This is a genomic window from Cryobacterium sp. Hz7 (assembly GCF_004402815.1).
In the GTDB taxonomy this organism is placed as follows: domain Bacteria; phylum Actinomycetota; class Actinomycetes; order Actinomycetales; family Microbacteriaceae; genus Cryobacterium; species Cryobacterium sandaracinum.
Genome location: NZ_SOFB01000013.1, coordinates 1 through 101385, shown reverse-complemented (window position 1 = coordinate 101385; position 101385 = coordinate 1). Strand labels below are relative to the sequence as shown.

The 101385-nt window shown below is 67.9% G+C and carries 92 protein-coding genes and 3 tRNA genes; 58 read left to right on the top strand and 37 right to left on the bottom strand.

The window, feature by feature from the left end:
• Together E3N86_RS17155 and E3N86_RS03255 are read left to right on the top strand one after the other, a co-directional pair.
• Window positions 1-205: hypothetical protein (locus E3N86_RS17155; protein WP_206751004.1), on the top strand; the 205-nt coding region annotated here is incomplete at its 5' end.
• A gap of 122 nt (window positions 206-327) precedes the next feature.
• A complete protein-coding gene (locus E3N86_RS03255; RefSeq protein ID WP_134511320.1) occupies window positions 328-3444 on the top strand; it encodes an FtsK/SpoIIIE domain-containing protein in 3117 nt (1038 codons plus the stop codon).
• A 104-nt stretch (window positions 3445-3548) separates the two neighbouring features.
• Here E3N86_RS03255 and ald read toward each other — a convergent pair whose 3' ends face one another.
• Complete coding sequence (ald, locus tag E3N86_RS03250) at window positions 3549-4664, bottom strand: alanine dehydrogenase (RefSeq protein WP_104100281.1); 1116 nt, start codon at window positions 4662-4664, stop codon at window positions 3549-3551.
• A gap of 345 nt (window positions 4665-5009) precedes the next feature.
• Here ald and E3N86_RS03245 point away from each other — a divergent pair, with 345 nt between their 5' ends.
• The 4 genes from E3N86_RS03245 to E3N86_RS03230 are packed head-to-tail and all read left to right on the top strand — an operon-like array spanning window position 5010 to window position 9142.
• Window positions 5010-6221 (top strand): spermidine/putrescine ABC transporter substrate-binding protein, encoded by a 1212-nt coding sequence (locus E3N86_RS03245; protein ID WP_104100280.1) that lies wholly within the window; start codon window positions 5010-5012, stop codon window positions 6219-6221.
• A gap of 2 nt (window positions 6222-6223) precedes the next feature.
• Window positions 6224-7423 carry an ABC transporter ATP-binding protein gene (locus tag E3N86_RS03240; protein WP_134511319.1) on the top strand — a complete coding sequence of 400 codons (1200 nt, stop codon included), beginning with the start codon at window positions 6224-6226 and terminating at the stop codon, window positions 7421-7423.
• Window position 7424: 1 nt separating this feature from the next.
• The gene (locus E3N86_RS03235; protein ID WP_104100278.1) at window positions 7425-8339 is read left to right on the top strand and encodes an ABC transporter permease; all 915 of its coding nucleotides are present in this window, start codon (window positions 7425-7427) and stop codon (window positions 8337-8339) included.
• On the top strand, window positions 8336-9142 hold the full coding sequence (locus E3N86_RS03230) for an ABC transporter permease (protein ID WP_174842991.1): 807 nt from the start codon (window positions 8336-8338) through the stop codon (window positions 9140-9142). The genes E3N86_RS03235 and E3N86_RS03230 overlap by 4 nt, the downstream gene beginning before the upstream one ends.
• A 15-nt stretch (window positions 9143-9157) precedes the next feature.
• On the opposite strand, the gene E3N86_RS03225 is transcribed toward E3N86_RS03230, so the two are convergent.
• Both E3N86_RS03225 and gabT read right to left on the bottom strand, forming a co-directional pair.
• Window positions 9158-10180 carry an asparaginase gene (locus E3N86_RS03225; RefSeq protein ID WP_233191307.1) on the bottom strand — a complete coding sequence of 341 codons (1023 nt, stop codon included), beginning with the start codon at window positions 10178-10180 and terminating at the stop codon, window positions 9158-9160.
• Window positions 10181-10196: 16 nt separating this feature from the next.
• The gene (gene gabT / locus E3N86_RS03220) at window positions 10197-11579 is read right to left on the bottom strand and encodes a 4-aminobutyrate--2-oxoglutarate transaminase (RefSeq protein WP_104100276.1); all 1383 of its coding nucleotides are present in this window, start codon (window positions 11577-11579) and stop codon (window positions 10197-10199) included.
• A gap of 136 nt (window positions 11580-11715) precedes the next feature.
• On the opposite strand from gabT, the gene E3N86_RS03215 reads away from it, so the two are divergent.
• The gene (locus tag E3N86_RS03215; RefSeq protein ID WP_104100294.1) at window positions 11716-12201 is read left to right on the top strand and encodes an OsmC family protein; all 486 of its coding nucleotides are present in this window, start codon (window positions 11716-11718) and stop codon (window positions 12199-12201) included.
• Window positions 12202-12312: 111 nt separating this feature from the next.
• Here E3N86_RS03215 and E3N86_RS03210 read toward each other — a convergent pair whose 3' ends face one another.
• Both E3N86_RS03210 and E3N86_RS03205 read right to left on the bottom strand, forming a co-directional pair.
• The gene (locus tag E3N86_RS03210) at window positions 12313-13650 is read right to left on the bottom strand and encodes an aminotransferase class III-fold pyridoxal phosphate-dependent enzyme (protein ID WP_134511318.1); all 1338 of its coding nucleotides are present in this window, start codon (window positions 13648-13650) and stop codon (window positions 12313-12315) included.
• 76 nt (window positions 13651-13726) lie between these two features.
• Window positions 13727-14521, bottom strand: a complete 795-nt coding sequence (locus E3N86_RS03205) for a 1-acyl-sn-glycerol-3-phosphate acyltransferase (protein ID WP_134511317.1) — start codon at window positions 14519-14521, stop codon at window positions 13727-13729.
• Window positions 14522-14586: 65 nt separating this feature from the next.
• Between E3N86_RS03205 and dxr the strand changes: the two genes are divergently transcribed.
• Window positions 14587-15669: a 1-deoxy-D-xylulose-5-phosphate reductoisomerase gene (gene dxr, locus E3N86_RS03200; RefSeq protein WP_134511316.1), complete on the top strand. Its 1083-nt coding sequence runs from the start codon at window positions 14587-14589 to the stop codon at window positions 15667-15669.
• Between the two features lie 18 nt (window positions 15670-15687).
• Here the strand turns inward: dxr and E3N86_RS03195 are convergent, their stop codons facing one another.
• Genes E3N86_RS03195 through E3N86_RS03185 form a run of 3 tightly spaced genes read right to left on the bottom strand, consistent with a single transcriptional unit; the run spans window position 15688 to window position 18372 of the window.
• A complete protein-coding gene (locus E3N86_RS03195; protein ID WP_104100272.1) occupies window positions 15688-16617 on the bottom strand; it encodes a hypothetical protein in 930 nt (309 codons plus the stop codon).
• A 25-nt stretch (window positions 16618-16642) separates the two neighbouring features.
• The gene (locus E3N86_RS03190) at window positions 16643-17074 is read right to left on the bottom strand and encodes a hypothetical protein (protein ID WP_104100271.1); all 432 of its coding nucleotides are present in this window, start codon (window positions 17072-17074) and stop codon (window positions 16643-16645) included.
• The gene (locus E3N86_RS03185) at window positions 17071-18372 is read right to left on the bottom strand and encodes a serine/threonine-protein kinase (RefSeq protein WP_255453034.1); all 1302 of its coding nucleotides are present in this window, start codon (window positions 18370-18372) and stop codon (window positions 17071-17073) included. The genes E3N86_RS03190 and E3N86_RS03185 overlap by 4 nt, the downstream gene beginning before the upstream one ends.
• Before the next feature lie 153 nt (window positions 18373-18525).
• Here E3N86_RS03185 and E3N86_RS03180 point away from each other — a divergent pair, with 153 nt between their 5' ends.
• On the top strand, window positions 18526-19905 hold the full coding sequence (locus E3N86_RS03180) for an RIP metalloprotease (RefSeq protein ID WP_166784821.1): 1380 nt from the start codon (window positions 18526-18528) through the stop codon (window positions 19903-19905).
• Between the two features lie 149 nt (window positions 19906-20054).
• Here the strand turns inward: E3N86_RS03180 and E3N86_RS03175 are convergent, their stop codons facing one another.
• Complete coding sequence (locus E3N86_RS03175) at window positions 20055-21254, bottom strand: acetyl-CoA C-acetyltransferase (protein ID WP_104100269.1); 1200 nt, start codon at window positions 21252-21254, stop codon at window positions 20055-20057.
• Between the two features lie 141 nt (window positions 21255-21395).
• Between E3N86_RS03175 and ispG the strand changes: the two genes are divergently transcribed.
• Together ispG and E3N86_RS03165 are read left to right on the top strand one after the other, a co-directional pair.
• Window positions 21396-22556 (top strand): flavodoxin-dependent (E)-4-hydroxy-3-methylbut-2-enyl-diphosphate synthase, encoded by a 1161-nt coding sequence (gene ispG / locus E3N86_RS03170; RefSeq protein WP_174720143.1) that lies wholly within the window; start codon window positions 21396-21398, stop codon window positions 22554-22556.
• A gap of 647 nt (window positions 22557-23203) precedes the next feature.
• On the top strand, window positions 23204-24955 hold the full coding sequence (locus tag E3N86_RS03165) for a proline--tRNA ligase (protein ID WP_134511323.1): 1752 nt from the start codon (window positions 23204-23206) through the stop codon (window positions 24953-24955).
• Between the two features lie 21 nt (window positions 24956-24976).
• On the opposite strand, the gene E3N86_RS03160 is transcribed toward E3N86_RS03165, so the two are convergent.
• Complete coding sequence (locus tag E3N86_RS03160; protein WP_134343307.1) at window positions 24977-25798, bottom strand: DUF1206 domain-containing protein; 822 nt, start codon at window positions 25796-25798, stop codon at window positions 24977-24979.
• Between the two features lie 155 nt (window positions 25799-25953).
• Here E3N86_RS03160 and nusA point away from each other — a divergent pair, with 155 nt between their 5' ends.
• From nusA to rbfA, 4 genes are all read left to right on the top strand, one after another.
• Window positions 25954-26967 carry a transcription termination factor NusA gene (gene nusA / locus E3N86_RS03155; protein WP_104100266.1) on the top strand — a complete coding sequence of 338 codons (1014 nt, stop codon included), beginning with the start codon at window positions 25954-25956 and terminating at the stop codon, window positions 26965-26967.
• Between the two features lie 8 nt (window positions 26968-26975).
• Window positions 26976-27233: a YlxR family protein gene (locus E3N86_RS03150; protein WP_134511314.1), complete on the top strand. Its 258-nt coding sequence runs from the start codon at window positions 26976-26978 to the stop codon at window positions 27231-27233.
• A 76-nt stretch (window positions 27234-27309) separates the two neighbouring features.
• The gene (infB, locus tag E3N86_RS03145) at window positions 27310-30168 is read left to right on the top strand and encodes a translation initiation factor IF-2 (RefSeq protein WP_134511313.1); all 2859 of its coding nucleotides are present in this window, start codon (window positions 27310-27312) and stop codon (window positions 30166-30168) included.
• A 98-nt stretch (window positions 30169-30266) separates the two neighbouring features.
• Entirely contained in the window at window positions 30267-30809 is a 543-nt protein-coding gene (gene rbfA, locus E3N86_RS03140; protein ID WP_104100263.1) for a 30S ribosome-binding factor RbfA, read from the top strand.
• 101 nt (window positions 30810-30910) lie between these two features.
• On the opposite strand, the gene E3N86_RS03135 is transcribed toward rbfA, so the two are convergent.
• Window positions 30911-31765, bottom strand: a complete 855-nt coding sequence (locus E3N86_RS03135; RefSeq protein ID WP_166784823.1) for an A/G-specific adenine glycosylase — start codon at window positions 31763-31765, stop codon at window positions 30911-30913.
• A gap of 79 nt (window positions 31766-31844) precedes the next feature.
• On the opposite strand from E3N86_RS03135, the gene E3N86_RS03130 reads away from it, so the two are divergent.
• Window positions 31845-32501, top strand: coding sequence for a hypothetical protein (locus E3N86_RS03130; protein WP_134343301.1), 657 nt, complete (start codon window positions 31845-31847; stop codon window positions 32499-32501).
• Between the two features lie 29 nt (window positions 32502-32530).
• Here E3N86_RS03130 and E3N86_RS03125 read toward each other — a convergent pair whose 3' ends face one another.
• Window positions 32531-33535: a ketopantoate reductase family protein gene (locus tag E3N86_RS03125; RefSeq protein WP_134371791.1), complete on the bottom strand. Its 1005-nt coding sequence runs from the start codon at window positions 33533-33535 to the stop codon at window positions 32531-32533.
• Window positions 33536-33664: 129 nt separating this feature from the next.
• Here E3N86_RS03125 and truB point away from each other — a divergent pair, with 129 nt between their 5' ends.
• The 4 genes from truB to E3N86_RS03105 all read left to right on the top strand — a co-directional run bounded on the left by truB (window position 33665) and on the right by E3N86_RS03105 (window position 36444).
• Complete coding sequence (gene truB / locus E3N86_RS03120) at window positions 33665-34642, top strand: tRNA pseudouridine(55) synthase TruB (RefSeq protein WP_134511322.1); 978 nt, start codon at window positions 33665-33667, stop codon at window positions 34640-34642.
• Entirely contained in the window at window positions 34639-35007 is a 369-nt protein-coding gene (locus E3N86_RS03115) for a hypothetical protein (RefSeq protein WP_104100259.1), read from the top strand. Before truB ends, E3N86_RS03115 begins: the two co-directional genes overlap by 4 nt.
• 67 nt (window positions 35008-35074) lie before the next feature.
• Window positions 35075-35518, top strand: coding sequence for a hypothetical protein (locus E3N86_RS03110; protein ID WP_104100258.1), 444 nt, complete (start codon window positions 35075-35077; stop codon window positions 35516-35518).
• On the top strand, window positions 35515-36444 hold the full coding sequence (locus tag E3N86_RS03105) for a bifunctional riboflavin kinase/FAD synthetase (protein WP_104100257.1): 930 nt from the start codon (window positions 35515-35517) through the stop codon (window positions 36442-36444). Before E3N86_RS03110 ends, E3N86_RS03105 begins: the two co-directional genes overlap by 4 nt.
• 417 nt (window positions 36445-36861) lie before the next feature.
• Here the strand turns inward: E3N86_RS03105 and E3N86_RS03100 are convergent, their stop codons facing one another.
• Window positions 36862-37794 (bottom strand): ROK family protein, encoded by a 933-nt coding sequence (locus E3N86_RS03100; RefSeq protein WP_104100255.1) that lies wholly within the window; start codon window positions 37792-37794, stop codon window positions 36862-36864.
• A gap of 126 nt (window positions 37795-37920) precedes the next feature.
• On the opposite strand from E3N86_RS03100, the gene E3N86_RS03095 reads away from it, so the two are divergent.
• From E3N86_RS03095 to E3N86_RS03080, 4 genes are read left to right on the top strand one after another with little or no spacing between them, the layout of a single operon-like run.
• Window positions 37921-38871, top strand: coding sequence for a sugar-binding transcriptional regulator (locus tag E3N86_RS03095; protein ID WP_104100254.1), 951 nt, complete (start codon window positions 37921-37923; stop codon window positions 38869-38871).
• Between the two features lie 26 nt (window positions 38872-38897).
• Window positions 38898-39917 (top strand): deoxyribose-phosphate aldolase, encoded by a 1020-nt coding sequence (gene deoC / locus E3N86_RS03090; protein ID WP_134511312.1) that lies wholly within the window; start codon window positions 38898-38900, stop codon window positions 39915-39917.
• A 52-nt stretch (window positions 39918-39969) separates the two neighbouring features.
• Window positions 39970-41520, top strand: a complete 1551-nt coding sequence (locus E3N86_RS03085; protein ID WP_104100252.1) for an aldehyde dehydrogenase family protein — start codon at window positions 39970-39972, stop codon at window positions 41518-41520.
• Complete coding sequence (locus E3N86_RS03080; protein WP_134511311.1) at window positions 41517-42380, top strand: aldehyde dehydrogenase family protein; 864 nt, start codon at window positions 41517-41519, stop codon at window positions 42378-42380. Before E3N86_RS03085 ends, E3N86_RS03080 begins: the two co-directional genes overlap by 4 nt.
• Window positions 42381-42491: 111 nt before the next feature.
• On the opposite strand, the gene E3N86_RS03075 is transcribed toward E3N86_RS03080, so the two are convergent.
• Window positions 42492-43856, bottom strand: coding sequence for a zinc-dependent metalloprotease (locus E3N86_RS03075; RefSeq protein WP_369827945.1), 1365 nt, complete (start codon window positions 43854-43856; stop codon window positions 42492-42494).
• Between the two features lie 130 nt (window positions 43857-43986).
• Here E3N86_RS03075 and E3N86_RS03070 point away from each other — a divergent pair, with 130 nt between their 5' ends.
• From E3N86_RS03070 to E3N86_RS03060, 3 genes are all read left to right on the top strand, one after another.
• The gene (locus tag E3N86_RS03070; protein ID WP_134371779.1) at window positions 43987-45090 is read left to right on the top strand and encodes a PDZ domain-containing protein; all 1104 of its coding nucleotides are present in this window, start codon (window positions 43987-43989) and stop codon (window positions 45088-45090) included.
• A gap of 95 nt (window positions 45091-45185) precedes the next feature.
• On the top strand, window positions 45186-48101 hold the full coding sequence (locus E3N86_RS03065) for a UPF0182 family protein (protein WP_174842989.1): 2916 nt from the start codon (window positions 45186-45188) through the stop codon (window positions 48099-48101).
• A 165-nt stretch (window positions 48102-48266) separates the two neighbouring features.
• Window positions 48267-48343, top strand: a tRNA-Met gene (locus E3N86_RS03060).
• Window positions 48344-48524: 181 nt separating this feature from the next.
• On the opposite strand, the gene E3N86_RS03055 is transcribed toward E3N86_RS03060, so the two are convergent.
• Window positions 48525-50264: a galactose oxidase-like domain-containing protein gene (locus E3N86_RS03055; RefSeq protein ID WP_166784990.1), complete on the bottom strand. Its 1740-nt coding sequence runs from the start codon at window positions 50262-50264 to the stop codon at window positions 48525-48527.
• A gap of 74 nt (window positions 50265-50338) precedes the next feature.
• Entirely contained in the window at window positions 50339-50734 is a 396-nt protein-coding gene (locus E3N86_RS16690) for a discoidin domain-containing protein (protein WP_166784989.1), read from the bottom strand.
• Between the two features lie 407 nt (window positions 50735-51141).
• On the opposite strand from E3N86_RS16690, the gene E3N86_RS03045 reads away from it, so the two are divergent.
• The 4 genes from E3N86_RS03045 to E3N86_RS03030 all read left to right on the top strand — a co-directional run bounded on the left by E3N86_RS03045 (window position 51142) and on the right by E3N86_RS03030 (window position 54224).
• Window positions 51142-51218: transfer RNA gene (locus E3N86_RS03045), tRNA-Met, on the top strand.
• Window positions 51219-51433: 215 nt separating this feature from the next.
• A complete protein-coding gene (locus E3N86_RS03040) occupies window positions 51434-52396 on the top strand; it encodes a sugar ABC transporter substrate-binding protein (protein ID WP_134511308.1) in 963 nt (320 codons plus the stop codon).
• Entirely contained in the window at window positions 52393-53433 is a 1041-nt protein-coding gene (locus E3N86_RS17045) for an ABC transporter permease (protein ID WP_134371771.1), read from the top strand. The genes E3N86_RS03040 and E3N86_RS17045 overlap by 4 nt, the downstream gene beginning before the upstream one ends.
• Window positions 53430-54224, top strand: a complete 795-nt coding sequence (locus E3N86_RS03030; protein WP_104100244.1) for an ATP-binding cassette domain-containing protein — start codon at window positions 53430-53432, stop codon at window positions 54222-54224. Before E3N86_RS17045 ends, E3N86_RS03030 begins: the two co-directional genes overlap by 4 nt.
• 228 nt (window positions 54225-54452) lie before the next feature.
• Here the strand turns inward: E3N86_RS03030 and E3N86_RS03025 are convergent, their stop codons facing one another.
• On the bottom strand, window positions 54453-54719 hold the full coding sequence (locus E3N86_RS03025) for a hypothetical protein (RefSeq protein ID WP_134511307.1): 267 nt from the start codon (window positions 54717-54719) through the stop codon (window positions 54453-54455).
• A 339-nt stretch (window positions 54720-55058) separates the two neighbouring features.
• On the opposite strand from E3N86_RS03025, the gene E3N86_RS03015 reads away from it, so the two are divergent.
• Both E3N86_RS03015 and E3N86_RS03010 read left to right on the top strand, forming a co-directional pair.
• Entirely contained in the window at window positions 55059-55355 is a 297-nt protein-coding gene (locus tag E3N86_RS03015; protein WP_370295299.1) for an HNH endonuclease signature motif containing protein, read from the top strand.
• Between the two features lie 118 nt (window positions 55356-55473).
• A complete protein-coding gene (locus E3N86_RS03010) occupies window positions 55474-56205 on the top strand; it encodes a maleylpyruvate isomerase family mycothiol-dependent enzyme (RefSeq protein WP_134511305.1) in 732 nt (243 codons plus the stop codon).
• A 105-nt stretch (window positions 56206-56310) separates the two neighbouring features.
• On the opposite strand, the gene adhE is transcribed toward E3N86_RS03010, so the two are convergent.
• The 8 genes from adhE to E3N86_RS02970 all read right to left on the bottom strand — a co-directional run bounded on the left by adhE (window position 56311) and on the right by E3N86_RS02970 (window position 67467).
• On the bottom strand, window positions 56311-59034 hold the full coding sequence (gene adhE / locus E3N86_RS03005) for a bifunctional acetaldehyde-CoA/alcohol dehydrogenase (protein ID WP_134371761.1): 2724 nt from the start codon (window positions 59032-59034) through the stop codon (window positions 56311-56313).
• A 264-nt stretch (window positions 59035-59298) separates the two neighbouring features.
• Complete coding sequence (locus tag E3N86_RS03000) at window positions 59299-60444, bottom strand: cysteine desulfurase family protein (RefSeq protein WP_134511304.1); 1146 nt, start codon at window positions 60442-60444, stop codon at window positions 59299-59301.
• An 11-nt stretch (window positions 60445-60455) separates the two neighbouring features.
• Window positions 60456-61316: a carboxylating nicotinate-nucleotide diphosphorylase gene (nadC, locus tag E3N86_RS02995; protein ID WP_134511303.1), complete on the bottom strand. Its 861-nt coding sequence runs from the start codon at window positions 61314-61316 to the stop codon at window positions 60456-60458.
• The gene (gene nadB / locus E3N86_RS02990) at window positions 61310-62968 is read right to left on the bottom strand and encodes an L-aspartate oxidase (RefSeq protein ID WP_134511302.1); all 1659 of its coding nucleotides are present in this window, start codon (window positions 62966-62968) and stop codon (window positions 61310-61312) included. The genes nadC and nadB overlap by 7 nt, the downstream gene beginning before the upstream one ends.
• Before the next feature lie 2 nt (window positions 62969-62970).
• Complete coding sequence (gene nadA, locus E3N86_RS02985; RefSeq protein ID WP_134342944.1) at window positions 62971-64281, bottom strand: quinolinate synthase NadA; 1311 nt, start codon at window positions 64279-64281, stop codon at window positions 62971-62973.
• Window positions 64282-64363: 82 nt separating this feature from the next.
• Window positions 64364-65074: an NUDIX domain-containing protein gene (locus tag E3N86_RS02980; protein WP_134342945.1), complete on the bottom strand. Its 711-nt coding sequence runs from the start codon at window positions 65072-65074 to the stop codon at window positions 64364-64366.
• A 97-nt stretch (window positions 65075-65171) separates the two neighbouring features.
• A complete protein-coding gene (locus E3N86_RS02975) occupies window positions 65172-65927 on the bottom strand; it encodes a polyprenol monophosphomannose synthase (protein ID WP_134511301.1) in 756 nt (251 codons plus the stop codon).
• 4 nt (window positions 65928-65931) lie between these two features.
• On the bottom strand, window positions 65932-67467 hold the full coding sequence (locus E3N86_RS02970; RefSeq protein WP_134511300.1) for a glycosyltransferase family 39 protein: 1536 nt from the start codon (window positions 67465-67467) through the stop codon (window positions 65932-65934).
• Between the two features lie 111 nt (window positions 67468-67578).
• Here E3N86_RS02970 and E3N86_RS02965 point away from each other — a divergent pair, with 111 nt between their 5' ends.
• Window positions 67579-68454 (top strand): carbon-nitrogen hydrolase family protein, encoded by an 876-nt coding sequence (locus E3N86_RS02965; RefSeq protein ID WP_134511299.1) that lies wholly within the window; start codon window positions 67579-67581, stop codon window positions 68452-68454.
• A 13-nt stretch (window positions 68455-68467) separates the two neighbouring features.
• Here the strand turns inward: E3N86_RS02965 and E3N86_RS02960 are convergent, their stop codons facing one another.
• Window positions 68468-68872, bottom strand: a complete 405-nt coding sequence (locus E3N86_RS02960) for an ATP-dependent DNA ligase (RefSeq protein ID WP_233191304.1) — start codon at window positions 68870-68872, stop codon at window positions 68468-68470.
• Window positions 68873-69019: 147 nt separating this feature from the next.
• The gene (locus E3N86_RS02955; RefSeq protein WP_158250232.1) at window positions 69020-70051 is read right to left on the bottom strand and encodes an alpha/beta fold hydrolase; all 1032 of its coding nucleotides are present in this window, start codon (window positions 70049-70051) and stop codon (window positions 69020-69022) included.
• Window positions 70052-70214: 163 nt separating this feature from the next.
• On the opposite strand from E3N86_RS02955, the gene E3N86_RS02950 reads away from it, so the two are divergent.
• Window positions 70215-71288 carry an alkene reductase gene (locus E3N86_RS02950; protein WP_134511298.1) on the top strand — a complete coding sequence of 358 codons (1074 nt, stop codon included), beginning with the start codon at window positions 70215-70217 and terminating at the stop codon, window positions 71286-71288.
• 40 nt (window positions 71289-71328) lie between these two features.
• On the opposite strand, the gene E3N86_RS02945 is transcribed toward E3N86_RS02950, so the two are convergent.
• Window positions 71329-72528, bottom strand: coding sequence for an aminotransferase class I/II-fold pyridoxal phosphate-dependent enzyme (locus E3N86_RS02945; protein WP_134511297.1), 1200 nt, complete (start codon window positions 72526-72528; stop codon window positions 71329-71331).
• Window positions 72529-72606: 78 nt separating this feature from the next.
• On the opposite strand from E3N86_RS02945, the gene E3N86_RS02940 reads away from it, so the two are divergent.
• The 7 genes from E3N86_RS02940 to E3N86_RS02910 all read left to right on the top strand — a co-directional run bounded on the left by E3N86_RS02940 (window position 72607) and on the right by E3N86_RS02910 (window position 80005).
• Window positions 72607-73188, top strand: coding sequence for a hypothetical protein (locus E3N86_RS02940; protein ID WP_134511296.1), 582 nt, complete (start codon window positions 72607-72609; stop codon window positions 73186-73188).
• 146 nt (window positions 73189-73334) lie between these two features.
• Window positions 73335-74039: a hypothetical protein gene (locus tag E3N86_RS02935; protein ID WP_134511295.1), complete on the top strand. Its 705-nt coding sequence runs from the start codon at window positions 73335-73337 to the stop codon at window positions 74037-74039.
• 119 nt (window positions 74040-74158) lie between these two features.
• Entirely contained in the window at window positions 74159-75739 is a 1581-nt protein-coding gene (locus tag E3N86_RS02930) for a S1C family serine protease (protein WP_134511294.1), read from the top strand.
• Between the two features lie 134 nt (window positions 75740-75873).
• Complete coding sequence (locus tag E3N86_RS02925; RefSeq protein WP_241985924.1) at window positions 75874-76935, top strand: glycosyltransferase family 2 protein; 1062 nt, start codon at window positions 75874-75876, stop codon at window positions 76933-76935.
• Entirely contained in the window at window positions 76932-77744 is an 813-nt protein-coding gene (locus tag E3N86_RS02920) for a CDP-alcohol phosphatidyltransferase family protein (protein WP_134511293.1), read from the top strand. The genes E3N86_RS02925 and E3N86_RS02920 overlap by 4 nt, the downstream gene beginning before the upstream one ends.
• Window positions 77731-78630, top strand: a complete 900-nt coding sequence (locus E3N86_RS02915; protein WP_104100224.1) for a glycosyltransferase family 2 protein — start codon at window positions 77731-77733, stop codon at window positions 78628-78630. Before E3N86_RS02920 ends, E3N86_RS02915 begins: the two co-directional genes overlap by 14 nt.
• A gap of 73 nt (window positions 78631-78703) precedes the next feature.
• Window positions 78704-80005, top strand: coding sequence for a hypothetical protein (locus tag E3N86_RS02910; RefSeq protein WP_104100223.1), 1302 nt, complete (start codon window positions 78704-78706; stop codon window positions 80003-80005).
• Here E3N86_RS02910 and E3N86_RS02905 read toward each other — a convergent pair.
• Window positions 80002-80889 (bottom strand): hypothetical protein, encoded by an 888-nt coding sequence (locus E3N86_RS02905; RefSeq protein ID WP_241985923.1) that lies wholly within the window; start codon window positions 80887-80889, stop codon window positions 80002-80004. The two genes, E3N86_RS02910 and E3N86_RS02905, sit on opposite strands and share 4 nt — an antisense overlap.
• Window positions 80890-80979: 90 nt before the next feature.
• On the opposite strand from E3N86_RS02905, the gene E3N86_RS02900 reads away from it, so the two are divergent.
• Window positions 80980-81273, top strand: coding sequence for a helix-turn-helix domain-containing protein (locus tag E3N86_RS02900; protein ID WP_104100222.1), 294 nt, complete (start codon window positions 80980-80982; stop codon window positions 81271-81273).
• Here the strand turns inward: E3N86_RS02900 and E3N86_RS02895 are convergent.
• The 3 genes from E3N86_RS02895 to E3N86_RS02885 are packed head-to-tail and all read right to left on the bottom strand — an operon-like array spanning window position 81270 to window position 83555.
• Window positions 81270-82016: an ABC transporter ATP-binding protein gene (locus tag E3N86_RS02895; RefSeq protein WP_104100221.1), complete on the bottom strand. Its 747-nt coding sequence runs from the start codon at window positions 82014-82016 to the stop codon at window positions 81270-81272. The two genes, E3N86_RS02900 and E3N86_RS02895, sit on opposite strands and share 4 nt — an antisense overlap.
• Window positions 82016-82816: an ABC transporter permease gene (locus E3N86_RS02890; RefSeq protein WP_233191298.1), complete on the bottom strand. Its 801-nt coding sequence runs from the start codon at window positions 82814-82816 to the stop codon at window positions 82016-82018. Before E3N86_RS02890 ends, E3N86_RS02895 begins: the two co-directional genes overlap by 1 nt.
• A 46-nt stretch (window positions 82817-82862) precedes the next feature.
• Window positions 82863-83555 carry an NTP transferase domain-containing protein gene (locus E3N86_RS02885; RefSeq protein WP_134342956.1) on the bottom strand — a complete coding sequence of 231 codons (693 nt, stop codon included), beginning with the start codon at window positions 83553-83555 and terminating at the stop codon, window positions 82863-82865.
• Window positions 83556-84359: 804 nt separating this feature from the next.
• Here E3N86_RS02885 and E3N86_RS02880 point away from each other — a divergent pair.
• The 3 genes from E3N86_RS02880 to E3N86_RS02870 all read left to right on the top strand — a co-directional run bounded on the left by E3N86_RS02880 (window position 84360) and on the right by E3N86_RS02870 (window position 87559).
• Window positions 84360-85541 (top strand): ABC transporter ATP-binding protein, encoded by a 1182-nt coding sequence (locus tag E3N86_RS02880; protein WP_370295292.1) that lies wholly within the window; start codon window positions 84360-84362, stop codon window positions 85539-85541.
• Complete coding sequence (locus E3N86_RS02875; RefSeq protein ID WP_241980521.1) at window positions 85517-87091, top strand: PAM68 family protein; 1575 nt, start codon at window positions 85517-85519, stop codon at window positions 87089-87091. The genes E3N86_RS02880 and E3N86_RS02875 overlap by 25 nt, the downstream gene beginning before the upstream one ends.
• Before the next feature lie 177 nt (window positions 87092-87268).
• A complete protein-coding gene (locus E3N86_RS02870; RefSeq protein WP_104100218.1) occupies window positions 87269-87559 on the top strand; it encodes a DUF3039 domain-containing protein in 291 nt (96 codons plus the stop codon).
• A gap of 15 nt (window positions 87560-87574) precedes the next feature.
• Here E3N86_RS02870 and E3N86_RS02865 read toward each other — a convergent pair whose 3' ends face one another.
• Both E3N86_RS02865 and E3N86_RS02860 read right to left on the bottom strand, forming a co-directional pair.
• Complete coding sequence (locus E3N86_RS02865; protein ID WP_104100217.1) at window positions 87575-88897, bottom strand: nicotinate phosphoribosyltransferase; 1323 nt, start codon at window positions 88895-88897, stop codon at window positions 87575-87577.
• A 52-nt stretch (window positions 88898-88949) separates the two neighbouring features.
• Window positions 88950-90182 carry a beta-ketoacyl synthase gene (locus tag E3N86_RS02860; RefSeq protein ID WP_198411977.1) on the bottom strand — a complete coding sequence of 411 codons (1233 nt, stop codon included), beginning with the start codon at window positions 90180-90182 and terminating at the stop codon, window positions 88950-88952.
• A gap of 243 nt (window positions 90183-90425) precedes the next feature.
• Between E3N86_RS02860 and murI the strand changes: the two genes are divergently transcribed.
• The 4 genes from murI (at window position 90426) to E3N86_RS02840 (ending at window position 93619) form a co-directional block, all read left to right on the top strand.
• Window positions 90426-91289 carry a glutamate racemase gene (gene murI, locus E3N86_RS02855; RefSeq protein ID WP_104100215.1) on the top strand — a complete coding sequence of 288 codons (864 nt, stop codon included), beginning with the start codon at window positions 90426-90428 and terminating at the stop codon, window positions 91287-91289.
• Window positions 91286-92020 carry a ribonuclease PH gene (rph, locus tag E3N86_RS02850; protein WP_104171581.1) on the top strand — a complete coding sequence of 245 codons (735 nt, stop codon included), beginning with the start codon at window positions 91286-91288 and terminating at the stop codon, window positions 92018-92020. The genes murI and rph overlap by 4 nt, the downstream gene beginning before the upstream one ends.
• Before the next feature lie 4 nt (window positions 92021-92024).
• Window positions 92025-92615: an RdgB/HAM1 family non-canonical purine NTP pyrophosphatase gene (rdgB, locus tag E3N86_RS02845; protein WP_104100213.1), complete on the top strand. Its 591-nt coding sequence runs from the start codon at window positions 92025-92027 to the stop codon at window positions 92613-92615.
• Window positions 92616-92707: 92 nt separating this feature from the next.
• The gene (locus E3N86_RS02840) at window positions 92708-93619 is read left to right on the top strand and encodes a cation diffusion facilitator family transporter (protein ID WP_134371735.1); all 912 of its coding nucleotides are present in this window, start codon (window positions 92708-92710) and stop codon (window positions 93617-93619) included.
• Window positions 93620-93701: 82 nt separating this feature from the next.
• Here E3N86_RS02840 and E3N86_RS02835 read toward each other — a convergent pair whose 3' ends face one another.
• The 3 genes from E3N86_RS02835 to E3N86_RS02825 form a co-directional block, all read right to left on the bottom strand.
• On the bottom strand, window positions 93702-94466 hold the full coding sequence (locus tag E3N86_RS02835; protein WP_370295290.1) for a DedA family protein: 765 nt from the start codon (window positions 94464-94466) through the stop codon (window positions 93702-93704).
• Window positions 94467-94575: 109 nt separating this feature from the next.
• Entirely contained in the window at window positions 94576-95259 is a 684-nt protein-coding gene (locus tag E3N86_RS02830) for a DedA family protein (protein WP_134371733.1), read from the bottom strand.
• A gap of 1 nt (window position 95260) precedes the next feature.
• Window positions 95261-95342 (bottom strand) — tRNA-Leu (locus E3N86_RS02825).
• 186 nt (window positions 95343-95528) lie between these two features.
• On the opposite strand from E3N86_RS02825, the gene E3N86_RS02820 reads away from it, so the two are divergent.
• The 8 genes from E3N86_RS02820 to E3N86_RS02785 all read left to right on the top strand — a co-directional run bounded on the left by E3N86_RS02820 (window position 95529) and on the right by E3N86_RS02785 (window position 101156).
• Entirely contained in the window at window positions 95529-96761 is a 1233-nt protein-coding gene (locus tag E3N86_RS02820; protein ID WP_134511292.1) for a CpaF family protein, read from the top strand.
• Window positions 96758-97615, top strand: a complete 858-nt coding sequence (locus E3N86_RS02815; protein WP_134511291.1) for a type II secretion system F family protein — start codon at window positions 96758-96760, stop codon at window positions 97613-97615. Before E3N86_RS02820 ends, E3N86_RS02815 begins: the two co-directional genes overlap by 4 nt.
• Window positions 97612-98550 (top strand): type II secretion system F family protein, encoded by a 939-nt coding sequence (locus E3N86_RS02810; protein ID WP_134511290.1) that lies wholly within the window; start codon window positions 97612-97614, stop codon window positions 98548-98550. The genes E3N86_RS02815 and E3N86_RS02810 overlap by 4 nt, the downstream gene beginning before the upstream one ends.
• Window positions 98551-98618: 68 nt before the next feature.
• Window positions 98619-98807: a hypothetical protein gene (locus tag E3N86_RS02805; RefSeq protein ID WP_134511289.1), complete on the top strand. Its 189-nt coding sequence runs from the start codon at window positions 98619-98621 to the stop codon at window positions 98805-98807.
• 6 nt (window positions 98808-98813) lie between these two features.
• Complete coding sequence (locus E3N86_RS02800; protein ID WP_233191293.1) at window positions 98814-99224, top strand: TadE family protein; 411 nt, start codon at window positions 98814-98816, stop codon at window positions 99222-99224.
• A 25-nt stretch (window positions 99225-99249) separates the two neighbouring features.
• Window positions 99250-99693 carry a hypothetical protein gene (locus tag E3N86_RS02795; RefSeq protein WP_104171587.1) on the top strand — a complete coding sequence of 148 codons (444 nt, stop codon included), beginning with the start codon at window positions 99250-99252 and terminating at the stop codon, window positions 99691-99693.
• Window positions 99690-100229 (top strand): pilus assembly protein TadG-related protein, encoded by a 540-nt coding sequence (locus tag E3N86_RS02790; RefSeq protein ID WP_104171588.1) that lies wholly within the window; start codon window positions 99690-99692, stop codon window positions 100227-100229. The genes E3N86_RS02795 and E3N86_RS02790 overlap by 4 nt, the downstream gene beginning before the upstream one ends.
• A 42-nt stretch (window positions 100230-100271) precedes the next feature.
• The gene (locus E3N86_RS02785) at window positions 100272-101156 is read left to right on the top strand and encodes a DMT family transporter (protein WP_104193868.1); all 885 of its coding nucleotides are present in this window, start codon (window positions 100272-100274) and stop codon (window positions 101154-101156) included.
• Window positions 101157-101385: the final 229 nt, after the last annotated feature.

Here is a 101385-nt window from a genome sequence, read left to right as displayed (position 1 = left end):
CTGCCGCCGCCGAGCCGACGCCGAGCCGCGCCGCTGCCGCCGCCGAGCCGCCGCCGAGCCCACGCCGAGCCGACGCCGAGCCGCCGCCGATGCGGACGCGATCGACCCGAACGAATTCGACGGAGATTTTGCCCAAAACAGCCCGGAATACTTTGCAAAAGCAGTTTTAAACGAGATTCTCCGTCGAATTCGTTCGACGCTGTGAGCGATGCAACCGATCGATCCGGACTCACTCAGCCGGCCCCTCCCCAACCCGGCCGGCCGTCATCCCGGGACGGATGCCGGCGCCCGCGGTGGCGCCTGCCTCCGGAGTGATGGACTGATGCGGTGATCCGAGCCGATGTCCCGCTGACCCTCCCCACCCGCCCGGCCGACCTGCCGCCGCCTGGCTTCCCACTCATCGCGAGCGTGGCGCCGCTGGCCGCGGCCGGGGCGATCTGGCTGATCACGGGCTCAGCCTTCGTGCTGATCTTCGCGGTGCTCGGCCCGGTCATCGCCGTGGCCGGCATGCTCGACGCGCGGCGCACGGGCCGCCGTACCCGGCGTACCAACGCCCTCGACCAGGGGCAGGCACTGGCGACACTGCGGGCCGAGGTGGCCCTGCGCCATGAGGAGCTGCTTCGCGCGCACTGGCGGCGCACGCCCTCGGCCAACAGCATCGTCGCCGCCCCGCACGCGGCCATCCGTTGGACCGGTTCGGGAGCAGACGTGAGCCTGGGCTCCGGTGCGGTGCCCAGCGGGCTACGCCTCGACGGTGGCGCCGCTCCCGACGAGCATCGCGACGTGCGCGACTGGGCGGCCACGCTCACCGAGGCACCGATCGACGCCGATGCCGGCGGTGGTATCGGCATCGTCGGACCGCTGTCGCTCGGGCAGGCGCTGGCCCGCGGGCTGCTGGTGCAGCTGGCCTGCTCCCTGGCTCCAGACCAGGTCGGACTCACCGTGCCTGATCGCGGTTGGGAATGGGCGGTCGCCCTCCCGCACGACACCGGGCAGTCCTGCGCCCGCCGCCTCGTGATCTGCCAGGCGCCGTCGGGCGGGGCACCCAAGTCGGGCGGGGCACCCCTGGGCGGGGCACCCCTGGGCGGGGCACCCCTGGGCGGGGCACCCAAGTCGGGCGGGGCACCCCTGGGCGGGGCACCCCTGGGCGGGGCACCCCTGGGCGGGGCACCCAAAGGGTCGGGGTTGGTCGTCGCCCTGGCCGGCACTCTTGCCGAATTGCCGTGGGGCTGCGACACCATCGTGCGGGTGCAGGGTCCCGGCCGGGCTGAGGTGCTGCGCTCCAGCGTGCACGCCTGGGGGAGTGGCTTCCGGCCCGAGCTGATTACCGTCGAACAGGCGATCGTGGTCGCCCGCGTGCTAAGCGCCCGGGCCTCGGCGGCTGGATTGGTCCAGAATGCGCGGCGAGTCCCCGCATCCGTTGCCCTTGGTGAGCTCTCTGGCTTCCAGCCCGGGTATCGGGCACCGCATGGGCAGCCCCAATCGCCGAACCTCCGTTGCGTCATCGGGGTGGGAGAAGCGGGGGAGGTGTCGCTCGACCTGGTCGGGGCAGGGCCGCACGCGGTCGTCGGCGGCACGACCGGCAGCGGCAAAAGCGAACTGCTGGTGACCTGGGTGGCGGCGATGGCGGCGGCGGCCGGCCCCGACGAGGTGACGTTCCTCCTGGTCGATTTCAAGGGTGGGGCCGCGTTCGCCCCGCTCTGCGCCCTTCCCCACTGCGTGGGTTTGATCACCGACCTGGACGTGCACCAGGCCGCCCGGGCGCTGGCCAGCCTGGCCGCCGAGCTGCGGTATCGCGAACGCGTACTCGGGCGTGCCGGCGCGCGTGACATCGTGGACCTGCGGAGGCAGGATGCCGGCGGGGCGCTTCCGCGGCTCGTGATCGTGGTCGACGAATTCGCGACCATGCTCACCGCATTCCCCGACCTGCACGCTCTGTTCGTCGACATAGCCGCGCGGGGCCGGTCGCTGGGCGTGCACCTGATCCTCTGCACCCAGCGGCCCACCGGTGTGGTGCGTGACGCCCTGCTCGCCAACTGCACGCTGCGGGTGTCGCTGCGGGTGAACAACCGCGCCGACAGCGTGGCGGTGCTGGGCACGGATGCGGCCGCGGCCCTCGGCGCGGACCAAGCCGGCCGCTGCCTGATCGCCGCGGACTCCTCGGGGCCCGTGCTCTGCCAGGTGGCGACGACCTCGCCGCGCGAGATCCGCTCCCTCGCAGTCGCGGATGCCGATGCGCCGAACCCTCGGCGCCCCTGGCTCGACCTGCTGCCTCAGACGGTAAGCCGCGAGGACCTCCTCGCCCTCGTCGCGGGCGGAACGGCGGCCGACGAGAGTGCGTTCGGCGGCGCCGCGGTGGCGGCCGGGCACGACCGTGCCGTTCCCGACGCTCGTGCCGCGCCCGGCGGTCTGCTGGGCTTGCTCGACGAGCCGGAACTGCAGCGCTACCGGGTGGCCCGCTACGAGCCGATCGCCGAGGGCAGCCTGCTCGTGATCGGCGGTCCCCGCTCGGGCAAGTCAACTGCGCTTGCGTCGGTCGCGGCGGGGTTCGCGCCCGTTGGAGATGCCGTGCTGCTCGGAGCGGACGTCGAGGCGGTGTGGGACTGCCTCGTCAAGGCGCGCCAATGCCTCGACGCCGGCGGGAGTCCGGCTGCCAGGCTGCTGCTTCTCGACGACTTCGATAGCGTGCATGCCCGCTGGGACCAGGAGCACCGTCCGGCGGCCCTCGAACTGCTCGCCGGGCTGCTCCGCGACGGCGCGGAGGGCGGCCTGCGGATCGTCATCGCCGCGCAAAGGCTCACCGGATCGCTGCAGTCCCTGCCTTCCCTGTGCCAGAGACGGCTGGTGCTGCGCCTGCCCGATGTCGCCGAGCACGTCGCGGCCGGAGGAGTGGCTGCCCTGTTCGACGACCGCCTTCCGCCCGGCGGCGGGAGCTGGCAGGACCATCGCATCCAGCTCCTCGCGCCGGAGCAGAGCAATGCAATCCCGGATGTCGCGGCGCAGCGGGACATCGAGCCACGCACGGATGCCGCCGCGCTCCTGGGGCGGCCCGGGCAGACCCTTCTCGTCGTGTCGGACTCGCCGTCCCGCTCGGCCGCAGTGCTGGGAACGGTCCCCGGCGCGCGGGTCGTCGACCTCGCGGCGGTGTCCCACGGCGAGCTGGCGGAGGCCGCGCAGGCAGGCGCGTCGCTCCGGCTGAGCGAGTCACAATCAGGCACCGCCTTCGTCGGAGACGTGGACGCGTGGCAGGCGCAGTGGTCCCTGCTGGGTGCCCTGCGCCCGCACGCGGACCTGGTCTTCGACGGCTGCAGCCTGGCCGACTACCGGGCCATCAGCCGACGCCGGGACCTGCCTCCGCCGTTGGCACCCAACCGAGGTCGGGTGTGGGTACTGCGCTCGGACGGCGCCGTGCACCGGGCCACGCTGCGGGCCCAGGTCGTGTAGCCGCCGGCCGCGAAGTCCCGGAGCACAGTCCCGGAGCACAGTCCCGCAGCACAGTCCCGCAGCACAGTTCAGCGGTGCCGGCCCCGCCGCCGTCCCGCCGTGGATCAGGCCAGCGCGTCCACCAGACCGCGGAGCGGCAGCGAGTGCGCACTCGCGACCGGGCCGCTGGTGATGAGGCCGCCGACCGTGGACAGGCCGAAAGCGAGCGCGGCATCCGTTCGGAGCGCGTCCTTCCAGCCTCGGTTCGCGATCAGCCGAACATAGGGAAGCGTGGCGTTGGTGAGCGCATAGGTGGACGTGCTCGGCACGGCCCCGGGCATGTTCGCCACGCAGTAGAACAGGGACTGATGCACAGTGAACGTCGGATCGGCGTGCGTCGTCGGGTGGGAATCGGCGAAGCAGCCGCCCTGATCCACAGCGATGTCCACGAGCACGCTGCCCGGCTTCATCCGGGACACGAGCTCGTTGCTGACCAGCTTGGGGGCCCTGGCCCCGGGGATCAGGACCGATCCGATCACCAGGTCGGACAACACCAGCGCCCGGTCGATCTCGTAGCTGTTCGAGGCGATGGTCTGCACCCGCCCGTAGTACAGCGCGTCGATTTCGCGCAGGCGGAACAGGTTGGTGTCGAGCACGGTCACCTGGGCGCCGAGCCCGAGGGCGACCTGCATGGCTGCCGTGCCGGCCACACCGCCGCCGAGCACAGTGACCCGAGCCGGATGCGTTCCGGGCACCCCGGGCACGAGCAGGCCCGGTCCGCCGTTGGGCTTGAGCATCGCGTTGGCGCCGACGATGGGTGCCAGGCGGCCCGCAACCTCGCTCATCGGCGCGAGCAGCGGCAGCGCCCGCGTCGGCAGCTGCACGGTCTCGTAGGCGATCGAGGTGACACCGCCCTCCAGCAGCGCACGGGTCAGGGCTGGTTCCGCGGCCAGGTGCAGGTAGGTGAACAGCAGCAGATCGGGGCGAAAATAACCGTACTCGCTCGCCACGGGCTCCTTTACCTTGAGCAGCAGGTCGGCGGCGGCCCAGGTTGACGCGGCATCCGGCATGATCGTCGCGCCCGCCGCCGCATAGCTCTCGTCGCTGAGCCCGGAGCCGAGCCCGGCCCCCGTTTCGATCAACACCTCGTGCCCGTGCGCCACGAGGTCGTGTACGCCGGCCGGGGTGATCGCCACCCGGAACTCGTTGTTCTTGATTTCTGCCGGAACTGCGACCTTCATGGCGCTCCCTTGTCTAACGAATTCGACGGAGATTTTGATTCAAAAACCGTTTTTGGGGCCAAAAACGGCCTTTATGGTGAAAATCTCCGTCAAATTGGTTCAAACCCTCAGCGGTGGACCTCCGGGCGGTGGACCACTCTGGCCTGAGCGAAATCCTACCGCCGCCGAACAGCTCATTTCGATTGAGAGTGTCGCCATAGAGTGCTGATTTCGTGCGTGATCTGACCAGAAATTAACGATTCGGTCACTCTTGGGTGCACAGGGGGCGCTCCTGTGCAAGTATCTAGCAACTCGCAATGAAAGCTGTGAGAGCTCATCCGCTGAGAAGTGCAAGGAGACCCGACCATGAAGCCCAGGCCGTTGCCCGCAGATCCCATGATCGCTCAGCTGGTCCGTCAGGCCCGGGCGACCACGATGGGGCGCCGCGCTCTGCTCGCCGGAGCCGGTGGCGGGGCCGCAGCCCTGGCGCTCGCCGCATGCTCGACCGGAGGGGCCACGAAGCCCACCGCCGCCCCCGACGAGTCCGACAGCAGCAAGCTCGTGCGCTGGGACAACTGGGCGCTCTACATCGACGTCGATGACGCCGGTGACTACCCCACACTGGATGCGTTCACGACCGAAACCGGCATCAAGGTCGAGTACACCGAGGCCGTCGACGACAACAACACCTACTACGGTAAGGTCAAGGACCAGCTCGCCCTCGGCCAGGACATCGGCGCCGACACCGTCTGCCTGACCGACTGGATGGTCGGCCGTTGGATCCGGTTCGGCTACACCCAGGAACTCGACCAGGCCAACATCCCCAACTTGAAAAACCTGCTCCCGTCCCTGAAAGACGTGGGCTTCGACCCCGGCCGCAAGATGAGCGTGCCGTGGCAGGGCGGGTTCGCCGGCATCTGCTGGAACAAGGAGAAACTTCCGAACGGCATCGCCTCGGTCGAGGACCTGTGGAGCTCCGACCTCAAGGGCCGGGTCGGCGTTCTGTCCGAGATGCGCGACACCATGGGACTGATCATGCTCGACATGGGTGTCGACATCGCGGGCGACTGGGGCGACGACGAGTTCTTCGCCGCCATCGACGTGCTGGAGAAACAGGTCGGCGACGGCCAGGTTCGCAACATCAAGGGCAATGCGTACAAGGAAGACCTCATCAACGAGGACACCCTCGCCGCCATCGTCTGGTCCGGCGACATCGTGCAGCTCAACGCCGAGAACGGGGACAAATGGGAGTTTGTGGTCCCCGACAAGGGCGGCACCCTCTGGAACGACAACTTTCTGGTGCCGATCGGCTCCACGCACAAGAAGAATGTCGAGAAACTCATCGACTACTACTACGACCCGGCCGTCGCCGCCGAGGTCGCCGCCTACGTGAACTACATCACCCCCGTCGCCGGCGCCAAGGAAGCCGCGATGGCGATCGACCCCGAGCTCGCGAACAACCAGCTGATCTTCCCGGACGACACGACCCTGGCCAAGGCTCGCGTCTTCCGCACCCTGACCGGCGCGGAGGAGCAAAAGTACGATGCCGCCTTCCAGGGCATCCTGCTGGGCTCGTAGGGATGGCCAACGGAGAATTCGCCAGCGCGGGGGCCGACCTGGAGCTGGTGGGTATCCAGAAGAGGTTCCCGGGCTTCACCGCTATCGAACATCTCGACCTGAAGATCCCCGCGGGGTCGTTCTTCGCGCTGCTCGGCCCGTCCGGCTGCGGCAAGACCACGACCCTGCGCTTGGTGGCCGGCCTCGAGGAACCGACGGCCGGGCGCATCCTGATCGGGGGCACGGATGTGACGAACCAGAAATCCTTCCAGCGTCCGGTCAACACGGTGTTCCAGAGTTATGCCCTCTTCCCGCACATGACAGTGTTGGAGAACGTCGCCTTCGGGCTGCGCCGCCGGCGGATGGACGACCCGGTCGCCAAGGCTCACGAGGCGCTCCGCCTGGTGGAACTGGACCACCTCGCCGCCCGCCGCCCGCAACAGCTCTCCGGCGGACAGCAGCAGCGCGTGGCCCTCGCCCGCGCGATCGTCAACCGGCCGGCCCTGTTGCTGCTCGACGAGCCCCTCGGCGCGCTCGACCTGAAGCTGCGGCGCCAGATGCAGCTCGAGCTCAAGACCATCCAAGAGGAGGTCGGCCTCACGTTTCTGCACGTCACCCACGACCAGGAGGAGGCCATGACCATGGCCGATACCGTCGCGGTCATGAACAAGGGCCGGATCGAGCAGATGGGCGCCCCCGAGGAACTCTACGAGCTGCCGCGCACGGCGTTCGTCGCTAACTTCCTCGGCCAGTCGAACCTGTTCACCGGCCCCGTGGTCGGTAGCACGAGCGAGGCCATCTTCGTGGCCGTGGCCGGCCAGAAAATCGTGGTTCCGGCGGCGCGCGCGCACCGGCACACCGGCGAGGTCACGATCGGCGTCCGCCCGGAGAAGCTGACCCTGCACGTGACCGAGCCCGTCGCCGACGTCGCCCGCAACCTGATGGGTCCCGGCCGGGTGATCGACGTCTCGTTCAGCGGGGTCAGCACCCAGTACCTGGTCGAGGTCGTCGGCGTCGGCACCCTCATCGTCTTCGCGCAGAACATGGCGTTCGGCCCCGTCGCCCATGAGGGGTCCGAGGTCTGGCTGGACTGGAACATCGAACACGGCTTCGGGCTCGAGGACGACGCCTCGGCGGAGCCCCGTTTCGAGGCGGACGACAGCACCCGGAGCATCGCGACCCAGAAACGCTCCTCCCTGCTCACGGAGCTTGAGGGAGCCTAGGGTGGCGTTCGCGGCATTCTCCACCAGCACCACCGCGCCCGAACCGGCGCCGCGCCGGAAGAGCCCGATCGCGCTGCTCCTGCTGTTGCCGGGCATCCTCTACCTGGTGCTGTTCTTTCTGGCCCCCCTCGTCTCGCTGCTGCTGACGTCGTTCCAGGCCCCCTCGGAATTCGGCGACGTCGGCCAGTACTCCTACGCCTTCCGCTGGGAGAACTACGTCGACGTGATCACGGCCTACTGGCCGCACATCATGCGCTCCTTCGGCTACGCGCTGATCGCCACGCTGCTCGCCCTGGTGTTCAGCTACCCGCTGGCGTACTTCATCGGCGTGAAGGCGCGGCCCTGGCCGTTGCTGCAGAGCCTCATGCTGGTGCTGGTGATCGCCCCGTTCTTCATCAGCTTCCTGCTGCGCACCCTGGCCTGGAAGCAGCTCCTGTCCGACGAGTCGTTCGTGATCACCTCGCTCAAGGCTCTGTCGTTGCTGGCACCGGATGCCCATTTCACGGGCACTGCTTTCGCCGTCATCTTCGGGCTCACCTACAACTTCATCCCGTTCATGACCCTGCCGCTCTACACGACGCTCGAACGGCTCGACCTGCGCTACCTCGAGGCCGGCAGCGACCTCTACGCGCATCCGTTCGACGTGTTCCGCAAGATCACGATCCCGCTGTCGATGCCCGGCATCGTGGCCGGAACCCTGCTGACCTTCATCCCGGCGGCCGGCGACTACATCAACGCGAGCCGGGACTTCCTCGGCGGACCGGACACCCAGATGATCGGTAACGTGATCGAGGCCAACTTCCTGGTGCTGCAGAATTATCCGGCGGCGGCCGCGCTGTCGATCATCCTGATGTCGGTGATCCTGGTGATCGTGAGCGTCTACGTCAAACGGTCGGGCACGGAGGAGCTGCTGTGAAAATCTCCCTGGGCAAGTGGTTGCTGCCGCTCTACACGGTGCTGGCGCTGATCTTCCTGATGGTGCCGATCGTCTACACGTTCGTGTTCTCGTTCAACGACTCGCTCAAGTCCAACATCACCTGGCGCGGGTTCACCTTCGACAAGTGGCTGAACGTGTGCCAAGTGCAGAACGGCGCCGTCTGCGAGGCGTTCGGCAACAGCATCCTGATCGGCGTGGTGGCCACGGTGGCCGCGACCACGCTCGGCACCATGATCGCGATCGCCCTCGTGCGGTACCGGTTCCGGTTCCGGTCGCAGACGAGCCTGCTCCTGTTCCTGCCGATGGCCACGCCGGAAGTCGTGCTCGGCGCCGGCCTGGCCGCGCAGTTCTTGTCGCTCGGCGTTCCGAAGGACATGTCTACGATCATTCTGGCTCACACTATGTTCTGCATCAGCTTCGTGGTGGTGACGGTCAAGGCGCGTGTCGCGAGCCTCGACCACGCGCTCGAGGAGGCCGGCCGAGACCTCTACGGCTCGGCAACCCAGGTGTTCGCGCGGATCACCTTTCCGCTCCTGCTGCCCGGCATCCTGGCGGCCGCGCTGCTCTCCTTCGCGCTGAGCTTCGATGACTTCATCATCACCAACTTCAACTCCGGCGCCGTCACCACGTTCCCCAAGTACATCTACGTGTCCGCAGCCCGGGGGATCCCGGCCGAGGCGAACGTGATCGCGTCGGCGGTGTTCATTTTCGCCCTGGTGATCGTGATCACCGCCCAGGTATCCCGGGCGGCCAAGGAGAAGCGGCTGGCAAAACTGGGCTGACTCCCGGCCCGCGCCCTACACGTAGCTGGCGCGGATCTCCCCGACCGGGAGCCCACCGCCCAGCACCATCAGGTGCAGCTCGGGCAGAATGGCCTCGACGTCGCTGTGTGCGATCGCACCGGAGTCCGCAAGCAGACGCAGGGCCACGATGGTGGTTGCCCGGAGGCTGCCGTCGAGAATCTTGAGGGCGACCGTCGTGCCGTTGGCGGCGGAGGCGACGCAGATGCCCTCCGCGCCGGTCTTCACGAACAGTCCGAGGCGGTCGATCACGACCGTGTCGGGCATGCCGGGTCCGGCGATGACCCAGCCGTTCTGCCGTATTGCCTCGCCGAGGAAGCCGGCCTCGCGGTAGATCGCGAACGGCGAGTTTGACTTGGACGTGGCGATGCGGGCGATGCCGCGTGCCAAAGCGGTGAGGGACAGCGCGTGAACCGGCGCGCCACATCCGTCGATGCCCGACGCCGACGGCCGCTCGCCGGTGAAGCGCTCCACCACGTCGAGAATGCGCTTCTGCAACGGATGCGCCGGCTCCAAGTATCCAGACAGCGCCCAGCCGTTCTGCTGGCAGGCCACGAGCATCGCGGCGTGCTTGCCCGAGCAGTTCATGTAGATCGGGGCCTTGGCGGCCCCCAGTCGCACCAGGGCGTCGCGGGTGGGGGAGTCGTCCGGCCAGGCCGCCGGGCAGGCGAGTGCCGTCTCGGGGATGCCGGCGCGGGCGAGGAGCCCGCGCACAAGGTCGGCGTGGCGCTGCGTTCCGGTGTGGCTGGCGGTCGCGATGGCGGCGTCTTCCCCGCGCAGGGTGACCCCGCTGGCCATCACGGCGATGGCCTGGAAGGGCTTCATCGACGACCGCGGGAAGATCGGGGTGGTCACATCGCCGAGGGCGCGTAGGACCGCGCCCTCGCTGGTGAGCACGACCGCGCTGCCGGCATGCCTCGATTCGATGAAGCCGCTGCGCTCGACCACGGCCAGTTCGACCGCATCGGGGACGAAGAACGTCTGCCCGGCGTGGATTGGCACCTCGAATGTCGTCGTCACGGTGTGTGCTTCGCGCCTAAAGCGCGGCGATGGCGTCGTCGATGACCGAGAGGGCATCGTTCAGGAGGGCATCACTCACGGCCAGGCTCGGGAGGAAGCGCAGCACGTTGCCGTAGGTTCCGGCGGTGAGCAGCAACACGCCGTGCTGGGCGGCGTAGGCGGCGATGGAGGACACTGCGGCGGCGTTCGGCGCCTTCTCCGTGTCACCGGTGCCCGGCTGCACGAGTTCGATGGCGATCATAGCGCCGCGACCGCGGATCTCGCCGATGATGTCGTACTTCTCCTTGAGAGAACCGAGGCCGGCGCGCAGGGTGTTCTCGATACGCACACCCTCGGCGAGCAGATCGCCTCGCTCAATCGACTCGAAGACCGCTATGGCCGCTGCGCAGGAGACCGGGTTACCGCCGAAGGTTCCGCCGAGGCCGCCGGGCTGCGAGGAATCCATGATCTCGGCGCGGCCGGTGACGGCGGCCAGCGGCATGCCGCCGGCGATGCCCTTGGCGGTGAGCACGAGGTCGGGGGTCCAGCCGAAGTGCTCGCTGGCGTAGTACTTGCCGGTGCGGGCCATGCCGCTCTGGATCTCGTCTGCGATCATGACGACGCCGTTCGCGGTGCACCAGGTCTGCAGGGCGTTGAAGTAGCCCTCGGCCGGAACCATGAAGCCACCCTCACCCTGGATGGGCTCGACGACCAGGCAAGCCAGGTCGGTGGGTCCGACGACCTTCTCGAGGTACGCGATCGTGCGCGCCGCGGCATCCGCCCCGCTCAGACCGTCGTGATACGGGTAGGAGCTGGGGGCGTGGTAGACATCGCTGGCGAGGGGGCCGTAGCCGGTGGCGTAGGGCATGGCCTTGTAGTTCATGGCCATGGTCAGCACCGTGCGACCGTGGTAAGCGTGGTCGAGCACGGCGACGGCGCGGCGGCCGGTGTGCTTGCGGGCGATCTTGACACCGTTCTCGACGGCCTCGGCGCCCGAGTTGATCAGCACCGACTTCTTCGGCCAGGAGCCGGGGGTGTGCTCGGCGAGAAGCTCGCAGACGCGCACATACTCCTCGTAGGGTGTGATGGTGAAGAGGGTGTGGATGAAGTCCTGGGTCTGTTCGACGGCGGCCGCGACCACGCTGGTCTCGGTGTGGCCGATCGTGGTCACGCCGATGCCGGCGCCCAGGTCGATGAACTGGTTGCCGTCGACGTCGACGAGGATGGCGCCGTTCGCCTTGGCGATGTAGACGGGCAAAGCGGATGCGACGCCGCCGGAGACGACGGCGAGCCTGCGCTGCTGGAGTTCTTTCGAGCGCGGACCCGGGATCGCGGTCACGATCTTGCGTTCCTGCGGCACGGTGTAAACCAGTGCGGCGGGGGTGGACGGAGAGGTCGAAGGCGTCAGCGTGTCAGTCATGATCTGACCAGTTTACCGATCGATGCGACGGGAGGCGCGGCGAATTGCTGCGACAATCGGTTCTCTGGCCGTGTTACGGCCCGTTGTCGGCCGCGAATCGGCCCGCAGAGCCGCGCAAATCGAAGGAGGCGCCGTGATCGGTGCACACCACCACTACGCCGTGAACATCGCCTGGACAGGCAACCGAGGCACCGGCACGAGCAGCTATCGGGACTACGGCCGGGATCACCTGATCACCGCCCCCGGCAAGGAGCCGATAAGTGCATCGGCCGATCCGACCTTCCACGGGGACGCCGACCGTTGGAACCCGGAGGAACTGCTGCTGGCCGCCCTCAGCGAATGCCACCTGATGAGCTACCTGCACGTCGCCGTGAAGCACGGCGTGCAGGTCGTCGACTATACCGACGACGCGACCGGGTCGATGGCCCAGACGACGGATGGTGGCGGCCACTTCACCGAGGTGACCCTGCGACCGCGCGTCACGGTTGCCGACCCCGGCCAGGTCGAACTCGCGCAGTCCCTGCACGCGGAGGCCGCCGGCCTCTGTTTCATCGGCGCATCCGTGAACTTCCCCGTCATTCACCAGCCGCAGACGGTGGCGCTCGCCGATACTGAGGTGTGACGCCGACCCGGTCACCGCAACGTGCGGTCGGTGGCCGTGCTCCCTGCGGCGGCGGCGATCAGACGGCTTCCGCCGCACGCTCGCCGCCACCTACCCGGGGTTCTATCGGTGCTACGGGCCGGACAAGGCGGCGAGGGTTTCCTCGATAACGGAGGCGGCATCGTCGATCAGCGCCTCGGAGATGACGACCGACGGCATGATGCGCAGCACCGAGTCCCAGCTGCCGGCATCCAGCACGATGACGCCGTTGGTGGTCGCGTGCTTGATGATCGCGGTGAGAGCCTCGGGGTACGGTGTGGTCGTGCCCGGGTGAACGAGCTCCACCCCGAACATCGCACCCTTGCCGCGCACGTCGCCCACGACCGAGAACCGCTTCGGCCAGTCACCGATGCGCGCCCAGAGGGCCTTCTCGACGCGCTGCGCCTCGCCGAGGAGGTCGTCCCGCTCGATCAGGTCGAAGACGGCTAGGGCGGCCGCGGTCGAGACCGGGTTGCCGCCGAAGGTTCCGCCGATGCCGCCGGGCTGCACGGAGTCCATGATGTCGGCGCGGCCGGTGACGGCGGCGAGCGGGAATCCGCCGGCGATGCCCTTGGCGGTGGTGACGAGGTCCGGCACCACGTTGTGGTGCTCGATGCCGTACCAGGCGCCGGTGCGGGCGATGCCGGCCTGGATCTCGTCGGAGACGAAGACGATGCCGTGCTCGGTGCAGAATTCGCTCAGGCGCTTGAAGAATCCGGGGGCGGGGATGACGATGCCGCCGTCGCCCTGGATCGGCTCGATGAAGAAGGCCGCGATCTCGGTGGCGCCGATATGGGTGTTGATGTAGTCGATGGTCTTCTCGGCGGCTTCTTCGCCGGTCAGGCCGTCACGGTAGGGGTAGCTGGTTGGCACGCTGTAGATCTCGCCGGGGAACGGTCCCATTCCGGCGCGCTCGGGCCAGGGGCGGTAAGTCATCGTCATGGTCAGGTTGGTGCGACCGTGGAACGCGTGGTCGAGCGCAACGATGGCGCGCCGGCCGGTGAACTTGCGGGCGATCTTCACGGCGTTCTCGACGGCTTCCGCGCCGGTGTTCACCAGGATGGAGCGCTTCTCGAAGTCGCCGGGGGTGATCTCGGCGAGCTTCTCCGCGACGGCCACGTAGTTCTCGTACGGGGTGACGGTGAACAGGGTGTGGGTGAGCTTGGCGGCCTGCGCCGCGGCGGCCGCGGCCACCTCGTCGTTCGCGTGACCGATGGTGGTCACGCCGATGCCGCAGCCGAGGTCGATGATCTGGTTGCCGTCGACGTCGACGAGGATCGCTCCCGCTCCGTGATCCATATAGATGTTCGCCAGCGTGCCCGCACCGCGGGAAACCGCGCGCAGGCGGCGTTCCTGCAATTCGACCGACTTGGGGCCGGGAAGGGCGGTGACGAGCTTGCGCTCCTGGGGTACCGAATACGTGTCAGACATGACCCCAGCTTAGGTCGCGCCCGTTTCCGCGGTGTTTCCGGGCGACGGATGCTCGGCTCGGCCGGTCCGAAAGCGGCTAGACGCGTTCGCGCGGGAAGACCCGGTCGGCGATCTTTTGCAGGGTTCCCGAGGGCGGCGACTCGTTGTACCGGCCGGCCAATTCCTGACGGGACAGGGCGTGGATCGCGGCCATGATCTCGTCGGTCGCGCCGCGCCGTGCCTTGCCGGACTCGGCGGAACCGTGGCGGCTCAGGTCGAGGGGCTCGCCGAAGGTGACCGTGACCTTGCGGATGCGCGGGAATTTCGCTCCCACCGGCTGGATCTCCTGTGTGCCGATCAGCCCGACCGGAACCACGACGGCCCCCGTGGTGAGGGCGAGCCATGCCACGCCCGTGCGGCCCTTGTACAGGCGGCCGTCGAGGGAACGGGTTCCCTCCGGGTAGATCGCGAACGCGCTGTCGGATTCGAGGATGTTGCGGCCGGCGTCGAGAGCGTCCTGGGCGGCCTGCCCCGCGCCGCGTTCGACCCCGACCGCTCCGATCGAGGTGAAGAAGGTGCGCGAGACGAAACCCGTGAACCCGGTGCCGGTGAAGTAGGTGGACTTGGCCAGGAACTGCACGCGCCGAGGTGCGACCAGCGGAATCACGATGCTGTCGATGAACGACAGGTGGTTGCTGGCCAGGATGACGCGGCCGCTGCGCGGGATGTTATCCCGGCCGGTGATGGTGGGGCGGAAGACCAGCCGGGCGATCGGCGCCATGATGCCGTAACCGAGAAAGTAGACGAATCCGGGGCGCTTCGTGCGCTCCGATTCCTTCGCCGACAGGTCGACGGGAGTTGCATCCTGGGAATCTTCTTTGGAACCGGTCATCCTTGGACCCTACCGCCACGGCCCGCCCCGCCACGAAAGGCGGCGGTGCCACCTAAAATTGCAGGATGCGCAGACGAGTTGTAATTCTCGGGTCGACCGGCTCGATCGGAACCCAGGCCCTCGATGTGATCAAGGCCAACCCCACCCGGTTCGAGGTGGTCGGGCTCTCCGCCGGCAACAACAGGACGATGCTCGAGGCGCAGGCCGCCGAGTTCGAGGTCGAGCACACGGCGCTCGGCGCGGACGAGGCCGAAGAGCTCGTGCGCGACGTCGAGGCCGACGTGGTGCTCAACGGCATCACGGGCTCGGTGGGCCTCGGGCCGACTCTCGCCTCCCTGCGAGCCGGTCGCACGCTGGCCCTGGCCAACAAGGAATCGCTCATCGTCGGCGGCGACTTGGTGAAGTCGCTGGCGGCGCCGGGACAGATCGTGCCCGTCGACTCCGAGCACTCCGCCATCGCGCAGGCGCTCCGCTCGGGAACGGCCGGCGAGGTGCGACGCCTGGTGCTGACGGCATCCGGGGGCCCGTTCCGTGGCCGACGACGCGGGCAGCTCGCCGACGTCACGCCGGCCGAGGCGCTCGCGCACCCTACCTGGGAGATGGGGCTCGTCGTCACGACCAACTCGTCCACCCTCGTCAACAAGGGCCTCGAGGTGATCGAAGCGCACCTGCTCTTCGATGTGGAATACGAGCGCATCGATGTGGTCGTGCACCCGCAGTCCGTCGTGCACTCCATGGTGGAATTCATCGACGGATCGACGATCGCCCAGGCGTCCCCGCCGGATATGCGTCTGCCGATCTCGCTCGGGCTGGACTGGCCGAACCGCGTCGCGGCGGTCGGCACCCCGATCGACTGGACCATCCCGCAGGACTGGACCTTCGAGCCCCTCGACACGACGGCTTTCCCGGCCGTCGACCTGGCCAAGCAGGTCGGGCGCGCGGGCGGCACCTACCCCGCGGTGTTCAACGCGGCGAACGAGCAGGCCGTGGCAGCTTTCCACGCCGGCACCATCGGGTTTCTGGACATCGTCGACACCATCCAGCGTGTCGTTGAACGGCACGAGCAGGACGGCCCGCTCACACGCGAGTCGCTCGTCGGCGCCGAGGCGTGGGCCCGCGCCGCGGCGGACAAGCTCCTCGCCCGCTGAGAAAGCCGGCCACGCAGCTTAGGCTGTGTCGCCTGAGCTGCGGTAACTGTCCGCGGTGGCGGCGAGGGCATCCGGCCACGGGGTCTTGCCGACGCCGAGCTCGCGCTCGGTTTCGGCGGAATCGATGATGTACGGCACCCTGAGCTGATAGCTCGAGGCCCAGATCTCGTGCATCATCGGGTTCAGCGCGCCGAGCGATTTGAGCAGCCACTGCGGGTAGCCCGCCACCGTGCCGTGCGTGCCGTAGCGGCGGTTGAGCTGGGCGGCGATGTCGTCACGGGTGATGGCCGTGCTCGGCACATGCCAGAGGCGGCCCCAGTCGCCCCGGTAGTCGGCGGCGGCCACGAGAGTTGTCACGATGTCGGGCAGGTAGCTCCAGCTGTGCACGCGCCCGGGCCGGCCCACGACCCGGGCGGTCTTCGATTCCAGGATGGCTCTGAAGAACCGGTCGTCGAGATGCGCAGTGCCGACGACGCCCGGCCCGAAATAATCGCTCGCCCGCACCTCGACGGCCCGAATCTCGCCGCGGTCGTGCGCGTCCCTCACCCGGTGCCAGAGCTCCTTGCGCACGAGCCCCTTCGTCTCGGTGGTCGTTTCCGGCGAATGCTCGGTCATCGGCCCGGTCGGAGACCCGTACGGGTAGAGATTGCCCATCATCACCAGGCGGGCGCCGGTGACGGATGCCGCCGTCAGCGCCGCGTCGATGACCGGCGGCCACTGGGTGGGCCAGTCGGTGTACCGCGGGTTGATGCACAGAAAGATCGTCGACATGCCGGTTGCCGCCCGGGTGAAGGTCTGGGCGTCGCTCGCGTTCAGCACGACGGACTCTACCCCGGGTGCCGCCGCGCCGGAGCGTGTTCCGACGGTCACCTGGTCTCCTCGAATCATCAGACGCTCGGCGAGCGGTCGTCCGACCATGCCGGCGCCGACGATCAGTTGCTGGGGCATGTATCCTCCTGAGGTGAGGCCGACGCTAGTCCTCGTCGTCGCAGCCGTCGTCGTTCTTCTTGCATTTACCGTCGTCCTTGTCGTTGCCGTTGTCAACGGACGTCGGGCTCGGGGCTGGAACCGGGGCCACGGTCGGCTCCGGCTTGCTCGCCTCGATCGCGGCGGTCAGGTCCGCGGACACCAGATTGAGGGCTGACTGGATGTCGGCAGCACGGGCGGCGCTCACCCCGTCCGCCGCGGCCGCGGTCAGCAGGTCGGCCTGGACGGCCTCGAGCGAGGCCTGGGCGGCCTCGAAGTCGCCGGCCGCGGCGGCCGCTGTGACGTTCCGCACACCGGCCTGCAACTCGGTGGCGGTGCTCTGCTGCAGGTCGGGAGGTGTGCTCCCGCACCCGGTCAGGGTGGACGCGACGAGCGTGACCGCGGCCAGTGCGAGTGTTAGGCGGGCCCGAGGCATCATGGCGTCACGCTTTCCTGGAGTCGTTTCAGATTGGTGCCGAGGGAGCCGTCGACGGCCGGGTAGGTAGCGGCGGGCGTGGCCGGTTCAGCCACCCGCGGGGTGAAGACCACCACGGCGAGCAGAATGAGCGCGGCCAGGACTCCGAGCGAGGCGAGCACTCGGGGCCGGCGCCACGCGGGAGCGATGGTGGTGCCACGGGCGCTACCCGGGGACCGTTCCGCCGCGCGGCCCGGTGAGCGGGCCGGAGCGCCGGCCGGCGTCAGAAACTCGGTGGGGGAATCCGCGCCGGGTTTCGGGGCAGCGATGACCTTCGTGACGGCCAGAACCGCAGTCGGCTCGAGGGTCGCGGCCCTGAGGACCGCGGTGGGCTCGAGGGTTTCGGTGGCGCCCAGGACGGCAGTGGGCTCCAACAGCTCGTTGGCGCCCGGATCGGCGGTGGGTTCCAGAAGCTCGGTGGCCCCCGGAGCCCCCATTGCCACGGTGACTGCGGTGACATCGGCGACGTTCTCCCCGCTGACCAGGCGTCGCAGCTGCACGGCTGCGTCACCCGCGCTGAGTCGGTCGGCCGGCTCGCGGATGGTCATGCCGCCCAGAACAGCGGCCCAGCGCTGGCCGAGATGGGCCGGGATGTGCGGCTGCCGCTGCAGCCTGGCCATTGCCGATTCAATCGCCGTTCCGGTGAAGGCGCGCTCGCCAGTGAGGCATTCGAGCAGCACGAGTCCGAGCGAGTAGACGTCGCTGGGCGGGCCGATGGTGTTGCCGAGCGCCTGTTCGGGGCTGAGGTAGCCGGCCGTGCCGAGCAGAGACCCGGTCGCCGTGAGGCGGGTCGCGTCGAAGAGACGGGCAATGCCGAAGTCGGCGAGTTTGGCATGCATGGCGCGGCCGGGGAAGCCCGACGGTGCGAGCAGCACGTTCGCGGGCTTGATGTCGCGGTGGATGATGCCCTGCGCGTGCACGTAGTGCAGCGCCTCCGCGAGGTCGGCGCCCATGGCTGCCACCTCGTCGGGGTGCAGGGCCCCGTCGGCGATCTTGCTGCGCAGGTCCGTGCCGTCCACGAGCTCCATCACGATGTAAGTGCGCGAGACTCCGTCGATCACGGCCGTGCCGGCGTCGAACAGGGTGACCAGGGCGAAGTGGTTGAGGCTCGCGAGCACCGTGACCTCGCCGCTCTGGCGCTCGGGCCCGGCGTCGTCGGCCGTGTCGAGACGGAACAGCTTCACGGCGACCGTACGCCCCAGAAAGAGGTCGGTGGCCCGGTAAACGGATGCCATCCCGCCCGTTCCGAGCAGAGCGTCGATACGAAAACGGTCGGCCAGGCTGATGCCGATGGGACCGACGGCGTGTGGCTTGGACAGAGGGAACCTCCTCGTGGATCCGTAAAGTCAAGCAAACCACACCTTGCAGGGGGAACAGCCAGCGCCCTCGCAGGGTGGAGTGGGTAATCTACGACTGTGGAAACCGTGCTGCTGTATATTCTGGGCGTTCTGATCGTCGTGGTCGGCCTTGCCCTGTCCATCGGCCTGCACGAGATCGGGCACCTGCTTCCCGCCAAGCTCTTCGGCGTCAAGGTCACCCAGTACATGATCGGTTTCGGGCCCACCCTATGGTCCCGTCGCAAGGGCGAGACCGAGTACGGCGTGAAGGCCATCCCGCTCGGCGGCTACATCGCCATGATCGGCATGTTCCCGCCCGCCAAAAAGGGCGGCAGAGTGCAGGCATCCAGCACTGGCTTCTTCAACCAGCTGGTGCAGGAGGGTGAACCGGAGAAGAAGCCCGGCGCCATGGCCACCATGGTCGACGACGCCCGCCAGTCCAGCGCCGACACCATCGGTGAGGGCGAGGAGCACCGCGCGTTCTACCGCCTGCCCGTCTTCAAGCGTGTCATCATCATGCTCGGCGGGCCCACGATGAATCTCCTCATCGCGGTCGTGCTCTTCGCCGTGCTCCTGATGGGCTTCGGAACGGCCCAGGCCAGCACCAGCGTCGGCAGCGTGTCCGAGTGCGTGCTGCCGGCCACGAGCACCCGGCAGACCTGCGAACCGACCGACGAGAAGGCGCCCGGCGCCGCGGCCGGCCTGCAGCCGGGCGACCGCCTGGTCAGCATGAACGGCACCCCGATCGACAGCTGGGACCAGTCCACCGAGATCATTCGCGAGTCGCCGGGCATCCCGCTTGCCACCGTCGTCGAACGCAACGGCACCCAGCAGACCCTGACCATCACCCCGAAACTCACCGAACGCTACGTGAGCGATGCCGACGGCGAGATCGAAGAGGATGCCGCCGGCGAGCCGAGGACTCAGGAGGTCGGCTTCGTCGGAATCGGCCCGGCTGGCGAGTTCGTGCCGCAGCCGGCGACCGCCGTGCTGCCCGCGGTGGGCGAGAACATCGGCGCGGTCGTGCACATGATCGCGAACCTGCCGCAGCGCATGATCGATATCGCCAACGCGGCCTTCGGACCGGGGGAGCGCGACCCCAACGGCCCGATCAGTGTGGTCGGGGTCGGCCGCGTCGCCGGCGAGATCGCCAGCATCGACGCCATCCCGGTGAACAGCAAGATCGCGAGCATGCTGGGGCTCCTGGCCTCGCTCAACGTGGCCCTGTTCGTGTTCAACCTGGTGCCGCTGATGCCGCTCGACGGCGGACACGTCGCCGGCGCGCTCTGGGAAGGGTTGCGGCGTCAGATCGCCAAGCTGTTCAGACGCCCCGACCCGGGCCCCGTCGACACGGCGAAACTGATGCCGCTCACCTTCGCCGTCGTGGTGGTGCTCGGCGCCATGAGCCTGCTGCTGATCTACGCGGACATCGTCAAACCGATCAACATCTTCGGCTGATCGGCGGCGCGTCCCGGCGCAGCTCCCCGCGGCTCTGCCCGGCGAGATTCGCCGAGATTCGCCGAAAATGCCGAGAGTCGCCGTTCCGCCAGGTCAACTGGGCAAAAACGGCGACTCTCGGCGTCTGCGAGCGGCGTCCGGTACGGGCGTTAGCGCGAGAGCAGCAGCGCCTCACCTTGGCCGCCGCCGCCGCAGAGGGCGACGGCGGCCTTACCGGTGCCGCGCCGGGCCAGCTCAAGCGCCGCGTGCAGCGCGAGGCGGCCGCCCGAGGCCCCGATCGGATGCCCGAGGGCGATCGCGCCGCCGTGGATGTTGACCTGCTCGGGGGAGAGGCCGAGCTCCCGGGTCGATTCGAGCGACACCGCGGCGAAGGCCTCATTGATCTCGACCAGGTCGAGCTCGTTGGCCGCCCAGCCCTGGCGCTCCAACGCGCGGTGGATCGCGTTCGCCGGCTGTGAGTGCAGCGAGTTGTCGGGTCCGGCGACCTGGCCGGAGGACTCCACCACCGCCAGCCAGCTGAGCTCATTGTCGTCGGCGAAGCGGCGGCTGCACAGCACGAGGGCGCTGGCACCGTCGCTCAGCGGCGACGAGTTGCCGGCCGTGACGGTGCCGTCCTCGGTGAAGGCCGGGCGCAGCCGGCCCAGCGTCTGCGTGGTGCTGTCGCCGCGCACACCCTCGTCCGTGGCGACCAGGAGCGGCTCGCCCTTCCGCTGCGGAACGCTGATCGGGGTGATCTCGTCGTCGAAGACGCCGTTCTCGACGGCGGCGGCGGCGCGCTGGTGAGAGGCGGCCGCGATGGCATCCTGGTCCGCCCGAAGCAGGCCGAGCCGCCCGTTGACATGCTCGGTGGAAAGGCCCATAGAGAGGCCGTCGAAAGCATCCGTCAGCCCGTCGCTGGCGGCGTGGTCAAGCATGGTGACGCTGCCGTAGGCCCAGCCCGTGCGCGAGCCGGGCAGCAGGTGCGGGGCGTTCGACATCGATTCCTGGCCGCCGGCCACGACGACATCCGCTTCACCGAGACGGATGATCCGGGCCGCGTCGATCACGGCGGCCAACCCCGAGAGGCACACCTTGTTCAGTGTCATTGCCGGAACGTTCCACGGGATGCCGGCGCCGATCGCGCTCTGCCGGGCCGGGTTCTGGCCGGAGCCGGCCTGCAGGACCTGGCCCATAAGCACGAACTGCACCTGATCGGGTGTCACGCCGGCGCGGGCGAGCGCCCCGGTGATGGCAGCGGTTCCCAGCTGCACGGCGGTGAGGCCTGAGAGCTGCCCGTTCACCCGACCCTGCGGTGTGCGCGAGCCCGCGAGGATGACGACGTCGCTGCTGTTCACGGCACTGTGGTTCATAGCGGATCTCCTTCAGAAGACCGATCGGGCCGGGGGCCGATCGGGTAGGGGTGGCGATGCGTTCCGGCGGTGGCCCCGACCGTCGGGAGTCATCCGGCATCCGTTCAGATTTCGCCCGGTCTCGCCGCGTAAGCTGTCGCCGTGGCTGCAATCAACCTGGGAATGCCCAAAGTACCTGAAGTTCTCGCTCCGCGTCGCAAGACGCGTCAGATCAAGGTCGGCAAGGTACTCGTCGGCGGCGACGCGCGCGTGAGCGTGCAGTCGATGACGACGACACCGACCACGAACATCAACGCGACCCTGCAGCAGATTGCCGAGCTGACGGCATCCGGCTGCGACATCGTGCGCGTCGCCGTGCCCAGCCGCGACGACGCCGAGGTGCTGCCGATCATCGCGATGAAGAGCCAGATCCCGGTCATCGCCGACATCCACTTCCAGCCGAGCTACGTGTTCGCCGCGATCGACGCCGGCTGTGCCGCCGTGCGCGTCAACCCGGGAAACATCCGCAAGTTCGACGACCAAGTCGGCAAGATCGCCGCCGCGGCCAAAGCAGCCGGCGTCTCCCTCCGCATCGGCGTCAACGCCGGCTCGCTCGAGCCGAGCCTGCTGCAGAAGTACGGCAAAGCCACCCCGGAGGCGCTCGTCGAGAGCGCCGTCTGGGAAGCCAGCCTGTTCGAGGAACACGACTTCCACGACTTCAAGATTTCCGTCAAGCACAACGACCCGGTGATCATGGTCAAGGCCTACCGGCTGCTCGCCGAACGCGGCGACTGGCCCCTGCACCTCGGCGTCACCGAGGCCGGACCGTCGTTCCAAGGTACCATCAAGAGCGCCACTGCGTTCGGTATCCTGCTCGGCGAAGGCATCGGTGACACCATCCGGGTGTCGCTGAGCGCGCCCCCGGCCGAGGAGATCAAGGTGGGCCTGCAGATCCTGCAGTCGCTGAACCTGCGCGAGCGCAAGCTGGAGATCGTGTCCTGCCCGAGTTGCGGTCGCGCCCAAGTCGACGTGTACAAGCTCGCCAACGACGTCACCGACGGCCTCGAGGGCATGACCGTGCCGCTCCGGGTTGCCGTGATGGGTTGTGTCGTTAACGGACCGGGCGAGGCCCGCGACGCCGACCTCGGCGTGGCGTCGGGTAACGGCAAGGGCCAGATCTTTGTGCGCGGCGAGGTCATCAAGACCGTGCCGGAGTCGGAGATCGTCGCGACCCTGATCGAGGAGGCCAACCGGATGGCCGCCGAGATGCCGCCGAGCGAAGACTCCCTCGGCGCCCCCGTCGTGACGGTCGGCTCCAACTAGTCGAGATCCAACGAGTCCAGCGAGTCCCATTCGCTGGGTCGCGTCGCGTCGCGTCCGGGAGATCAGATCTCAGGCGCCGCGTGCATGACGTTCATCACAGGTGGAGCACCGTACCAGCGTTGAACCAATTCGACGGAGATTTTCACGTAGTGGGGACTTTTCGCGGGCTCCAGGGCCGATTCCGGCAGAATCTCCGTCGAGTTCGTTCGGGAGAGGGAAACTGCCGGGGCTCTGATGGGAAGGACTCGTCGGCCGGAACGTGCGGTCATTCGGCGTCGCGGTGCGTCGCTGGGCCAGCCGCGCACACTCGTCATGGGCATCCGTTGTCACGTAAACGCGGGAATTTTTGAGACACACCGGTTTTGGCGCCGTAGTGTGCGGCGTGTTGCGAAAATCTCTGGGGTTAGCGACCGGCCGCAACGGATGCCCGGGGCGGGGGCCTCCGCACGTCGGGTCGCCAGGTCTCGGCGAGCGCGACCGCCGCTGGTGCGACCGCCGCTGGTGCGACCGCCGCTGGCGGCACCTCGGTCAAGACGGTTCGCGGCGCGGGTTGTGGAATCCCGCGGACCGCGGAACAGGTGCCGGCGTCCACCGGGTGCGCCGCGACGTCTGTCCGCGCGCCGTAAAGTGGGTGAGTGCCTATTCGTATGTCCAACTACTTCCTCCGTACCCTCCGCGAAGACCCCTCGGACGCCGAGGTCACCAGCCACCGCCTGCTGGTGCGCGCCGGCTACATCCGCCGCCAAGCCCCCGGAATCTTCGCGTGGCTGCCGATCGGTCTGCGCGTCAAGGCCAAGATCGAGACGATCGTGCGCGAGGAGATGGCCGCGGCCGGCGCCTTCGAGGTGCACTTCCCGGCCCTGCTGCCGCGGGAACCCTACGAGATCACGGGCCGCTGGGACGAATACGGCGACGGCCTCTTCCGGCTCACGGACCGCAAGGGCAGCGACTTGCTCCTCGCCCCCACCCACGAAGAGGTCTTCACACTCCTCGTGAAGGACCTCTACAGTTCCTACAAGGACCTGCCCCTGTCGATCTTCCAGATCCAGGACAAGTACCGCGACGAGGCCCGGTCCCGCGGCGGGCTGCTGCGCGGCCGCGAATTCACGATGAAGGATGCCTACTCCTTCGACTACACGGATGCCGGCCTCGACACGAGCTACCAGGCTCAGCGCGACGCCTACGAGCGCATCTTCACCCGGCTCGGCCTCGAGTACGTCATCGTTCAGGCGGATGCCGGCGCAATGGGCGGCTCCAAGAGCGAAGAGTTCCTGCACCCGACCCCGGTCGGTGAAGACACCTTCGTACGCTCGGCCGGCGGCTACGCGGCCAACATCGAGGCGTTCCGCACGGTCGTCCCGCCATCGATCGACTGGGCTGGCTTCCCCGCCGCCGAGGTCTTCGACACCCCGGGCACCCCCACCATCCAGACCCTGGTCGACCGGGCCAACAGCGATCATCCGCGTCCCGACGGCCGCGCCTGGACCGCCGCGGACACCCTCAAGAACGTCGTCCTCGCGCTCATCCAACCCGACGGCACCCGTGAACTCCTCGTGATCGGCCTCCCCGGCGACCGCGAGGTGGACCTCAAGCGCGTCGAGGTGGCCGTCACCCCCGCCGAGGTCGAGGCCGCGAACGAAACGGACTTTGCCAAGTTCCCCGGGCTGGTCAAGGGCTACATCGGACCCTGGAGCGCGAACGGAGCGGTGTTTGGTGAGAAGTCGACCACCGGCATCCGTTTTCTGGTTGACCCGCGCGTCGTGGAGGGCACCGAGTGGATCACGGGCGCGAACGAGCCCGACCGCCACGTCTTCGGTCTCGTCGCCGGCCGGGATTTCGCGCTGGGCGGCACCATCGAGGCCGCCGAGGTTCGCGTCGGCGATCCCGCGCCCGACGGCTCCGGCCCGGTGGAGCTGGCCCGCGGCATGGAGATCGGCCACGTTTTCCAACTCGGCCGAAAGTACGCTGAGGCGCTCGGCCTCAAGGTTCTCGACGAGAACGGCAAGCTCGTCACGGTCACGATGGGTTCCTACGGCATCGGCGTCACCCGCATCCTCGCCACCATCGCCGAACTCAATAACGACCCGAAGGGGCTGATCTGGCCCGAGACGGTCGCGCCGTTCGACGTGCACGTGATCGCCACCGGCCGGGACGATGTCGTCTTCGAGACTGCCGAAACCGTTGTCGCCATGCTGGAGGGCACCCAGCGTGACGTGCTCTACGACGACCGCCGCAAGGTGTCGCCGGGCGTCAAGTTCGGCGACGCGGAACTGATCGGCATCCCCGTCATCGTCATCGTGGGCCGTGGCGCCGCCGACGGCATCGTGGAACTCTGGGACCGTCGCACCGGTGGGCGCACCCAGGTGGCCATTGCCGAACTGGCCGCCAGCTTCGCCTGAGCGCCCGGCCCGGCTGAAGGTTCAGAGGCGGGCGAGCCGTGCCTGGGCGAAGCAGTACACGCCATAAGCGATCACTCCGGCGCCGACCAGCACCAGGATCGCCACCCCGAACGGCAGCGCCACGAGTGATTTCAGCGCACCGTCCATGCCGGTGGCCTTCTCCGGGTCGAGCGTGAAAGCCGCCACGGTGAAGAGGATGCCCACGGCGGCCAGCGCGATGCCCTCCGCTATGTAGCCCACGGTTCCGAGGATGACGACCACCGTGCCGGCCGGGCCGCCGGGCACCGTGATGCTGTCGGTGAAGCCATGGCTGGCGCCTCGGTGAACGAAGACGCCGCCGATCACGACCACGGCCAGGCCGGCGACGAAGAGCAGCACGACGCCCCCGGGAATCGACAGCAGTCTCGCGGTCGAGTCGCTGGCTGTTTCCGACGAGCTTGCCGAGGCTCCGCGGGCGAACGTGAACGCCGTCCCCGCGATGAACAGGAAGACGACACCCTTGCCGATCAGGACGGCGCGGTGGGCCCACTTGCGTTTCGGATCTTGGGCGGGTTCAAGGAACACCTGTACCAGATACCAGAGGCCGAGCGAGGCCAGGCCGAGAACCACCGTCCAGAGCACGAACACGCCGCCGGGGGTTTGGGCCAGCTGCCCGAGCGCGCCAGACTGGTCTGCCGACTCGCCACCGGCGCCCGTTGCCACGCTGATTGCGATGGCGCCGATCATGATGTGAAGCAGGCCGTTCACCGCATAACCGGCGCGGGCCAGAAGTTGGAAGGTGCGGCTGCCCTCGACGGTGCGTGCAGCGTGGTGAGCGTTGTCGGATACGGAATCGGCGGCCATCCGCCCAGCGTAGCGCCGCGCTCGGGCCGAGGGGAAGGCAGTTTCGGCGCGGGACGGGCCTGGGTCGGGTGACGGGCGTCCGGGGATTCGGCTAATCTAGGACGAGCCCGCTGCGCAGTTTCGCGGCGGCAAGATCTGAATAGAGGAGGCCGGCCATGGACATCGACCTCAGCGTGTTGCGGCAGTTGGAGCGCGAGAAAGAGATTCCCTTCGAGGAACTCGTGCGGATCATTGAGCAAGCAATTCTGACGGCCTACGTGAAGCACACCCAGCAGGGTGAAGTCTCCACGAAGCAGGTCGTCGAGGAAGAGCCGGAAGCGCGCGTCGTCCTCGACCGCAAGACCGGCCACGTCGACATTTTTGTGCCCGAACACGACGAAGAGGGCAACGTCGTCGGCGAAGCCGTCGACAACCCCACCGACTTCGGTCGCATCGCGGCCTTCGCGGCCAAGCAGGTCATCAACCAGCGTCTGCGCGACCTGGCCGATGACGCTGTGCTCGGTGAATTCAAGGGCCGCGAGGGTGAGATCGTCGCCGGGATCATCCAGCAGGGTCCGAACCCGCGCATGATCCACGTCGACTTGGGCACGATCGAGGCGATCCTGCCGCCCGAAGAGCAGGTGCCGAGCGAGAGCTACGTGCACGGACAGCGCATTCGCGTCTATGTAACTGCCGTCGGCAAGGGCCTCAAAGGCCCGCAGATCACGGTGTCCCGCACGCACCCTTCGCTGGTGCGTCGCCTCTTCGCCCTCGAGGTGCCGGAGATCGCCAGCGGCGTCGTCGAAATCGTCTCGCTTGCCCGTGAGGCCGGTCACCGCACCAAAATGGCCGTTCGCGCCACGGAGCCCGGCGTCAATGCCAAGGGCGCCTGCATCGGCGAACTCGGCCAGCGCGTGCGCGCCGTCACCGTGGAGCTCAACAACGAGAAGATCGACATCGTCGACTACTCGCCAGACCTGGCCACCTTCGTCGCCAGCGCACTGTCGCCGGCCAAGGTCACCAGTTCCTACGTGATCGACGAATCGATCAAGGCCGTCCGAGCCCTCGTTCCCGACTACCAGCTGTCGCTGGCGATCGGCAAGGAAGGTCAGAATGCGCGCCTCGCGGCCAAGCTCACGGGTGCGAAAATCGACATTCAGCCGGACAGCATTCTGGAGGACACGGAATAGGGGGTACGATGAATCCCGTTAGAACGTGCATTGGATGCCGTTTGCGCGCTCCGCGATCCTCACTTCTGAGGGTTGTAGCCCGAGAATCGGAACTCGTGGTGGATGAAACCGCCACTCTGCCTGGGCGAGGCGCGTGGCTGCATCCCACTACCGCGTGCTTCCAGGACGCACAGCGGCGACACGCTTTCGGGCGTGCCCTTCGCGTGACCAGTTCAATGGACGCGAATCAACTAGAGAACAGGCTGAACAGGCTTATGGATAACTAATGAGCGGCTCGAAATGAGACCCGTCCGTTACTAACGGTCTGCCCCTTTCCGGGTGCAGACCCGGAACAGGAGAATTGTGGCTGCGAAACCACGCGTACACGAGATCGCTAGCGAGCTCGGCGTCGACAGCAAGGTTGCCCTTGCTAAATTGAAAGAGATGGGCGAGTTCGTCAAGGGCCCGTCCAGTAGCGTTGAACCCCCGGTAGCGCGCCGTCTGCGCGCCGCCCTGGCGGCCGATGGCTCCAGCACCGCGGCTCCCGCCGCCACTGCCACAGCTCCAGCCGGCGCCACCCCCATCGCCGCGACAACCCCCGCAAAGCCGGGCGGCGCACGTCCGTCCCCGGCCAAGTTGGCCGTCAAGCCGGGTGTACGTCCCGTCGTCGAGGTCCCCGCAGCGGTTGCTCCCACCGCGGACGCCCCGCCGATGCCGACTGCCCCGCTCACAGTCGCCGAGCGTCAGGCTCAGGCTGCCGAGAAGGCTGCGGCTGCCGCGAAGGCTGCGGCTGCCGCGATCGTCACCGAGACCGTGTCCGCGACGGATGCCCCGGTCGCCAAGACCGCGGGTGGCGCCCCGAACGCAGCCAAGCCCGGTGCGTCCGTGCCGAAGCCGCCGGCGGCTCGTCCGGGCAACAATCCGTTCGCCAGCAACCAGGGCATGGGCAAGACCCCGAGTCCGCGTCCCGGCAACAACCCGTTTGCGAGCGCGCAGGGCATGGGTCAGCGCCCGCCGTCCACGTCTTCGCCCAGTAACATTCCGCGCCCCGCGGCCCCGCGCCCCGGTGCACCTCGTCCGGGTGGACCCGGGCAGGCCCCGCGCCCGACTGGTTTCGGTCAGCGTCCGGGTGCGTTCCAGCGTCCCGGTGGCGCTCCGGGTGGTGCCGGCGGCGCACGCCCCGGCTTCCAGCGTCCTGGTGGCGCCCCGGCCGGAGCCCCCGGCTTCGGCCCGCCCCGTCCTGCCGGTGGTGGCGGCGCCGGAGGTCGCGGTCGCGGCCCCGGCGGCGGAACCGCTGGCGCGTTCGGTCGCGGTGGCGGCAAGAACAAGGCCCGCAAGTCCAAGCGGACGAAGAGAGCAGAGTTTGAGCTGCGCGAGGCTCCGTCGCTGGGTGGCGTGAGCGTACCCCGCGGCGACGGCGGAACCGTGGTGCGTCTGCGCCGCGGTGCGTCCATCACGGACTTCGCCGACAAGATCGACGCGAGCCCCGGAAACCTGGTCACGGTCCTGTTCCACCTCGGTGAGATGGCCACGGCAACCGAGTCGCTCGACGAGGCCACGTTCGACGTTCTCGGCTCCGAGCTCGGTTACAAGATTCAGATGGTCTCTCCGGACGACGAAGACCGCGAGCTGCTGCTCGCCTTCGACATCGACATCGACCAGGAGCTGGAAGACGAGACGGATGACGAGCTTGTCGCCCGTCCCCCCGTCGTCACCGTCATGGGTCACGTCGACCACGGCAAGACCGCGCTCCTGGACGCCATTCGTAACGCGAAGGTGGCCGCGGGCGAAGCCGGCGGAATCACGCAGCACATCGGTGCCTACCAGGTCATCACCGAACACGAGGGCATTGAACGCGCCATCACCTTTATCGACACACCGGGCCATGAGGCGTTCACCGCCATGCGTGCCCGTGGTGCCCAGGTGACGGACATTGCGATCCTCGTGGTCGCGGCGGACGACGGCATCATGCCGCAGACGATTGAGGCGCTCAACCACGCCCAGGCCGCCAACGTGCCGATCGTGGTTGCAGTCAACAAGATCGACAAGCCCGGCGCCAACCCGCAGAAAGTGCGCCAGCAGCTCACCGAGTTCGGTCTCGTCGCCGAAGAATACGGTGGAGACGTCATGTTCGTCGACGTGTCGGCGAAGCAGGGCACCGGCATCCAGGAAGTCCTGAACGCCGTGCTCCTCACCGCTGACGCCGGTCTCGACATGCGGGCCAACCCGGACAAGGACGCTCGCGGCGTGGCCATCGAGGCTCGCCTCGACAAGGGGCGTGGCGCCGTGGCGACCGTGCTCATCCAGTCGGGAACACTGAACGTCGGGGACTCCATCGTGGCGGGCACGGCCTACGGCCGCGTTCGTGCGATGGCAGACGAGAACGGCGTGCCCGTGCTCGCCGCAACCCCGTCCCGTGCCGTCCAGGTTCAGGGCCTCTCCAGCGTGCCGCGTGCAGGCGACACCTTCCTGGTGATTCAGGAAGACCGCACGGCTCGTCAGATCGCCGAGAAGCGCGAAGCCGCCGAGCGCAACGCCCTGCTGGCCAAGGCCCGCAAGCGGATCAGCCTCGAAGACTTCACCCGTGCACTCGAAGAGGGCAAGGTCGAATCACTCAACCTCATCATCAAGGGTGACGTTTCCGGTGCTGTTGAAGCCCTGGAAGAGTCGCTGCTCAAGATCGAGGTCGACGATTCGGTTCAGCTGCGCATCATCCACCGCGGAGTCGGTGCGGTCACGGAAAGCGACGTCAACCTCGCCACCGTCGACAACGCCATCATCATCGGCTTCAACGTGCGCCCCGACACGAAGGCACGCGAACGCGCAGCCCGTGAAGGCGTGGATGTGCGCTTTTACTCGGTCATCTACAACGCACTCGAGGACATCGAGAACTCCCTCAAGGGAATGCTCAAGCCCGAGTTCGAAGAGGTGCAGAGTGGTGTCGCCGAGATCCGCGAGGTGTTCAGCTCCTCCAAGTTCGGAAACGTCGCCGGCGTCATCGTACGATCGGGCGTCATCACGAGAAACGCCAAGGCGCGGGTAATCCGCAATGGTGTCGTCGTGGGAGACAACCTGGGCATCGAGTCACTGCGCCGGTTCAAGGACGATGTCACCGAGGTCCGTACGGACTTCGAGTGTGGTATCGGCCTGGGCAAGTTCAACGACATCCAGATCGGTGACGAAATCGAGACGATCGAAATGAAGGAAAAGCCGCGGGTCTAAGGACGTACGGATGATGGGTGTGGGTTTCGCTGGGTTCCTGAACTCGGACGCGGCGGGGCCCGCACCTTCGGTAATATTTCGACAATAGGAGTTAGACCATGGCAGATCCGGCACGCGCCAGGAAAATGGCCGACCGCATCAAGGTCATCGTGGCCAAGCGCATCGAACGCGGACTCCGCGATCCGAGGCTCGGTTTCGTGACCATCACCGACGTGAAGGTGACCGGTGACCTGCAGCACGCCTCGGTGTTCTACACGGTCTACGGTTCGGCGGAGGAACGAGCCGACAGCGCGACAGCGCTCAAGGCGGCTACCGGCATGCTGAGAAGCGAGGTCGGTAAGAACATCACCGCCCGGCTGACGCCGTCGCTCGAATTCATTGCGGACGCCATCCCGGAGAACGCGGCCCTGATCGACGACCTGCTGCGTGAGGCGCGCGAGCGCGACACGCAGGTCGAGGAGCAGGCACGCACGGCGAAGTATGCCGGCGACGAGGACCCCTACGTCAAGGCGCGCGAATACGACGACGGCGACGACGAAGACGAAGGCGACGACGAGGAAGACGACGAGGTGCAACCCGGGGGCGGCCAACACGCCGAAGTTCCCGCCGAAGTTCCCGCCGGGTCGGATTTGCAGAAGTAAGGAAGCAACACCTGCCGGTCAGTGACCGGCCGGCCGTGCCGACCCGCATCATCCGTCAGCGGTGTGCGGGCCGGTTCGGCTTTTCTCGCGCCCGAAGGGGCTTATTCCTGCGGCAGGGTGTACTCGCCGGGTGCGGTGGCAATGGCGAGGCCGTCGGACAGCAAGCCCGCCAAAGCCCGGTCACGCTGGGGTGAGTCGGCCCACAGGTCGGTGATCTCGGCATCCGTCACCGGGTGCCGGGTGGCGCGAAGCTCGGCCATGATCAAGCCGCGCACCTTTCGGTCGCTGCCCTCGAACTTCTTCTGCACGGCTTTGCGCGGGCCGGAATAGGGCGGGTAGTCCGCCAGGCGCCAGGCGCAGGCGGCGCGGATGGGGCAGTCATCGCACCGGGGGATCCTGGCGGTGCAGACCACGGCGCCCAGCTCCATCATGCCGGCGTTGAATACGGCGGCGTCGCTCACGGGAAGTGGGAGCAGCGCGCTCATGGCGTCAAGGTCGCGGGTGCGGCTGGGTGGGGCCGGTTCGGCCTGACCGGCCACGGCGCGCGCGATGACGCGCCGGGTGTTGGTGTCGACGACTGGATGCCGCAGGCCGTAAGCGAACGCGGCGACCGCCCTGGCCGTATAGTCGCCGATCCCGCTGAGGGCCAGCAAGGCGTCGACGTCGGCGGGGACCACCCCATCGTGCCGCTCGGTGATCTCCACCGCGGCCGCGTGGAGCCACAGAGCGCGGCGAGGGTAGCCCAGGTTTGCCCAGGCCCGCACCGCCTCGCCGGGCGGGACCGCCGCGAGGTCCCCCGGGGTCGGCCAGCGCTCGAGCCACTCCGCGAGGCGGGGAATCACCCGGTTCACCGGGGTCTGCTGCAGCATGAACTCGCTCACCAGCACGCCCCAGGCGCCGAAGCCGTGCCGGCGCCAGGGCAGGTCGCGAGCATTGCCCCGGAACCAGGCGTTGATGGCGAGGCTGAGGGCAGGGGAGCCGGCTGCAGGAGCAAGCGTGAGCGTGGCATTCACCGTTCTAACCTAGGCTCGAAAGATGAAGCTTGCCTCCACTCCCCGGATCGAGTTCCTGCGGGAACTCGCGACCGAAATCCTTGGCGTCTACGGTCTCGGTCGCACGGTCGTCGCCATCGACGGCACGGATGCCGCGGAGCGCGCCGCTTTCGCCGACGACCTGGCCGCCGTGTTCGATGAGCGGGAGCATCCGGTGTTCTCAGCCTCCCTGCGCGATTTCCGGCGGTCGCGCGCGGAGCAGGAGCGCTTCGGCCCGGAATCTCCCGAGCGGCTGCTGCGCCACCTGTACGACTTCTCGCTGCTGCGGCGCGTGCTGCTCGACCCGTTCCGGCTGGGTGGCAGCACCGGTTTCGTCACCCGAGCGTTCGACGCCGACCGGGATGCCTGGATCCAGCCCACCTGGCTGACCGGGCCGTCCGACGCCACGCTGATTCTCGACGGCGAGTACCTGAACCGCAAGGAGTTGCGCGACCTGTGGTCGTACAGCGTTCTGGTGGAGACCGAGGCGGACGCGGTGCGCTTCGGACCAGGCGGTGCCGAGGATACCGGCATGGTCACCGAGCACGAGGTCGCCGACCGGCTGTACCGCGGCGAGGTGCGTCCGCGCAGCCGGGCCACGGCCATCGTCGACGTGAGCAACCCGGCCGACCCGCGCCGTGTGTTCCTCGACAGCTGCTGATCGGGGTCTTGGGTCACGGGTCGTGACGGTCATCGGCGGAGCGCCGCGAACCGCTCGAGCACGTCGTACGGGGCCAGCGACACCCCGCGTGCCTCAACCTCGTGCACGAGAGTTGTCAGCAGCTCGTTCACGGGCGCCCGCACGCCGGCCAGGGCGGCTTCCCGCACCACCGCGCCGTTGAGAAAGTCGACCTCGGTGAGCTGCCCGCGCTTCAGGCTCTGCTGCGTCGAACCCAGGTTCGGCACGTCGCCCATGCGGGCCTTCAGCCTCAGCGGCAGCACCTGGCCGAGGGCCGGCGGCAGCCGCGAGAAGGCTCTCAACGGCCGGTCGCCGAGCCCCTGCAGGCTGCCGTAACGCACCCCGCGCTTCATCCCCACCTCCACGGTCTCGCGCATGCTCTCGGTCATCAAGCGGCGCAGCCCGGCGTGGTCGATGACATTCTGAACGCTCATCCCGGTGATCGCGGGTAGTGCGTTGAGCATGTTGACGACGAGTTTGGTCCACTGGGCACCGACGAAGTTGTCGAGGGCGACGGTGGGCACGGCGCCGGCGAGCACGTCCCGCCAGGCGAGCGTGGCGGCATCCGCGGCGCCGGTTCCCCGGCCCAGATAGGTGGGCGCGGCGGTTGTGATCGTCACCTGGCCGGGTGCCGCGTAATTCGCCGCGATGATCGACAGGGCGCCGAAGCAGTCCGAGCGGGGCAGCAGAGAGCCCGCCGTGAGCACCCCGTCGAGGCCGTTCTGCACGACGATCACGGGGGAGCCGTCGAGCACCCGGGCGTTCTCGCCGATGGCCGCAGCCGCATCCTGGGCCTTGGTGCAGACGAGCGTCAGCTGCGGGGTCCGGGCCAGACGTTCGAGCGCGAGCGGATGCTGGCGTACGGTTCCGAAGGCCCCGGTCAGTGAAATCCCCTCGGCCCGGATGGCCGCCAGCGCCGGTCCGCGCGCCGTCACGGTCACCGTATGACCGGCCCGGGCGAGCAGGGTCGCGAACGTGCCGCCGAGGGCGCCGGCTCCGATCACCGCAATATTCATCCCCCCAGCCTAGGTCGCGCCCGATGGGTCAGCGCCGGACCGGGGCCGGATACCATGTCAAGAATGAACGAAGCATCCGGCGGGCCAGCCAGCGAACCGACAGTCGAACGGACGCCCGGGCAGCGGTCGATGAAGGTCGGCACCACCGTCAGCGGACTCCTCCTGGTCGACAAGCCCCAGGGCTGGACCAGCCACGACGCCGTCGCCCGCACCCGCCGCCTGGCCGGCACCCGCAAGGTCGGCCATGCCGGCACGCTGGACCCGATGGCCACCGGCCTGCTGATCCTCGGCATCAACAGTTCCACCCGCCTGCTGACGTACGTCGTCGGCCTCGACAAGGAATACCTGGCAACAATTCGACTGGGTACGTCGACGACGACCGACGACGCCGAGGGTGAAGAGCTGGCGCGGGCATCCGTCGACGCCGTGGCCGCCGTCACGCCGAAAGCCGTCGCGGCCGGAATCGGCGCCCTCACCGGCGCCATCGCGCAGCAGCCCAGCTCCGTCAGCGCCATCAAGATCGACGGCAAGCGCGCCTACGCCCGGGTGCGCGCCGGCGAGGAAGTGGACCTGCCGGCCCGCCCCGTCACCGTGAGCGCGTTCGAGCTGCTCTCCCTGACCCCGGGCGACGGCTTCCTCGACCTCGAGGTGCGGGTGGAGTGCTCCTCCGGCACGTACATCCGGGCGCTGGCCCGCGACCTCGGCGCCGCCCTCGATGTCGGCGGCCACCTCACCAGCTTGCGCCGAACCCGGATCGGCCCGTTCGGCATCGACATGGCCCAGCCGCTCGCCGAACTCGACGTCGCTGCCGGACTGATCGGCCCGACGGATGCCGCCACGCGCATCCTGGGACGCCTCGACCTGACAGAGCAGCAGGCCATCGACCTCGGACACGGCAAGCGCATCGCGGTGGACGGCGCAGTCGGCACCGACGCCGAAGCCGGCACGGCGGTTCCGGTCGGCCCGGTGGCCGCGGTCGCGCCGGACGGCCGGCTGGTCGGCCTGGTCGAGTACCGCGGCGACCACGCCAAGTCCCTGCTCAACTTCCCGCCGGATCAGGTCGCCGATGCCGCGCAAACCGTGGCAGCCCCGAAGGCCACCGCATGATCGAGTGGTTCATGTGGCTCCAGTTGGCCGTGGCCACCCTCGCCGGCCTGCTCTGCATCGCCCTCGGCCTGGCCGGGCGCAAACCCAGCGACCTCACCATGGGTGCCACCGCGCTCGTGGAGCTGCTGCTGATCGTGCAACTCGTCGTCGCGATCGTCGCCCCGCTCACGGGCAACACCGCGACCGGCAGCCTGCTCGAGTTCTACACCTACCTGATCAGCGCAATTCTCGTGCCCGTGGCCGCCGCAGCCTGGGCGCTGATCGAACGTAGCCGCTGGAGCACGGTCATCTTGGGCGTCGCCGGGCTGGGCGTCGCCGTGATGGTCTACCGCATGTGGCAGATCTGGACCGTCCAGGGCCTGTGAGATTCAGGGCCGAGAAGTCCGGCGCCCGTGAAATCAGATCCACGGATGCTGCGATAATTAGGAAGCCATGACCGCAGAGCAGAGCAACGCCGCAGGGACGCCCGCCGAGAGCGCTCGGTCGACCCCGGTGACCGGCATCGGGCGCGTGCTGATCGCCGTCTACGGCCTCCTCGCGCTCGCCGCCACGGGCCGCTCCTTCGTGCAGATCGCCTCCAAATTCGCCGAGGCACCGTTGTCCTACTCATTGTCCGCGCTGGCCGCGGTCGTCTACATCGTCGCCACGGTGGCCCTGATCAGGAGCGGCGGACGCTGGCGCCGCGTGGCCTGGATCACGATCGGCTTCGAGTTCGCCGGCGTGCTGGTGGTCGGCACCCTCAGCCTCGTCGACCCGGCCCTGTTTCCGCACGACTCGGTCTGGTCGTTGTACGGCCGCGGCTACCTCTTCATCCCGCTCGTGCTGCCGGTCCTGGGCATGTGGTGGCTGTCCCGGAGCGGTAAGGTGCGCGAGTGAAGGTGCTGCGCGGCGTCGCCGATATCCCGGCCGACTGGCCGGCCTCCGCGGTCAGCATCGGCAAGTTCGATGGCGTGCACGCGGGGCATCGCGCGGTCATCGCCGAGTTGCAGGCACTCGCCGACAGCGACGGACTGGCCTCCGTGGTGGTGACCTTCGACCGGCATCCGCTCGCCGTGCTTGCCCCCCAGGAGTGCCCACAGACCCTGATCAGCACCGAACAGAAGCTTGCCTTGCTCGCCGAGACCGGCGTGCGCGCCACCCTTCTGCTCGAGTTCACCGCGGCGTTGGCCGCTCTTTCGCCCGAGGATTTCATTGAGAGCATCGTGGTGCAGGGGCTTCACGCGCGCACCGTGCTGGTCGGCCGCGACTTCCGGTTCGGCGCTCGCGGCGCCGGCGATGTGCACCTATTGCAGGAGCTGGGGGACCGGTTCGGGTTCACCGTGCGCCTGATCGACGACGTGAAACCAGACCGGATGCGCCGGGTCTCGTCGACCTGGATCCGCGAGCTGCTCTCCCGCGGCGAGGTCGGCGCGGCCACTACCCTGCTCGGGCACAACCCGACCGTGCGCGGGGAGGTCGTGCACGGCGCGAAGCGAGGACGCGAACTCGGCTTTCCCACGGCCAACCTGTCACCGGCGTCCGAGGGGCTGATCCCCGCGGACGGGGTCTACGCGGGCTGGCTGACGGATGCCGGTATCCGCTACCCGGCGGCCATCTCGGTGGGCAACAACCCCACCTTCGACGGTGTGGCGCAGAAGCAGGTCGAGGCCTTTGTGCTCGACCAGGACATCGACCTGTACGACCATGTGGTGGAGGTGTCCTTCGTCGAACGTATCCGCGGCATGGTCGCGTTCACCGGAATCGAACCGTTGATCGTGCAGATGCACGATGACGTGGAAAAGGTCCGCGGCATCCTGGCCTGACGCGGGCATCCTGGCCGGACCGGGCATCTCGCTGTTGAGAGTCGGCTACTTGGTCGGGCCGCTGCTTGTCGGGCTGCTGCACTAGCTGACCGGCGGCTGGACCTGGCCGCTCGCCTTCCTGATCGGCGCCGCCCTGGCCGCTACGCTCGGCGGCGCCGTGCTGTCCTGCCCGCCCAGTGTCCTGCTGCCTGCCTAATGCCTTGCTGCCTGCCTAGCGCCCTGCTGCCCGCCCAGTGCCCCGCGCGGCCTCACGAATTCGACGGAGATTCTGGCAAAAAACCGGGTGAGACCGGTCTCAATGCCGGTTGAGAGCAAAATCTCCGTCGAATTGGTTCAGGGGCGGGCGGGCAGGCGGGCCAAGGGCGCGCGGGCGGGCGAAGGGCGCGCGAAGGGCGCGCGGGCGGGGGAGTGGGTGACTCAGGCGACCAGATCGGCGCGGTGGATGAGCGCCGCGGCGCCGATCAGTGGGCCGTCGCCGGAGAGAGCGGATGCGACGACGCGCACCCGGGTCGCGAAGGAGAACACCGTGCGCTCGGCGACGGCCGCTCGCACGTAGTCGAACAGGTCCGGCGTGACGTGTGAGAAGCCGCCGCCGATCGCCACCACGTCGAGGTCCACGAGGTTCGTCGCGGAGGCGATCGCCTGGCCGATGGCCTGGCCGCAGCGCTTGACCGCACTGATCGCGATCGGGTCTCCCGCGGCGTACGCGGCCGAGAGGTCTTCGCCGGTGAGGCCCGACCAGCCCTCGGCGCGCGCCCAGGCCACGGTGCGCGGTCCGGATGCGACGGCCTCGAGGCATCCGGTGCCGCCGCAGGCGCAGGCGTCGTCGAACCCGCCGACTTCGATGTGACCGATGTGCCCGGCGTTGCCGGTCGGCCCGGAAACGGTGGACCCACCCAGGATCAGGCCGCCGCCGATGCCGGTGGACACGACCATGCCCATCAGGCTGTCGGCGCCCCTCCCGGCGCCGAGCCAGTGCTCGGCGAGCGTGATGCAGAGGCCGTCCAGGCGCAGGCGCACGGGCGCCTCGGGCACGAGGGCCGCGACACAATCCCGTAAGGGGTAATCCCGCCAGGCCGGCAGATTCAACGGAGAGACTGTCCCCGTGTCCACGGTGATCGGTCCGGCGGTGCCGATGCCGACGCCGAGGAGGGCGTCTCCGGCCGGCAGGCTCGCTCGGGCGCGGGTGACGACGGTCCGTACACTGTCCGCGAGTTCCTCGGCGGTTTTGACCGGGCCGGTGGGGGCGCGGTGCCGGCTGGCGGCGAGCACGACCCCCTGCTCGTCGACGAGTGCGGCTTCAACCTTGGTGCCGCCGAGGTCGACGGCGAGAGCGTAGCTGGTGGGCATGACATCAGCCTAGGGCGTGCAGAGTTGCAGGGTCGATGCTCGAATGCGCAGATGAGCAACATGACCAACAGGCGTTGATCGGGGGAGACCGGCGACTTAGGCTGGACCCGAACGGAACGGAGCACCATGACGGACACCGACGAACTCTTATCCATTCGCGCGGCCGAGCTCTACTATGAGGAAAACAAGACGCAGGACGAAATCGGCACCGTTCTCCGCCTCACCCGCTGGAAGGTGGGCCGGCTCCTCGCCCAGGCCAAGGCCAGTGGCTTCATCCGCATCGAAATCGTTCACCCGCGCGCCCGTCGTCTCTCCATCGAACGCCGGCTGCGCGAGACCACGCAGCTGACGGATGCCATCGTCGTCTCCTCTGCCGGCGTCTCCACTGACGAGGAACTCCAGTCCCGCACCGCCCAAGCTGCCGCCGACTACCTCACGGGCCTCCGCCCGGTGCCGCGAACGCTCGGCATCAGCTGGGGCCGCACCCTGCACGAGGTGTCGCTGCACCTGGCCCAGGGCTGGGCCAGCGGCGTCAACGTCGTGCAGATCAACGGCGGAGTCAGCCTCAACCGGCGCGCCGGCACCGCAGCCGCGACGGCCGTCACCATTGCTCACAAGGCCTCGGGGGCGGCGACGCTGCTGCCGAGCCCCGCCATCCTCGAGCGCCTCGACACCAAGACCGCGATCGAAGCCGACCGCTCCGTCGCCGCCGTGCTGAACCTCGGCGCCGCGGCATCCGCCTACCTGTTCAGCGCCGGCCAGGCCGACCAAAACTCGGCTCTCGTCGACAGCGGCTACCTCACCGCAGAACAGGTCGCCGAGCTCGTACGCAAGGGCGCGGTCGGCGACATCGTCGGCCGGTACATCGACAGCAACGGCAACATCGTCGACCCGGAACTCAACGGCCGGACCGTCGGCATCCAGCTCGAAGCGCTGCGTCACGCGAAGACCGCCATCGCCGTGATCACCGGCGGCTCCAAACACTCCATCGCCCGCGCCGTCGTCGGCAGCGGCCTGTGCACAGTGCTCGTCACCGACGAAGACACCGCACTCGCCATCCTCGGCGAAAACGCATGACCGCACCCCGACCGCAAGGACAATTCATGACTACCAGCCAAACGGCCATGACCCAGCTGAACACCGGTGAACGCGCCCTGGCGCTCATCGGCGGCGAAGCCACGGATGCGAATCTGCGGCGTTACCTGCACGGCATCCCCGGCATCGACGCCGTCGGCTTGGAGCAGCGTGCCTCCGACCTCGGCACCCGCTCGATCAAGACCAGCTCGAAGAAGTGGGCGATCGACAAGATCATCAGCCTCATCGACCTCACCACCCTCGAGGGGGCCGATACCCCCGGCAAGGTGAAGTCCCTGGTCGGCAAGGCCCTCACGCCCGACGCCGGTGACCTCAGCTGCCCTCGCGTGGCTGCGGTCTGCGTCTACGGCGACATGGTGCCGCACGCCGTCGCCGCTCTCGGCTCCGCGCACTCCGCGGGCACGGATGCCGGCGTGAACGTCGCCGCCGTCGCGACCGCGTTCCCGAGTGGGCGCGCGTCCCTCGCGATCAAGCTGGCCGACGTGCACGACGCCGTCGCGGCCGGCGCCGACGAGATCGACATGGTCATCGACCGTGGTGCGTTCCTGTCCGGCAGGTTCGGCCAGGTCTACGACGAGATCGTGGCGGTCAAGCAGAGCTGCCGCCGCCCCGACGGCAGTTTCGCCCACCTCAAGGTGATCCTCGAGACCGGGGAGCTCAGTACCTACGACAACGTGCGCCGCGCGTCGTGGCTGGCCATCCTGGCCGGCGGCGACTTCATCAAGACCTCCACCGGCAAAGTGCCCGTCGCGGCCACCCTGCCCGTGACCCTCTCCATGCTCGAGGTCGTGCGCGACTGGCATCGCCTCACCGGGGCGAAGGTCGGTGTGAAGCCGGCCGGCGGCATTCGCACGTCTAAAGACGCCACCAAGTACATCGTGACCGTCGCCGAAACCGTGGGCGAGGAATGGCTCACGCCGAGCCTGTTCCGGTTCGGGGCGTCGAGCCTGCTGAACGACGTGCTGATGCAGCGCCAGAAGATGACCTCCGGACACTACTCCGGCCTTGACTACGTGACGATCGATTGAATCTCGACAAGCTCGATCACCGACAACTCGATCAACCTTGATTGGAATAACCATGAGCTTTCTTGACTACGCTCCCGCCCCGGAGTCCCAGGCCGTGCTGAACCTTCGGGGGGACTACGGACTCTTCATCGACGGGGAGTTCGTCGCCGGTCGGGGTGAGCCGTTCCAGAGCATCAACCCGGCCACCGAGAAGCAGATCGCAATGATCGCCCACGCCGACGCGGCGGATGTCGATGCGGCGGTGGCCGCCGCCCGTCGCGCCTACGACAAGACCTGGTCGAAGCTCTCCGGCAGCGATCGCGGCAAGTACCTGTTCCGCATCGCCCGCCTTGTGCAGGAGCGGGCCCGTGAGCTTGCCGTCGCCGAGACCCTCGACAACGGCAAGCCGATCAAGGAGAGCCGCGACGTCGACGTGCCTCTCGTTGCCGCCTGGTTTTTTTACTACGCCGGCTGGGCCGACAAGCTCGACCACGCCGGGGTCGGCCCCACGCCGTCCGCGCGGGGCGTCGCCGCCCAGGTGATCCCGTGGAACTTCCCCCTGCTGATGCTGGCTTGGAAGATCGCCCCGGCCCTCGCCGCCGGCAACACGGTCGTGCTCAAGCCGGCTGAGACCACCTCCCTGACCGCGCTGTTGTTCGCCGAGATCCTGCAGCAGGCCGACCTGCCCGCCGGCGTTGTCAACATCGTCACGGGCGGCCGCGACACCGGCAAGGCCCTCGTCGGGCACCCCGGCGTCAACCTCGTCGCGTTCACCGGCTCCACCGGCGCCGGCCGGGCCATCGCCCGCTCGGTCGCCGGAACCGACAAGAAGGTCATCCTCGAGCTCGGCGGCAAGGCCGCGAACATCGTCTTCGACGACGCGCCCATAGACCAGGCGATCGAGGGCATCGTCAACGGCATCTTCTTCAACCAGGGCCACGTCTGCTGCGCGGGCAGCCGTCTGCTCGTGCAGGAGTCGATCCACGACGATGTCATCGACCGCCTCAAGGCGCGCCTGTCCACGCTGCGCCTCGGCGACCCGATGGACAAGAACACCGACATCGGCGCCATCAACAGCGCCGAGCAGCTGGCGCGCATCCGGGAGCTCACCGACATCGGCGAGCAGGAAGGCGCCGAGCGCTGGAGCCCGGACTGCGTGCTGCCCGAGGCCGGTTTCTGGTTCAGGCCGACCATCTTCACCAACGTCTCCACCAGCCACCGCATCGCCCGTGACGAGGTATTCGGCCCGGTGCTCTCCGTGCTGACTTTCCGCACCCCGGCCGAGGCCATCGCCAAGGCGAACAACACGCCGTACGGACTGTCCGCCGGAATCTGGACCGAGAAGGGCAGCCGGATGCTGGCCGTCGCCGACAAGTTGCGTGCCGGCGTGATCTGGGCGAACACGTTCAACCGCTTCGACCCGGCCAGTCCATTCGGCGGCTACAAAGAGTCCGGCTACGGGCGCGAGGGCGGCCGCCACGGGCTTGCCGCATACCTCAAGCCCGCCGCCGGTCGCGCGGCCGCGCGCACCGTGACGGCCGCGCCCGCGGCATCCATCGCACCGGCCGTTGCTTCGCCGGCCGCGGAGAAGACCCCCGTTTCCCGAAAGAAGGCAGCCAAGTGACCCGCCTCGCCGTTCCCAAGACCTACAAGCTCTACCTCGGCGGCAAGTTCCCGCGCAGTGAATCGGGCCGGGTCTACGAGATCCGTTCCCACGACGGGGAATTCCTCGCCAACGCCGCGAAGGCCAGCCGCAAGGATGCCCGGGACGCCGTCGTCGCCGCCCGCTCGGCCCTCGGCGGCTGGGCCGGCGCCACGGCCTACAACCGCGGCCAGGTGCTTTACCGCATCGCGGAGTTGCTCGAGGGGCGCCGGGCCCAGTTTGTCACCGAAATCGTGCAGTCGGAAGGCGTGAGCACCGCGGCAGCGTCCGTCCAGGTCGACGAGGCCATCGACCGCTGGGTCTGGTACGCCGGCTGGGCCGACAAGTACCTGCAGGTGGCCGGCAACGCCAACCCGGTTTCGGGACCCTACTTCAACCTCTCGGTGCCGGAGCCCACGGGCGTCGTCGCCATCATCGCGCCGCAGACCGGGGGTTCCCTCCTCGGTCTCGTCAGCGCGGTCGCCCCGGCGCTGGTCTCAGGCAACACCGTGGTCATCGTCGCGAACGAGGCCATGCCGCTCTCGGCGATCAGCCTGGGCGAGGTGCTCGCCACTAGTGACGTGCCCGGCGGCGTAGTCAACATCCTCACCGGGTCTCCCGCCGAGATGGCGCCGTGGCTGGCCAGCCACGCCGACGTCAACGCCCTCGACCTGGTTGGCGCCGGCGATCTCGACTGGATCCACCTCGAGATCGACGCGGCCGAGACCCTCACCCGGGTGCTGCAGCCCGAGAACGGTCCGGATGCCGCGAGTCCCTCCCTGGCGCGCGTCCTGGCGTTTACCGAAACGAAGACGATCTGGCACACGAAGGGCCTGATCTAGCCCGCGCCCGCCTGACGAATTCGACGGAGATTTTGCCCAAAACGGCGCAAAAACCGCTTTCCGGGCCTCAAAACCCCAAAATCTCCGTCGAATTCGTCAGGGCCAACCGGGCTACGCCTCGTGCGGCCGCTCGGTGTCGTCGTCGCGCAACAAGTCTTCCAGGGCCTGGTCCACCTCGTCGAGGACCGGCTCAACCCCGGCTGCCGAGCTGGTCAGGCGGGCCACGAGGGCCTGTGGGTCGTCGAGGTCCGCTGACGAGGGCAGAAGGTCCGGGTGGGCCCACAGCTCGTCGCGCTTCTCGTTGCCCACGGCATCCGTCACGGCCTGCCACAGGGCGGCGGCCTCGCGCAGGCGCCGGGGGCGCAGCTCGAGCCCGACCAGGGTGGCGAACGCCGACTCGGCGGGCCCACCGGATGCCCGGCGCCGCTTCACCGTCTCGGCGATCGCGTCCGCGCGGGGCAGCCGGCTCGTGGCCTCGAGGGTGACGACATCGACCCAGCCCTCGATCAGGGCGAGCATCGTTTCGAGCCGGGAGAGCGCGGCCAGCTGGGCCTCGCTCTTCGGCGGGATCAGCGAGCCGTCGACCATGGCGGCGCGCAGTTCTTCCGGGTTGGCCGGGTCGAAGCCGTCGGCCAGCTGCTCGAGGCGGCTTGAGTCGATGTGGATGCCGCGGGCGAAGTCGGTGATCGAGCTGATCAGGTGCAGGCGCAGCCAGCGGGAGTGGCGGAAGAGGCGCGCGTGGGCGATTTCGCGCACCGCGAGGTAGATCTGCACCTGGTCGGCGGGAACGTCGAGGCCTTCCCCGAACGCGGCCACGTTCTGGGGGAGCAAAGCGGCCTGCTGGTCGCTGAGCAGAGGGATTCCAACGTCTCCACCGGAGACGACTTCACTGGACAGCTGACCCACGACCTGGCCGAGCTGCATGGCGAACAGGGTGCCGCCGATGCTGCGCATCACCTGGCCGGCACCGGCCATCATGCCTTTGAGCTCTTCCGGGGCCTGATCGGTGAGCACCCGGGTCAGGGAGTCGGAGATGCTGGTCGCGACGGGCTCGGCGAGCTGGGTCCAGAGCGGCATGGTCGCGGAGACCCATTCCTTACGGGTCATCAGGCGCGGAGGGGTGGTGAGCTCGGCGACCGAGATCACCTCGTCTAGCCAGAGGGAGGCGATGTGGAATGCCTGGTCGAGGGCGGCGCGTTCGGCCGAGGTCACGTCGAGTTGACTCTGGGCCGCGCGCTCCTGGCCCTGGTTGAGGGCGGCATCCCAATTGATGGATCCGTCGCCGCCGCCGCGCAGAGCACCCTGCAACTGATTCATCAGCGCGGAAATGCTCGCCGGGTCGCTGGGAAGCCCCGCCGCGCCGGCCAGCTGGCTCGGGTCGATGGACGACTTCCCACTCAGGATGTCGCGCAGCATGTCCCGAAACTCATCTTCAGGATTGTGACCCTCGTCGGGTCGGGAGTCGTCGTCGGCCACTTCAGGCACCTCTCAGTCGCGTCCTTCTACGCTAGCCGGAGATCCCCGGCGCGGACTGGGAAATGACCTACGCTGGTAAACCGGTGTCCGCCTGCCGCGAACAGCCAGCACAATCCCTGGAAGGAGACCGGTGGCCCTCTTCACCGATCACCCAGTACAGCCGCCCGACCGATCCGCGCGCGCCGTCGGGACAGGCTGGGTGGTGCTCGGGATCGCGATGGTCATCGGCCTCATCCTCGCCGTGACGCCGTCACCGTATGTGATCGAGAAGCCAGGACCGGTCTACAACACCATCGGCACGGCCGAACAGGACGGCAAGCAGGTGCCGCTCATCTCCATCTCCGGCGAACCCGTTTACCCGACCGAGGGCAGCCTCGACCTGCTGACCGTGTCGCTGCTGGGCAACCCCGACAACCGGCCGAGCTGGCTGACGGTCGCCGCCGCCTGGCTCGACCCGAACCAAGCCGTGATCCCGATCGAGTCGGCGTTCCCGCCCGACGTGAGCACGAAGCAGCGCGAGGAGCAGAGCCAGGCGCAGATGGTGAATTCGCAGCAGGATGCGATCGCCGCCGCTCTGACCAGCCTCGACTATGACTACCCGACGATCCTCTCGGTCGTCTCCCTGCCGGGCGACTCGCCCGCCGAGGGAGCCATCGAAGCCGGCGACGAGGTGGTCTCGGTGAACGGTGAAGAGGTCGCCGACATCACGGCCCTGCGGGACGCGCTGACGCGAAACGGTGTCGACGACGCCGCCTCCATCGGAATCATCCGGGACGGCGCCAGCGAGACGGTGCAGGTCACCCCGGTTGAATCGGGCGACGCCGTCGTGGTGGGCATCAATGTGACGAGCGACTACGACTTCCCCTTCGACGTCACGATCGAACTCGACTCGGTCGGCGGGCCCAGCGCGGGCATGATGTTCGCCCTCGGCATCATCGACACGCTCACCTCCGGCTTTATTCAGGGCGGTGAGGATGTCGCTGGCACCGGCACGGTAAACCAGGCCGGCGAGGTGGGTCAGATCGGCGGTATCCGACAGAAGCTGATCGGTGCCGACCAAAGCGGCGCCGATTGGTTCCTCGCGCCCGCCGACAACTGCGACGAGGTCACCGGTCACGTGCCCGACGGGATGACGGTCTTTTCCGTGGACACCCTCGACGACGCGCTGGCCGCGCTGGACGCCATCCGCACCGGTTCGGACACCGACGCACTGGAGCAGTGCGCACTCGGCTAACCCCGGGTCGCTGCCCAGCGAATGTGCGGCTTTCGTTCGCGGCGGCTGTCTAGAATGGGCGATGACCGCCGATTTCGAGATCAAGAGGCCAATTCGTGACGTCACAACAAGCCCGAAGCGCTCCCGCGCCACAGCGCAGCCGTGCTCCCCTTGCCATTACGGCAGCGATTATCGCGGGGCTGGTGATCATCTTCTTCGTTTTCGCCGGGCTATATGCCGACGTTCTCTGGTTCGACCAGTTGGGCTTCCTAGCCGTGCTGACCACGCAGTGGTTCGCCGGTGCCGTGCTGTTTCTGATCGGGTTCGTAGCGATGGCGGTCCCCGTCTGGGCGAGCATCCAGATCGCTTACCGCTTGCGGCCGGTCTATGCGAAGCTCAACTCGCAGCTCGACCGCTACCAGCAGGTCATCGAGCCGCTGCGCCGCCTCGCCATGTACGGCATCCCGGCTCTGCTAGGTCTGTTCGCCGGCGTCGCCGCGGCCACCCGCTGGCAGGTCGTTCTGATGTGGTTGAACCGCACGGACACCGGCCGAGTTGACCCCCAGTTCAAACTGGACATCTCGTTCTATCTGTTCGATCTCCCCTTCCTGCACTCCGTGCTCGGCTTCGCGTCGGCCGTGGTGCTCATCTCGGCCCTCGTCGCCGCGGCTACGAGCTACCTGTATGGCTCGATCAGGGTGAGCGGGCGCGAGGTCATGGTTTCCAAGGCCGCCCGCATCCAGATTGCCAGCACGGCAGCCCTCTACCTGATGCTGCAGGCCGTGAGTATCTGGCTCGACCAGTACTCCACGCTGACCAACACCAACGACATCATCACCGGCGCCGGCTACACCGACGTGAACGCCACGATTCCGGGCCGAGCCATCCTGGCCGGAATCGCCGCCGTCGTCGCTATCCTGTTCCTCCTCACGGCCTTCATCGGCCGCTGGCGCCTGCCCATTGTCGGCACCGCGCTGTTGATCGTGAGCAGTCTCCTGCTCGGCTCGCTGTACCCGTGGGTCGTGCAGCGCTTCCAGGTGGTGCCGAGCGCCAAAACGCTCGAAGAACCCTATATTCAACGCAACATCGACCTCACCCGCGACGCCTACGACCTGGCGGATGTGGAAGAGATTCCGTACAACGCGATCACGACGGCCGCGCCCGGCGCCTTGCGCGCCGACGCTGAGACGACCGCTAACATTCGTATTCTCGACCCTGCTCTGGTCAGCGACGCGTTCTCCCAGCTCGAGCAGTTCAAGCAGTATTACCAATTTCCGCAAAACCTCGACGTCGACCGGTACCCGATTGACGGCAAGTCCCAGGACACAGTGGTCACCGTGCGCGACCTCAACCTGGCCGGTTTGAACGCCGGCAACACCTGGGTCAACTCGACCGTGGTCTACACGCACGGCTACGGCGTCGTGGCGGCCTACGGCAACCAGCGCTCGGCCGCCGGCCAGCCCGTGTTCCTCGAGTCCGGCATCCCGACCACCGGGTCGCTGCCCGAATACGAACCGCGGATTTACTTCGGCGAGACGTCGCCGCCGTACTCCATCGTGGGTGCGCCCAAGGACAGCAAGCCGGTCGAACTCGACTACCCGTCGGGCACGGATGGGGCGCAGCAGACCTACACGACATTCACGGGCGACGGTGGGCCGAAGCTCGACAACGCGTTCAACAAGCTGATCTACGCGCTCAAGTTCCAGTCGGAGCAGATCTTTCTGGCCAACGCCGTGAACGAGAAATCGCAGATCCTTTACGACCGTGACCCGGTCACCCGGGTGCAGAAGGTGGCTCCGTACCTGACCCTCGACTCCGACGCTTACCCGTCGATCGTCGACGGTAAGCTCAAGTGGATCGTCGACGGCTACACCACCTCGGCCGACTACCCGTACTCCACTTCCGTGGGCCTGAGCGACGCGATCGCCGACACGGAAACGCCCCCGCAGCCATTCGCGCTCGACAACATCAACTACATGCGCAACTCGGTCAAGGCCACGGTCGACGCCTACGACGGCGAGGTCACCCTCTACGCCTGGGACGACGAGGATCCGCTGCTCAAGACCTGGCAGAAGATCTTCCCGTCGACGATCAAGCCGATGTCCGAGATGAGCGGCGATCTGATGAGCCACGTTCGCTACCCGGCGGACATGTTCAAGGTGCAGCGCCGGGTTCTGGGTAAGTACCACGTCACCGACCCGGGTTCCTTTTACTCGGTCGACGACGCCTGGACGACGCCGAACGACCCGGTGTCGCCGTCGACGAACACGACCCTACAGCCGCCCTACTACCTGACCATGCAGGTTCCGGGCCAGGAGAAGCCATCCTTCTCGCTGTACACCACGTTCATCCCGGACGCGAGCGGCGCGACGAGCCGGAACGTTCTGACCGGCTACCTTGCGGTCGACGCGGATGCCGGTTCGACCGACGGGGTGCGGGCGGAAGGCTACGGGAAGCTCCGCCTGCTCAATCTGCCGGAGGACGTGACCGTGCCTGGCCCCGGCCAGGTGCAGGCCAAGTTCAACGCGGACCCGACCGTCTCACAACAGTTGAACCTGCTGAAGCAGGGCCAGTCGAAGGTGCTCAACGGAAACCTGCTCACCGTGCCTGTGGGTGGCGGCCTGCTCTACGTGCAGCCGGTTTACGTGCAGTCCACAGGCGAGACCAGCTACCCGCTGCTGCAGAAGGTGCTCGTCGCCTTCGGAGACCAGATCGCGTTCGAGGACACGCTGGACAAGGCGCTTGACGTGCTCTTCGGAGGCGACTCCGGCGCCAGCGCCGGAGACACCGATGTGCCGCCGTCCGAGACGCCCGTGGAGGGGGAGGCCCCTGCCGAGGGCGAAACCACCCCGTCGACGTCGACCGGTGACCCGGCGACGGATGCTCAACTGAAGTCGCTCCTCGCCGCGGCCAAGCTGGCCGTCACCGAGAAGCAGGCGGCCCTGACGACCGGTGACTTCACCGCCTATGGGGTAGCGGACAAGAAGCTGAACGATGCGATCGCCGAAATGCTGGTGCTGCTCGACCAGTAGCGAGTCGTTCGCCGCTTCATCCGCTGCGCGGGTGCTGCGCCGTTTCGCCGGGGGCACGCCTCCCGCGGAACGGCGCGGCATCCGCGTTCCGCGGGCCGGGACGACCGGTTCCGCAGCCCGTGTGGTCGGACCGCGCCGGAGGCTGTGGTAAATTTGATTTTGCAGCGCGGGGTGGAGCAGTTCGGTAGCTCGCTGGGCTCATAACCCAGAGGTCGTAGGTTCAAATCCTGCCCCCGCAACCAATGGCGTTTCAGGCAATGCCACCGTGATTTTCATCACATACGCAGAAGGACCGGTTCAGCAGAAATGCTGCACCGGTCTTTTTGCTTTAACTCACGGGGGCCAGTGAATGTCCGGACTTTTCAGAGAAAGTGTCGGGGAGGCCATCACCCTGACTCCACATTCATCACGGCCGCAGTTCGACTACCCGATCCGGATCGTCTGGGCGACGCTCGGCACCCCGTTAACGTCCATGGCGAACAGGAGATAATGCCCGGGGACCACGACTCCCGGATCGGACGGAATCGTCAGGGATGCGGTATTGCCGGTTACGCCGGTGGGCGTGAGTGGGATGCGACGCTGGTCAGTGTTGATCGAGTGGGTGACCGTGCTCATGCGGATGAGGGAGAACGCTGGTGTGGGCCCGGACGTCGTTACCTGGATGGTGAAACCCCGCACCGCAGCGGTAGGCGCCGTGGTGATCGATGGGCGAGGGCGGGCGGTGCCGTCGGCGTTGAACAGGTAGGGCGGGGTGAATATCTGCCCGTCCGGGTGATTGGTCGTGCAGGTGCCGCAGAGGCCGCCACCGCCGACGAAGACCCGGGCATCAGGCAGCAGTAGCCCCACGCTGTGATATGTGCGCGGCGCAGTCATCGGCGCGAGCGCGGTGAACTTGCCTGTCACCGGGTTCCAAACCTCAGGCGCCATGGCGGCCGTTGCGTCCGAGAACGGCTTCGCGTACGCCTGACCGCCCGATGCCAGAACCTGTCCGTCGGGCAGCACGACGGGGTTCAAGAAAACCCGTCGCGCCGCCATGTCGCCGGTTCGCGTCACCTTGACACCATTGTTGATGTCGATTGCATAGGCCCGCGCGGTCGCGTCACTGTCCTGGTACGCGGGCGAGCCACCGAGGGTGAGTATCTTGCCGACGTCGTACATGACCGAATTTCCGTTCATCGCGTCGCCACTGTCGGCCCGGAGACCAAGATCCTGAACAGCGCTGGCTCTGCTGGTCGTGCACATGTTCATCCGACGGCTCGGGCCGGCATTGAACACCTTCCCGTCGGCCACCGCGAACAGCCACGCGTGGTTGTCGGATCGGAACACCCCTTGCGGGTCGTTCGTCAGGATCGGTGCGACAGGCACGTTGGCCAGCCCGCGCCACCCGGCGCAAGTCGACCAGATTTCACCGTTCTTACCGCCCTGGCCGCCCGCCCAGGAACCGCCGAGAAGGAACACCTGCCCATTGCAGAGCGTGACGTTCGACTGATAGGCGCGCGGGATGTTCATGGGTGTGGCGGCTGACCACGTGTTGTTCGCCGGGTCGTAGATCGTCGACGAGGCGGCATTGCTCCCCCCGCTGATCAGGATCCTGCCGTCCGAGAGGATCGACACTCCGGGGCAGAACATGTCGTGCCCCGTATTAGCGACAGTAAGCGGGGTGACCACGCCGGTGTTCAGATCGAGGATGGCGGTCTGGGTCTTGCCGTTGGCCCCGCCGAAGGTCGTGTTGGAGTACGAGGACCAGGTGAGCACTTTGTTGCCGGGCAGGAGGGCTGCCGCCGTGGTCCACTGTCCGCGATTGCCGGCCTCGGTCGTCGCGGTCAGGCGAACGTATCGCGCCTGAACAGCCGGGAACGTGAGGGTCTTCGCCTGGCTGTTGTCAGCCCAGGTTCCGCTGGCGACCGGTGCACTCCAGCTCGTTCCGTCGGAGCTCACGGCGATGGCGTATTGGCCGATGGTGCCGTTCCGGGACGTGCCGGACCTCGGGGTGTAGGTGAAGCCGGAGACCTCGTTGATCGCCCGCACGTCGAGAACAATGCTGTGCGGCAACGGGATCAACGTGGGGGAGTACTGGGAGTGCCAGATCGTGGTGAGGTTGCCGTCGAGCATGTTCGCGGCGCCGCCGCTTTCGCGGGTTGTCTCTTGGTCGCTCGCCGTCACTATCCAGCCGGTCCGGGTGAGCGCCGTCGGCGCTGGCGCGGGTGGGGGCGGCTGGGTGGTGCTTGTTTCTGCGATCAGATGGAGTTCGGCGGCGCTGGTCCAGGGCCGCCGTTACCTGCCTCCGTGATCGCGGTCAGCCGGATGAAACGTGTCGCCACAGGGGTGAATCCCGTCGTCTTCTCCAACGCGTTGTCGGCCCAAATTCCTGTTGCGACGGCGGCACCCCAGTTCGTGCCATCCGGGCTGGCATGGATCTCGAAACGGCCGATTCGTCCATTCGAACTGCATGTGCGCGGCAGGTACTTCAGGGCTGCGACGGTGTCGGTTTTGTACATGTCGATGGTGATCGAATGGGGCAGCGGCACCGCGGTTCCGCTCCACTCACTGTGCCAGTAGGTCGAGGCGTTGCCGTCGAGCACGTTAACGGCTGCGCCGTTCTCACCTGTGGTTTCCTGGTCACTCGCGGTCACGGTCCACCCTGTGCGCGGCAGCGGAGTGGACGAGAAGCCGGGCAGCAGTCGGGTTGCGGCGCATGCGGAATACTCGTTGGGTACTGGGGGAAGGTGCAGGCACTGTCGATAGAGTCTCAGATCCACCTTCAATGGAAGGGTGTGGGGGAGAGCAATTCGACGAACGTCGACATCCCCGGCACAGCGTCGCGAGCGGCCGCCCAGGACGTCCGGAATCAGTTTCCGGACTTGTCGCCGAAGCCGTCGGCATAAACGGCGGTGTCGGACAGGACTTCTGTGAGAACGGTCACGGGTGCATCTCTCTCTCTCTCGAAAGTGGTTTCAGGAGTACCCAGAGCGTGGCCATCACCTCTGAGGTCTGACCATGCGTTTCACAACCCGAGGCTGTGGTAAGTTTGTACTTGCAACGCGGGGTGGAGCAGTTCGGTAGCTCGCTGGGCTCATAACCCAGAGGTCGTAGGTTCAAATCCTGCCCCCGCAACCATCAGCCCCCGGAACCACACGGTTCCGGGGGCTTTTTTGTGTCAGGCACACGTGGCTGTGCGCCGAACGAATCGTCACGAAGGAGTCACTCATGCCACTGGTTCGAATCGATCTGAATCGAGCGGGCCCCCAGTCCAGTAAGTTCGATATGCATCAGGTCACCGGCGAAACCTCGCTGTTTCAGGCCGCCGCACGACAGTCGGGAACAGTTCAGATATGAAGCTCAAGATCAGCCTGCTGGCCGTTTTCGGTGTCGCGTCGCTGGCGCTGACGGGGTGCACCGCCACGGGAACGGATGCTGACGGGGGAGCGGCAGGGGAGCCGGTCACCATCGCCGTGGTCACCCACGGCACCGCGGGCGATTCCTTCTGGGACGTCGTCAAGAGCGGCGCCGAGCAGGCAGGCACCGACCTCGGAGCCACGGTCACGTATCAGGGCGACGGCGACCCGGTCAAGCAGAGCCAGCTGATCGAAGCGGCCATCGCGGCCCAGCCCGACGGGCTCATCATCTCGATGGCGAACCCCGACGGCGTGAAGAGCGCCGTCGAGAAAGCCGTTGCCGCCGGCATCCCAGTGATCACCATCAACTCGGGCCTGGAGAAGTCCGTCGAATTCGGCGCCCAGACCCACGTCGGCCAGAGCGAGTTCATCGCGGGCCAGGGAGCCGGTGAACAGCTGGCCGCCGCCGACGTGACCAACGTGATCTGCATCATCCACGAGGCCGGCAACTCGGGGCTCGAAGAACGCTGCACGGGTGCCGCCGACACGGTCGGCGCGGACGTCAGCAACGTGCAGGTCGACGTCGCCAACCTCGCGGATGCCCAGAACATCATCAAGAGCAAACTCCTGGCCGACCCGTCCATCGACGCCGTCCTCACCCTGCAGACCGGGGTCGCCGTGGCCGCGAGCCAGGCCATCGACGAGGCGAAAAGCCCAGCCACGCTGGCCACGTTCGACGTGTCCGCCGACGTGACCCGGCTCATCCAGGGCGGCAAGATGCTGTTCGCGGTCGACCAGCAGCCGTACTCCCAGGGCTACCTGCCCGTGACCTTCCTCACCCTGCAGAAGCGCAACGGCGACGTCGTCGGCGGCGGGCTGCCGGTCTATTCAGGCCCGGGCTTCGTGACGAAGGACAACGCGGCCCAGGTCGCGAAGTTCGCGGAGAACGGCACGAGATGACCGTCGCTGTGAACGCGGGGATCGATGAACGGCCGACGAGGGCGCATCCGCTGCCCACTCTGCTGCGCAGGCCCGAGGTCGGCGCACTCGTGGCGACCCTGGCGATCTTCCTCTTCTTCTCGCTCTCCACTCAGGCGTTCCTGACTCCCGCGGGCATCTCCACCTGGCTCTACTCGGCCTCCCTGTTCGGCATCATGGCCGTGGCCGTCGCCCTGCTCATGATCGGCGGGGAGTTCGACCTCTCGGCGGGCGCGATGACGGGCACCACGGGGCTCATCGTCGGCGTGGTCACCACTCAGTGGGAGCTGAACATCTGGCTCGCCCTCGTGCTGGCCCTCGCGGTGGCGCTCCTGATCGGCGCCGGCAACGCCTGGGTCGTCATGAAGACCGGCCTGCCGAGCTTCATCGTGACCCTCGCGGCCTTCTTCATCCTGCAGGGCTGCAACCTGGCGTTGACGAAACTCTTCACGGGCAGCGTCGCCATTCAGGGGATGGGGGCGGTGCCCGGGTTCGACCAGGTCAAGGTCTTCTTCGGCTCCTCGTTCCCGTTCCTGGGGATGGACGTCAAGATCTCGATCGTCTGGTGGATCGCGTTCACCGCGCTGGCCACCTGGGTGCTGCTGCGCACCCGGCCCGGCAACTGGATCTTCGCCGTCGGCGGCCAGGTCACGAGCTCCCGGCAGGTCGGCGTTCCCGTGTTCAAGGTCAAGCTCGGGCTGTTCATGACCACGGCCGGTGCCGGCTGGCTCGTCGGCATGCTTCAGCTCTTCGACGTATCGACCGTTCAGGCCACGACCGGGGTCGGTCAGGAATTCATCTACATCATCTGTGCCGTCGTGGGCGGATGCCTGCTCACCGGCGGTTACGGATCGGCGATTGGCGCGGCCCTCGGAGCCCTGATCTACGGGATGACCCTGCAGGGCATCGTGTTCGCCCAGTGGGACAACAATTGGCTCAAGGCATTTCTCGGCGGGATGCTGCTGCTCGCCGTGCTTGTAAACCTGCTCGTTCGCCGCCAGTCCGGGGTGCGCGCATGACGCCGGCCCCGATCCGTCCGGAGCCGATTCTCGAGGTGCATGACATCGGGAAGTCCTACGGTTCGGTGCGGGCGTTGGCGGGCGTGTCGGCATCCGTCGGCGCCGGGGAAGTGCTCTGCGTGCTGGGCGACAACGGCGCGGGCAAGTCAACGTTCATCAAGATCCTCTCCGGTGCCCACCAGCACTCGGAGGGCAGCCTGCGCGTCTTCGGGGTGGAGCGCCGATTCGCGCATCCGCGGGAGGCGCTCTCCCTCGGCATCGCCACCGCCTACCAGGACCTGGCCGTGGTGCCGTTGATGCCGGTGTGGCGCAACTTCTTCCTCGGTTCCGAGCTCACCCGAGGCCGAGGCCCGCTGCGGCGCCTCGATGTCACCGGCATGCGGGCCACGACCAAAAACGAGCTCGCCCGGATGGGCATCAACCTACGCGACGTGGACCAGCCGATCGGAACGCTTTCCGGCGGGGAACGGCAATCCGTCGCCATCGCACGCGCCGTGCATTTCGGGGCGAAGGTCGTCATTCTCGACGAGCCCACGTCGGCCCTGGGGGTCAAGCAGGCCGGGGTGGTGCTCTCGTACATCGCCCGGGCCAGGGACCGCGGGCTCGGCGTCGTCTTTATCACGCACAATCCGCACCACGCCTATCCGGTCGGCGACCGTTTCCTGCTGCTGCAGCGCGGCACCAGTATGGGTGATTTCGCCAAGAGTGAGATCACGATCGAAGAGATGACCGCGCTGATGGCGGGAGGGGCCGAACTTGAGGCGCTGGCCCACGAACTGGAGCGTGCGTAGGGCCTGAGATGGCCGCCCCGTCGCCGCGCGGGCGGTGGAAAGGCGCTGATTCATTCGTATACATCTACTAAACTAGTTTGCGTTATTGGTGAGCTACTCTGAACTTCAGGTTCTAGTCAGGGTAAAATTATCCCGTGACCAACCTCCTGGAACAGCCCGAAGCGGATGCCGCGCACGGCCTGTCCGCGGCCGCTCGGGCGGTCGCGGGGCTGCCGCACCGCCGGAGAACTACTCGAGCGTCTGACGCTCGTCTCCGGGCCGACCGCGGGGCGACGGGTGCGGTTGGGCACGCAGCTGCGCACCGGCCGCTCCTTGGGGTGGCGAACCGCTGCCGCCCACCTTCCCCGCCACGGCCATCGGCCTGGCCGCCGGGGCGATCGGCGTCGACACGGCCGACGCGATTCTCACCGCGTTGACGCCGACGCTGCGGTACACCGACCTGGACTCGGTGCAGGCAGCCGAGAGCGAGCTGGTCGCCTCGGCCACCGGCACCATTTCTGAGACCCCGGTGCCGACGTCGGTGCCGGCGTCGCTGCCGGCGGATGAGATCCGGTTGCAGGGTGCGGTCTGGAGGGCCGTGCTCGCGCCCGACGGGTCCCGACCAGCGGCGCCACGACGTGCTCGCTGTGATCCTCGACGTCGTCTCCCGGGCCGGGGAGGCCCCGACCATCGGCGGCGCCCCGGCCACGGTTCTGGTCAGTGTGCGGGAACAGGACCTGAACGCGGACTTCGGTCAGGGCCGCGGCGTCGGCTGGATCGACGGCGTCGAAACCCCGATCTCGATCAGCGCCGTCACGGACCTGATCAGCATNCACCGCCGCGCAACGCCGGGCGATTCAGCTCCGCGACGGCACCTGCGTCATCCCAGGCTGCAAAATCCCGGCCGGGATGACCGAGATCCACCACGTGATCCCGCACTCCGAGGGCGGACCGACGCACACCGACAACGGCGTCTGTTTGTGCTGGTGGCATCACCGCTACCTCGCCGCCTCCGGCTGGGCAATCCGGATGGTCCGCGGCGCCGTGCAGATCATGGCACCACCCTGGCTGGAGACCGGGGCCCGCAAATGGCGGAACGAGACCAAGTCCCGCCCCCGAATGACGGACGCGGCCGAACGGGAAAACGGATAGGGGGTCCCTGGTCACGGTCTCGGTCTCGACAGGCTCGACCAGCGTCGAGGGAACGTTGGGGAGGGTGGGTCGCCGGGTAGCGTGGGGACCATACGCGTTGACCCGAGAAAGGGGCCCCATGAGCGCACCCCACGATCCGTTTGAGCTTTCTGCACGCCGGTTGACGCTGGACCTCGCCCGGCGGGGCACGGAATTCTTCGGTTGCGAACTGCAGGGGCTAACGGACGATGAACTCGACGGGGACTCCCTGCTGCCGGGCTGGACCCGGCGCCAGGTCGTCGCGCACGTCGCGTCCAACGCCCGTGCGATCGGACGGCTGGCACAGTGGGCCGACACCGGAGCCGAGACGGTGATGTATGCCTCGATGGAGGCGCGGAATGCGGAGATCGTCGCGGGCAGCATCCTCAGTTCCGATGCGCTCCGTGAATCCTGGGCGGACTCGGCCGCCGACCTGGACCGACGCTGGCTGGCGCTGGCGGACGACCGCTGGGTCGTTCCGGTCAGGAACGGGCAGGGTGCCATGGTGCCGCTGCGGGACACGATCTGGATGCGCACCCGCGAACTCTGGATCCACGCCGTCGACCTCAACCACGGTGCCGGCTTCCGGGACCTGCCGGAGGAGGCATTCGACCGGCTTCTCGGCGAGATCGTCGATGCCTGGGCCTCCCGGGGGGACGCGGGCCGCCGGCTCACCGCGACGGATTCGACGCACACAGGCTACGGCGATCCGGATGCCGCCCACCAGGTCACGGGGTCGCTCGCCGACCTGGCCGCCTGGGCCGCCGGCCGTGCCCGATCGGGCGTTACTTCCGATGCGGGGGAGACCCCCGTGGCACCGCGCTGGCTCTGAACCGACTGTGACCAGGCTCGCTCCTGCCACAGGCTGGACCGTACACGAGAACGGCCCCGCACCAACAGGTGCGGGGCCGTTCCCCAGACAATCAGGCGGTGACGGCTACTTGCCTGCCTTGCGGGCCGACTTCTTTTCTTCGGCCGGTGCCACTGCTTCGACGGCCGCGCGAGCGGCGCGGACCTCGTTGAAAGAGGTGCCGTAGTACGCGGCCTCCATGATGGTGTGCATGTCGTCGAGCATCGGCATGCGCGGGTTGGCCGGTGCGCACTGGTCACCGTAAGCACCCATGGCCAGGCTGTCGAGGCGGCTGATGAAGTCCTCTTCCGGCACACCCTGCGCCTGGAAGGACGGCTTGATGCCGGCCAGGTCGCGCAGCTTCTCCACGGCCAGGGCGTAGGACTCGACGCCCTCCGCCGGGGTCGACGCCGGGAGGCCGAGGTGCTTCGCGATCTGCTGGAAGCGCTCCGGGGCGATGTAGCTCTCGTACTTGGGCCAGCTGGTGAGCTTGGTGGGGATGAGGCCGTTGTAACGGATCACGTGCGGCAGGTAGGTCGCGTTGACCCGGCCGTGGATCAGGTGGAGCTGCGCGCCGGTGACGTGAGCCATCGCGTGACAAATACCCAGGAACGCGTTGCCGAACGCCATCCCGGCGATCGACGAGGCGTTGTGCATCTTCTCGCGGGCCTTGATGACCTCACCGTCGGTGCTGGCGGTGGTGCCGTTGACGCTGGTCACGATGTTCTCGAAGATCAGCTTGATCGCGTGCAGGCAGAGGCCGTCGGTGAAGTCGTTCGCGTAGACGGACACGTAGGCCTCGGTGGCGTGTGTGAGAGCGTCGAAACCCGAGTCAGCAACCAGGAACGACGGCATCATGGCCGTGAGCACGGGGTCGATGATCGCGACGGTCGGCAGGAGGGCGTAGTCCGCGAGCGGGTACTTGACTCCGGTGACTTCGTCGGTGATCACGGCGAACGGGGTCATTTCCGAACCGGTGCCCGAAGTGGTGGGGATGCAGACGAGCTTGGCCAGTTCGCCGAGGTCGGGGAACTTGAACGCGCGCTTGCGCACGTCGAAGAACTTTTCCTTCATGTCGGAGAATTCGATTTCGGGGTGTTCGTACAGCAGCCACATGACCTTCGCGGCGTCCATCGGCGAGCCGCCGCCGAGAGCGATGATGGTGTCAGGCTTGAAGGCCCGCATTTCGGCGGCACCCTTTTCGACCGCTGAGACGGTCGGTTCGGGCAGCACGTTGTCGATGATCTGCAGTGCGACGCGGCCCTCGCGCCGGTTCAGGATGTCGAGGATCTTGTCGACGAAACCGAGGCGGGTCATGGTCGAGTCGGTCACGATCGTGACACGTTCGACGTTGCGCATGTCCGCCAGGTAACGGATGGCGTTCGGCTCGAAGTACGTCTTGGCGGGGACCTTGAACCACTGCAAGTTGTTGTTCCTTCTGCCGATGCGTTTGACGTTGATGAGGTTGATCGCGGAGACGTTGTTCGAGACGGAGTTGTGTCCGTACGAGCCACAGCCGAGCGTCAACGACGGGATGAACGCGTTGTAGATGTCACCGATACCACCGAGCGAGCTGGGAGCGTTGGTGATGATCCGGACCGCCTTGACGCGGGTTCCGAACTCTTCGATGATGGCCGGGTTTTCGCTGTGGATGGAGCCCGAGTGGCCGAGGCCGTCGAATTCAACCATCTGCTCGGAGAGCGAAATGCCCTCTTCAGCGTCCTTGGCATGCAGCACGGCGAGAACGGGTGCCAGCTTTTCGCGGGTCATCGGCTCGTGCGGTCCTACTCCGGCGACCTCGACCAGGATGATCGATGTGTCGGCCGGGATGGTGAATCCGGCCTGCTGGGCGATCCAGACCGGCGACTTGCCGACGACGGCGGCGTTGAGCTTGGCCTCGCCACAGTTGGTCGAGTTGGCCTGGACTCCGAAGATGTAGTCCTCGAGGAGAAGCTTCTCGGCCGGGGTGACCAGGTAGGTGTGCAGGATCTTGAACTCGGCCATGGCTTCTGCGTAGAGCGGCTCTTCGATGATGACGGCCTGCTCCGACGCGCAGATCATGCCGTAGTCGAAGGACTTGGAGAGCACGACGTCGTTGATGGCACGCTTGAGCTTGGCGCTCTTCTCGATGAAGGCGGGAACGTTGCCCGCTCCGACGCCGAGGGCGGGCTTGCCGCAGGAGTACGCGGCCCGGACCATGGCGTTGCCACCGGTGGCGAGAATGGTTGCGACGCCCGGGTGGTTCATCAGCAGGCTGGTGGCCTCGAGGGACGGCGTTTCAACCCACTGGATGCAGTTTGCCGGTGCACCGGCGAGGATGGCGGCGTCGCGCACGACGCGCGCTGCGGCCACAGAGGACTGCTGGGCGCCCGGGTGGAAACCGAAAACGATCGGGTTGCGGGTCTTCAGCGCGATGAGCGACTTGAAGATCGCGGTCGAGGTGGGGTTCGTAACGGGGGTCACACCGCAAATCACGCCGACCGGTTCAGCGATCTCAGTAATGCCGGTAATGTCGTCTCGGCTGATAACGCCGACGGTCTTAAGGTTTTGCATCGAGTTCGTAACGTGCTCGCATGCGAAAAGATTTTTAACGGCCTTGTCTTCGAATACGCCACGGCCGGTTTCGGCAACGGCGTGAACGGCAAGCTCGGCGTGTTTGCTGAGAGCAGCCACCGAGGCTTTCTTAACGATGTGGTCGATTTGTTCCTGCGTGAAGTTCGCGTAATCCAGAAGCGCGACCTGAGCGGCTTTAACCAGAGAGTCAATTTGAGTGGCAAGTGACTCGGTGACTGGTTTGTCGATTATTGTCATTGTGTCCCTTTTTGGCGGCCCACCTTGGGCTTATCGCCTCTTACCTATAACCTTAGGGCGCTGGCCAGACGGCCGCACGTCGAGGGACGTGCAGTCAGCGGTCCAGGGTCGGTCACCGTCAGCAGATTAGCTGATCGGGGGCATCTTCGCCGCGAGGAACGAAACCTTCGGAAATTGTCTGACAACTCGCAGTAAGTTCGGTTTCTGGCGCGCGCGTGCACGCGCGCGCCGCGCGCGCGAAGCCGGGCCTGAAGCCCCGGCAGGTCAGCCTCGGCCGAGACTGCGGACGGTGCCCACGGCGGCCTGAACGGATGCGGCCGCTTCAGACGCATCCGCTGCTGTGGTCGTCGATGCCAGCGTGAACCGCACGGCGGTCTGGGCGACCTCAGCCGGGATGCCCAGAGCGGTCAGCACGTGGGACGGTTCGTCACTGTCGGCCGCGCAGGCCGACCCGCTCGAGCAGACGATGCCGCGCTGTTCCAGCTCGAGCAACACCGCCTCGCCGCTCGTGCCCGGGAAGACGAACGAGGCGGTGCCCGGCAGACGCTCCGTCGGGTGGCCGGTGAGCCGGGCCGACGGTGTGCCGCTCAGAACCGTGGTGATGAAGGCATCCCGCAGCGCGGTGATGCGGGGCGCTGCCTCCGCGCGTTCCGCCTCGGCGAGGCGCAGTGCGGTCGCCAGTGCCAGCGCCCCGGGCACGTTCTCCGTTCCGCTGCGGCGCCCGCGCTCCTGACCGCCGCCGTGCAGCACCGGTTCGACCGCGATGCGGCGGCGCAGGAAAAGCACTCCGATGCCGGGAGGTGCGCCGAGTTTGTGGCCCGACAGGCTCAGGGCATCGACGCCGAGAGCCCCCACGTCGACCGAAAGCCAGCCGGCCGCCTGCACGGCGTCGGTGTGGAGCGGCACGCGGGCGCCCTGGGCGATGGCCGATAGTTCCGCGAGCCGCTGAACGGTGCCGACCTCATTGTTGGCGTATTGCACCGAGACGAGGGTGGTATCCGGGCGGATCACGGCGCGGAGCTGTTCCGGATCCACCCGGCCGGAGGCATCCGGATCCAGGAGCGTCACGTCGAAGCCGTGCAGGCGGCGCAGATAGTCGCAGGATTCGAGTACCGCCTCGTGCTCGATCGGCGTCGTGATGAGGTGACGGCCGCGTGGAGCGCCCAGGGCGATGCCCTTGATCGCGAGGTTGTCGGACTCGGTGCCGCCGGTCGTGAACACAACGTCGGCCGACCGACACCCGAGCACGCCCGCGACCATGGCCCGCGCCTCGGCCAGCGCGGCGGCCGCGGCCTCACCCACTCGGTGGTGGCTCGACGGGTTGCCGAACCGGCCCGCGAGCTGCTGCCAGAGCACCTCGAGAACTTCCCGTCGCACCGGGGTGGTCGCGGCGTTGTCGAGATAGATCATGGCCGGACCGGTCAGCCCTCGGTGAGGATGACGACGTCGAGGCCGAGGTCGAGGGAGCGCACGCTGTGCGTGATAGCCCCGACCGAGATGATGTCGACGCCGGTCTCGGCGATGCCGCGCACGGTCAGCAGAGAGACGCCGCCGCTGGCCTCCACGCGTGCTCGGCCGCCCGTGAGGCGTACGCCCTCGCGCAGGTCGTCGGGGCTGAAGTTGTCGAGCATGATCGTGTCGACGCCGGCGGCAAGCACAAGCTCGATTTGGTCGATCCGGTCCACCTCCACCTCGAGGTGCGTGGTGTGGGAGATGCGGTCGCGCACCTGCCGGAGCGCCTCGGTGAGGTTCAGGCCGCCCGCGGTTAGCACGGCCAGGTGGTTATCCTTGGCCATGATCGCGTCGGAGAGGCTGAACCGGTGGTTGTGGCCGCCGCCGTCGCGCACCGCGGCACGTTCCAGCACACGCAGGCCCGGGGTGGTCTTGCGGGTGTCGACGATGCGGGCGCGGGTGCCGGCCGTCTCGGCCACGTAGAGCGCTGTCAGTGTGGCGATCCCGCTCATGCGCTGCACGAAGTTCAAGCCGATGCGCTCGGCCTGCAGAATGCCGCGGGCGGACCCCGACACTTCCGCCAGGGTGTCACCGGCGTCGAAGACGGTGCCGTCGGCCACGAGTATCCGAACGACGATGCGCGCGTCGGTCAGTCGGAAGGCCGCCGCGAACACGGCACCACCGCTGAGGACGCCGGATTCCCGGGCGACCAGCTGCGCGGTCGCGGCGGCGTCGGCGGGGATCAGCACCTGCGAGGTGAGGTCACCCCAGGGGGCGTCCTCCTCGAGCGCGGCGCGCACGACGGTGTCGATGGCGTTCATGGTCAGCATGCAATGGCCTCCTCGGCCTCAGTGGGGTGGTCCAGATTCAGGGTGCTCCGCATGCCGTCGGCTGTGTCCGAGGCTGTGCCGCGGTTCCAGGCGACGGTGCGGGTCCAGGCGACGGTGCGGGCGAGCTCGAGTCGGCCGTCGGGGTAGTCGGAGCGGTGATGTGCGCCGCGCGATTCCTCCCGGGCCAGGGCGGAAGCCACGGTGACCCGCGCCAGGTCGAGCAGGTTGGCGTCTTCATATGCCCGAACCCGCATATTAGGTGCAATGGTTTCGTCCGGGCCCGTCGGGCGGGTGGCCCAGTCGGCCAGGGTGACGGATGCCTCGGCGAGCTTCTCCCCACTCCGCAGCACTCCCGCACACTCCCACATCAGCTGCTGTACCGCGTCACGGTCGACACCGGCAGGCAACCCCCCGGTGGTCGAGCCGGTCACGACCGAGACCCCCGCCGACACCCGAACCGGCAGGCGCAGCGCGCGCACGGCCCGGTCGGCGAACACGGCCGCCTCGAGCAGAGAGTTGGAGGCCAACCGGTTGGCGCCGTGGGCGCCGGTGCGGGCCACTTCCCCCACGGCGAACAGGCCGGGCAGGCTGGTGCGGCCACAGATATCCGTGAGCACCCCGCCCATCCAGTAGTGCGCCGCCGGGGCGACCGGGATCGATTCGACGGCCCAGTCCAGGTCGGCAGCACGGCAGGCCGCGGTGATGGTCGGGAAGCGTCGCTCGAGAAGTTCGCGGCCGAGACCGGTGGCGTCCAGTCGCACCGGTTCGCCGCCCTGCCTGGTCATTTCCCGGGCGATGCCTCTGGCCACGATGTCGCGCGGGGCGAGTTCCGCATCGGGGTGCAGGTCGAGCATGAAGCGGTGGCCCAACGCATTTCGCAGCACGGCGCCTTCCCCGCGCACCGCCTCGGAGACCAGCGGGGTACCGGGAACGGCGAGTGCGGTCGGGTGGAACTGGTAGAACTCGAGGTCGGCGACGGATGCCCCCGCGCGCCACGCGGCGGCCACGCCGTCGCCCGTCGCCAGAGCCGGGTTCGTGGTGTGCGGGAAGAGCTCGCCGGCACCGCCGGTCGCCAGGATCACCGTGTCGGCCAGGATCGTGCGGAGTGCTTCGTCGGGCCCGAGGAGGACAGCCCCGGTCACGCGACCGTCCTGCACGGTCAGATCAACCAGCATTGTGTGTTCCTGCACGCGCAGGCGGGCGCCCACGCCCCGCAGCGAGCGGGCGGCCCGTTCACGCACCGTCGCCACGAGGGCAGCCTCGATGGCTGCGCCCGTGGCGTCCCCGCCGGCGTGCAGCACCCGCGAGCGGGAGTGGGCAGCCTCCAGTCCGCGGGTCACTCCGGACTCGTCGCGGTCGAAGTCCACACCGAACCGGATCAGGTCCCGCACCCGAGCCGGTCCCTCGGAACAGAGCACGTGCACTGCGACCGGGTCGCAGAGTCCGGCCCCGGCTCGCAGGGTGTCCTGTACGTGTGACTTGACCGAGTCGTCGGGGAACATGGCCGCGGCGATCCCGCCCTGGGCCCAGCGGGTGTTGCTGTCGGGCAGGGCCGCTTTCGTGACGAGGGTGACTTGGTGGCCGGCATCCGTCGCACGCACCGCGGCGATGAGTCCGGCCAGCCCACTGCCGACGACGAGCACGCGGGTCACGGTCAGGCCTCGATGGAGACGGGCGGCTTGGCGGAAAGCATCCGTTCGAGGGCGACGCGGGCGTTGCCGGCAACCTCGCCCGATACCTGGATGCGATTGAGCACCTCGGGCGCGCGGTCCGCGGTGCCGACCAGCGCTTCGAGCACCCAGGCCAGGTAGCCCGAGTGGATGCGGTACATGGTGGAGCAGGGGCAGACCACCGGGTCGAGGCAGAAGATGGTGTGCTCGGGGTGCTGTGCGGCGAGCCGCTGCACCAGGTTGATCTCGGTGCCGATGGCGAACGTGGACCCGGCCGGGGCTGCCTCGATGGCCTTCTTGATGAAGTCGGTCGAGCCGTAGGAATCGGCGGCGTCGACGACGCCCATCGGGCACTCCGGGTGCACGACCACGCGCACGTCCGGGTGCGACTGGCGGGCCGCGGTGATCTGGTCCACCGTGAAGCGCTTATGCACGCTGCAGAACCCGTGCCAGAGCACGACCTGGGCGGCCTCGAGCTCCTCGGCCGTGTTGCCGCCGAGGGCCTTGCGCGGGTTCCACATCGGCATCCGCTCGAGGGGCACCCCCATCGCCTTGGCGGTGTTGCGGCCGAGGTGCTGGTCGGGGAAGAAGAGAACGCGGCGGCCGCGGGCGAAGGCCCACTCGAGCACGGTCTCGGCGTTGGAGGAGGTGCAGACGATGCCGCCGTGCTCGCCGCAGAACGCCTTCAGCGCGGCCGAGGAATTCATGTAGGTGACCGGGATCACGGGCACGCGGCCGTCGACGCCCTGCTCGCTGCCGTAGAGGTCCTCCAGCTGTTCCCAGCAGTCGGTGACGGAGTCGATATCGGCCATATCGGCCATCGAGCAGCCGGCGGCGAGGTTGGGTAGTATGACCGCCTGCTCCGGCGTGGAAAGCAAGTCGGCGGTTTCGGCCATGAAGTGCACTCCGCAGAAGACGATCGCCTCGGCATCCGGACGGCTCTTCGTGGCCTGCGCCAGCTGGAAGGAGTCGCCCACGAAGTCCGCGTGCGCCAACACCTCCTCGCGCTGGTAAAAGTGCCCGAGGACCACGACCCGGTCGCCGAGCGTGGCCTTGGCGGTACGGATGCGGTCGCCGAGTTCCTCCGTCGACGCGCGACGGTAGACCTCGGGCAGCTCACCCTGCCGCGGTGACCCGGTGGGGATGACATCGCCCATCGACGACCCCGGGCCGTAGCCCGGCGTGCCGGAATCAAACTCCCACGGAGCGGTGAGCAGGTCGGGGCTGCACGTGCTGCCGGTGGCAGCTCCCGTGCTGATGAGTCGAATGGTCTGGTCGACCGATGCGATGGTCATGCGGTTACTCCTCGATATTCATACAAAGCGATAGTCGGACAAGCGGTGGCCAGCAGGAGGGTGCTGGGAGGAAGAGTCATGCTCAGCCGATGGCCGGCTCGAGCGCACCCGGAGTGGTGGCATGAACGGAATCGTTGTAGCGGTAGAGGCGGGGCGGCCGATGCGGTACGCCGGCTACGCGCTGGCCGGTGTCGACCACGGTGCCTGACCCCTCGATCGTGCGGCGGAAGTTGGCCGGGTCGAGGGCCTTCTGCAGCACGGCCTCATGCACCTCGCGCAGCTGCGCGAGCGTGAAGGTCTCGCCGAGGAACGCGTGCGCGATGCGGGAGTACTCCACCTTGGTGCGCAGGCGCCAGAGGGCGTATTCCACGATGAGGTTGTGGTCGAAGGCGAGCGGCGACAGGTGGTCGGCCGGAAACCACCGCACATTCTCGTCCTCGACGGCCAGCGCCGCCTCACCGGACTCGACGAGCGCCCAGTAGACGACCGAGACGACCCGGCCGCCGGGGGAACGCCCCGGATCCCCGAAGGTGTAAAGCTGCTCGAGGTACTTGGGGGTCAAGCCCGTGGTCTCGCGCAGGGCGCGCGCGGCCGCGCCGGCCAGGCGCTCATCGGCCCGCAGGCCGCCGCCGGGCAACGCCCACTGACCGAGGTAGGGTTCCCGGGTGCGGCGTACAAGCGGCAGCCACAGGGTCGAGTGGCCGGATTCCGGATCCGGCCGCAGGGCAAAAATGACCGTCGACACGGCGAGGGCCGCCTCAAGCTGGGTGTTTATTCGCGCATCCACTGTCATTCACCAAGTAAAGGTCATTGTGACTCTAACTGAATGGATTCATCTTATAGTCACTCTGACCAGAAGTCACGCCCTATGGGGCGGCGTGCGGGTCCGGTCAGCGGGCACGCGGCAGGGATGTCGGTGCAGACGCGGCAACGCGGCGAGCGTTCCTGCCGGTGAGACCCCAGATCGTGACACGGGCCATCGCCTCGGCCACGATCGCGGCACTCATCTTCGAGGAACCGACGGTGCGCTCCACGAACGTGATCGGCTTCTCGACAACGCTGAGCCCGGCCCGAACCGCATGCAGTAGCATGTCGATCTGGAAGCAGTAGCCCAGGCTCTCGACGCCGGAGAGGTCCATTCGCCGGAGGGCATGCGCCGTGAAGACGCGGTAACCGCCGGTGACGTCTCGCTGGGGCAGCCGGAGCAGCACGCGCGAGTAGACCGATCCGCCCCGCGACAGCAGACGCCGGTGCCACGGCCAGTTCCGCACCATTCCGCCCGGGACCCAGCGGGAGCCCAGCACCACATCCGCCGTCTCCGCGGCCTCGAGCAGGGTCGGCAGTTGCTCTGGCAGGTGCGATCCGTCAGCGTCGAGCTGCACCAGTCGGTCGTAGCCGCGGGAGAGCCCCCAGGCGAAGGCCTCGAGATAGGCGGCTCCGAGGCCGCTCTTCCGGGAGCGGTGCAGGGCGTGCACCTGGGAATCGGTGGCGGCCAGCGCGTCAGCCAACTGCCCCGTGCCGTCCGGGGAGGAATCATCGACGACCAGAACGTCGGCCGCCGGCACGCTCGCGCGCACCCGGGACACGATCGACGCGACGTTGCCCTGCTCGTTGTAGGTCGGGATGATGATCAGAGTCCGAGCCATGGGGCTACCTTGTCATTTCGATGATCTGCGTGCGGTTCAGCATGGTCGACTCGGCGACCGTGAACCCGAGTTGTTGCAGGATGCGGATGTTGTCCCCCCGCCTATTCTCACCGCTGGCCTGGTTCAGCAGCACCCAAACCCGGTTCGTGCCGGTAAGTCGGTCGGTCACCTGCTCCAGCGGCACAGCCACGTCCCACAAGTCGTTGGTGGCGTCGAACGGCACCGCGAGGGTTACGTCCCGCAGGCCCTCGAACGCGGCCGGGTAGAGCCGCAGGGCGAGGCGGGGCTTGCGGGAGGGCCGCACGCTCTCGTCGAAAACGACCGCGTCTCCGGGCTGCGCGCCGGCCCGCACGACCTCGGACGCCTGGCGCAGGTCACTGCCGTAGTTCTTGCCGAACTCGCCGCGCTGGTCGAGATAGGTGGGCAGCATGAGAGCCGTGATCAGGCCCAGCGCGGCGGCCTGCGGCCAGAGCGGCCGGAGGCAGGCGATCCCTATGGCGATCGCGATCGCCGCCGCCGGCGTACCCACCGACAGGTACCGCAGCGAGTACATCGGCGTGACGAGGTGCGTGCCGATCAGGAGCGCTGCGCTCGGCACGATCAGCCAGGCCAGCATGACCGCCAGGGCCGCCCTGGTTGCTGTTGGTGCGGCCCGCCGCCCGCGCACGGCGAAGACCATCACCACCGCCAGCAGGATCAGACCCCACGCCAGAACGGCCAGCGGTACGTTGCCGAACCACTGGTGCACTGCGGCGGTGAGCACGGCGATCGGCGGGCGCCGCCCGATGAAGGCGATCTGATCGCGCTGCTGGAGGCTGGCCGCCATCACGGGGGCAGCCAGGGCGAGCCCGGAGGCCGTGGCCAGGGTCCAGGCGCGAATGCCCGCCCACCTGTCGCCCTCCGGCGGTATCAGCAGCACGGCGAGGCCGAGCACCGGGATCAGCAGCAGCACAAAGAGGAAGAAGTAGATTCCCAGGGCCAGGAGCGCGGTGTAAGCCGCCCAGAGCGCGAAGCGGGTGGCGCGATCCTGATAGCGGCTCCGCAGCAGGTGCACCAGCAGAACGGTCAGCCACACCACAACGGCCGTGGCGACGGCGGCCGAACGGGCTTCGGCGCCCATGTAGGTGACCCGGGGGAGCAGAGCGAAGACGATGGCCGCGAGCACGCCGACCCGGTGGGAGATCAGGGTGCGTGCCAGCACGAAGGTGCCGGCCGTCGCGAAGCCGACGAAGAGGGCGCTCAGCCCGCGAGTCGCCAGCTCCGAAGAGCCGAAGAGGCCGATCCAGACGTGCAGCAGCAGATAATAGGCGCCGTGCACCGCGTCGACGTTGTCCAGAAGTCGGAAGAGCCCCGGCAGGGAACGTTCCGCCGACATCACGCTGGCCGCCTCGTCGCCCCAATACGAGGGCCGCCACGATCCTGCCGCCGAGACGAGGAGGCCGAGCAGCCCGAGGATCGCTGCCAGTCCTTCGGTTCGGCGCAGGGGCAGGGTCAGCGCCTCGGGGCGAACCAGGCGGGAGACCAGCGGAGGGGGAGACACGCATATACGTTAGGCCACCCCGCTGAACCCTGGAACCCAGGACCGGTACGGACCGAGGGCTACGGATGCCGCGACCCCGGCCGAGGCGTTGCCGGCGGCTAGGCTGACGCCATGATCGATCCCCTCGAGACGCGCGATCCTGCTCCCGCTGCAGCTGCAGCTGCCGGCGCTGGCTCCGGCCCTGTGGCTGCCCTGGGGGTTGCGGTGGCCCAGTTCGCCCCCGGCCGCGAGCCGGCCGTGAATCTCGCCGCCATGCGTGCCCTCGCCGAGACGGCCGTCGGCCGCGGAGCCCGGCTGGTCGTCTTCCCCGAGTACTCCTCTTTCTTCGAACCGGTCCTGGGGCCCTCTTTCGTCGCCGCGGCCGAACCTGTGGACGGCCCCTTCGTGGCCGCCCTCGCCGCGCTCGCGGTAGAACTCGGCGTGCATGTCGTGGCCGGTATGCTGGAGGCCACGGATGACCCGAGCCGCTTCTTCAACACCCTCGTCGCGGTGGATCCGGCCGGCGAACTCGTCGCGAAGTACCGCAAGCTGCACCTCTACGACGCTTTCGGCGACCGTGAATCGGACTGGGTGCGGCCTGGCGCCGTGGAGGAACCCGAGACGTTCGAGGTGGCGGGACTGCGGGTGGGACTGCAGACCTGCTTCGACATCCGTTTCCCGGAGGTGACGCGCCGCCTGGTCGACGCGGGGGCCGAACTGGTGCTGGTGCCCGCCGAGTGGGTGCGGGGACCGTTGAAGGAACAGCACTGGCGCACGCTGCTGACAGCGCGCGCCCTGGAGAACACGGTCTACGTGGCGGCCGCCGACCACGCCCCGCCAGTGGGCGTCGGCAACAGCATGGTGGTCGACCCGATGGGCGTGGAACTGGTCACCATCGGCGAGACAACGGATGTCGCCGTCGCCTGGGTGCTGTCGGAGCGCCTCACAGCCGTGCGCGCCCGCAATCCATCGCTGGCCCTGCGTCGCTTCGCGGTCGTGCCCCGCTGAGCGTGCAGCCAGCTCAGAGTTCGGTGGCGATGGTGTCCTGCGAGGCGGGCGCCGCGCGCACCGTGAACTTCTGATCCGGGCGATGACCGCGGTCGGTGCGCTCCGGATGTTCGGGTTCACCCATCGCCCGCTCCTCGCCGGTGGCCACCAGACCCTGGGAACTGTTAGCGGAACGGGTGAGCTGGGCGAGCCATAGCGGGTTGATGCTCGGCGGCTGACCGCCGGAGAACTTGAAATACAGGGGAATGGCCGGGTGCAGCCACGCGGAACTGCGACCGTTTCCGGCTTCGGCGGCGTTTCGCCACGAGAGCAGGAAGCTTTCGCCCCGGCGGAGTTTCTGTACGATCACGATCTGGAGATGCGCCAATATCCGGTCGTCGAATTCGACCGTGACCCTGTCATACGTCAACGAACCCATGGGGAGCCGCTTTCAATCGGTGGGGCTGTTCAGAGGCCGGCCGCACAGGGTGACCAGATCTCAGGACTGCTCCTCAGTTTGGTCGCTATGAACTCGCTTGACAAGGGAAACAGCCGTGCCGCGGGATCGTCCAGGACACAGCGACTACTACTGCGGGAACACGCCTGACCGGGGCAGGCATCCGTTCGGCAACAGGTGAAGCAGCGTCTCATACGGTTTCTCCACGTGCGCGAAATGCCCGGTGCCCGGCACCGTGACCAGATCGAAGCCGCGGATGACCGCGCGGAGCCTGGCCGCATCCGTCGCCGCCACGAAAATGTCGGCGTCACCCTGGGTTGCGTGCACGGCGCACTCGATCCGGGCCCAGCGATTGGCGTCGTAGGTTCCGGCGAGGTCGGATGCCACGGCGAACGCCTGCGGGCGCAGCTCGGTCGCAAGGGCCCCGATGACGCTCTCGTGCAGCAGCTCCGGTCGGCGGAACAACGGCGCCGCCAGCGTGCGCAGCAGCCCGGTGCGGTGGAGCAGGCGGATCAGACCGTGGCCGGCGCGCCCGGCCCGGGCGACGGCCCGCAGTACCGGCAGCAGGGCGCTGTACCCCGGCAGCGCGGCGAACCGGGCGACCGGGTGCCGCACGGTGTCGATCACCGAGAACGTCGTGGCCGAGACGAGGCCGACGAACGCGGTCGACCGGGTCTCGCTTGCGGCAAGTTCGAGTGCCACGAAGCCGCCGAGGGAGTGGCCGATCACGGTCCAGGAGCGGTAGCCGAGCGCCCAGGCGATCTCGGCCACCACCGCAGCGGTTGCCTCGATGGAACGAGAGGGTCCCGCCGCCGGAAGCGGCGAGTCCCCCCAGCCGGGCAGGTCGGGGATGATCAGGTCGGTCAGGCCGAGACCGGAGGCTTCGGCCGCGGCCAGCAGCGGCGTCCAGGTCGTCCAGGATCCCGCGGCGCCGTGCAGCAGGATGGTCGCGGTTTCGCTCCCGGTACGGCGGCCGTGCCGCACCGAAACCGTTGCCTGGCGCAGCCGCATGGAGCTCGTGGTCAGTCCGAAGGCCCGGGCGTCGGACGACAGAGGGAACGGGCAGTATCCGGTGCGGTCCGGGTCCTCCCGGGTCGGTGCATCCGGGGTCGGGAAGCTCCGTGGCGACGTCGTCGGCCGGGTCTCGGCGATGGTGCTCATAATGCTGGTTCGGTGCGTCGGCTCCTGTGGATTGCCCGACCGTGACGGGTGAGGGGAATGTGCGGGAGAGCAGGGCCGTTGGCCCCAGGGGGAAGCTTCTTCCCCTGTCCGAGACGGCGCACGCTCCGTCCGGCGACACCCTGACCAACAGAAAGAGCTATTCGTGAATCTTTTCTCCCCGTTGTCCCTCGGTGACCTGGAACTGCCCAACCGGCTCGTCATGGCGCCGCTGACCCGGGTTCGGTCCGGAATCGAGGGCGTTCCCGGCCCCCTCGTCGTCGAGCATTATAAGCAGCGTGCTTCGCTCGGCTTGATCGTGACCGAGGGCACCTACCCCAGCCACGCCGGTCAGGGCTTCCCCGGCCAGCCGGGGCTGGTCACCCCCGAGCAGATCGCCGGCTGGACCAACGTCGCCGACGCCGTGCACTCCGCCGGCGGGCGCCTGGTCGCCCAGGTAATGCACGCGGGCCGCGTCACCCACGAGGGCACCAACGGCGGCCGCGAGGTCGTGGCTCCCAGCGCCATCGCCATCCAGGGCGAAACCCACACCTACGCGGGAAAGGCTGCCTACCCGGTACCGCACGCCCTCACACTCGACGAACTCCCCGGCGTGATCGCGGACTTCGTGCAGGCCTCCCGTAACGCCATCGCCGCGGGACTCGACGGCGTCGAGATTCACTCCGCGAACGGTTACCTCCTGCACGAGTTCCTCTCGCCGGCCTCCAACCAGCGCGACGACATCTACGGCGGCTCCCCGCAGAACCGGGCCCGTTTCGTCGTCGAGGTCGTCACCGCGGTGGCCGAGGCGATCGGCGCCGGCCGCGTCGGCATCCGGGTCTCGCCGGAGCACAACATCCAGGATGCCCTCGAAACGGATGCCGCCGACCTTATGGCCACCTATGGCGCGCTCGCCGACGCACTCGCTCCGCTGGGCCTTGCGTACCTGAGCATCCTGCACCGCGAGCCGGCCGGCGAACTGGTGCAGCAGCTGCGTGCCCGTTTCGCTGGGCCGCTCTTGGTGAACAGTGGCTTCGGCGAGGTCACCGACCGGGACGAGGCGATGGCCATCATCGCCGACGAACTGGCGGATGCGGTCGTCGTGGGCCGTGCCGTGATCGCCAACCCCGACCTCGTGTCGCGCTGGCTCAAGGACCTGCCGCTGAACACTCCCGACCCTCTTACCTTCTACGGTGCCGGAGCCGAGGGCTACACGGACTACCCGGCACTGGCGCACTAGAACCCCTGTCGGCACCTCCAAAGCGGCGGCTGCCGGGCTGCTAACGGGCGATGATGCCGGCCAGCTGGGCGGCGGCGCGCTCAAGCACGTCCACCTTTTTACAATAGGCGAATCGCACCAGCGAGGCATACTCGGACCGGTGCCGGGCGGAGCAGAACGCGCCGATCGGAACCGCGACCACCCCGGCGAGATCGGGCAGCACCCGGCAGAACTCGGCGCCGTCAGGGTAGCCGAGCGGCGCGGCATCCGCCACGATGAAATACGACCCCTGAGGTCGACTGACCGTGAACCCCGCTTCGATCAGGCCGCTCTCGAGAACATCACGCTTGGCCTGCAGGTCGGCGGCGACACGAGCGTAGAAGGTGTCCGGCAGGTCGAGGCCCCGCGCGATCGCCGGCTGGAACGGCGCGCCGTTCACATAGGTGAGGAACTGCTTCACGGCCAGGATTGCGGTGACAAGAGCGGACGGGGCGGTAAGCCAGCCGATCTTCCAGCCGGTGGTGTTGAACGTCTTCCCACCGGAGGAGATCGTGATGGTGCGCTCGCTCGCGCCCGGAATCGTCGCGACGGGCACGTGGGCGACACCGAAGGTGAGGTGCTCGTAGACCTCGTCGGTCACGATGAGCGCGTCGTGACGGTGTGCGAGGGACACGATGAGTTCCAGGGTCTCGCGCGGCAGCACGGCCCCGGTGGGGTTGTGCGGATTGTTCACGATAATCAGTCGGGTGCGGTCCGTGATGGCGGCGCGCAGTTCGTCGGGGTCCGGCTGGAAGTCGGGCGCCCGCAGGCGCACCGTGCGATGGATGCCCCCGCCCAGCGCGATCAGGCCCCCGTAGGCGTCGTAGAACGGCTCCAGCGTGACAACCTCGTCGCCGGGGTCGAGCAGTGCGAGAACGGTTGCCGCCAGCGCCTCGGTGGCACCCGCCGTCACCAGGACCTCGGTATCCGGATCGACGGACAGGCCGTAGAACCGGTGCTGATGCCGAGCGATGGCGCCTCGCAGCACGGGCAAGCCGCGCCCCGGCGGGTACTGGTTCGCACCGTCGGAGATCGCCTGGCGTGCGGCTTCGAGAACCTCGGCAGGGCCGTCCTCGTCGGGGAATCCCTGGCCGAGGTTGATGGCGCCGGTGCGCAGGGCGAGGGCACTCATCTCCGCGAAAATGCTCGCGGCGACGGTGCCGTCCGCGGCGAGCAGGCCGGCCCCACGGGCCGTGCGTCGCCAGGCCCCGGAGATTGTCATGATGTCACCTGCATGGCTCCAAACTACGACATGTGGAAAGTTCGAGCGGGGCTGCGCCGGATGCCCTAGGTTGGCCGCATGCGGACCGTGCAGCGCGACCTCCTCGTTCTGGGCCCGCTGCTGCTGCTCGGCACACTCGCGCTGACCGGTTGCACGCCCGAACCGGTGCCCCAAGCGCCCCAGGCGTCCGAGACGACCGCGCCGACGGATGCCCCCGTCTTCGCGTCCGATGAGGAAGCTCTGGCTGCGGCCACCGAAGCCTATGCGGCGTATCTGGCTGTCATCGATATGGTGCTCGCGGATGGAGGAAAAGATACCAGTCAGCTGGTGGACGTAACTGCTGAAGAAGCCCTAAGGGCTGAAACTGATTCTGCAAACCTGTATACGGACAATGGCTATAGATCGGTCGGGTCGACAGCCTTTGATTCCGTTCAACTGCAGTCCATCAAAGATGATGGCCGCGGTCACACCGCTGTGACTGCGTACCTTTGCTCTGATGTCACCCGAGTGGACGTTGTTGACAGTACAGGTGCCTCCGTTGTCCCCAATGATCGCGTCGACAGATTCCCCCTCACGATCACCTTTCAAAATTCGAGTGCTGCATCAAATGATCTAACGATCACATCGAGTGAGTCATGGTCCGGCAAAAACTACTGCTAGGGGTCGCGGCGACTGCCCTACTCGCCCTGTTTCTTGTCTCCGAAGATAAACTAGCCAGCGCGGCTACTAGTCAATGCACGCAAGGTGAGCTGCGGGCCGGCCTTTGTTCGCCACCAGAAGTATCCGGACACATCAACAACGGCGGGGTGGACCTTTCTGCGGGGTACGAGACCGGCGGGGGACAGGGGTCCGGGAACGAAGCCGGTGGCGGAGCGGGATCCGGGGCGGGCGGGTCCGGTTCCGGCAGCGGCAGCGGCAACGCCGGTGGCGGCCAAGTCGGTGCAGCACCCGTCGTCGATCCGCTGGCGTTCGTGCGCGACGACTTCACGGTCAACTGCATTCCGGGGTCGCCGTGCGACCCGAACCTCGTGGTGAGGGTTAGTGATCTGGTCAACTTCCAGCCCGCGGCGCCGTCCCAGACGATGGAACCGCGCGGCTGGAGCGTGGCGGGTTTGCCCGCGAACTTCATCGCGTCGGCATCCGAGCACTCCCGTACCGGCGCCTTGCTGGGATATCCGGCGGAGGTTCATTTCACCCCGGTCGGCTACCGCTGGTCCTACGGCGACGGTGCCCAGGCAAGCACGAACTCGGGCGGCGCGACCTGGGCGGCACTGGGCCTCCCGGAATTCTCCGACACCGCCACCAGCCACGCGTTCGCCAGTCCGGGAAGCTATGCCGTGGTCGTCGCGGTGGTGTACTCGGCCGAGTATCGCTTCGCGGGCCTTGCCTGGCGGCCGGTGCAGGGTACGCTGTCGACCTCGGCCAGCCCGCTCGGCGTGATCGTGGGGGATGCTCAGACGTTGCTCGTCAACCGCGAGTGCACGACAAACCCGGCTGGTCCGGGTTGCTAACTATGTTGATCGACCCGGCACCGCTCAAGTCACGGCGTCGTCATTGAATGCTCCCAGGCTGCACAGATCATTCGTTCAGGTTCAGGCGTCAAGGTGGAAACGCTTGGAAGGAGCACACCATGACCGACAATCCGCAGGCACCCGGCACCACTCCCGATCCCGACGACGCAGTCCCATTCGAAGTCAATGCGGCCGGCGAGGCTTCCGCCACGGCCCAGCCCTCTGCGGATCACTCCTCCGGCGACGCCCCCGGCGACGAGAAGCCGACCGAGGTCATCCCCGACACAGTTTCCGCCTCTGAGCAGTCGCCGGCCCAGCCCACCGCGGCCCAGCCCACCTCCGCCTCGGCCGCGCCCGCGCGCGCGTACGCCACGGATTCCTTCGGTCGCCCGGTCGCGGAAAGCACCACCTCGAATCCCTACGCGCCGAATACCCAGCCGCAGTCCTACGCCCGTCAGAACGGGTACGCCGCCGACCAGCCCGGCGGCCCGCGCACGCAGCCCCGCCGCTCGGGTAATATCGCCCTGATCGCGGCCCTCGCCATCGGCGCTCTAGTCGGAGGGGCATCCGGCGCCGGCGTCACGGCCTTCGTGGTCACCAACCAGACCGTCGGAATCCCGACCAGCCAGGCCGACGGCCCCAGCACGGTCGTGGTCAACAACACCGACAGCGTCAACCAGATCACGGCGGTCGCCGCCAAGGCCACGCCCAGTGTCGTCACCATCGCCGCCTCAGACGGCAGCTCCGGCGGAACCGGTTCCGGCGTCATCCTGTCCGAAGACGGCTACATTCTCACGAACACGCACGTCGTCACCCTCGACGGCGCCGCAGCCGACGCCAGCATTCAGGTCACCGCCAGTGACGGCAAGCTCTACGCCGCCACCATTGTCGGCACCGACCCGGTTTCCGACCTCGCCGTGATCAAGCTGGACGGTGCGAGCGGCCTGACGCCGATCAAATGGGCCGATTCCGGCAAGCTCAACGTCGGCGACAGCGCCATCGCGATCGGCGCACCGCTCGGCCTCTCCGGCAGCGTCACCGACGGCATCGTCAGCGCACTGAACCGCAGCATCTCCATCGCCTCCTCGGCTGCCCCGTCGACACCCGAGAACTCCGCACCCGACGAAGAGCAGAGCCCGTTCTTTTTCGACCTTCCCGACCAGAACGGCGGCGCGGCCCAGGCTCCCTCCACCGGCAGCATCTCACTCTCGGTCATCCAGACGGATGCCGCGATAAACCCCGGCAACTCCGGCGGAGCCCTGCTCAACGCCAAGGGCGAGCTGATCGGCATCAACGTCGCCATCGCCAGCGCGGGCGGCGACTCGGCGGCCGCCGGCAGCATCGGCGTGGGCTTCTCCATCCCGTCGAACCTGGCCAAGCGTATCTCCGACGAACTGATCGCCACCGGCACGGCCAGCCACGGTCTGCTCGGCGCCAGTGTCACCAGCGCCGCCGGCAGCCCGGAGAGCGCCACCGTCGGCGCCCTGATCAGCGAGGTCTCGGCGGGCGGTGCAGCGGAGAAGGCCGGACTGCGAAAGGGCGACATCGTCACCAACCTCAACGATCTACCCATCACTGACGCGAACGACCTCACCGCCCAGGTGCGCGCTCTCGCGGCCGGCGAGACGGCCGACCTCACCTTTGTGCGCGATGGAAAGTCGGCCACGGTATCCGTCACGGTCGGCGCACTCTCCAGCTGACCACTCGCTCCTTCCAGAGAACAACAGCTGCGCCGCCGGTGATCCACCGGCGGCGCAGCTGTCGTTTGTGGCCCCGATGCAGGCAGGAAACACCCGGCTGGTAGGCTCTTACCTCCCGCCAGAAGAATGGAACTATGACCAGCCAGGATCCCTCTTCCGGAGCCGCATCCCTGCTCGGGGTTTCCTATGTGATGCCGGTGCTGAATGACGTCACCCATGTGCGCGCCGCCGTGACCAGTCTGCTCCGCCAGGATTACTCGGGGCCTTTCGAGGTCACCCTGGCCCTCGGCCCGAGCATCGACGGCACAACCGAACTGGTTGAGGAGATGGCCGCGGTCGATCCGCGCATCCGCATCGTGGCGAACGAGATCGGCTCCACTCCGGCAGGCCTCAACACGGCTATCCGTGCCTCGCAGTACGCGTTCGTCATTCGCGTCGACGCCCATTCGGTGCTGCCGCCGGACTACGCCCGCATCGCCGTGGAGACCCTTGAGCGCACCGGCGCCGACAATGTCGGCGGCGTCATGGACGCCCAGGGCGAGAGCCCGTTCCAGAAAGCCGTCGCGCGCGCTTATGGCACGAAGATCGGCCTCGGCGGCACTCCCCTGCACATCGGCGGCCCGGAGGGCCCCGCGGAAACCGTCTACCTGGGCTGTTTTCGGATGGGCAGCATCGTGCGCGTCGGCCTCTTCGACGAGGGCATCAAGCGCGGCCAGGACTGGGAACTCAACCGCCGCCTGCGCGACCAGGGCGGCATCGTCTGGTTCACACCTCGGCTCCGGGTCGTCTATCGGCCCCGGCCGAGTCTGGCCCGGCTGGCCCGGCAGATGGTGTCCACCGGCCTCTGGCGAGGGGAACTCGCCCGCCGATATCCCGAGGACAACGGCATCCGTTACTTCGCCCCGCCCGTAATGGTCCTGGGTGTCACTGTCGGCACTCTGGCCGGGCTGGCCGGCCTGGTTCAGCTCCTCACCGGGGCGAACCCGTGGTTGCTGCTCGGTTTTCTGATTCCCGCCGCCTACCTGGGGCTCGTCGCCGTGGCCACGGCCCTGGTGACCCGGCCGGACGGGTTTCGTGCCGGGCTGTGGTTTCTCGTAGTCTTGCCCTGCATTCACTTCTACTGGGGGATCGGCTTCCTGCTCGGGTTTCTGAAATTCACCACCAACATCACGGCCCATACCGGAAGGCACCAATGACGTCAGCGAATCCCGCGGCGACTCGACCCTCCTCAATCGCCGAGCTGCGCCACGTGGCCCAGCCGCCGGAAGTTCGGCTGCGGGCGAACGCCGAGCACTGGACGGCGTCGCTCTACCTGCGCGACATCTCCCCGTATCTGACCTGGATACTTCTGAAGACCTCAATTTCGGCGAACGGCGTCACCGGCCTGATGATCCTGGTCGGCTGGTCCACGGCGGCCGCGCTGCTCATTCCCGGCATCTGGGGTGCGATGCTCGCCCTCCTGCTTGGGCAGCTGCAGATGTTGGTCGACTGCTCCGACGGCGAGGTCGCCCGCTGGCGCCGGCAGTCCTCCCCGGCCGGCGTGTTCCTCGACAAGGTCGGGCACTACACGACAGAGGCCCTCATCCCGATCGCGTTCGGGATCCGGTGCGCCTTCTACCCGTTCGAGGCCCCCGCCGACTTCCTGTGGACCACGCTCGCACTGCTACTCGCCCTCGTCATCGTGCTGAACAAGGCCCTCAACGACATGGTGCACGTGGCCCGCGCGAACGCCGGCCTGACCAAACTCGCCGATCGCAAGCACGAGCAGACCCCGACGTCGAGCTTCATCGCCCGCGCCCGCCGCCTGGCCCGGTTCCTCCCGTTCCACCGGCTGTACCACTCGGTCGAACTGACCATGCTGATCTTCGTCGCCGCGGTCGTCGGCAGCTTCCTCGGCGAGCCGGCGGTCGACCGGTTCGTGCTGGTCGTGCTCGTCCCGCTGGCCTTCCTCTCACTGGTGGGCCACTTCGTGGCCATCATGGCGTCCAAGCGTGTCCGGTCCTAGCGCTTCACCGGTCGGGCCCGCCCTGCCGACAGTGGGGGTCGTGCTGCTCACCCAGGGCACCCGTCCCGACGACCTTGCCCGCGGCATCCGCAGTCTGCTGGCCCAGCAGGGAGTTCTCCTGGACATCGTGTGCGTGGGCAATGGCTGGCAGCCGACCGGGCTGCCGGACCAGGTGAAGACGCTCGGCCTGCCCGAGAACCTGGGCATTCCGGCCGGCCGCAACCGCGGGGTCTCCCGCGTCGCGGGCGAGTTTCTCTTCTTCCTCGACGACGACGCCAGCATCCCGGACCCGCACTTTCTGCGAGATGCCATCGGCGTGCTGCGGGCGGATTCGACCATCGGCCTCCTGCAGCCCCGAGTGGTCGACCCGGCCGGGATCGTGTCGCCGAGACGCTGGATTCCGCGCATCCGCAAGGGCGAAGCCACACACTCCAGCAACGTCTTCTCGGTCTGGGAGGGTGCCGTGCTGCTACCCCGGGCCGCCTTCGACGCCACCGGGGGCTGGGCCGAGCCGTTCTTCTACGCCCATGAGGGCATCGAGCTGGCCTGGCGTGTCTGGGACCTGGGCCTGCGCGCCTGGTACGCCGGCGAGCTGGAAGCGAATCATCCCGTGATCGCGCCCACCCGGCACGCCGACTACTACCGATTGAACGCCCGCAACCGGGTCTGGCTGGCCCGCCGCAACCTTCCGGTCCTGCTCGTGCCCGTCTACGCCGGGTCCTGGCTTCTGATCCAGGTACTGCGCTGGGCTCGAAATCCGGGCGCGCTGCGCGCCTGGCTCACCGGTTTCCGCGAGGGGTGGACCACCGACCCGGGGGAGCGGCGTCCCCTCAGGGCGCGCACGGTGTGGCGGATGACGCTGGCCGGACGGCCGCCCATCGTCTAACGATTCCGTCGTCACGTCCCCTTAGGGGAGCCAGCGGCGCTCGGTTGAGTGGCATCGTCGGTACTCTTGACGGGTGGGTATTCAACGAGACGTCAGGCTTGGGCTCAAGCTGGTCAGGGACGTCACGGCGTCCCGCAAGGCACAGCGGCTGCTGAACGGGCGGCTGTCCACGCGTGAGCCGCTGCCCCGGAATCACTTCAAGATCGCGGTCTACTTCGCCGACGGCGACGTCAATCTGTACCAGATGCGGCAGTGGTACAAGCCGCTCGCGAAGCTCGCCGAGACCTGGCCCGTCCTGGTGCTGAGCCGCAGCGGGGCAGGTGCCCTGCCGCTGATCGATGAGTCCCCGCTCCCGGTTGCCTACGTTCGCCGGGTCGTCGACCTCGAGCAGGTGCTGGCCCAGCAGGACATCCGGATCGTGTTCTACGTGAACCAGAACACCCGCAACTTCCAAATGATGCGCTACGGGGGCCGCTGGCACGTTTTCATCAACCACGGTGAGAGCGACAAAATGTACATGGTCACGAACCAGATCAAGGCCTACGACTACGCCTTCGTCGCCGGCGACGCCGCGATCGCCCGTCTCGACAAGGTGCTTTGGGACTACGACTTCGACAAGCGCGCACTGAAGATCGGCCGCCCCCAGGCCGACTTCTACTCCGGCGCGACGCCGTTCGCCCCGGACGAGCGCCAGGTCATCCTCTACGCTCCGACCTGGGAAGGCGACCGGCCAGCCGCCGCCTACGGCTCGATCGCGTCCCACGGCGTTGCCCTGGTGACGTCACTGCTGGCCTCGGGCCGGCACCGCGTGATCTACCGCCCGCACCCCCGCAGCGGCGTGGTGAGCAGCGAGTACGGCGCGGCGAACAAGACCATCATCGCGGCCATCGCGACGGCGAATGCGCGCGATGCCTCGGCCCGGCACATCTACGACGCGAGCCCCGACCTGGGCTGGCAGTTGTCGGCAGCGGATGTCGCCATCGTCGACATCTCGGCGATGGTCTACGACCGTCTGGCCTCGGGCAAGGCCCTGATGGTGACCCGCCCGGTCGACCCGGCCGCTCAGATCGACTCAGGCGGCTATCTCTCCGACTGCGAGTGGCTGAACGTCGACGATGCGGGAAGTATCCTCGGCGTGCTCGACGATCTCACCCATGACAGCGAGGCCCATGACCGGCTCAAGATCTGGGTCGAGCGTTACTTCGGCGACACCGGTCCCGGAGTCGCCACGGAGCGTTTCCACGCCGCTGTGGCGCACCTGATGGACGAGTGGGAGCGCTTCGACACATCCCACCCGCAGGCCGTGAGCCTGGAAGTGGTCGAACCAGCCATCGACGCTCCGACGGACGAGGTCAGCGACGTCGAGAAGCTCTAGTCTGCACGGGGCGGTGTCGGCATTGTCGGGTGCGGTGCTCCGGGCATCCGTCGCCGGGGGGACAGCCGGCCGGACAGGCCGGTCAGGGACAGCCGGGTGATCCCCGGGATGCGGCGGGCCGGCGATTCCCGAACGACGATCCGCACCCGGGGGTCCAGTTCCTCGCGGAAACCGACCGGCGGCTGGCCGAACGCGAGCCGCGACGAGTGAACGACCCGCGAGCCCAGGATGTGGTTGCCCGCACCCCCGATGATGGCGCCCACACCGAACGGCAGGGCCTTGCCGATGAAGCTGGCGCCGCCCCTGGCGGCGAACTGCCGGATGAAGCTGCTCTTCAGCCGATCGGTCAGCGGTCCCATGATGGCCCGGGGAATGCTGGTCGTGATGAGTTCGCCCCAGTAAGCGGCGCGCGGGACGCCGGAGCCGGAGACCTGGCCGGCCAGCTGGCGCACCAGGTCTGAGCCTTCGCGGCCGAGCATCATCGTCATCACCAGAGCGCGTGCCCGCTCGGGGTCCTCGACCGTGATGCCGTGCACCTCGCTCACCGACTGCGTGAACAGGGCGGTGGCCTCGAGGAACCCGGCCGTCTCCACGCCAGAGATGGCCAGGGTGACGGCGGTGCCGACCCCCGGGATGACCGCCGTCGCGCCGACCGCGGCACCCCCGGTGGTGACGGCGGCGAGGTAACGCCGCTCCAGGATCCGGATGATCTCCACGGGCGACGCCTGTGGGGAACGGCGGCGCACGGAACGGATGTGCGCGAGCACGGCAGGACGGTGAATCGCCATCACGCGGTCGAAGCCCGTGACGATCCCGGTGGGGAGCTGGCCGCCTTTCGGCAGGCCACCCGTCTCGGAAATAATCGGCTTGGTTTTTTTGGCCATCAGAGTGCCCTCCGTCAGTGTCCCAATGAGTTTACGTGCCCCGGCTGGGTGCCACTGGCGGAAAACTCGGTGCGCGCCTATACAAGGAGAATGCCTGAGCCGAAGTCAGAAGCATCCCGAATCCTCGGTGTTCGCCTGCGTCGTCGGCGGCGCCAGCTGTCCCTCAATCAGGAGGCCGTCGCCCACCTGGCCGGCCTCAACGTGTCCAACTACGCGCGGATCGACCGGGGACTTGGCAACCCCACTTTCCATACCCTGATCCGGCTTGCCACAGTGCTCGGCATTGAGCCGGGCGATCTGATGACCGGGTTCAATTCCGCTCAACTGCCGCCCTCCCGGGACGGCCTGGAAGATCCGGATGCCGTGATGGCCTCGGCCCGTTAGGCCGGCTTGATCCCGTATTGCGAGTTGTAGAGCGCCAGCACCTCGGTGATGGGGGCATCCAGAACCAGCGCACCCTTGTCAAGGTAGAGGCCTCGGGTGCAGAAGCGCTTGAGGTCCCGCTCGTTGTGGGACACGAAGAACAGAGTTCGCCCACCGGCGAGCAGTTCCTCGATCCGCCGGTAGCACTTTTCCCGGAACGCCTTGTCGCCGACGGCGAGCACCTCGTCCACGAGCAGGATGGGCTCCTCGAGCCGGGAAATCACGGCGAACGCGATGCGCACCTTCATACCACTGGACAGGTGCTTGTAGGGCGTGTCGACGAAGTCGGCGATCTCCGCGAAGGCGATGATCTCGTCGAAGCGCGCCGCGATCTGCTTCTTCGTCATCCCGTGCAGGCCCGCGGTCAGGTAGACGTTCTCGCGCACAGTGAGGTCGTCCACGAAGCCACCCGTGATCTCGATCAGCGGGGCCACACCCTCGGTCACGCGCACCGAGCCCTCGTCGGGCAGCACGACGCCGGTGACCAGCTTCAACAGGGTCGACTTGCCCTGCCCGTTGCGACCGACCACGCCGATCGCCTCGCCGCGCTGCACCGTGAACGCAACGTTCCGCAGCGCCCAGAATTCGTTCGGGCGGATGCGCCGCCTCCGGGCGGCGAACAGGTCCTTGAACGAGCGCCGACCGCGTCGATTGCGGCGGAAACGGATGCCGACACCCGTGAGGGTGATCACCGGTGCCGACACTAGATCTCCTTCAGGACGGCGCGCTCGGTGCGCGTGAAGACAACCAGGCCGGCGACAAGAAAGAGGACCGACATCAGCGCGCTGATCAGCACGAGATTCCAATCGAGCTGCTCGGGGAAGAACGCGGCCCGGTACAGGCTGAACAGGCCGCTGAGCGGATTGAAGCCGGCCCAGAACTGCAGTTCCGTGGGCAGGTCCGCGGTGCCATAGATGATCGGCGATGCGTAGAACAGGAAGCGGAGGATGAGCTTCACGGCCCGCTCAAGGTCGCGGAAGAAGACCACGAGGGGAGCGACGATCAGCCCGATCCCTGCGGTCAGGATCGTCTGAAGCAGGATCGCGAGGGCGAAGAGGGCCGCACCCGCGCTGAGTTCAGCCCCGGAGATGAGTGCGAACAGCAGAAGCACCGGGATGGACGCCACAAACTCGATGCCCTTGGACAGCACGAGCCGGTTCACCCAGATCGTGCGGGGTATTCGGGTGGACCGAATCAGCTTCGCTTCGCGCAGGAACGCGCGCGTGCAATCGGACACGGTGCCGTTGAACCACATCCACGGCAGCAGCGCCGACAGCAGGAAGACGATATACGGTTCGTTGCCCACCGTGCGCTGGAAAACCTGGGTGAAGACGAACCAGTAGATACCGGCCATGACCAGAGGGTCGAGAATCGACCAGAAGTAACCGAGCAGCGACGTCGAGTAGCGCACCCGCAGATCCCGCTGCGTGAGCAACCAGAGGGAATGACGGTACCTGGCGAAAGACGTGCGCTGCTCAGGGCGCACTTCCGCATATCTACTCACGCGCTCTATCGTAGGGGCGCGGCGCGCGCCCCCGCGAAAGGCGCCGCTAGACGAAGAGGTTCGCCCGTTCGAGATCCTCGGCGAAGTCGACCTCGACCGCGTAGAAATCGGAGATGTCGAGAGGCTCGACCAACAGGTTGTTCTTCTCGATCGCGAGTTCGATGCCGCGCTCGAAGTAGTCCTGGTCGGCGACCTTCGTCAGGTGGTGGACCAGTACAGCCTTGTACGCGCTGGAAATGAAGTTGATGCCCACTGCCTCGCCCAACCCGCCCTTGACAGTCTTGGAGAGTTCTTTGATGTAGCCCTCGGCGCTGGTCGTGTACTTGACCTCCTCGTCGGACACCTTGGAGGTGTTGACGGTGACGAAGGACTGGTCGCGAGCGACCATCGCGGCAGCGCGGTCGAGAATGGCCGGGTCGAAGACGACGTCACCGTTCATCCAGAGCACACCGCCGGTGGTGGACGCCTGGAGAGCGCGCAGAAGGCTCTTTGAGGTGTTGGTCTGGTCATACTCTTCGTTGTAAACGAAGGATGCCTGAGGGAAGGCCTCGATGATGTGCTCGAGCTTGTAACCGACCACGATGGTAACTTTCGCCTTCTTGCCGAAGGCGTGCGCGATGTTGTCGAACTGCTGCTGCATGATTGTTCGACCGTCGTTGAGTTCGGTGAGCGGCTTCGGAAGCGAACGTCCGAGTCTGCTGCCCATACCTGCTGCCAAAATGACTACCTGGGTGGTCACGATTGTCTCCTCAAAAAAGAATTCGAGTGACCGAGACTCCCTCAGATTCAGATCAAGTTTGTCTAGGGTTCACTTGTACGTTCACGTATAGACACACCGTTATGCCAACTCGAGAGTACCCTACGCCCTCGGTTGGGGGGAAGAGCGGACTCCTTTCCGTGTTGCTTTCGTGACCCGGGCGCCCGTGGCTGGGCAGCGCCTGACTGTGTTTCCGGGTGACCCCCAAAGCCTGCGATGTCAGACGGTCCTTGGTAGGTTAGCGAGGTGACTCCAGCGCCCCCGACATCCGAGCCCGACGAGCAGAAGGTGCCCTCTTCTGCGCTAGATTCTGCTGAAACACAGGCCACGACGCCGGCTGTTGTGCGCACCGTCCCGGTGCGCAAGGCCCCTGTCCCCAAGGCGCCGCCGCGCACGAAGGCTACCCCCCGTGTGGTCGCCGGGCGACCGAGTACGGCCCGCGCAAAAGCGGCTGCAGAGGCGAGGGAGGGCACCCCCAGGGCGCCCCTTCCGAAGAAACCCGCGGCCAGGGCCAGCCCAAAGCCCGCACCGAGACCGGCTCCGAAAAGGCCCGTCGCAGCGCCGGAGTCTGACTCTGAAGGCACGTCGCCGACGGCCGACGCCCCGACACTCGCCTCTCCTCCCATCACCGCGGCTCGCACGACGTCGGCTCGCACGACGTCAGTACGGGCCACGGCCGCGCGCACGGCAGCGGCGAAATCTGAGTCCGTCGCGAAAACCGGCGCGGCCCGGTCCAGTGCGGCCAAGGCCAGCGCAGCGCGGGCTGCGGCCATCCGGGCGGCGACCTTGGCTGCGGCCGCGGCCGCCGTCGCCGAACCTGACGCGAGGTCAGTCGAACCTGTCTCTGAGCCTCTCACTACTGACTCTGAGAGTGTCGAACCTGACGCAGAGCCCGCCACGCAGGTTCTGCCGGAGTTCATCCCGTCGCCGGGCGAGGAGGCCGAGCCGGTCCTGGTCGCCGCGCTGTCCGTGCCCCGGCCATCCGCTGCCGACGCATCCGCTGCCGACGCATCCGGTGCCGACGCATCCGTGTCGGCAGGCATCGAACTGGTGCCCGTACTGGTGCAGCTGCCTGGGTCCGCCGAAACGGAGCTGCTGCCTGCCGCCGCCCCCGCTGCCGCCCCCGCTGCCGCGGAACCGCCCGTCGTGAAACGGGCCTCCCGCAAGCGCGGCCCGGTGATTCCGCCGGCTGCGCTCGATCTCGCCCCGCCGGTTGTGCTCGCGGTCAGCGGTCTGCACAAGAGCTTCGGCCGGACCGTGGCGGTATCGGGCATAGACCTCGAGGTTCGCGCGGGGTCGTTCTTCGGGATCGTCGGGCCCAACGGCGCCGGCAAGACCACGACGCTCTCCATGGTCACCGGGCTGCTCCGGCCGGATGCGGGCACCGTCACGGTGAACGGCATCGACGTCTGGGGGAGCCCGATGGCCGCCAAGCGCATCATCGGCGTTCTGCCTGATCGACTGCGCCTGTTCGACCGCCTGACCGGAGCCCAGCTGCTCTATTATTCCGGGGTGCTCCGGGGTCTCGACGACGTCACCGTGCGGCAGCGCGCGGCCGACCTGGCAACCGCCTTCGGCCTCGAAGACGCGCTTAATCGCCTCGTCGCCGACTACTCGGCCGGCATGACGAAAAAGATCGCACTCGCCTGCGCGATGATCCATTCGCCGCGACTGCTCGTGCTCGATGAGCCGTTCGAGTCCGTCGACCCGGTCTCCGCCGTCAACGTCACGGAGATCCTGCAGAAATACGTCGCCAGCGGTGGAACGGTCGTGCTGTCGAGCCACGGAATGGATCTGATCCAGCGCGTCTGCGATCGTGTCGCCATCATCGTGGAGGGTGCGGTGCTGGCCTCCGGCACCATCGACGAGGTTCGCGGCGAGAAAACGCTCGAGGAACGGTTCATCGAGCTGGCCGGTGGACGCAAGGTGGCGGAGGGCATGGAGTGGTTGCACAGTTTCTCGGACTGAAAGTCCGCCTGCTCGCCAATCTGTTCCGGCGCAGCCCCTGGCAGGTCGCCGGCATCGTGATCGGCCTGCTCTACGGCCTCGCCCTGGCCGTCGGCCTCTTCGTAGTGCTCGTCGGGCTGCGCTTCACGGGAGATCCCGTCGCCATTCGCGACGGCCTGGTCGTCGCTGGATCACTCGTCGTGCTCGGCTTCCTGCTGTTCCCGCTGGTCTTCGGGATCGACGACACCATGGACCCGCGCAAATTCGCGACCATGGGCATCCCTAGCCGGAGGCTTTCGTTCGGTCTGGCGCTGTCCTCTCTGGTCGGGGTGCCCGCGTTCGTGCTCTCGGTCGTGCTGCTCGGCACGGTCGTGACCTGGTCCCGCGGCCTCTTAGTGACGGTGCTCGCCCTCGCCTCCGCCACCCTGCTGCTGGCCACCTGCATGCTCGTGTCCCGGGTGAGCACGTCGCTGGGGGCGTTCCTGCTGGCAACGCGTCGATCCCGGGAATTCACCGGAATCATCGGGGTGCTTCTTCTGGTGATGATCGCCCCCGTCGTGCTTCTGGCGCTCAACTTCGATTGGGGTCGCTACGGCCTCGACCTGATCGGCGGGCTGGCGGGCATCCTCGGCTGGACGCCCCTCGGTGCGGCCTGGGCCGTTCCCGGGGATGCCTCCACCGGGCTCTGGGGTGCGGCCGTGCTCAAGCTCTCGATGGCCGCATCAACGACGTACCTGCTGTGGCTGGCCTGGCAGGGACTGGTGGCACGGATGCTCGTCACGCCCGGCCGCGAGGCTCAGGCCCGCCAGTACGGCGGGCTCGGGTGGTTCGACAGCATGCCGCACACTCCGATGGGTGCGATTGCGGCCCGTAGCCTCACCTACTGGCGCCGCGACTCCCGGTACTGGATGTCGGTGATCGTCATCCCGGTCATTCCACTGATCGTCATCTTGCCGCTGTCGTTCGCGGGTTTGCCGATCTCCTACCTCGCTCTTCTGGCGGTGCCGTTGATGAGTGTGTTCCTGGGCTGGACCCTGCACAACGACGTCGCCCTGGACCACACCGCGGTCTGGCTGCACGTGGCCTCCGGCACCCGCGGATTCGAGGACCGGATGGGCCGGTTGGTTCCCGCACTCTTCGTGGGGATCCCGATGATCGCGGCGGGGTCGGCGATCAGCGTGTCGGTCTACGGCGACTGGGCGGTGATGCCGTCCATCCTGGGGGTGAGCACCAGCATCCTGCTGACCGGGCTCGGGCTCTCGAGTTATTCATCGGCGCGCTTCCCCTATCCGGCGACCAAGCCGGGAGACAGCCCTTTCGCTCAGCCTCAGGCGTCGGACACGGCGGCCGCGCTGATCCAGTCGTTCACCTTTGCGGGGTCGATCCTGCTTTCGCTCCCGGCTCTCGCCTGCGCGCTGCTCGGCGTCTTCGTCGACCCGGTCTGGAACATTCCGGCGCTCGTGCTGGGCGTCGCCAGCGGACTGATCACGCTCGTGGGCGGGGTCTTTCTGGGTTCGCTCGCGTTCGAACGGCGCGGGCCGGAGATGATCGCCTCCGCCGTGCGGGCCTAGGCGTCCTGACGTTCGCGTGGCGCGCGTGCTGCGCCGCTGCGCCGCTGCGCCGCCGGCACGCCACGCGCGGAGGGGCGCAGCTCCCGCGCGACTCGCTCGCGGTATCCTCCGGGCTCCGGCTCGCGGGCAGGATCGGCAGGCCTGCCGGTGTGCCCGCGGGTTGTTTAGACTGAGTGCATGACTGATCACTTTCGCGCGAGCATCGCAGAACCCGGAAACCCCGGCAGCGGCGGCGGCACCTCGACGCTCGACCGTGAGCTCGAGCAACTCCTCAACCAGGAGCACATCGAGCCGGGCGACCACGAGCGTTTTTCGCATTACGTGCCCAAAGACAAGATTCTCGAATCGGCTATTTCCGGCAAGCCGGTGCGCGCCCTCTGCGGCAAGAAGTGGCTGCCCGGACGCGACCCGGAGAAGTTCCCGGTCTGCCCGGCCTGCAAGGCCATCTACGAGAAGATGAAGGCCTGACCTGCCGGTTGAGCGCTACCGGTACAGGGTCGGGATGACGGGGTCGCCGCGCCCGAGGCGGAAGGCCTCGATCGGCAATTCCTGCATGACGGCTGCGTGGTGCGCGCGGGCGCGGGTCGTGCCGGCCGCCCCGAGGTAACTTTCGTCGATCACGCCGTCGGTGATCAGAGGCACCAGCAGCACGCGGTCCCGGCCCGAAGGCTCTGCGGGCGGAGTGGAGTCGGCCGGATCCTCGCCGATCAGGACGACCTCGGCGCGCGCGATCCCGGCGGAGTCGAGCCGGCGCACGGCCCGCTTTCGGCCGCCGACCGAGCTCTTCGCGGGTGAGGTCTTGGCGACGGGCACCCAGTCTCCGGCGTCGTCGCGGTGCGCGACGAGTTTGTAGACCATCCCGGCGGCGGGGGAGCCCGAACCGGTCACCACCGATGTGCCCACGCCGAAGGCGTCCACGGGCGACGCGGACAGGGCGGCGATGGAGAACTCGTCGAGGTCGCTGGTGACGGTGATGTGCGTGTTGACGGCACCGAGCGAGTCCAGTTGGCTGCGGGCCTCCGCCACCCTGGTCGGCAGGTCGCCGGAGTCGATCCGGATCGACCCGAGCGCCGGTCCGGCCACCCTGACGGCCAGTTCGATGCCCGCGGCGACGTCGAAGGTGTCCACGAGCAGAGTGGTGGCCGGTCCGAAGGCCGCGATCTGGGCACGGAAGGCGTCTTCCTCGCTGTCGTGCAGGAGAGTGAAGGAGTGGGCGGCGGTGCCCATGGTGGGCACGCCCCAGCTGCGGCCGGCCTCCAGGTTGCTGGTCGAGGCGAAACCGGCGATGTAGGCGGCCCGGGCGGCGGCGACCCCGGAGTACTCGCCAGTGCGGCGCGAACCCATTTCGGCGAGGGGGCGGCCCAGGCTGACCGAGACCATCCGTGCGGCCGCGCTGGCGACGGAGCTGTCGTAGTTGAGCACGCTGAGAATCAGGGTTTCGAGGATGACGCATTCGGCGAAGGTGCCGTCCACCGTGATCAGGGGCGAGCCCGGGAAGTAGGCCTCGCCTTCCCGGTAGCCCCAGATGGTGCCGCGGAAGGCGTAGTCGGCGAGCCAGGCGATGGTGGGCTCGCGCACCACACGGTTGTCTCTCAGCCAGGTGAGTTCGGCATCCGTGAACCGGAAGGCCCGGATGAGATCGAGCAGCCGCCCGGTGCCGGCCACGATGCCGTAGCGGCGGCCGGAGGGGAGGTGCCGGGCGAAGGCCTCGAACTGGCACTCTCGTGCGGCGGTTCCACTTTGGATCGCGGCGTCCACCATGGTGAGTTCGTACCGGTCGGTGCGGAATGCTGAGGTTTCGGTCACCCGGAAAGCTTATCCGCCCGGCCCGATACGTGTTCTTGTCGGAGCAGAAGGCCTACAGCGCCCCGAAGGCGACGATGCAGTTCTGCCCGCCGAAGCCGAACGCATTCGCCAGGGCGAACTTCACCGGCTTCTCCCGGGCGACCCGCGGCACGTAGTCGAGCGTGCAATCCGGGTCCGGGGTCGTGTAGTTGATGGTGGGCGGGATGATGCCGGTTCGGACCGACAGGGCGCAGAGCAGGCCGGAGAGGGCACCCGCGGCGCCGATCATGTGGCCGGTCATCGACTTGGGGGCGGTGACGGCGATGGAATCGGCAGCGTGCCCGAGTGCCTGGCGTATCGCCGAGGTCTCGGCCCGGTCGTTGGCTTGGGTGGACGTGCCGTGGGCGCAGATCATGTCGATGTCGCTCGGGTTCAACTTCGACTTGATGAGTGCGCGGGTCATGGCCAGGCTCGCGAACTTGCCGGTGGGTTCGGGCGCGACGATGCTGTGGCCGTCGCTGGTGAGGGCGCCGCCCAGCACCTCCGCGTAGATCTGGGCGCCGCGGGCTCGGGCGTGGGAGAGCAGCTCCATCACGAAGATGACCGCTCCCTCACCGAAGACGAGTCCGTTGCGGTCGGCGTCGAACGGCCGAGAGGCCTCGGCCGGGGAATCGTTGTTCTTGGAGGCCGCGTGCATGGCGTTCAGGCCCGCGAACATGACGGGCGTGATCGCAGCCTCGACCCCGCCGGCGATGACGACGTCGGCGTCACCCATGACGAGCATGGTGCGTGCCTCGAGGAGTGCGTAGGCCCCGCTGGCGCAGGCAAGGGCACTCGCGTTGACCGGTCCGTGGACGCCGAGGTCGATCGCGATCTCGCAGGCGGCCATGTTCAACAGGGCGGAGGGCACGAAGCGCGGCGGGATGCGCCGGGAGTCGCCGGAGTTGACGAGCTCGGTGGCTTCCTGGATCTCCGCGAAGCCGCTCACGGCGCTGTTGACGACGACCGCCGTGTCGATGCCTTCCATGGAGGCGCCGAAACCGGCGTCAGCCACCGCCTCGCGGGCTGCGGCGATCGCGAGCTGCGAGGCTCGGGATGCGCGCTTGACCTGCTTCACGGTCATCCGCTCGGCCGGAATGAAGTTCTTCACCTCGCCGGCGATCTGCGTCGGCAGACCGGCGGGATCGAATTGGGTGATCCGGGCTACGCCGCTGCGGCCGCCGGTGAGACCCGACCACGTGTCGCGCCAATTGTTGCCCAGGGGCGTCAAGGCGCCCAGCCCGGTGATTACGACTCGATCATTCACGGCGATCATCTCCTCAAACAACGAATGTGACGTCATTCTGTTGCGGCGTCCGTCGGTTGGCGGGAGCCATATTCCGAGTGTAGTTACGGCCATATTCCCCGAATGGAACGTGCTGACGCTACCGGGGCGAGACTGGGAACATGCCGTCAATCTTCCTGTCCGAGAGGTGATCTCCGGCCGCGCCGGACCGGGTGCCGCGCGTACACGGGTGGGGGTCAGGGATTCCGACTAGGCTCGACTGTCGTGACGGATGCACCGATTGGAATCTTTGATTCCGGAGTGGGCGGCCTGACTGTCGCCCGGGCAATCAAGGATCAACTGCCGAATGAATCGATCCTTTATATCGGAGACACTGCGCATTCTCCGTATGGCCCGAAGAGGATCGCGGATGTGCGCGGTTTCGCCCTTGACGTTCTCGACGACCTGATTGCCCAAGATGTGAAGATGCTGGTCATCGCCTGCAACACCGCTTCGGCCGCGATGCTCCGGGATGCCCGTGAGCGCTACAGCGTTCCCGTGGTCGAGGTCATCCAACCGGCCGTGCGCCGTGCCGTGCGCACCACCCGCAACAACCGGGTCGGCGTGATCGGAACACTGGGCACAGTCAAATCGCGCGCCTACGACGACGCGTTCGCCGCGGCCACCGACATCCAGCTCCTGACGCAGGCCTGCCCACGGTTCGTCGAATTCGTCGAGGCGGGAATCACCACGGGCGACGAACTCCTGTCGGTCGCCGAAGGCTATCTCGCCCCGCTGCGTGCCGCGGAAGTCGACACGCTCGTTCTCGGATGCACGCACTACCCCTTCCTGCGCGGTGCCATCTCCTACGTGATGGGGGACACCGTGACCCTCGTCTCCAGCGACACCGAGACGGCCAACGACGTGTACCGGCTGCTGGTGAGCCAGGGCCTGGAACGCACCGAGCAGGCGCCACCCAGCTACCGGTACGAGGCCACCGGCGACAGCGCCGACGATTTTCTGCACCTGGCTCACCGGCTGATCGGGCCGGAAATCGGTCGTGTCGATCTGGTCGAGACCGGGTCCTTCAGTTTGAGCGAGCTTGCCGAGTTCGCCGCATCGCATCCCAACCCCAAGGAGACCCCGTGACCGACACCGTGCGCGTAGACGGACGAACGAACGACCAGCTGCGCCCCGTCACGATCGAGCGCGGTTGGAGCGACCAGGCCGAAGGGTCGGCCCTGATCTCGTTCGGGCGCACCAAGGTGCTCTGCACGGCCTCGTTCACCAACGGCGTACCCCGCTGGATGGCCGGCAAGGGCAAGGGCTGGGTCACGGCCGAGTACTCCATGCTGCCGCGCTCCACCGACTCTCGGATGGACCGCGAATCGGTCAAGGGCCGCATCGGCGGGCGCACCCACGAGATCAGCCGCCTGGTCGGACGCAGCCTGCGCGCCGTGGTCGACATGAAAGCACTCGGCGAGAACACCATTGTGCTGGACTGCGACGTGCTCCAGGCCGATGGCGGCACCCGCACCGCGGCTATCACGGGAGCCTACGTGGCCCTGGCCGACGCCCTCGAGTGGGGCAGGGAGAAGAAGTTCCTCAGCCAGAAGGCCCAGCCTCTGATCGACAGCGTCGCAGCCATCTCCGTGGGCATCGTGGGCGGTGAGTCCATGCTCGACCTTGCCTACACCGAAGACTCCCGGGCCGAGACCGACATGAACGTGGTCGTAACCGGCCGCGGCCTTTTCGTGGAGGTGCAGGGCACGGCCGAGGCCGCGCCGTTCGACCGCACCGAACTTAATTCTCTGCTCGACCTGGCGCTGGCCGGGACGATCTCCCTGACCGAGTTCCAGACGACGGCGCTGGGGCGCTAGGGCCATGCAGGTCGTTCTCGCCACCCACAACCAGCACAAGGTCGAGGAGCTGCGGCGCATCCTCGCCCCCCGGCTCCCCGACCTCGACGTGCTGGCCTACGACGGCCCCGAGCCGGTCGAAGACGGCGTCACCTTCGCCGAGAACGCTCTGATCAAGGCGCGCGCCGCCGCCGCGCACACCGGTCTGCCGGCCATCGCCGACGACTCCGGCATCTGCGTGAACGTCCTCGGCGGTTCGCCCGGCATCTTCTCGGCACGCTGGGCCGGGCCCGCCCGGGACTCCGACCAGAACCTGCAGCTGCTGCTCTGGCAGTTGGGCGATGTGGCCGCCGAGCACCGCGGCGGACACTTCACCTGCGTCGCCGCGCTGGCCATGCCCGACGGCACGGAGTGGCACGTGACCGGGGAATGGCTCGGGCAGATCCTGACCGAGCCGAGCGGCGCCGGCGGCTTCGGCTATGACCCGATCTTCCTGCCCGACGGCTATGCGATCTCCGCCGCCGAGCTGACCCCGAACGTGAAGAACGAGCACAGCCACCGGGCGAGGGCCTTTGGCAAGCTGATTCCGGTGCTGGAGACGCTGCTGGAAGCCTGACCGGCGCATCCGTCTCGACTGCTGAGTACGGCACTCATTCCCAACTGACGGCTGAACTGGCGGCCGGGTTCCCGCGGCCCTAGCGTGGAGGCATGGGCCATGATCACGCGCACACCTCGCAGACGAACCGTGCGCGTCTGTCGGTGGCGATCGGGATTGTCGCCGCGGTGCTCGTGGTGGAGGTCGTCGGCGCCTGGCTGACCGGTTCCCTGGCCCTGCTGGCGGATGCCGGCCACATGTTCTCCGACCTCGCGGGTCTGATCATCGCTCTGACGGCCACCGTGGTGGCCGCGCGGCCGGCTACCGACCGGCAGACGTTCGGTTACCAACGGGCCGAGGTGTTCGGCGCCCTGCTGAACGGGCTCATCCTGGTGGGGGTTGCCATCGCTGTCGTGATCGGCGCCGTCGGCCGGCTGGTCGACGCCGGCGGCAGCGAGGTGCGGGCGACTCCCATGCTGGTCGTGGCCGTGATCGGCCTCCTGGCCAACGTTGCGTCCCTGCTCCTGCTGCGCCCGGCGGCCGGGTCGTCGATCAATATGCGCGGCGCTTACCTCGAGGTGCTCGGGGACACCCTGGGCTCGGTGGCGGTCATCGCCGCGGCCGGGGTCATCCTGGTGACGGGCTTTGTACAGGCCGATGCGATCGCGTCGCTGGTCATCGCCGGCATGATCGCGCCCCGAGCCCTCGTGCTGCTGCGCGACGTAGTGCGGGTGCTGAGCGAATCGGTGCCGGCCGCAACGGATGTCGCAGAGATCCGGCGGCACCTGCTGGAAACGAACGGCGTGGTGGCGGTGCACGATGTGCACGTGTGGATGATCACCTCCGGAGCCCACGTCTTCAGTGCCCACGTCGTGGTCGAACCTGTGGTGCTCGGCTCGGGTGGCTCCGGCGCACTTCTCGATGAGCTTTCCGCGTGTCTGGCCGACCATTTCGATGTGGACCACTCGACGTTCCAGCTCGAGCCGGCCGAGCACGCGGCGCACGAGGAGAACCCGCACCGGTAGCGTGACCCGCCGGGAGCAGCCCGGACTGTGTTGAGCCCGACTGTGTTGAGCCCGGACTGTGTTGAGTCCGACTGCGTTGAGCTCAGAGGTCGTGCTTGTGCTCGTCGCGCGTGTGCTTGTGGATGTCCTCGAAGGCGTCGGCGTCGAGGACGAGGCTTCCGGTTTGGATGGTCCGTCCGGTGCGCGCGTCCCGGCGGGCTCTGGACGCGGACTGTAGGTAGTGGAAGACGGTGGGGATGAGCGTGATGAAGACCGCGGCCAGCAAGATGATGTCGATGTAGTTCTGAACGAAATCTGCGACTGGCGGGATGTAGCCCAGGAAGAAGCCGAAGTAGGTGAGGCCGGTGCCCCAGAGGAGGGCGCCGATCAGGTTGTACAGCGAGTATTTGCGGTAGTCCATGTGGCCGACGCCGGCCGCGACCGGGGCGAAGGTGCGCACGATCGGCACGAAGCGGGCCACGATGACGGCCACGCCGCCGAAGCGAACGAAGAACGCGTTCGTGCGCTCGACGTTCTTGATGCTGAACAAACCGGATTCTTTGCGCTCGAAGACCCTGGGCCCGAACTTGTGCCCGATCAGATAGCCGACTTCTCCGCCGAAAAAGGCCGAGAATCCGATGGCCAGGGCCACCCACCAGATGTCGATCTGGATGACCCCGGCAAAGGTCAGCAGGCCGGTGATGACCAGCAGGGTGTCGCCGGGAAGCAAAAACCCCACCAGCAGGCCGGTCTCGGCGAAGACGATCGCGCAGACGCCCAGGAGGGCCCAGGGTCCGAACCCGTTGATCAGGACTTCCGGGTCGAGCCAGGGGATGACTGCCGTGGGAAGCAGGGCTGTATGAATCACTAAGAAACTCCTGTGGGCGTCGGTCAGATCGGCCGGGCGGCGGGATCACTGTGTGCTCTGTTATAGGCTAACGCGGTTTTCCGACAGTGCGCCGTGGGCTCGCAGTGGGTCAGGGAGCCTGGACCACTGTCGGGTCGTCGGGGAGCGCGCTGCGGGCATCCAGCCGGTTCTGGGCGCGATCCATCAGCAGGGTGCGCATGCCGAAGACGATTGAGGCGGTGATGAAGACCCCGGCGATGACATAGGCGGTGCTCTTCACGCCAGGGATGGCGGCCGCGTAGTAGCCGGTCAGAGTAAGACCCACGCCCCAGGCCAGGGCTCCGACCAGATTGCTGGTCAGGAACGTGTAGTAGTTCATGCGGCCGACGCCGGCGATCACGGGCACGAAGACGCGGCCCCATGGCATGAACCGGGCGACGACCACTGACCACCAGCCGTACTTGCGGTAGAAGGTCTCCGTCTTGGCGATGGCCGTGCGGGTGTGGCGGCCGCCGTGGCGGTCCAGGTAGGAGCGGCCGAAGTGGCGCCCGAGCAGGAAACCGACCTGGTCACCCAGGAACGCGGCGATGCCGGTTCCGACGGCCAGAACGGCGATGCTCAGGCTCGGCGTGGATGCAGCCACCAGGCCGGAGCCGAAAAGCAGGGAGTCGCCGGTGATGAACGGGATGAAGACCCCAAGGAACACCGCCGTTCCGGCGAAGACCAGGGCCCAAACGAGCAGGTAGAACAGAACGACGCTGGTACTCTCCAGCAGTTCGTTCAATTGGCCGTCCAGGGCCGAGATGTGACTCATGTGCGGGAGAGGGGACTTGAACCCCCACGCTCGAAAGCACAGGAACCTAAATCCTGCGTGTCTGCCAATTTCACCACTCCCGCGAAGTGCGCTTCCAGTGTACTTCGAGGGAGAGCCCCGCCCGTGAGCGTTGGCCACCTCTCTGGACCGGGCACCGGGGCCACCGCACTGTCGCATCGCCGCACGGGTCGGCCAGATCTGCACGTCTCCGGGCGCGTGGCTGTGGATAAGTCGGGCGTGGTCGGCGAGGGATGGGCGATCATGCAGGAATGAGCGAAGCCGTGCGCATCATCACCGAGCAGGTTCGCACTCGGGTGCGTCGCGACGGCGTCGACCTGGCGTCGAACTCCGGGCTCGCCGAGCAGTACGTGCGCGACGAGGTGCAGCGCTACGCCGAGCGGGCGCTCGGCAACTCCCTGCCGCTGATCGCCGACGAGCGCCAGGCGGCGCGCGAGGTCGTGGCCTCACTGACCGGGTTCGGGGCGCTGCAACCGTTCCTCGACGATCCCGGCATCGAGGAAATCTGGATCAACGCGCCCAGCCGGGTGTTCGTGGCCCGCGACGGGGTGCCCGAGCTGACCACCATGGTGCTCACCGCGCGGGAGGTGCGCGACCTGGTCGAGCGGATGCTGCAGGCCTCCGGCCGCCGCGTCGACCTCTCTTCCCCGTTCGTCGATGCCTCTCTGCCCGACGGGTCGCGGTTACACGTGGTCATCCCGGATATCACGCGCCAGCACTGGGCGGTCAATATTCGCAAGTTCACCCGGCGCATCCGCGACCTGAACCAGCTGGTCGGGCTCGGGTCGCTCACGCAGCAATCGTCCGAGTTTCTGCGCATGTGCGTGCTGGCCGGGCAGAACATCCTCGTCTCCGGTGCCACCCAGACCGGCAAGACCACCATGCTCAACGCCCTGCTCTCGGCCACGCGCAAGAACGAGCGCATCGTGACGGTGGAGGAGACGTTCGAACTCGACCTGGCCGCGCGCGACGTCGTGGCGATGCAGTGCCGCCAGCCGAGCCTCGAGGGAACCGGGGAGATCACCCTGCGCCGCCTGATCAAGGAGTCGCTGCGGATGCGCCCCGACCGGCTGATCGTCGGCGAGGTGCGCGAAGCCGAGAGTCTCGACCTGCTCATCGCCCTGAACAGCGGGCTGCCGGGCATGTGTTCGATCCATGCCAACAGTGCCCGGGATGCGCTCGGCAAACTGTCCACGCTGCCGCTTCTGGCGGGCCGCAACATCGACTCCTCGTTCGTGCTGCCGACCGTGGCCGGCTGCATCGACATCGTCGTGCACTGCGAGATCGACCGGCACGGACGGCGCCGGGTGACGGAGATCCTTGCGCCGAGCGGCCAACTGTCAGGGGCGATGATCGAGGCCAGCCCGATCTTCCTGGCCCAGCGGGGCGCCCTTGAGCCGACCGGGGGGTATCCGATGAAGCTGGCCAAGTTCCACGCGGCCGGACTCGACCCGGCCATCGTGCTGCGGGCCGGGGCCGTATGACGCTCGCACTCGGGGCTCTGCTCGGCACCGGGCTGCTCCTGGTCGCCGCGCCGTTCCTCTGGCCGCGCACCAGGGGCAAGGCCCGGTCCTGCACGCCGGGACGGCTGCGGAAGAACCTCGCCCAGGCCGGACTCGGCAGCCTGCCGCTGCCGGCCTTCGTCGCCCTCTCGGTGGTGCTGGGGCTGGCGGTGTCGGCGCTGAGCCAGGCCCTCCTGGGCATCGCTGCCCTGTCGATCGTCACCGCGCTCGCCGGGCTGTCGCTGCCGACGCTGATGGTCGTCTGGCGGGTGCGCGCCCGGCGGCGGGCGAACCGCGCCGTCTGGCCCGACGTCGTTGACCACCTGGTGTCAGCGGTGCGGTCGGGCCTGGCACTGCCGGACAGCGTCGGCAGCCTGGCAGGAGCCGGCCCGCTGTCGACGCGGCCCGCCTTCGCCGAGTTCGCCCGGGAATACCGGGCGACCGGCAACTTCGGTTCCGCCGTCGACGGGCTCAAGGTCTCCCTGGGTGACCCGGTGGCCGACCGCATCCTGGAGACGCTGCGCATGGCCCGGGAGGTAGGCGGCAGCGACCTCACGGTCGTGCTGCGCAGCCTCGCGGCCTGGCTCCGGCAGGATGCCGCCATCCGCTCGGAGGTCGAGGCGCGCCAGTCCTGGATCGTCAACGCGGCGCGGCTGGGCGTGGCCGCGCCCTGGATCGTGCTGCTGCTCCTGGCCTCCCGGCCGGAGGCGGCGGTTGCCTACAACACCTCCGCCGGTGTCGTCGTGATCGTCGGCGGCCTCGGCGTCTCCGTGGTTGCCTACCGCCTGATGGTGGCGCTGGGACGGCTGCCCGAGGAACGCCGGTGGTTCAAATGAGCGCTGCGCAGGCCTGGGCGCTGTTCTGCGGCACCGCGTTGGGCGTGGGGCTCTGGTCGCTCGCCAGCTTGGTGCCTCGGCTGAGTCGGCCGCGCCTCGCGCAGAGGCTGGCGCCGTACATCCTCGACGTGTCGGCGGAGGCGCGGCTATTCGTGGGGCGCACGACGGTGCATCCGTTGCCGGTGCTCGGCACCCTGTTCGCGCCCGTGTTCGGCGCCCTCAAACGAGCGTTCGGCGCCGTTCTCGGCGGCACGGAGACGATCGCCCGACGGCTCCGGCAGTCGGGGTCGGTCCGCGGCACCGACGAGTATCGATCGGAGCAGGTGGTGTGGGCGCTCGCTGGACTCTTCGTCGGGGCAGGTGCGGTGGTTGCCCTGCCGGCGTTTCGGTCGATGCCGGTGCTGGTGCAGGTCGTTCTGCCGGTGGTCGCCGCGGCGGGCGGCGCGCTGGCCCGCGATTGGATGCTCGGCCGCACCGCCACCGCCCGCCTCGCGCGCATGCAGAGCGAGTTTCCGACCGTCCTCGAGTTCATGACGCTGTCTCTGTCGGCGGGGGAGGGCATCCTGGATGCGCTCGCCCGGGTCTCGCGCACGAGCACGGGCGAATTGTCGCGGGAGCTGGCGGGGGTGGTGGCGGATGTGCGCACCGGGGTGCCGCTCGCCACCGCCCTGCACGCGTTGTCACGTCGGATCGCGCTGCCTGCGGTGACCCGGCTGGTCGATCAGGTCACGGGTGCGCTCGACCGGGGAACCCCGCTCGCGGAGGTGCTGCGCGCCCAGGCGCAGGATGCCCGCGACGAGGCCAAACGCGAACTGATCGAGGTGGCCGGCAAGAAAGAGGTGGCCATGCTCGTGCCGCTCGTTTTCCTGATTCTGCCCATGACGATCCTGTTCGCGATCTTCCCCGGCCTGTTCATCCTGCAGAGCGGATTCTGAACCACTGAACCACTGAACCACTGCCGCACGAGAGAACCGCTGTCCCCACGAGAGAAAGTGAGTCAATCATGAAGACACTGCAGCGACGTGTGCGCGACTGGTGGAGCGATGCCGGGGGCGATGAACGAGGCGACGTTCCGGGATGGGTGCTCATCACCCTGATGACGGCCGGGCTGGTCATGATCATCTGGGGTCTGGCCGGTCCGGCGTTGAGCGGCGTGTTCCAACAGGCGATCGACCGGGTCAGCGGAATGTGACCGGCCGTGACGCGCACGCGGGGGAACCGAACCCGATCGCTTGGTGGTGAGGAGGGGTCGGCGGCCGCCGAATTCGTGATGGTCGGCGCACTGCTGACCGCGCTGACGCTCGGCGTCATGCAGCTGGGGCTGACCCTGCTCGTGCGCAACACCGTGCTTGACGCCGCCGCCGAGGGAGCCCGGTACGCCGCGCTCGCCGACAGCGGGCTGGGTGAGGGTGCGGCACGCACCCGCGAGCTGATCACGACGTCGATCGGGCCCGCGTATGCAACCGATGTGGAGGCCAGCTATGGGGACTATGGCGGGTTCCCGAGCGTGCAGGTGCGCGTCGTGGCGCCGCTGCCGCTGCTGGCCCTGTTCGGCGTCGATCGCGGGCTGGAGGTGGTCGGACATGCGGCGGTCGAGACCCTGCGGTAGTGGGGGCCGAGTCAGCCGTTGGCGTGTGTGGTCGGCGAACGGAGAGCAGGGCTCGGCCTCGCTGGAGTTCATCACGGCCGGCCTGATCCTGCTGGCGCCGCTCGTCTACCTGGTGTTGGCGATGGCGGCGCTGCAGGGCGGCGCCCTCGCCGTGGAGGGAGCAGCCCGCCAGGCCGCACGCGTCTACGTCCAGGCGCCCGATGAGGCCGCGGCGAACGCCCGCGCCGAGCGGGCCGTGCAGTTCGGGCTCACGGACTACGGCATCGACCCTGCGGGTGCCGAGGTAAACGTGGCCTGCGAGGCCGGTGTGAACGGATGCCTGACCCGGCAGAGCACAGTCACGGTCACCGTGCGCATCCGGGTGGCCTTGCCGCTGCTGCCGGACCTCCTCTCACTGCGCGACTCGGCCAGTGTTCCCCTGGAGGCCCAGGCCACGCAGACGGTGTCCCGCTTCTGGCGGGCCGGATGAGCGGCGGCGGAGGCTCGGCGGTCGCCTGCGCGGCAGCGCTCGCGGGCACGCCATCGGGATCGCGGGCGGCGCGGTGGCGGCGCCGGCTGCCGATCCGGCCCGGAGGCGAGAAGGGATCGACGCTCATCCTCACGATCTTCTACGGCTTCCTCGCCCTGCTGCTGATCCTCGTCGTCGTGGCCGCGACCTCTCTGTACCTGGAGCGCAAACGCCTGCTGACCCTCGCGGACGGCGCTGCGCTCGCCGGGGCCGAGGCGTTCGACCTGGGCGCGATGGCCGTCACGGTCGACGGCTCGGGCGCGGAGTTGCGACCCTCCCTGTCGTCTGCTGGAGTGCGGACGGCCGTGGAAGAGTTTCTCGCAGCCACCCCGGATGGCCGGATGGAGGGACTGAGGGTGAGCGGTGCGGCATCCGTCGACGGGCAAAGCGCCACGGTTTCACTGAGTGCCTATTGGCGTCCGCCGGTGCTGGCCGTGCTGCTGCCGGCCGGGGTGCCGCTGGAGGTCACGGCGGTGGCGCGCTCGGTGTTCCGCTAGCGTTAGCGAAACGCGCCAGACCCGGCGCAGGGAAGGAGAACCGTGACGGCCGAGCGCGACCGCCTGACCGGTGCCGGCGCCCAGGTCGTGACCGAGGTGAGCATCAACTTCGGGTCGTCCCTCGCCGGTCTGGCCATTCCGCTCGTCGGCTCGCCCGTCGTCGTCGCAGTGCGGCAGCTGGTGATGGCCGCCACGGTGCTGCCCTTTTACCGGCCAAAACTGGCCGGCCTCAGCTGGCGGCGGCTGTGGCCGGCGCTGGCGCTCGGTGTCGTGCTCGCGGTGATGAACCTCACCTTCTACGAGGCTGTCGACCTGCTCGGCCTCGGCATCGCGGCCACGATCGAGTTCCTCGGTCCGTTTGCTCTGGCGCTGGCCTCGTCGCGCCGCCTGCTCGACTTCGTCTACGCCACCGCGGCGGCCGGTGGGGTGTTCCTGCTCACCTGGTCTGACGGGGCACTCAATCTGCTCGGCATCCTCTTCGCCCTGACCGCGGCGGCGTCATGGGCGGCCTACATTCTGCTGACCCGCAAGGTGGCCGTGACCTTCCCCGGGCTTGAGGGCATTTCCGTGGCCAGCGTCGTCAGCCTGACTTTGCTGGTGCCGTTCGCGCTGCTCACGGTCGACTGGCCGAGCCTCAATTGGGGCGTGATCGGACTGCTGCTCGCCATCGGCGTGCTCTCATCGGCGTTCCCGTACACGCTGGACACCTTCATCTTGCGCCGCATCACCCCGCGCCTCTACGCGATCATCACCAGCTTCGGCCCCGTGATCGCGGCGCTGTTCGGCGCGCTGGTACTGGGGGAGACCTTCCTGGTGCAGCAGCAGATCGCCATCCTTGTGGTGTGCGTGGCGGCCGGCGCGGCCATCGCCAGCCAGCGCGAAACGCCGAAATCCGAACTCGAGATCATCGCGGGCGCGATTCCCTGATCGGGCGCGATTCTCCGATCGGGCGCGTGCGGGCATCCGTCGCCGGCTGCCCGGCGTTGAACCAATTCGACAGAGATATTGTCTCAAAGGCCTGTTTTCAGCGGGTCTGGGGCTGATTTCGGCAAAATCTCGGCTCTCCTGCTTCATCTGTGGGTGTCGCGGAGCGCCTTAACGGCCGCACGCCGCTTCCTGTCTAGGTTTCTGACTGTCTAGGAACAGAAACTCAAGG

Bases quoted from the DNA above. Each gene is read 5' to 3' on its own strand.
- E3N86_RS03025 (WP_134511307.1), bottom strand. From the start codon at position 54,719: ATGGTGCCGGTGGCCGAGGCGACCAGCTCGCTCTCGGCTGCCTGCACC.
- E3N86_RS02945 (WP_134511297.1), bottom strand. From the start codon at position 72,528: ATGACAATCTCCGGGGCCTGGCGACGCACGGCCCGTGGGGCCGGCCTG.
- E3N86_RS17045 (WP_134371771.1), top strand. From the start codon at position 52,393: ATGACCGTCGCTGTGAACGCGGGGATCGATGAACGGCCGACGAGGGCG.
- E3N86_RS02820 (WP_134511292.1), top strand. From the start codon at position 95,529: ATGAGCGAAGCCGTGCGCATCATCACCGAGCAGGTTCGCACTCGGGTG.
- dxr (WP_134511316.1), top strand. From the start codon at position 14,587: ATGCGCAGACGAGTTGTAATTCTCGGGTCGACCGGCTCGATCGGAACC.
- E3N86_RS02940 (WP_134511296.1), top strand. From the start codon at position 72,607: ATGCGGACCGTGCAGCGCGACCTCCTCGTTCTGGGCCCGCTGCTGCTG.
- nadC (WP_134511303.1), bottom strand. From the start codon at position 61,316: ATGCTGACCATGAACGCCATCGACACCGTCGTGCGCGCCGCGCTCGAG.
- E3N86_RS03110 (WP_104100258.1), top strand. From the start codon at position 35,075: ATGACCGCAGAGCAGAGCAACGCCGCAGGGACGCCCGCCGAGAGCGCT.
- E3N86_RS03100 (WP_104100255.1), bottom strand. From the start codon at position 37,794: ATGCCCACCAGCTACGCTCTCGCCGTCGACCTCGGCGGCACCAAGGTT.
- E3N86_RS02790 (WP_104171588.1), top strand. From the start codon at position 99,690: ATGAGCGGCGGCGGAGGCTCGGCGGTCGCCTGCGCGGCAGCGCTCGCG.
- E3N86_RS02965 (WP_134511299.1), top strand. From the start codon at position 67,579: ATGATCGATCCCCTCGAGACGCGCGATCCTGCTCCCGCTGCAGCTGCA.
- E3N86_RS03210 (WP_134511318.1), bottom strand. From the start codon at position 13,650: ATGTCTGACACGTATTCGGTACCCCAGGAGCGCAAGCTCGTCACCGCC.
- E3N86_RS03175 (WP_104100269.1), bottom strand. From the start codon at position 21,254: ATGAACCACAGTGCCGTGAACAGCAGCGACGTCGTCATCCTCGCGGGC.
- E3N86_RS03125 (WP_134371791.1), bottom strand. From the start codon at position 33,535: ATGAATATTGCGGTGATCGGAGCCGGCGCCCTCGGCGGCACGTTCGCG.
- E3N86_RS02815 (WP_134511291.1), top strand. From the start codon at position 96,758: ATGACGCTCGCACTCGGGGCTCTGCTCGGCACCGGGCTGCTCCTGGTC.
- E3N86_RS02805 (WP_134511289.1), top strand. From the start codon at position 98,619: ATGAAGACACTGCAGCGACGTGTGCGCGACTGGTGGAGCGATGCCGGG.
- E3N86_RS03115 (WP_104100259.1), top strand. From the start codon at position 34,639: ATGATCGAGTGGTTCATGTGGCTCCAGTTGGCCGTGGCCACCCTCGCC.
- rdgB (WP_104100213.1), top strand. From the start codon at position 92,025: ATGCAGGTCGTTCTCGCCACCCACAACCAGCACAAGGTCGAGGAGCTG.
- E3N86_RS03130 (WP_134343301.1), top strand. From the start codon at position 31,845: ATGAAGCTTGCCTCCACTCCCCGGATCGAGTTCCTGCGGGAACTCGCG.
- nadA (WP_134342944.1), bottom strand. From the start codon at position 64,281: ATGACCATCGCATCGGTCGACCAGACCATTCGACTCATCAGCACGGGA.
- E3N86_RS02925 (WP_241985924.1), top strand. From the start codon at position 75,874: ATGACCAGCCAGGATCCCTCTTCCGGAGCCGCATCCCTGCTCGGGGTT.
- E3N86_RS03040 (WP_134511308.1), top strand. From the start codon at position 51,434: ATGAAGCTCAAGATCAGCCTGCTGGCCGTTTTCGGTGTCGCGTCGCTG.
- adhE (WP_134371761.1), bottom strand. From the start codon at position 59,034: ATGACAATAATCGACAAACCAGTCACCGAGTCACTTGCCACTCAAATT.
- E3N86_RS02980 (WP_134342945.1), bottom strand. From the start codon at position 65,074: ATGACAGTGGATGCGCGAATAAACACCCAGCTTGAGGCGGCCCTCGCC.
- truB (WP_134511322.1), top strand. From the start codon at position 33,665: ATGAAGGTCGGCACCACCGTCAGCGGACTCCTCCTGGTCGACAAGCCC.
- E3N86_RS02930 (WP_134511294.1), top strand. From the start codon at position 74,159: ATGACCGACAATCCGCAGGCACCCGGCACCACTCCCGATCCCGACGAC.
- E3N86_RS03095 (WP_104100254.1), top strand. From the start codon at position 37,921: ATGACGGACACCGACGAACTCTTATCCATTCGCGCGGCCGAGCTCTAC.
- E3N86_RS02920 (WP_134511293.1), top strand. From the start codon at position 76,932: ATGACGTCAGCGAATCCCGCGGCGACTCGACCCTCCTCAATCGCCGAG.
- E3N86_RS02830 (WP_134371733.1), bottom strand. From the start codon at position 95,259: ATGAGTCACATCTCGGCCCTGGACGGCCAATTGAACGAACTGCTGGAG.
- E3N86_RS02900 (WP_104100222.1), top strand. From the start codon at position 80,980: ATGCCTGAGCCGAAGTCAGAAGCATCCCGAATCCTCGGTGTTCGCCTG.
- E3N86_RS03165 (WP_134511323.1), top strand. From the start codon at position 23,204: ATGTCCAACTACTTCCTCCGTACCCTCCGCGAAGACCCCTCGGACGCC.
- E3N86_RS03205 (WP_134511317.1), bottom strand. From the start codon at position 14,521: ATGACCGGTTCCAAAGAAGATTCCCAGGATGCAACTCCCGTCGACCTG.
- E3N86_RS02840 (WP_134371735.1), top strand. From the start codon at position 92,708: ATGGGCCATGATCACGCGCACACCTCGCAGACGAACCGTGCGCGTCTG.
- E3N86_RS03030 (WP_104100244.1), top strand. From the start codon at position 53,430: ATGACGCCGGCCCCGATCCGTCCGGAGCCGATTCTCGAGGTGCATGAC.
- E3N86_RS03190 (WP_104100271.1), bottom strand. From the start codon at position 17,074: ATGATGCCTCGGGCCCGCCTAACACTCGCACTGGCCGCGGTCACGCTC.
- E3N86_RS03150 (WP_134511314.1), top strand. From the start codon at position 26,976: ATGAATCCCGTTAGAACGTGCATTGGATGCCGTTTGCGCGCTCCGCGA.
- E3N86_RS02955 (WP_158250232.1), bottom strand. From the start codon at position 70,051: ATGAGCACCATCGCCGAGACCCGGCCGACGACGTCGCCACGGAGCTTC.
- E3N86_RS02905 (WP_241985923.1), bottom strand. From the start codon at position 80,889: ATGGCCAAAAAAACCAAGCCGATTATTTCCGAGACGGGTGGCCTGCCG.
- rbfA (WP_104100263.1), top strand. From the start codon at position 30,267: ATGGCAGATCCGGCACGCGCCAGGAAAATGGCCGACCGCATCAAGGTC.
- E3N86_RS02975 (WP_134511301.1), bottom strand. From the start codon at position 65,927: ATGGCTCGGACTCTGATCATCATCCCGACCTACAACGAGCAGGGCAAC.
- E3N86_RS02810 (WP_134511290.1), top strand. From the start codon at position 97,612: ATGAGCGCTGCGCAGGCCTGGGCGCTGTTCTGCGGCACCGCGTTGGGC.
- E3N86_RS03240 (WP_134511319.1), top strand. From the start codon at position 6,224: ATGGCCAACGGAGAATTCGCCAGCGCGGGGGCCGACCTGGAGCTGGTG.
- deoC (WP_134511312.1), top strand. From the start codon at position 38,898: ATGACTACCAGCCAAACGGCCATGACCCAGCTGAACACCGGTGAACGC.
- E3N86_RS03160 (WP_134343307.1), bottom strand. From the start codon at position 25,798: ATGGCCGCCGATTCCGTATCCGACAACGCTCACCACGCTGCACGCACC.
- E3N86_RS03245 (WP_104100280.1), top strand. From the start codon at position 5,010: ATGAAGCCCAGGCCGTTGCCCGCAGATCCCATGATCGCTCAGCTGGTC.
- ald (WP_104100281.1), bottom strand. From the start codon at position 4,664: ATGAAGGTCGCAGTTCCGGCAGAAATCAAGAACAACGAGTTCCGGGTG.
- E3N86_RS03000 (WP_134511304.1), bottom strand. From the start codon at position 60,444: ATGATCTATCTCGACAACGCCGCGACCACCCCGGTGCGACGGGAAGTT.
- E3N86_RS03195 (WP_104100272.1), bottom strand. From the start codon at position 16,617: ATGCCCCAGCAACTGATCGTCGGCGCCGGCATGGTCGGACGACCGCTC.
- E3N86_RS03085 (WP_104100252.1), top strand. From the start codon at position 39,970: ATGAGCTTTCTTGACTACGCTCCCGCCCCGGAGTCCCAGGCCGTGCTG.
- gabT (WP_104100276.1), bottom strand. From the start codon at position 11,579: ATGACTGACACGCTGACGCCTTCGACCTCTCCGTCCACCCCCGCCGCA.
- nusA (WP_104100266.1), top strand. From the start codon at position 25,954: ATGGACATCGACCTCAGCGTGTTGCGGCAGTTGGAGCGCGAGAAAGAG.
- E3N86_RS02870 (WP_104100218.1), top strand. From the start codon at position 87,269: ATGACTGATCACTTTCGCGCGAGCATCGCAGAACCCGGAAACCCCGGC.
- E3N86_RS02960 (WP_233191304.1), bottom strand. From the start codon at position 68,872: ATGGGTTCGTTGACGTATGACAGGGTCACGGTCGAATTCGACGACCGG.
- E3N86_RS03010 (WP_134511305.1), top strand. From the start codon at position 55,474: ATGAGCGCACCCCACGATCCGTTTGAGCTTTCTGCACGCCGGTTGACG.